Genomic DNA, 115,343 nt, shown 5'->3' on the forward strand with positions numbered 1-115,343 from the left:
AACTCGCGTTTTTTGATATTTGCCGGGTCGGGTTCGGGGAGGATTTCGCCATCGGCTTCCACATACGCGGTTCGCACAACGCGGACCGGTTTGAGCGCGGGGGGCGCGAGTTGATAGTCGGTCCCGCGTGTTAAGAGCAGCCAGCTGTTTTCGCGAAAACCGGAGAGGGTCCGCTCGCGGGCGGCTTGTGTGAGCGCTGTTTTCTGCTCCGCGGTCAACTCTTTATCGGACTGAATCTGTTTCGCCAGTTTCTGGGTCTCCGAGAGATCGAAGCTGATCCAGCCATACGGGGGGAGATAGGCTTCCATCTTACAGTGCGAAGGGGAGTTTTTGGGATAGAGGGCCAGTCCGTAGGTCACGCGGGTCGGGTAGCCTAAGGCGCGTCCCATGGTGGCACAGAGGCCGTGATAATCACTGCAGTGCCCGCGGCGTTGTTCGAAAGCGTGGTTCGCATCGGCCTGGAGGGAGGCATGGATGTGATCGTAGGTCAGATTCCGGTCAATCCAGTTCATCGCGCCAATCAGGCCAGGGCCTTTGTTCTGAAAGCCGGCGTTGATGTTCTGAATCACCTGCTGAAACTGTTCCGGCTGGGCCACGGTCTGCGGCTTCAGATAGGGTTCAAATGAGGAGGGCCACTGTTCGACCCGGGTGACCTGAGCGGGATCCATGTTCCAATGCAGGTTCCACGCGCGGGCTTTGAAGCGATGGGTGATGATCTGGGCGCCGTGGGGATCGTGAAATTCAAAGTAAGCGAAGCGGTTGCCATAGACGGGTTCGTTACTGATTTGGGGAGAAACCTGCTGGGGAAAGGTCGTGAATTCGCTGGCCTCGATTTCCTGGGCCGCATCGGTCTGCGGGACGGGAACCCAGACCTTGAGGACTTTGCAGTGGTAAGGAGGCGTGACGATGACTGAGAATTCGACCTCGTGGTTAACGGGATCACTCTTTTTTACCTGGTAAGGGAGGTCCGCTCGAAGAGACTTCGATTCCGGTTTCTCGGCCTGTGCATGCAGAGAAATGGTCAGTAATGCCAGCAGGAAGTAAGTCGCAATCTTGAGGCGATTCTGGTTCTGAGTCATCCTGTCAGGGCTCCTGGAAAAGAGATCTATGCAAAATTCGCATTAACGTCAGAATGTTAGATTGTAGCGTCTGCGGGTAGCACTGACAACAGTCTGTTTTCCGGAACATGGTGAAGCGAGGGGCATGGATGAGCTGATTCTGAAAAGTCTCGTGACATTTGCAGTGGGATTTTCTAAGGTGGGATCTGTGTTTTACTGAATGCAACCTCAAACCAAGGAGGAGATAAGATGTCGATTAAACGTACCGGCTCTGCCGTCTGGCAGGGGGGAATCAAAGATGGAAAAGGGACCGTGTCGACCGCCAGTGGTGCGCTGCAGGAATTACCCTACAGTTTTTCCACGCGATTTGAAGGAGAACAGGGAACGAACCCTGAGGAACTGATTGGTGCAGCCCATGCCGGCTGTTTCTCGATGGCGCTCTCCAAGATTCTGGGTGACTCGGATCTGAAGGCGGAGCGGCTGGAGACGACAGCGGAGGTTTCGCTGAACCAGGTGGAAGGGGGCTTTGCGATTGAATCCATCCATCTGATACTGAAAGCGAAAGTTCCCGGTGCAGATGCCGCGACCGTGGAAGAGCTGGCTGGGAAGGCGAAAGCCGGTTGTCCGGTTTCCAAACTGTTCAATGCCACGATTACGCTGGATGTGCAGACCGTGGATTAACCTGCATTGACTCATGCCAAACCGGGACTGGAAACGAATCCTTTGACTGCTGCTCGCGCTCACTTCATAATGGGGATTGGTTCTGTCCCGGTTTTTTATTTCTGCTTTTGAGAGGGCTGGCGATGCTGTTACATCTGCGATTGATAACCTGGAGTCTGATCTGTCTGTTAATTCTCTCGAGTGGAGCAGGCCGACCGGTGGTCGCGGAAGAGAAGCAGACGTTGAACGTGCTGTTTATCGGCAACAGCTACACAGCCCGGCACAACCTGGCCCAGGTGGTGAAGCAGATGGCGGAAGCGGGGAATCCGGGACTGACCTTCAAACCGACGACGGTGATTTATGGTGGTCGGCGGCTGAGGGATCACTGGAACCTGGGTTCACAGAATTTTGTGAAGCTGCATTCCCTGACCAAAGCGGAAGAAGAGCAGACAATTGCTGACCTGAAAAAGGCAGCCGCAGATAAAGAGAACCGATACGCGCGTGCCGCTTTGAAACGACATCAGGGTCTGATCAAAGAACTGGATCAACCTCATCCGAAATGGGATGTGGTGGTGTTACAGTCTTATCGGGATGATGTCAGCGGCGACCCTTCATTATATGCTCAGTATGCACCAAAGTTCGCGGCCCTGGCGAAGGAGCAGGGAGCTCGTGTGATTCTGTATGAGACGACGCCCGCGACACAGAATAAAAATCCCCTGCGGACGGCTCCGGAAACAGAGCCGGTAATGAAAAAAGCAAAAGCGATTGCGGCGCTGGCGAAACAGCTCGATGCGAGTGCTGCCCCGATGTCGCTGGTGGGGCTGTATTGTCAGACAGAACGTCCGGATCTGACACTGCGGTTCCTGAATGATGCGCATCTGAATCAGACGATGGCCTATCTGACGGCGTGTGCGATTTATGCAGCCCTGTTCGATAAGAGTCCGGAAGGGCTGCCCGTCGATTCGATTACCGATATCCGGTTCTGGAACAACAAAGATCGGGACAAAGACCGTGACGGCAACCCGATCACGAAAACGTTTTCTGATAAAGACCGTGCCGAATTACAGAAGGTGGCCTGGAAAGGCTATCAGAAGTTCAAGCAACTCCGCGACGGCAAGGCTGCCAACTGAACCGGGCCGTGCTGCCCTCCCTCCTGAATATGACTTACCCCTGTTAAAGGTTTCCCTCCATGTTGTTTGTTTCCCGCTGCCTGATGTTATGTTGTCTGTGTCTGCTGTCGCTGGTTTCTGCTGCTCATGCGGGCGATGGTCTGCAGGTCGGCGTGGCGGAGACGGACATCACGCCTCCCGTCGGTTTCCCGATGGCCGGCTATTATCATGAGCGACTGGCGGAAGGGAAGATCGATCCGCTGCAGGCAAAAGCGATAGTGTTTCGGGAAGGGGACACAGCCGGTGCGCTGGTGGTGTGTGATCTGATCGGCGTGGCCACGGATCTTTCGAAAGAGGTGCGTCGGCTGGCTGCTGAAAAAACGGGGATCCCGGCTGAGAATATCGTGCTGGCGGCGACTCATTCGCACACGGCCCCCGATTACATGAAGGAACTCTATCTCTACCTGGGGAAAGAGAAGCAGCAGCCGTTGCGGGCCGAGTACATTCAAAAACTGATCAACGGTCCGGTGGAGGCGATCGTGGCGGCCAATCAGGCTGCGAAACCGGCGCAGCTGGAAACGGGGGCGGCTGTGCAGAAGACGCCGGTGGCTTTCAACAGACGCTTCGTGATGAAGGACGGGAGTGTGAAGACCTGGCAGTCGTTGAAGAATCCGAATGTGATCCGGGCCGCTGGTCCGATTGATCCACGGATTGAGCTGCTGGCGATCAAGAATGCGAAAGATGGTTCTTACGAAGGAGTGCTGAGTAACTTCGCCTTGCACCTGGATACGGTGGGCGGGACCCGCTGGAGTGCCGACTATCCGTTCTTTATTCAGGAGACATTGCGGGAGACGCTCGGTAAAGATGTGATTTCGATTTTTGGAACCGGCTGCTGCGGTGATATCAATCATTCCAATCCAGCGTCACCGGTACGGAACAAGGTGGACTTTATCGGGACTTCGCTGGGGGAAACGATCACAGCGGAGCTGACGAAACTGGAGCCAGTGAAAGGGACTGGTCTGACGGTACAGTCGCAGGTGGTGGATCTGCCTTTGCAGGATGCCTCGCAGCCGGAAGTGAAACGTTCGATTGAACTGTTGAAGGTGGCGCGTGCCGGGGGGAAGGTGGATTTCTTCGAGCATGTGACCGCGTATAAGAAGATGATTCTGGACCAGATGCGGCACAAAAAACCTTATGCGGAAACTGATCAGCATATTACTTGGGGCTTGAGCCGATCGCTGGCGGGCATTGGTGAAACACTGCCCGTGGATGTCACCGTGATGACCATCGGCGAGGATGTGGCGATCGTCTGTCTGCCGGGCGAGGTGTTCGTGGAGCTGGGGCTGGCGATCAAGCAGGCCTCTCCATTTAAGACAACGATTATCGTCGAACTGTCGAACGCGGTGGAGACGATTTACATTCCGCACCGGGCTGCGTATGCCGGGGGGAGTTATGAAGTGACGAACTCCAATCTGCTGCCCGGTAGTGGTGAGATGCTGGTGGAGGCGTCACTGCGGCTGTTACGTCAGGCGGCGACTGAGAAACGGGCGGACTGAGTTCGGTTCGTGGAATTCAATTCAAGGGCGAGGTTGGAGCGATGAAACGTTTTTTCCTGTGTGCTGCGCTCATGCTGCTGGTAGTGACGTCTGGATCTCTGAGAGTCCGGGCGGCGGACCAGCCGGTTTCGATTCTGGCACAACGCATTAGTGGGCACATTCATCCTTCGATCTGCCAGGCCGATGATGGAACGCTGATCGTGGTGTTCAAGGGGGAGAATGTGCTGCTCTGCTCGCGTTCTACGGATGAGGGCGCGACGTGGTCCAAGCCGGAACCGATCCCGGCGTCTGCGAAACGGCCCGAAGTCATTCGTGCGGTTCAGAAGTTCGAAGTCTATCCCGGCACGGCAGACACATTGCCCGATGGCCGGATTCTGGTGACCTGGAATTACATCGCCGACGATAAAGCCCGCGATGGTTATTACGAGCGGGCCCTGCTGTATGTGATCAGCGCCGATCAGGGGAAGACGTGGAGTGATCAGCGGTTGATCGGCCCGGTGGACGGGATGCATCTGGGGGCGGTGCGACATAATGTGCTCCCCTGGAGCGAGGGCCAGTGGTTACTGCCTTTGCGGACCGGGGTGCCGCGCGTCTTTGATCCGCAGACGGGGAAGCTCACAGCGTTTCCGCTGGTGGGCCCCGACGGCAAACAGCATGAGTTTCAGCAGATCGTACGTTTGCAGGACGGTGGTCTGCTGGCAATGGGACCGGTGTTGCTACATTCGAATGATCAGGGAAAGCAGTGGAAACAGATCGCTGGCTTTCCCGCGGTTCCCGATCAGCGGGATAATGCGGAGGGGCGTTTCCTGACGGTGCTGACTGACGGGAGAGTGCTGGTGACCTGGGGCCGGGGGCACAACAATCGGGGGCTGTCTTATAACCTGTCGCTGGATGACGGGCAGACGTGGGACGCGAAGCGGACGGTCGTGCTGCTGCCGGAGACGCCGGTAACGGCCCGCTATTATTCTGCGCGGACCATTCAACTGGATGACAGGCATGTGGGAACGGTGTTTATGAACCGGGACGGCGTGCATTTTCTCAAAGTCCCGCTGTCCCGTCTGCAGGGATCTGAGGGGACTTGAGCGCCGAACCGCAGTCCCGCCTGAGCTGTCTTATTCAAGTGGGCTTTCTGTGCAGGTAACGGTAGTCAGAAGCCCGGCATGTTTCCAGATCAACAGTTTCGGAAGGGAGAGTGGCGATGAAAATCCGGCGGGCGGAATTAGCGGATCTGGAGGCGATGACCGAGATTTATAATGAAGCGATTCTGACATCGACGGCGACCTTTGATCTGGAGCCGCAAACACGCGAGGAGCGGTTGCCCTGGTTTGAGTCGCATGATGAACGCTTTCCGATTCTGGTGGCGGAGTGCGACGGAGAAATCGCGGGCTGGGCCTGTCTGTCCCGCTGGCGGACCCGCAAGGCATATGAGCGGACTGCGGAAACCTCTTTCTACGTGAAGGGGACGCAGCGCGGGAAAGGGATCGGGCGACAGTTGAAGCAGGCGGTTATCGATGAAGCGCGGCGACTGAATTTTCACACGTTGATCGCAGGCGTGTCACAGGGGAATGAAATCAGCCTGCATCTGAATAAAAGCTTCGGCTTTGAAGAGGTCGGCACGTTCCGCGAAGTGGGCTATAAATTCGACCAATGGCTGGACGTAACTTATCTGCAGTTGATGCTGGATTGACAACGAAAGTGGTTCGAATTTCACTGAATCTGTATGTGATGGAACCATGAATTTATGAGATATGCAGGAAAAAACTAACAGGGAAGGGAACGTGACGACTCTCTGGATCTTTGATAATTGATGCGATAGAGTGACTGCCCGGACATATCAAAAGCAGGACTCATTATCGCGCGAGAAAATCTGTGAGTGGCACTCCATCAGAACGGTCTGCGTCTACATTGAAACTGGCAACCCTGTTGTTCTTTTCCGGCGCGTGCGCGTTGATTTATCAGGTGATCTGGATCCGGGAGTTGCGTCTGATTTTCGGCGCGACCACGTTAGCCTCTTCCGCTGTGCTGGCTATTTTTATGGGAGGCCTGGGACTGGGGAACGCCCTGTTGGGAAAACGGTCTGACCAGTTCACTCGGCCGGTTCGCTTTTATGCCCTGCTCGAACTGGCGATCGCTGTCAGCGTGGCACTCAGTCCTTTTCTGATTGACCTGACCCGGTATGCCTATGTGCGTGCTGGCGGGCAATCGACGATGGGAGTTGAGGTGGCCACGATCGTCCGGCTGCTGGCGGCGACAGCCATTCTGATCCTGCCGACCATTTTCATGGGGGGGACCCTGCCGGCTGCTGCCCGCGCCGTGACCAGTCAACTGGATGCCAAGCGCAGAAACCTGGCTTGCATTTACGGGATCAACACTCTGGGGGCTGTGCTTGGGGCAGGACTGGCCAATTTTATGCTCCTGGAATTGTTGGGCAATCGCGTTTTGCTCTGGTTGGCGTGCCTGGTCAATCTGCTGCTGGCGGCGATCTCCTTCTGGTATTCCTGGCAGCTGGTAGCAGGCAATCAACAACAGGCAGCGGATACGTCAGTCTCTCCCCAGATCATGACAGAGTCTGAAGCTGCAGTGCAACGAACCAGGCCCCATGCGGTTCTATTGTATTTCACCGCTGCGGTCGTCGGGTTTGTATTTTTCCAGATGGAGATTGTCTGGTATCGCATGCTGGGGCCTTTGCTGGGCGGGACGACTTATACCTTCGGGCTGATTCTCTGTATTGTGCTGCTGGGGATCGGCATCGGCGGGCTGCTGTATCATCTGATTGGTCGCTGGATCACTCCCTCGTATCAGCTCCTGGTGACGACCTGCACCCTGGAAGCGATCTGCATTGCGGTTCCGTTCTGGTTAGGCGATCGCATCGCGATGTGGGTATTACAGCAGCAACAGTCTGCCTTCTCTTCGTTTGCAGAACAGGTCTGGAGCTGGTTTGAGGTCGGCTCCCTGGTGGTGCTGCCTGTGGCGCTTGTTTCCGGTTTTCAGTTTCCTGTGCTGATCGCGCTGGCAGGGAGCGGACAACAGGATGTGGGCAAGCATGTCGGCTGGACCTTCGCGGCCAATACCTGCGGTGCGATATGTGGTGCCATCGCAGGTGGCTTCTTTTTACTGCCGGCATTGAACGCCATCGGTGTTTGGCGCCTGTCTGTGCTGATGCTGCTTGTACTGGGGCTGACCATCGTCTGTGTCTCCCGCTTGTGGCAGGTTTCGCGCTTCGGTATCTCGCTGGCATCCAGCCTGGCTCTGCTGGCGCTCCTGGGAGTAGTGCAACAGGGGCCGACGGCCGCCTGGCGACATTCCGGGATCGGAGCGGGACGCGCAGAACTGGAAGACGGGAGCCGGAATGCCGAGCAGAATTTTATCAACACCAAACGCAGGCAACTGTTATGGGAGACCGAGGGGGTGGAGTCCAGTATCGGGATCACTGCGACCGACAGCCTGTCCTTTATCGTTAATGGAAAGAGTGACGGAAATGCTTACACGGACGCCGGTACACAGATGGGGCTGGGGCTGCTGGGACCCGTTTTAAAATCAGACTTGAAAACCGGTCTGGTGATCGGGCTGGGCACGGGCGAAACCGTGGGCTGGTTGGCTGATGCGATTTCCGGACCGGTTGATGTTGTGGAACTGGAGCCCGGTGTGCTCGACATGGCGCGGCGCTGTGAATCGATGAATCGTCGGGTGCTGTCCCAACCGGATGTGCACATCTATCATAATGATGCGCGGGAATTCCTGCTGACTTCTGCGGCGGAATACGACATTATCATTTCGGAACCCTCGAATCCTTATCGGGCAGGCATTGCCAATCTTTATACCAGGGAATTTTACGCCTCGGCGGCTGACAGGCTTGCGGAGGAGGGATTATTCCTGCAGTGGCTGCAGGGATATGAGGTTGATGATCAGACGGTGGCGACGGTTCTCAAAACGATGCGATCCGTATTTCCGACGGTTGAGATCTGGAGAACCCGCGCCCGAGATATGGTTCTCGTTTGCAGTCCAGCGCCTCGTCCGCTGGATTATGATGTAGACTCGCTCCAGCAGAGTTTGAATAACCCGGTGATCAGGGAGGGGCTGAAGCTCGCCTGGCGGGCCAAGGATGTGTCGGGGATTCTGGCACATTATGTTTGTGACAATCAGACGATCCAACTGTTTCTGGATCAGAACCCGTCGCTGATCAATACCGATGATCGTAACCTGCTCGAATACGCGTTCGCGAGTTCCGTAGGACGCGTATCGCGATTCTCTACGCAACGTCTGCAGGAACTGGCCGTTCAATCAGGGGATACGCGTCCCCGGGAGGCATCCTCCACCACTCCTGAGGCGATCGCCAGACGTCGCCTGGCAATGCACTTTCACCTGGGAGGGGCCATGCCGGAACTGGCCCAGGCCTCTCGTATCGAACAGGGCATTGGTTTGGCATACCAGTTTTACCTCGATCAGAATTACAGGCAGGCAGCGGAGTTGTTCGGGGAGGTGGGGGTTGACGAGAACTGTCCTGTCGAAAGAGTGGTTTATGCCCATGCCTGTGCTGAGGCGGGAGTCCCGATTTCGGCAGACCTCTCAGACAAGCTGAAGACCGGCAATGCTGCAGAGCAGGCCGCTGTCCAGGCCATCGCGTTCTTGAAGCAGGGGGATCGAGCAGAGGGGAGTACCACGTTGCTGCAGGCATTTACGTTAATGAAGTCGAATCCGTGGGGCCTGGAGCGGATTTATGATTCTCTGCTGCGACACGCCCTGGCACTCGCAACCTCAGACAATCGCCTGGCGGGACCGATTTTTGAAAATATCAGCGAACCATTTGCCATGTATCGACTCGAAGATAAAAGGAAACTGGTGCGGTTCCTGGTCGCTGAGATCATGGGGACGAAACAGATTGCGGAATCACTCGAAGAAATCGAGCCCAATGTCCCCTGGAAGGACTGGCTGCTGAGAAAGAGACAGTCCGTGTATCGTGAACTCAATCACGATCTGTCGGAGAAAGCCCAAGCCGATCTCCAGCAGTTTCTGGGGTGGGCCACGAGTCCCTGAACCGTGCGCGGTCAGTTGATAACAATATCAGTGCCTGGAAATCTGCTGATACCAGTCGAGGAAGAGGTCGGGCCATTTGGCGGGGGGGAAGCCGTGTTTGACGCGCTGGGGGATCAGATTGCCGACGCCGTGGGCGCCGACGTCGAAGACCGCCAGTTTGACGGGGACGTTTAACTTCTGGAGGTCGGCTGCGATTTCACGGGGTAGTTCGATCGGGGCGCCTCCCTTGATGCCGTCATTGGTGGCATGGACGAGGAAGACCGGCGGCGTATTCCTGGAAAATTGAAAGGGTGATTTTTTCTGGCGCCAGTGCCAGGTGGCCAGGCCGATGGCGAAGTCGGGGCGACTGCTTTCGCGGTCGATGGGATCGGTGGCGTCGGGAGTGCCGGCATCGAAGTTCGCTGCCAGGTTCATCGCCAGGTTACCGCCTGCAGAGTAACCGGCGATACCGATCTGCTGCGGGTTGATGTTCCATGCTTTGGCACGGTGCCGCACCAGGCGGACGGCCCGCTTCGCATCGAGCAGAGTCAGAGCCTGAATTTCGGAGTTCGTCCCCTTGAAAGGGGGACGGGTCCGGTATTTCAGACCGATGATGGTGACGCCTTTCGGATTGAAGACGTCAGCCGCGTAGATGACGTGCGTTTTCCAGTCCAGTGAACCGTAGCCTCCGCCGGCACAGACGATGATAGCCATCCCTGTATTCCTGTCAGGATCCGGCGAAAAGACTGCAATTTCGGGACGCGTGACATTGGTGAATTTGCCTCGCGGATCGAAAATCTCGGCGGGGGCACCTGATTGAAACTGAGGCGGTTCGTCCTGCCAGAGGGGGACAACCAGATCGGGTTTACGGAGTGGGGGAGCAGGTTCTGCCTGCAGATCCAGACCAATGAGGCAGATAACGGTCTGGATGAGCAGCAGTGATCTGGTTATTTGCATGGTCTGGTCCCTCAACGATTGATCATTTTCATGGCCGCTTCGGGGTAGCGTTCGCCTAAGACATCGATCTCAGCGAGGGCGCTGTCGATTTCGGCGAGATCGCCGGCTGTAAGTTCGATGTCTGCAGCAGCGATGTTCTCCTCAAGGCGGTGCAATTTAGTTGTGCCCGGGATGGGGACGATCCACGGTTTTTGAACCAGGATCCAGGCCAGGGCGATTTGAGCCGGCGTGGCCTGTTTCCGCTGGGCGATCTGGCCCAGCAGGTCGACGAGCGCCAGATTCACTTTGCGGTTTTCTTCGGCGAAGCGGGGGACCTTGTTGCGGAAGTCACCGCTGTCGAAGGTGGTCGATTCGTCGATCTTGCCGGTGAGGAAGCCTTTGCCCAGGGGGCTGAAGGGGACGAAGCCGATGCCCAGTTCTTCGAGAGTGGGGAGGATGGCTTCTTCGGGTTCGCGCCACCAGAGGGAGTATTCGCTCTGCAGGGCGGCGACCGGCTGGACGGCGTGGGCGCGACGGATGACATCGACGCCTGCTTCCGAGAGACCGAAGTGTTTGACTTTGCCTTCAGCGATGAGTTCCCTGACGGTGCCGGCGACGTCTTCGATGGGGACTTCCGGATCGACGCGGTGCTGATAGAGCAGGTCGATGTAGTCGGTCTGCAGCCGTTTGAGGGAGGCTTCGACGACGTCTCGAATGTGTGCGGGGCGGCTGTCGAGGCCGGTCTGTACGCCCTGGTCATCAATGGCGAAGCCGAACTTGGTGGCGATGACGACCTGTTCGCGGACGGGGGAAAGGGCCTTGCCGAGGAGTTCCTCGTTGGTGAAGGCGCCGTAGACTTCGGCGGTGTCGAAGAAGGTGACGCCTTTATCGACGGCGGCTCGCAGCAGGTCGATGCCGTCCTGGTCTTCGACGGCGGGACCGTAGCCAAAGCTGAGGCCCATGCAGCCCAGTCCCAGGGCGGAGACTTCAAGATTACTGCCGAGTGTGCGTTTCTGCATTGTATAAACTTTCGATAATTGAATTCGTTTGATTTTGGGGCGCGTTGTGAGTTTCACTACAGGATGATGTCTGTTACTCAGTCACTCATTCTAACAGCTTTGCAATGTCAGTCTAAGGGAACGGAACTGATCGGCTGGAATTTCTGTCACTGTTGTTACAGGAAGTGGGATCTATTGGATAACTGATGATGCGGGATGTCTGAGTCGTCACTTATTCGTTTGGTAGATCATCCAGAGGCAGTTTGTGGACGTAAATCAACTGAGTGGGCCCAGAGACAAACAGGTATCTTCCTGAAGGATCGATGTCGAAGATGATGGGGGCATGTTTGGCTGATAGGGCAACTTGAATTTCAGCACGGGGACGATTCCAGTCAGGGTTGCGGATCTGGATCATCCCGTCTGTTCCGGCGGAGACCAGAGTCTGACCATCGGGCGTATATTTCAGTGAGGTGACGGTACCGGAGTGAGCCTTGAAGTCTCGCAGTGACTCACCCGTTTCAGTGTCTGTGTAACTGATGATCCCCTTTTCGTCACCGATGGCGAGAGTCTTTCCATCAGGCGAAAAAGTGATGCTGCGTGCTTTGTTACTGGTCTTCCATGATGTACGCTTTCTGCCTGAAGGAATGTGCCAGAGGATTGCCTTCTGGTCGGCTCCGACTGCTGCCAGCAGACTGCCATCGTTGCTCACTGCCAGGGCGTAGGCTTGCAGAGAACTGAAACGGTAAATGACTTCCCCAGTGTGTGCGTCCCACTGACAGATATCCTGCTGACCTTTGATCTGACCAAAGAGCGAGTCTCCCCGGGGAGAATAGACGAGACAGGTTAGCTCATTGGGCAGGCTGAACAACTCCTGATCGTCATTGATATTTCTGACTGAGAGAGTGGTACCCGCGACGGCGAAGCTGTTTCCGTCCGGATTGATTGCCAGATGCTTCCACGGCGAGTGACTCTGATCAAGCAGCTGTGGCTGTTCCGGATGCTTCAGGTCCCAGCGCAGGAGTCTGCGATCGGCGCCCAGGGAGAGCAGGGTCCTGCTGTCCTGAGCCAGAGCGAGCCCCTGAACCGCGGCGTGATGTCCCGGTATTTGTGTTTCCGTCTTTTGTTGCCAGCTCTCCGTATCGTAGAGGCAGACCGCTCCGGATCGGAAACCGACGGCCAGAGTTTTTCCATCGGGACTGAATGTGGCAAACTGTCTTCCGACAAAGGCGATATCCGTGTTGTCTCGTATGAGGGGCCCCGTCGATTTGCCATCCGGTACACTAAATATTTCGATGCCCCTGTGAGGAGATCCGGCGGCCAGCCATTTACCTGAAGGGTCAAAGTCCAGGCTGTAAGCGTGAGGGCCAAACTTATCATACTTGCCTGTAGCCAGGTTCCAGAGTCTTATTTCCGCGGCCCCGGATGTTGCCAGGTATTTGTTATCGGCGCTGAATGCCAGACCCGTCGTAGCCGGCCTGTGAGCCTTGAACTGGTGAAGACGTGTTTTCTGTTCTGTATCGTAGACACTGACCAGATTATCTTCCGAGTAATCAAGCCAGCTGACTGCCAGCAATTTTCCATTCGGGCTGAATTTGATCTGCCACGGCTTGCGATGTTCTTCGCTGGGGAGTTCCTCGAATTTGTCCCATTGCCCCCATTTAAAGAGGCGAACCTTCCCGTGCATGCCGACCGCAGCCAGAAAGCGGCCATCCGGACTGATTGCGACATGCATCCACATCAGGCCCAGCTTCAATACTTGCGGTTTTTGTTGTTCATCGAGGGGCCAGAGAGTGACTTTGCCCAGACGTTCGGAAACAGCCAGTGTTTTACTGTCAGGTGTAAAACTCAGGGATGTGGGCCAGACATCATCTGTTTTCAAGATGCGCTGGACGGCGCCTGTGCTGGCGTCGCGTAAAAAAATAGTTCCATTCTGTTCGGCTGAGGCAAGCCATTTTCCATCCGGACTGTAGGACAGCCAGTAAATGTTTACCTCGTGAATCGGGCCGGGCCTGCCCAGAGCTGCGACTAATGTTGCTGGCGCTGACTCTGGATTGCCGTTACCGGCGAGGGTGAGTATCTCCCAGGGGATGCTGTCTCGTTTCAGTTGTGTGAGGACCGGAGCAGCAGGAGAGGGCTGCTCCTGCTGCGGTGCAATCGGTGTGTGTGGCTCCTCCGGCTGTGATGGTTTTACCGCAGTCGTTTCCTGACTGACACGCACTACCTGTCTACCATTTTTCGTTACATTGACCAGTTCCTGACGGACCAGTTTTCCCGCTTTGTGAGCGCGTAGTTCGTACTGGCCGGGAGTCAGTCGGATTTCATTGGCACCAGCGCCTGTGATGACCATTTCTGTGCCATTCAAGGTGATGTTCACACTCGGGTCATCCACTTCCACAACCAGTGTGCCCTGGGGATAAAACAGATGAATCACGGTACTGCTGAAACTGGTGATGCCAGATGATTCGCTGAGTCCCAGGCCGGTCAGCAGGACGAGTATCACGGCGACAGCTGTGATCCAACTCCGTTTAGCGGGGGGACGGACCATTGATTGAGTCGGCTCGATGATGGTAATCCCCGTTCCCCCGCGCTGGTAGTCTTCCAGGCAACGTTCGAGTAGATCATGGATTTCCTGTGCTGAGGCAAAACGCTGTGAGGGATCTTTCGCATGCAGTCTGTTGATGAGAGAGATGAGGCCGTCGGGGACTTCGGGGATGATCTCGCTGATCGGCCGTGGTTCATCTTCCACGACTCGCTTCAAGACTGCCAGTGTCGACCTGGCGCGAAAAGGCGGCCGACCACAGCAGATGTAGTAGAGTACGCTGCCGAAACTGAACAGATCGGAGCGATGGTCGATACGTTGTCCCTGGGCCTGTTCCGGAGACATGTAGAGCGGTGTTCCGGCAATGACGCCGCTTTGTGTCATGCTGGCATCATCGGCCGTACGGGCCAGCCCGAAATCCGTGAGTTTGAGCAGACTGGTTCCTTTGTCGATCAGGATGTTGGCTGGTTTGATGTCGCGATGAATGAGGCCTTTCTGGTGGGCTGCCATCAGACCATCGGACATCTGAAGAGCGATGCGAAAGACCTCGGGGATGTCGAGCGGTCCCGTGCGGTTAATCTTCTGCTGTAAGGTTTCGCCATCGATGAATTCCATGACCAGGAAGGGGAGTGGTCTGGATTCGATGGCGTGAATCCGGACTACATTTTCATGATTGAGTGCTGCTGTGGCACGGGCTTCGCGGAGGAAGCGTTTGCGGGCCGGAGATGTTGTGGCGAGTTCCGGGGCCATGACTTTGATGGCGACGATCCGTTCCAATTTGGGATCGAAGGCTTTAAGTACAATGCCGCATCCCCCTCGCCCGATCACCTCTCGAATTTCATACTGGCCAAGGCGACCGAGTGAGTCAGTGACAGTTGAATTTTCCAGAAATGAGAGATCAATTTCGTCAGGGGCGTTGTGGGGCATATCGCTGGTTTGTTCGTCAGCCAGCTGTTTCAGGATGGGAGTTTCCAGAAACTCGCCTGGCTTTTCATAAGCTGCGAGCAGTTCCTCCACCTGCTTGCGTAACGATTTATTACTGGCGCAAGCATCCCGAATGTACTCCTTACGCTTTGCGGGATCGGTGATCTCCAGTGCTGCCAGAAAGATTGATCGCTCATTCATGTTGCTTTGCTCAGACTGATACCCTGGTTTCAGATAAGGATACAGCGCACATCCTTGGATTCTGTGATGCTCTGCCTATTCAAATTCGGTACAGGTATAGGTCCTTGAAAAGACCTCCGGTTAACAGTGCGTAAACGGAGGTCGGGTATCGTCAGGTTTTTTTAAAACTTTTTGCTGTTTGCGAGTCCGCCCTCGATTTCCCGTCGCAACCAGGCTCGAGCAAACGCCCAGTGACGCCCTGCGGTACTGGGTGAAATTCCCAGGACCTCTGCAGCTTCAGTAGTTGTAAGTCCTGCGAAATAAGTGAGTTGTACCAGTTCGGCTATATCGGGGTACTCGTGGGAGAGTTTCTGCAGGGCTTCATCGAGGGCCAGTAAATCTTCCAGCGGCTCGGGCAGTTCAGGCGGCAGCTGTTCATGAAATTCCTGTCGCTGAAATTCGCCACCACGTTTCAGACTGCGTTTGCGACGTGCATTCTCAATCAGTATGCGGCGAATCGCGATAGCCGCTGCACCGAAGAAATGCCCCCGGCTGTTCCATTGCTCGGGACTCGATCCGCCTAGAAGTCGTAAATAAGCCTCATGGACGAGCGCCGTGGGTTGGAGAGTCTGCCCGGGCTGTTCGTGGGCCAGGTGGTTTGCTGCGAGCTTGCGAAGTTCATCATAGACGATTGGCAGCAGACGATCGGCTGCCTGGGAATCCCCCGAGTCTATGGCCTGTAGAATCTCTGTGAATTCAGTCATGACAGATGCTTTATTCAATCTCTCCATGAGGGGCAGCGCATGCAAAGCTATTATGATTTAATTCTACTTCTGTGGACAAACGAACGCCAGAGTCGATTCGTAAATGCAGTCTGGTTTTCAGATCTTGAGGGTTCCCGCTGCAGATGAATTCAGTGCGACAGGTTCATCTCGGAGCGACGGAGGCCATTGGATAAAATCCGCAGTCAACCGTAAGCCAGTGAGTCGCGAGTGGCTGAGACTGGTGCTCCTTGCTGAAGAAGATTTTGAGGAAGGGCGCGGGGAGGTCAAGTGGGATTTTGCTTTGTGTTTTCTGTGAATGCCTCTGAGGTTCCTACGAGTTTGTTTGAATGTGCTCTGAATATGCTCCGAAATGATTTGAAAATGTACGAGATAAAACGAACCGGTCCAGAATGTTCCGCTGAACAACTGGAAAAATCGACGGCGATTCAGGTGATGCTGAGTGACTTGTGCGCGGTGTTTCGGTGCACGCATCATCCGCCTCGCGCGCGAAGCACAATTACACAACAATACGATTCGGAAAGTGCGGATCAAGTTCAGTCTGTTCAGACAATGGTGGCAGATGAGAGCTCTCAAAGTACACGCGAATAGAGTGGCCCGGGATGGTCTGTTAGAAATAACATGTGCGTTTGGTGAGGATTTCGTGAGGGGATGATGAAGATTGGGGCTGTTCGAGAGAAGAAGATACAGCAGCTTGATTGGCTGATTCGTCACTGTTACGATCGCGCGGCAGGCGCGGTCGGATGCCTGCGATTGCCGTTTCAACGAAGTTCTCTTTTCAGGTCTGTCTCTATGAAAGCTGTCTGTTTCTGTCTTGCTCTGTTAATGATTCCCGGTTCGCTGTGGGCCGATGAACATCACGTGTTTGCCCACCGCGGTGCGAGCGGTTATCTACCGGAGCACAGCCTGCCTGCGAAAGCGATGGCTTATGCCCAGGGAGCGGATTTCCTGGAGCAGGATGTTGTGCTCACGAAGGATAATGTGCCGCTGGTGTTGCACGATACTCATCTGGATGGGATTACGAATGTGGCCGATAAGTTTCCGGAACGGAAGCGAGAAGACGGACGTTACTATGCCATCGATTTCACGCTGGCCGAGATTAAGCAGCTCAACGCCACCCAGCGTTTCAAACGCAAGACCGGCAAGCCTGTCTATGCAGAGCGGTTTCCCTTGGACGGGTATACTTATCAACTGCATACGCTGGAGGAAGAGATTCGTTTCATCCAGGGTCTGAATTTGAGTACGGGCAGGAATGTGGGGCTGTTCACCGAAGTCAAGAAGCCGAGCTTTCATCAGCAAGAGGGGCGTGATATCGCGAAAGCGGTGTTTGATGTACTGACCCGCTACGGCTATGGGACGGATGAAAAATCTGCCTGCTGGGTTCAGTGTTTTGAACTGGGGACCCTGAAACGGTTCCGTAAGGAGTTCGGCTGGAAGGGGCACCTGATGATGATCTATTCCGGCGGCAAGCCCGGGCCGGATGGTTCTGATTACGATGCACTGGCCACGGCGGCAGGTCTCAAACAATTGTCGGAAACAGTAGATGGCGTTTTTCCGAATCTGCCAAGGGTGGTGACCTGGGACAAGAGTGGGGAGGCAAAGTGTAGCGATTTCACAAAGGAAGCTCACGCTGCGGGGCTGCGTGTGGTGACGGGGGTTGTCAGAAGCGATGATCTGCCGAAAAACTGTCCCTCGGTGGCGGCGCTGCATGAGGCGTTATTCAACCAGGCCGACGTGGACGATGTCTGCACGGACTTTCCTGATCTGAGTGTGCAGTGGTTGAAAGCACAGCAGGCTGATTGAGGTAGGGCATTGTTCCTGTTGACGCGGTGGTGCGCCTGCCTATAAAGAACAACAGCCGGGCGGAATTGACCGCAGCCGGCTGTTGTGTGAGTTGTCAATCGCGATAGAGCGGCGGCGAAAGCCTGTCTTCGTTGCCCAGATCAATTCATTGTTCGATGGATTGGCAGGTTCAGGGATTGAAAGCAACTGAACCATCTGGATCAATTTTTACAACGGTCTTGGATGAAAAAGGACCGTACTCATGTCCTTCAATAATGATACCACTATTCGTTAATTCATAGGTTGCGCCTCCAGGCAGTTCAACAAAATGAGTTCCACCGTCGTTTGTTGACTCCTTTATAGCTCGACCAGGGAAAAAATACAGCACCCCGTTTTTCATAACTGCACTATCGGCGAGGCCAGTTGACTCTGATGGAGAGCCATTGACCAGAAAAGTTCCATCTGGTTTAAACAGTACCTCGTCGCCAGCATTGACTTCGCCATAGCTCTTGCCCATGACAACCAGTTGATGATTCCTCAATTCACCCCATATGCCTTCAATTTCGAATACCGCTCCATTTTCCAACTCCTCAGCTTTGCTTACGGTTAAATTGGCAGGTACCAGGAACTTGATATTGCTCAGTGTGATTTGCTGTGTATTCTGCCTCTCTCGGGTGTTACAAGCCGAAAGAAAAACTGAGCAGGAGATGGACATGACTAACAGACGAAATGGATTCATATTTTTACCTTTCACGAGCATTGGACGGAGGATCGTGAATAGCAGTCGTGAGGCACTCACTCCGATACGTTTCGGAGTCATACATACCTGCGTCTGTCACTGTTCATTGTGAGGGTTTCGCGTTCTTCTGACAAAGGAATTATCCTATTCTGCCAAATCGTTCTCTCAAGCTTTAGCAGCGGGGTACTATTTTGAAAAAAATGAAGCTTAATTCAGATATCGGTTGTTATAAATTCAATGCCAGGAATCAAAGGCACTTTTCAAATCAGAGGGAATCAAGATCAGATCGGATGAATACGTAAAAAAAGCTCAGCGCCAGAACGACGTTGAGCTTTTTATGAAACGAAGTCGGGACGACAGGATTTGAACCTGCGACCTCTACACCCCCAGTGTAGCGCGCTACCAGGCTGCGCTACGTCCCGATGTTGTTTTCGACGGTCGGCATAGGGCTCGACAATCGATAACTTAATAGTGATGAGCACTTTATCGCACGACCGCGCGAGAAATTCAAGATAACCGGGGCACTTCCCCGGCTTTGTCTCAAAAAAAATTGCCGATATTCGCTAAAAGTGCGATTCAACGGGCCTGCTGACTGTTTAGAAACAGAGTCGAGGGGCGAGGTTCGTGGATTTCGATTATTTTACTATCGAAACTGTGTTTCTGTAAGTGTCATTAAAATAATGGTTTACGGGGAATGCCTTTGTCAGGAACTGTTAAAATTTGTCTTGGCAGGATTGGGGAAGAAAAGTAGAATCCCGCTCTTCATTCAGGAATCTACCCTGAATCTGTCTGCAAATGTTGTCCTGTCGAAAGTTTCGTCTCAAGGTCCATGTCCGACCCTGTCAATACACTCCGTGCGAGAGCCGCTGTGCCGCGATTCAGATTTGCATCGGTTGATGTGAAGCGTGGATCGCTGTTTGCGCTGTTACTGCTGCTGGCAGCGGTGCAGACCGGGTGCGTGCATCGCCGGATGACAATTCGTTCGGTTCCGTCCGGGGCGCTGGTCAAAGTGGACGGGGAAGAAATCGGTTATACGCCGGTCTCGATGGATTTTACCTATTACGGGACCCGCGAGATCACACTGACCAAAGATGGTTATGAAACGCAGTCAGTGATGCAGAAGGTGCGGACGCCCTGGTATCAGTGGATGCCCCTGGACGCGGTGACGGATAACCTGCTGCCCTTTGAAGTCACGAACCGGCACGAGTTCACTTATCAGCTGCAGCCCAAAGTGGTGGTGCCGACGGAAGAGTTGTTGAACCGCGGTAATATGTTGCGCAGCGAAACCCAGATCGGTCAGTGACCGGGGTTATTGCGCCGGTTTGTCTTTCTTGCTAATGGCCCGCTGGATGACGAATTCCAGGATTGCGCGGCTGTCCTCATAGCTGGTCTTGTGGCCTTCGTTTGGACGGTCGATCAGCAGGACCTCTCGGTTGAGTTGTTTCAAGATATTGATCAGTCGGCGGGCACTGTCCGGGGGGACGCTGGTGTCTTTTCCGCCGACTGAGATGCTGAGGGGCATCGTCAGTTTTTCGGGCCAGTATTCGGAGCTCCGCTTTTTAAATTCTGCGGGGATCTGCTGCTTGGTGCCCCCGAAGGAGGCCTGGATGGCGGGCTGAAAATTATTGTACTCCAGATGGTTGGCGGTGGGGTTCATCGCGGCGACGCCGGCGATAAGTTCCGGATGCAGAGCTGCGAAGGTCAGGCTGGATGAGCCTCCCATCGAGCCGCCACAGAGGAAGACCTGGTCGATCTGATATTTCGACTTTAATTCCTCGATGATCTGCTGGAGATCGGCTTCTGCCTTCGGACCCATCCAGGATGTGCGGGCACGGTAATCGGGGGAGACGTAGATCAGATTATACTGGCGGGCGATGTCGCGAGACGCCCGGCATTCGCCCCGGGGATCTTTGACGAACTGCCAGCGGTCGGAACCGTGTCCGTGCAGGGCGATGAGCAGCGAGTGGGGCTTTTCAGTTGAGAACTGTTCCGGGAGCAGCAGGACGTAACGCTGTGTCGTCTGATCACAGCGGGCGGTGAATTCGATGTCGAGGGGCACTGGTTTCTGCGGGGACGGATCAGCGGCATGCCCCGGGTAGACGAACAAGGCGATCAGCAGGGGGATGAACGATAATCTGTAGAAGAGTTGCATGGGGGAGTCCCGAGTATTTTCCTGTAGTGGCGGCTTACCAGAAGAGTCCAAATATGATCCAGCAGGAGAAGGCGATTAATAGAATCGCGTACCAGTTGGGGTTGAGGTATTGGGGAACCGGCTTATAAAAGGGTGACTCTTTGACGGCCAGCAGTTCCTGGCGGCTTTCGGAGAGCCAGTCATGTTTTTCTGGTGAGGCGGGTGTCTGCAGTTCCAGTTGCTGTTCCGGCTTGAGCCAACCCCATTTAAGGGTGGCGGCGAGCATGGCGAGTGTGGTGATGATCATTGAGCAGGGGAACGCGTACCAGACTTCCGTCAACCAGGGGCTGAACAGCGGTTCGTCGACCAGCACGCGGTCGATGAAGCCAATCAGGCCGAACAGGGAGCCGGCACAGAGGCCAACCAGCCCACTTTGACGCGGGACGCGAGTCAGAACGCCTACAATATAAACGGTAAATAATGGCGTCACAAAAACAGGAATCAATGTGCGGAAGGCCTGAATCATGTTGTCATAACGGGCGATGAAAGGAATATAGAGGAAGCCCATCAGCAGAATTCCGATGGTCGCCCAGCGGGTGGCTTTCAGGTAATGGGCTTCGGTGGCGTCGGTTTTGATCCAGCGGGCGTATATGTCGCGGGTGAACAGGGCCGAAAGGGCGGATCCAATGGAATCGAAAGTGCTGATAGCGGCCGAGAGAATGCCGGCGACAACGAGACCTTTGAAGCCGGAAGCGAGATACTGATTAGCGAAATGCGGTAATAACTGATCGGCTTCGGAGTGAGTTGTGAATTCGGGAACCAGGACGCGGCCCATGACTCCCATCAGGGTGGTGCCGATCATGATGGGCATGATCAACAGGCAGCCGAAGAGGGTCGCCATTTTCATGTCCCAGAGTGAGCGGGCTCCCATGAGCCGCATGGTCTGCGTGTGATTGACGGTGTAGTAGCCCATGCCGATGATGGTCCAGCCCATGACGATCAGATAGGGGGAAGTGGAATTCTCATCCTGAAACTGACCGATGTGGAGCCAGTTGATCAAAGGTTGCCCGCTGGCATCGGTGGACTGCGAGAGGTTGTCGACTATCGTCGACCAGCCTCCGGTGGCGGACCAAACGGCGTAGAATATGGTGATGCCGCCGGCCATCATGATCAGGCTCTGCAGGGCATCGGTCCAGACGACGGAAGTGAGTCCGCCCCAGGTGGTATAGGCGGCGGTGAAGATGACCAGCAGGGCGATGAGCGTCCAGCATTGCGTGGGAGTGAAGTCGAGGAGTCCCTGCAGCATGAGATAAATAGACCAGATCATCAGGCCGAGCATACTGGTGCGGTACTGAATCTGAATCAGGGCGCTGAAGACGCGAATGGATTTACCAAAGCGGGTTTCCAGGTATTCGGCGTTGGTGTAGAAGCCGCCACGATAGAGAACCGGGACCACGACGAACGAGGCCAGGACCGCACCGCAGACACTGGCGAGGGTGAAAGCGGTGATGATGTGCATGCCATGGTTAAAGGCGTAACCGGTGAGGGAGACAGCATCGGCATTGTCGACACTGGTGGCAAAGATCGAGAGCCCCAGCCCCCACCAGGGGAGCGAGCGTCCGCCTAGGAACCAGTCGCTGCTGGATTTCGTACTGCGGGCGAGGTAAAAGCCAAAGGCGATCACCGCGCCATTCAGTAAAAAGACGATGAACCAGTCCAGACCTGTCATGCATGTCTTCCCGTGGTGGAGAAACAGGAGGTTATTCGAACGTTTTCAGTACAGCAGGATCCACATCATGGGCAAGACAGAAGAGGATGTCCCCCTGGCTGGTTAAGGTGGGACCGCGGTGGGCGATCGCGATGCCATCTGAGGGGGCTTCGATGATTGTCGGTTCGCGGTCCGGGCGTTCGAGGAAATAGAGCCCTCCCAGAGGCTGTCCCGCAGAGACATCGGCTCCGACATCGACGAAACTTTCAAACAGGCCGGACTCAGGAGCGAAGATATAGTCGTCGGCGTCGAGAGCCTGAATCCAGCGGGTGGGAGCCAGGCCGAGGTCGGCGCGGCTTTGTTCCTCTCCCTGCAGGACCTTGAGGTGGATCAGGACATTGTGCAAACCGGACTGAGTCGTGCGGTGCACGCTGGCCGGAGTCACTTCGCCGCCACCCATTTCGGTGGTGACGACGGTTTTGCCCATGTTTTCGGCTTCGACGGGCAGGAGCCCTTTGCCGGCGATGTCGGCGTAAAGGAATGCGAAATCGGTGTTGTAAGCGAGTGTGGCCTGAGCCATACGGCGGCGCTGTTCGAGATCATCGACCAGGTGCAGGTGGGCACAGGGATAAAAGTAAACGCCGCGTCCGCCGGTGTGCAGGTCGATGACGACATCAACCCGCGGAAAGATTTCCGTGGTGAGGTAGTGGGCCATGATTTCGGTGATGGTGCCTTCCGCGTTTCCGGGAAAACAGCGGTTGAGGTTTTTGCCATCCAGGGGGGAGAGTCGCGTGGCTGCTTTGGCGGCGGGGATGTTGATCGCGGGGATGAAGATGATGCGGCCGGAAATCTGTTCCAGCTGCAGGGTTTTCATCAGTTTCATAATGGCGATGGGGCCGGGGTATTCGTCTCCGTGATTACCGGCCATGAGGAGTACGGTGGGGCCATCGCCGTTGGCCATGGTGGCGATGGGAATCTGCAGTTGTGACCAGCCGCTCAAGTTGTAAGAGAAAGGGATATTGAGCGTACTCCATTGAGTACCGGGCTGTTCAAAGTCGATCTGCGTACGAATGGGGGTTTGTGTCATGTTGTGGTCTCAGTCTGGTCTGGGGAAGAGTGAGGGGGGACACTATTTCGATTCTGAAACAATATGAGCGGCAACGAATTCTTCATTGAGCGTGACGCCAAGCCCCGGTTGATCGGGAACCTGAATAATGCCGTTTTCGGCCTGGACTTTTTCGTAGGTCAGCTCGTTGCGGATTGGTTCGTCTTCGACGCAGTCTTCAAAGATAAAGGCATCTTTGCAGGTAGCCAGCCAGTGCAGCGAGGCAGCGACGGTGATGGGGCTGGTGTAACAGTGATTGCAGGGACGGGCACCAATGTCGGAAATCCGCTGTTTCAGATAGGAGGCTTCGGTGAAGCCGTTACGGGCGAGGTCGATCTGGTAGACATCAAGGGCTCGCTGTTCAATGTAGGGGCCGAAGGATTCGCGCCCGCATTCTTCTTCGCCAGCAGCGATGGGGACGGGGGAGCGATCTTTGAGCCAGGCATAGCCGGCGACATCATGAGGGAAGAGTGGTTCTTCGAGCCAGCCGATATTGTAATCGGCGAAGGCGTTGGCCCGCTGCAGGGCGGTTCTGGCATCCCAGACACAGCCAGCGTCGATGAGCAGAGTGCCGTCTCCCATGCCTTCACGGGCTCCCGCTACCAGTTCGATGTCGAGTGCCTCCGACTCTCCCATCGGTTCCCAGCCGAACTTGACGGCGGTGTAACCGTTTTCGATCCAGCGCTGGGCGATGTCGCAGGTTTCCTGGCCATCTTTGCCGAACAGAATTGAAGCGTAGGCACGGAATTCACTGTGATGGGCGCCGCCGAGCAGGCGATGAATCGGTTCGCCGAAGTGTTTGCCTTTGAGGTCCCAGAGGGCCATGTCGATCGCGGCCATCGCGGTGATGGTGACACCGGTGCGGCCGAAGTACATGGTGTGGCGATACATTTTCTGCCAGAGGCGTTCAGTTTCCAGCGGGTTTTCGCCGATCAGGAGCTCTCTTAATCCGCAGGCCACGTTGTGGCTGTAAGGGGCGTCGATGATGGCTTTGACCACTTCGGGAGAGGAGTCGGCTTCGCCAATCCCTTCCAGGCCGTTGTCAGTTTTAATGCGGACGAGAACCGAATCCTGGCAACTGGCGGTTTTATTGGTGACGGAACCTGAGCGGAGGATCTGGCAGACGATTTGTTCAATTTTCATGGAGATGAGATGCCTTAACTGAAAGGAGAATGATTCTCTAAATGGATGATTGTGTTATGAGATAATTTCTTTGACGACGCGTCCGTGCACGTCGGTCAGACGGAAGTCGCGACCTGCGTAACGGTAAGTGAGCCGTTCGTGATCGATACCGAGCAGGTGCAGCATGGTGGCATGCAGGTCGTGCACATGAACCTTATTTTCAGAGGCCGCGAAGCCGGTTTCATCGGTGGCGCCATGTACGTGTCCTCCTCGGACGCCTCCACCGGCCATCCACATGCTGAAACCGTAATGATTGTGATCGCGTCCATTCATCGCGGGAAGTTCCGCGACCGGAGTACGGCCGAATTCGCCTCCCCAGAGTACGAGTGTGGAATCGAGCATGCCCCGCTGTTTGAGGTCCCTTAGAAATGCGGCGATGGGCTGGTCCCACTGCCCGCAGAGGCGTTTCAGATTCTTTTCAATTCCACTGTGATGATCCCATTCTTGTCCGCCACTGTGCCAGACCTGGATGAAACGGACTCCCTGTTCGAGCAGGCGGCGTGTCATCAGTAACTGGCGGCCCTGGAGACCGTCGCCGTACATTTCGTGAATGTGTTTCGGTTCTTTGGAGAGGTCAAGCACATCCGAAGCAGCGAACTGCATGCGATAAGCGAGTTCGAAAGATTGGATGCGGGCTTCGAGCAGGGGATCGTGTCCGCGTTGTGCGAGGTGCCGCTGGTTGAACTGCTGCAGCAGATCGAGCTGACGTCGCTGACGTTCCGGTTTCTGTGGGTTGTTGATGTTTTCAATCAGACGTGTGACGTCGGTCTCTTTCGTGTCCAGATGAGTTCCCTGAAATGAGCCTGGCAGAAATGCGGATCGCCAGTTTTTGGGGCCGACGACAGGAAAACCGTTGGGGCAAAGCACGACGAAGCCGGGCAGATTTTCATTGAGCGTTCCCAGACCATAATTGACCCAGGATCCAAAACTGGGGCGGGGCAGGGCGTTATCGCCACAGTTCATGAGTAAGAGTGAAGGCTCATGATTGGGAATATCAGAGTGCATGGAGCGGATGACACACATGTCGTCGATATGGGCGGCTGTTTTCTGGAACAGTTCGCTGACTTCGATACCGGATTCACCAAATTTATGAAACTGGAAGGGAGAACCCAGTGCGCCGGCGGTTTTGCGTTCCGTGGGTAGATTAGGGTTGGGCAGTGGTTTGCCATGAAATTTCTTCAGCAGCGGCTTGGGGTCGAAAGTATCGACGTGGGAGGGGCCGCCATTCATAAACAGATGCACGACCTGTTTGGCCCGGGCAGGATGGTGGCGGGTGACGGAAGCGGTCTGTTTTGCTGCCTGCAGGCTTTCCTGAGAGGTCAGACCAGCGAGAGCGAGCATCCCCATCCCCATGCCGGAGCGGGTCAGCATTTCGCGTCGTGTCAGGAACGGGTTATGGCTGAACTGATGCATGATCGTACCGCTCTAATCTATAAACTGAAATTCGTTGGATAACAGAAGAATCTGTGCCAGGCTTTGCCAGGGGGTAATCCGGACCGGTTCCGGTTTTCTGAAATCCCGGGAGTAGTTCCACTGGCGTGCTGGTGTCTGCTCTGTTTTTTTACCGGAGGTAGCCGTGAGCGCCAGCGATTGTGTTTTGATTTCGGGAGACCAGGCAAAGGAGTCGAAGCCGAGCTGTCCAGCGATGTCGACCACGAAATCGATAGTCTGACCTTGTTTGAGCTGGATCTTCTCAAGGTTGGTGTCGACCGATTTCTGGTGGAGTGTCCAGGGACCGAGGACTTTCTTACCCGCGATGAGCACGCGACCCCGGACACCATTACCCTGGGGGAGTTCATGGGACAGTTTGCCGTGCAGGGAGACGGTCATCGTCTCGGGGGCCCGCCAGCGGATGACGGCGACATGCTGCATGTCATTCCCGGGATGGCCACCCGTGTTGTCTAAAAAGACCCAACCGATTTTAGGGTCGGGGAGCTTGTTTCCGCCCTGATACTGTTTTCCGTTCCAAAAGGGAAGTGATTTGAAATTGGACAGGGTCTCTGTTTTTTCGTCGTAGGCTCCGTAGCCGTATTCCCATTCTGCGATTACAGGTGCTGGCGGAGATTCGACCTGGTCTGATTCCAGGAATTGCTGCATTGCCTGTAATTCATCGGAAGTCGGTTCGCGTTGCAGAATTGACTGAAATAATTGCCGGATGCCTGCCTGGGAATCTGGTGACTTGTGTGCCTGTTCTCCCAGAATGCGGGCGGCATTCAATACGAGGGGATGGTTCATGAGGAACAGAGACTGCCCGGGAACCGAGGTGGAATTCCGCGCACCGCTGCTGACATCCGGTGAAGGGAAATCAAAGGTACGAAGCAGCCCGGGAACGTTCTGACGATCGATGAACGTATATAAGGTTCTGCGTTTGTTGGCAGTGGCTGCGATGCCTCGGACGGATTTGCCTCCCACAGTCAGATTGAGCTGGTGGCTGACCTGCAGCAGGGTATCGCGCATCGTTTCGAAATCCTGCCGTCTGCGATTCATGCGCCAGAGAAGTTTGTTGGCGGGATCTCGTTTCTCGCCGGCAACGTTGGAGCGGCTCTGCTGCTGATACGTGGCGGAGGACATGATATAGCGGTGAAGTTGTTTGATGGACCAGTCGTGCTGCATGAACCAGCGGGCCAGGTGATCGAGCAGTTCGGGGTGGCTGGGTTTAGCACCCTGGATGCCGAAATCACTGGGAGTGGAGACGAGCCCCTGTCCGAAATGATGCTGCCAGACGCGATTGACGATCACGCGGGCAGTCAGTGGATTCTCAGGCGAAATAATGGCCTGTGCCAGTTCGAGTCTCCCGCTGCCTTGGGAAAATGGCTCTGCTGAAACCTGATCAAAAAAGTGCAGATAACGGCGGGGAATTGCCTGGGCCGGCATGCCGGGGTTGCCGCGTTTGAAGACGCGGGGTTCGATGATCTGTTTTGCATCCTGGAGTGCCAGCATCTGAGCCAGTTCCGCGGGCGCTGCCGCGCGGGCCTGATCGAGCGCGTCGTTCAGTTCTTTGACTTTCTGCTGTTGTTTTCGATCCGGGAAGAGACGCAGCACCGTGTATCCGTGCAGCGGCATGACCAGCGGGGAGTGCGGACTGTAAAAGGCGTTCAAAACATCTGTACTGGCTTCAGGAAATGGCTGGGAGGTTTTCTGTTGCCCCGGTCTGGCAGCCGTCACGATTCGCGTGTCCCATGCCTGATCAATCTGTTTGAACAGACTTGCATAGCCGCGAATGACATCTTCAAATGTCTGCGGACTCTGTTTCAGCAAATGGTCTGCGATCAGGCGTTCCGTTGGACTGGTTTTCTGATTCTGGACTGAGTGCTGCAGCAACTTGAGGGCTTGAGGCTGAAAGTCAGCGGCAGGAAGTTTTGCGAGTTTATGCCAGAGCGAGAATACGGGATCCTCACTTTTCTCGGAAAGGTCCAGGAATTCCTGCCAGAGCAGCAGGACTTCGGGGTTGAGGTCATCGCCGTCGACAATCACATCAAACTTGACAGTGTCCGGTCCGTTTCGCTGGGACTGGGCTACGGTCAGATACTCTGCGAGTCGCAGGTGCGTGTCCTCGAGAACTTTCTGATGTTTCTGCTGATAGAGCTGATTCAGTTCCTGAGCTGTCTGCTGAATCTTCTGCGCCTGTTCGGCCAGTTGAGGAGAGAGAGAATCCTGATCGCGGAAGGGGAGATCAATGGGCTGCAGTGAATTCCGAAAGACGCCATACAGCGAGTAGTAGTCTTCAATGCTGATCGGATCATATTTATGGTCGTGACAGCGGGCACAGCCGACGGTCAGTCCGAGAAATCCGCGGGTGACGACGTCGATGCGGTCCGAAATAATATCGTGGGTATCATTTTTGAAGCGGGGACCGACAGTGATGAAACCGAGGGCCGCTAATGTTTTGTGGGGCAGTTCATCTGTCAGATAGTCTGCTGCCAGTTGTTCGAGAACAAACTGGTTGAATGGCTTATCCTGATTGAAGCTGTCAATAACATAATCACGGTAGGTGAATGCATTATGAAAGGTGGGCTTTTCAAAAAAGACGTAACCTTTGGTGTCTGCATAGCGGGCGAGGTCGAGCCAGTGCCTGCCCCAGCGCTCGCCGTAATGGGGAGAGTCCAGTAATTTGTCGACTGTGGCTTGCGATGCCGTGGGGCTGAAGGAACTGGAAAATTGGCTGGTTTCTTCAAAACTGGGGAGCAGACCAGTCAGATCCCAGTGCATGCGTTTCAAAAGTGTAGCGGGATAGGCCGGAGGAGAGGGGGAGAGCTGTTCGGCTTCGAGTCGGGCAAGGATGAAATAATCGATATCGTTTTGAGGCCAACTGGTATTCTTGACGGCAGGTCGTGGCGGGTTCTGAATGGGTTGAAAGGACCAGTGCCGGGAGAAATCGACTGATTTCGTGTCAGCCAACCTGGCGGAATCAGGCCAGACTGCTCCCTGTTCAATCCACGTTGTGAGAACTTTGATTTCATCAGGAGAGAGTGTCCGATCGGGGGGCATCTCCAGTGATTCCCGTTTGACGGCGGAAATCAGCAGACTGTCTTCAGGTTGATTTACGACGATTGCGGGACCACTTTCCCCGCCTTTGAGCAGATGCTCACGCGAATCGAGGCGGAGTTCTGCAAACTGTTTTTTGGGGCCGTGGCAATCGATGCAATGTTTGAGGAGCAGGGGCCGCACGTGTTCTTCAAAAAAACGCATCCGCTCCACCTGTTGCGGTTTCTCCGATTCTGCACGACTTTCGTTCGCAAAGACACTGAGCAGAGACAGGCAGATCAACAGTATGAAGTGCGGCAATTTCGGAGATTGTTTCATCATGTAATTCATTTGATCTACTCAATATGATTTTCGATGATTTGCAGCGCCTCAGTCAGGCTCTGGTTTTTGAACGCTTCGATGATCGGCAGATGTTCCTCGTAGATCTGTAATGGATTCTTGTAGTTCAAATGTGCTTCGCGAAAATGTCGTCTGACGCGTGAAACGATGGCAGACCAGATTGCCAACAGGTCTGGTGAGTGGGAACGTGTTACCAGGGAGCGATGAAAGGCAATGTCATGCTCAGAAATCAGGGCGAAATCGCGGGCTTCGCATGCCTGCTTCATCTTCAGCAGGATGTTTTCCCAGACCTGAAAATCTTCCGCTGTGAGTTGATCAAAGAACAGTCGGACGGCATATTTTTCGATCGTACAGCGGAGTGGAATAATGAGTTCGGTAATTTCATCAGGGGCAGACGTTGCCACCATCGCTCCCCTGTTGCGGTCGGTTTCCAGAACACCTTCCCAGGTTAACTGTTGAATGGCTTCACGAATCGGACCGCGACTGACTGAAAACCGTCTGGCGAGTTCGGTTTCCCGCAGTCGTTCCCCCTCCGCGATTCTACCAGAAAAGATGTCTTCTCTGAGTCGCTCAACGATCTGCTCGCCGAGGCCTCTGACTAACTGTAAATCATTCATATATTATACCTGCTAACCGAAACAGAGGTTCTAGTCTGGGCTATGACTCTTGAGAGCAGAGCTTGTTGGCAGTGATCTGCATCTAAAATGCACCGCATCACAGGTTGTCTTTTGTAAATTGTTAACAATATATTGTCAAATAAAAAGCTGGTACGTAATTCACTTTCAAAGAATTCAATGTTGAAAAGTGTAAATAAAAATATATATGGCAATATGTATATTTTTTTCGTGCGTGAATGACAAATCCGATCGGATTAGAGAATCGCAACCCAGGCGAGAGTCGATGTCTATAAATTTAGACACTGTCACGGAAGTTGAGAAAAGTGTTTATATTATTGTATTTACGTTGGGGGAATTATTGATCCCAGACAGTATTTGATTCGTTATTGACAGACAGGAGCGGTTTGTGTTCAAATAAACCTATAGGGTTCGTAAGAACAGTTTTCTGCTTATTTCAGAAAAACCTTCCAATTTTCTGATCATTTTCCGGAAGATTGTCCGGTTACATTCCTATATGACAGTAGAGGGTGTTATTCATTTTTGTGAAAACAAAATGAACTAATCACGAAAGACACGGGCTCACTTGCTTACTAAGCACACATCGTAGGGGACTAGTGCCTGCTTCCTATTTTGTGTTGTGAGCTCGTGTTTTTCTATTTCGTGACTCTTATTTCTCCGGCCGTACTAGAGATGCTCAATAGAGAATGTTCTCCGGCGTCTGAACGTGTCCGCAGTGCACTGAGGGGAGCATCAGTATTTCACCATTTTCACGCTTGAGCTGCGCGCACCAGGCCCAGTCATGGGCAGGCGAATCTCGATAGTGGCTACGCCAGTATTTTGGCGTGCGATCTTTCCAGTACATGAGGCAACCTGTACCACAATAGTCGACCGACGTGATTTTGTCGCCCAGTTCTTTAAAAGCTTTGACGATATGTTCTTCATCAAAATAACCGCCTACAAACTGTGACTCGACATGCCGACTGCGGTAACAGCCTGAGACTGCATTCGGCGGGACCCAGCCTGTCGTCAGGTTTTCAGTTAGCTCTTTTCCTGCTTCGAGGGGGATCAGAATATCATCTTCAATGATCCAGTGGATCTCACCTTTCATTTCTGCTTTGAGTCGATTGCAGGCATGGGCCATGAACTGGGCCACCTTGTTTCTTCTGTCACGCTCAGTCGTGTGGTGATATTTAACCGGATGTGGCACGACTCTGATTGACTCAAAAATATTGAGATAGCGGTAGGCTTCTCTTCTGATTTGTTCGAGTGTACGTGGGTTGTTGGAGTTGTCCAGTAGAACCAGTTCAACCGGTTCCTGTGAGTTGATCAGTTTGACCGCCTGAGCAACCGCTGACATCCACTGGGGAAAGTAGTCGACCAGGCGGCCGCTGATGATCGATCCTACGCTGAGTCGGGTGCAGATCTGTCTCATGCGGGGGAGCATCGATTCCTGGCGTTCCTCTTTTTTGGTTTGAATGTTGGCAGACCAGGATCCGGGGTGTTGGCGGTAGAGCAGCACAGCCTGACTTTTCGCTGGTGTACCCAGGCGAGCACCGCGGAGGGCCAGGTCCCAGTCCCACATGGTGTTGATTTTGTTACGCCACCCGCCTGCGGTTTCGAATGCGTGGCGATTCCATAAAGCAGAGGTGTTCACGAAATTTCGTAACCACAGGCGTCCGTCGTCCCATTCGGGAGCATCCCAGAATGTTGAAAAGGCCCCAAATGCTTCGGCAGAACCATATACGAAGGGAGTCTCGGGAGTAATGGCGTCCAGATGCTTCTGGACATAGTCTGCCTGCAGAACGTCATCACCGTCCAGGAATAACAGATAATCTCCTTTTGCAAATGAGGCACCGCGATTCCGTGCTTCACAAACCCCCCGGTGAAACTGCGAGCGAATCACCTGTAGCCCCTGATCCTGGTATCGACCGGCAATTTTGAGGGAGTTGTCAAAACTGCAGTCGTCAACATAGACGACTTCACATTCCACACTTTGATTTAATGCAGACTCAATTGCTTCTGCCAGAAATGGTCCATTGTTCCGCGCCGCGATTACGATGCTGACCAGACTCTGTTCCGGATCTGCCTGGAACTTTGTCTGATTTTCCAATTGTTCTACGCGCGCAGATTTTGGCCAGACTGCATTACCTACCATCGATTTAGCCCTTTTGAATTAGAATCTGAAAACACAAACCAGATTGAAGTATTCAGAAGGGGACCGGAGGGTCAAGATTAAGATGCCGGTTTAAAAGGCCAGATGGTGACCATATATGAGGTGGTGCTGCAAGGATTTTTCAGCTGAACAAGGTGGTCTCAGAGAGGGAAATTTAATATGAAAGTACAGTCGCATTATGCAAACTGTTTTTAATTTCCTGAAAACCAGCTTCAGTCACCTTGGATTCTTTGAGGTGAAGCTTATCCATACTGTGCAGTTGTTTGAGTGCAGGTATTGAGGCGTCGGAGGTGTTGGTGTCTTCCAGGTTCAACCAGTTCAGAGCAGGATTGGTCTGCAGAAACTGCAGGCCTTTATCAGAGACGTTCAGGCGAGCCAGGTTGACTGATACCAGATTTTGGAGATCAGCGAGATGCTGCATACCCTGGTCCGTCAATTTGGGGTTTTTGTGAATTGAGAGATTGGTAAGATTTTTCAGGCTGCTGACAACTGCCAGTTCAGCATCAGTTATTCCCGTGCTATGCAGGTCCAGTTTCATTAGAGAGAGCATACCCTCCAATGGCTGCAGCGATCCGGCAGTGATCCGGCAATTGAACAAGTTAAGCTCTTCCAGTCTAGAGAGACCTTTGAGGGGAGCCAGCAGTTCGGGAGTGATGGGCTGGGGTTTGAAATCAATTCGTGTGATGGAGAAATCGTGATTGGGGAGCGACTCAATCTGATTGATGGATTTGTTCTCACCAGAGACCCAAAGCACGCAGCGATGATTCAGGAACCAGACTGCAGCTTTTCTTTCCAGTTCCGCATTGATAGCAGGTAGAATCACTGGAGCAATACCGGCTGTTTGGGTGGTCTTGTTGTCCGCCGTTGTGGAGGGCACATCGGGCTTGTTAAGCCAGATCAGTGCACCAGCCACTCCCAGTGCACAGGCGATGAAAATAGATGAACTGACCATTCTCTTTCGGAGAGGTGCGGATTCTCCCAGCTGTCTGTATTGAGTGGTCGCCGTTTGTTGCAGTGCTTCGATTGCAGGGGAGAGCCTTGCGTTCGTGCATAATTGTTTCAGTTCCTGAGACTCCGTGAACCGGGTTTCCGAGGATTCGCTGAGTGGTAGCTCCGATCGCTGATACAGAAAGTGATCGAGAATCTCCACAACTTCTGCCATTGTCTGAATCCGCTCTTCCGGATCTTTTTTCATCATGGACTGAAAGAGATCTTCAATTTCAGGAGGTATGTTCGGAATGGGAACTCGCAGATGTGGCGGTGGGGTCTCGCGATGAGCAATAATCGTTTCGAGTTGTGATGTCTTCTTGAACGGAGGCCGGCCAGTAAGCATCTGATAGAAAGCGCAGCCCAGACTGTAAATGTCTGCACGGTGGTCGATATTTTTGACGTTTTGTGCCTGCTCCGGGGCCATGTAATAGACACTGCCCATGATGCAGTTGCTGTCGGTCAGATCGCTGCATTCCCCCTGCTTCAGTCCGGCCAGTCCGAGGTCAAGAATCTTGACCTGACCGTCGGAGGTCAGAAACAGATTGGAGGGTTTGATATCTCTGTGGATCAGTTGATGGTTATGGATGTACTGCAGACCATTTGCGACCTGCCTCAGGATGTAACAGGCGGATGAGAGAGGGATTGTTTTTTCCGCATTCAGGATGGATTTGACATCGTGGCCGTCCAGGTACTCCATCACCAGAAAGCAGGTCCCGTCGATCTCTCCTGCGTCTGTAGCTTTGACAATGTTGGCATGATCCAGGCTGCCGATCACTTCCATTTCGCGGTAAAACCGTTGAACCTGGGTCTCGTCATCGACGCGATTATTCAGGATCAGTTTCACAACGACCTGTTTTTTGAGATGTGAGTGTGTGGCACGGTAGACGGCTCCCATGCCGCCTTTCCCAATCTGTTCAATGAGATGGTAATTCCCAATGGTTCTGATGGGGGCTTCATCCGGCAGGGGCAATGTCGATGTCGCATTGGCAGCCGGCTGGTCTGATGCCTTGTTGCTGCGACTCCCGGATTGATGAATGGAGGAAAATGTGGAGCGAAAAAGTTTATCGATCCGTTCGTCGGTAAATGCGTGTTTCTCTGCGGGCTCTTCCTGGGCCTGTTGTCGATGGCAGTTATGCCAGACTTTGAGTTCATCGTCTTCTGACTGGATCTCAATTCGTTTCTGGCAACTGCCGCACTCGTTGAGGTGCTCAGAATAGCGCTGTAAATCTTCGCCATTCAGGTCATGCACGAGGTATTGGTGAATTTGATTATCCGAGAGGCAATTTTCCATGAAGAACTCAAGATCTGCTTACTTCTGGAATACGACGCTATCAAAGGAAAGACGTTTGATTTCCTCTTTCAGTTTCTGTTGAACCAGGAACTTGGCTTTGTAAATCCAGTTCGGATCAACGTCCAATTCTATCGCCACTGCTTTGGTAGGGGAATCCTGAATCCAGGTGAGTTCAAACGCGCGCCAGGTTTTTTCGTCAAATTGCGGGCGGATTGTCTCCAATGCGGTTTCATAAATATGGCTGCAGAATTCATCAGACCAGACACCATCAATTTCGCCGGGGTGCTTATTAATGAACTCTTCCAGTTCGCTTTTTCCCGTCTGGTGTTGAACCCGCTGGTTCTTTTTCCAGAACCGGCAGATTTCGTGGTAGGTGACCGTGCCCAGCCAGGAACGAAAACGGCCCAGCTTTCTGTTGTACTCGAATGAGTTCAGGGATGTGCTGATCTGGCGAAAGACTTCCTGGCAGACATCCTCGGCGTCGGTATCATTCAGCCGCTTTTTTCGGCAGTAATTATAGATCAGAGGCCCGTAGATTTTTACAAACTCCCGCCACGCTTCCGCATCCGTATGCAGGCGGACACGGTTCAGGAGCGTGATATGTGTCGAAGGCCATTCAGTGCCGTAGTTCATTTGATGGCGTTCCTTACCGATCACCTTACAACCTCAACAATAACAGTGGTCAAACGCTGATTGCAATCGATTGGTTATTGCAGGGAGTCAACTAAGTTCAGGAAGGCAGATGTATCAGAGATACATTATTCACTGTACTCAAACTGCTTAAGGAATGGAATAAAATTATCCAGTAGTAATCAGACAATCCAGTATTATCTGGAGTTCATAAAAATCTCTGAATATGATCGTCAGAACTGGCGCATACCTTCCCCGTGATAATATAACTACCTTTAAAAAAGAGATCTGATTCAGAGAATTCAGATTATTGGCAAAAAAGTCAAAACTTGTGCAGGCATCGGCTATGCATAGCTTGCTAAGCAAGTACGGAACTCCTGACTCCCACATTGTTTAGAGGGGGAGGACCGTTTCGAGATGTGAGAACAAATCTGACCAGGCCCGAATGTTAAGTCAGGAGATTTGACATTGCCTGGAAAGTGACGGCAGCTTTACATTACGAACCGCAAAGCAGGTCAATTGAATTCTAATTGGCGGGAACCAGCGAGGTCCGTGCCTTTTCGAGAAGCCGAGAAAGTTCATTCAGTTCATTTTTACTCAAATGACCAATCAGTTTACGGTGCAATTCGAGATCCGGCTCGTCAATCTGTTTGAGCAGTTTGAGTGCTTTCGGTGTGATTTCAATGTAAACCACACGCCGGTCTTCTGTGCAGCGTTTGCGCTTGACCAGATCCTGAGCCTGCAGGCGATCCAGTAATCCGGTGATGGCGGGAACGACCTGTACCATTCGACTGGCAATTTCCAGTGAAGGCATGGGTTTACCTTCTCCGCGTAGAATGCGTAAAACATTATACTGAGAAGGGGTTAAGCCAAATTCCCGGAACAGTTTACCGAACTGGTTATGAAAAATATCGCTGGTTCGCAGGATATTTAAAATGGCTGCCTGTTCCAGGGAATCGAAAGGTTGCTTCTTTTTTAGCTCTTCTTGCAGATTGCTTTGCGCCATTTTTAGCCCTGATGTATGAGATGGAATCCGGCTATTTTATGGGTAAGTATTTGAGGCGTCAATAGCCTCTTATCGACTATCATTGATCTTATTCCAGTTAGAATTTCTCTAATCAAATTCCTGATTCTTCTGAAGCAATGATGAAATGAAGCAGATTCCCTCTAGTGTTGCGACTTCAGTCGAAACTCGGTCGGAGTACAGTTCTCATGCTGCTTGATGATCACACTCAGGTAGGCTGCACTGGAGAATCCAGACATGGCTGCTATCTGTTCGAGCGTAAAATCGGTGTCGATCAGCAATTGTCTGGCGCGGCGAAGACGTTCTTCCGCGATGATCTGGTGCGGCGTTTTTCCCACCAGTCTGGTGAAGCGACGTTCCAGGGAGCGCCGTGCCAGATTGACATGGCGGGCAATCAGTGAGACGCTGATTTTCGCACATGCATTGTGCCTGATAAATTCGAGGGCCGCTGCGATCGCGGGATCATCGACGGCGATGGTATCAGTAGAACGGCGGGGAATCAGCAGGCGGGGCGGGACCAGGATCGTTGAATCTGCGGTCTGTTCTCCTTTCATCAGGCGATCAAGCAGCGCTGCAGCCTGGTAACCAACGGCTTTCGCCTGATGGGCGATGCTGGTCAGAGGTGGGTCAACTGCCTCACAGAAGACATCGTCATCGTCCACTCCCACGACAGCCACCTGTTCCGGTACCGCGATATTACGCCGGCGGCAGGCATCCAGGACACAGAGCGCCCGCAGATCATGAGCTGCCATCAGTCCGACCGGCTTAGGAAGCGATTCCAGCCAGTCCCCCAGATCCTCTTGTCCTCCGTTCCAGCTCTCCACGAATCTCCTCCGTGAAAGCGGGGAGTAAATTTCACAACTGGCACCGAGTTGCGCTGCCTGTTCAGCAAATGCCTGTTGTCGACGAAGAGACCAGCTGGCCCGTTCCACACCCACATAGGCAAAATTTCTGAGATGCCGATCCTGTAAATGTTCGAATGCAATCCGGGCCAGTGCTGTATCATCAGAGTAAACTCCTGGCAGCCCCAGGTCGGAGATCTGCTGCAATGTGTCGACTACGGGAACATTGGCTGCTGACAGTCGTTCTGCCATCTGCCGTGAGCGGACGCGGGCAATGATACCGTCTCCCTCCCAACCATTCAGCCAGTCGGGTAAAGACGTCTCCGGTCCCCATTCATCTATGTAGACTGACCAGGGGCCATGGGTGCGTGAATAGCTCGAGATTCCCTGCAGAATTTCTCTGCCGAATGTTTTTGATGTTTCTATGAATATCGCCACCTGGGGGGCGGTACGGTTCTGCATTGCTGAATTCCGGTGTCGCAAAATTGAAAGTGAATGACGCATCACTGGATTGATTACGCCTCTCTGCCGAGGTTACACTGAAGTGATTATTCGATAATAAAGATTTTTAAAAAATGAGAACAGCCTGGAATCACTGGAATTGATTCAATCAAAATCAATACCTGCGCTTGTCATCCAGACTGTTTTCCAGAACAGGACCCCAGCTCATGCACGCCTTTCGCCTCTTCACGACGGCAGTGGTCTTCAGTATTTCTTTTTCGATCTCTCACGCTGAAAAAACGAAAACATTTTCAGTGGGGATCGCCAAAGTCGATATCACTCCCGAGTATCCGGTCCCCTTAAGTGGGTATGCCGCTCGAGGATCGAAGCCGATCAATCAGGTGGAACAGCATTTATGGGCACGTGCCGTTGCTGTTGAGGATCAACAGGGTAAGCCACGTGTGCTGATCACTGTTGATAACTGTGGCGTTCCCGCTGAGGTGACGAAACAGGTTGTCGCGAATCTGAAAGATAAATACGAAATGACGCCATCCGGCGTTGTGATCTGTTCGACACACACCCATTCGGCTCCCATGCTGACTGATGTGTTGCCGAACCTGTTCACGAAAGATCTGACCAAAGAGGAGCAGGCGGTGATTGCCCGCTATACTCAGGAGTTGGCTGAGAAACTGACAGAGGTCGCAAAGCAGGCGATTCAGGATTCCCGTCCCGCACACCTGGAATGGGGAACTGGAACAGCCACCTTTGCCAAAAACCGCAGACAGATTACCGGGCCCGTCGATTACGAGGTACCGATTCTGGTCGTGAAAAGTCCGGAGGGGAAGCGTCGCGCGATTCTGGTGAGCTATGCCTGTCACTGTACTACATTAGGACCGGTCCCATTTATGTCAGGGGACTGGGCCGGGTGTGCAGTCGAAGGGATCGAAACCGATTTCCCAGGATGCATGGCAATGGTGGCCATTGGTTGTGGAGCCGATCAGAATCCCAAAGTCCGTGGTGACGATCAGGGAGCTGCCCGGGTGAATGGGCGGGGACTCGCCGATGGTGTCAAGCAGCGGTTGAAGACGAGTCTGACACCGATTACCGGCAGCCTGACCACACACAGCCAGGAAGTGAAGCTCCCCTTGGCGACTCTGCCAACAGAAGAAGAGTGGAAAATGCTGGCAAAGAAGCCTGGCATCACGGGCTACCATGCTCAGAAAAATCTGAAACGACTGGCACAGGGTGAGGCTTTAATCGATGAGATCGACTATCCAGTGAAATCCTGGGTCTTCGGCGACGACCTGGCAATGGTGTTTCTTGGCGGAGAGGTGGTCGTTGATTACTCACTGGCGATCAAGAGTAAATACGGTGAGAAAGTCTGGGTTTCTTCTTATGCGAATGATGTTCCCTGTTACATTCCGTCCGAACGCGTCCTGAAAGAAGGAGGCTACGAAGGGCGGAATGCGATGGTCTGGTATGACAAGCCGGGTCCGTTTGCACCGGGACTGGAGGAAAAAATACTCAAGACAGTAGCCGCTCAGATTCCCGTTGACTTTAAGCCTGCGGAAGATGTCAGCCGAACAGGCGGGAAACGACCTCTGACTCCGGAAGAATCGATTTCCCGGATGAATTATGCAGATGACCTGCAGATTGATGTGGTCGCAGCCGAGCCGCTGGTAGTCGATCCGGTGGCAGTGGAGTTCGGTCCGGATGGAAAACTGTGGGTTGTGGAAATGCGAGACTATCCGCAGGGCATGGACGGCAATCTCAAACCAGGGGGCGTGGTCAAATTCCTGGAAGACCTCGATCAGGACGGGAACTACGATAAATCAACTGTGTTTCTGGAGGGGCTGCCGTTTCCCACCGGGCTGATGGTCTGGAAAAACGGGTTGCTGGTCTGTACTGCCCCCGATGTGATTTATGCAGAAGACACCGACGGCGACGGGAAAGCAGACATCAACCGCAAGGTGCTCACCGGTTTTGCAACCCATAACTATCAGGCACGAGTCAACAGTCTGGCACCGGGCCTGGATAACTGGGTTTATGCTTCCGGGGGGCTTTTTGGCGGGATCATCAAATCGTTCAACGGCCAGACCGTCAATGTTACCAATCGGGATTTTCGCTTTCATCCTGAGACGGGAGAACTGGAGCCGGTCAGTGGGCGAACCCAGCAGGGGCGTGTCCGCGATGACTGGGGAGACTGGTTTGGTTGTCGGAATGGCAGTCTGTGTGTGCACTATCCCGTGGATGAAGCTTACTATCGTAAAAATCCGTATGTGGTTTCACCGCCGGCTGAAGTGGCCGTGCCTCGCGGTGATGACGCCAGTCAGTTATATCCTGTCGGGGAACTGGTTCAATTCCACCTCAGTGGACAACGCGGCCGACCGACGTCTGCCTGTGGACTGGGGCTCTATCGCGATGTCGCATTGGGCGAGCCCTTTTATGAAAATGCGTTTGTCTGTGAACCAGTGAATCAACTGGTACATCGCCGCGTCTTGAAACCAGAGGGAGTGACATTCGCCGGCTACCGGGCGAAAGAAGAGCAGGGACGTGAATTTCTGACATCAACCGATAACTGGTTTCGTCCCGTTCAGATGCGAACGGCTCCCGATGGCTCGCTATACATCGTCGACATGTACCGTTATCTGATTGAGCATCCCAAATTTCTCTCCCCGGAGTCCGTACAGAAACTGAATGTCCGCGCGGGCGAGACGCGGGGGCGGATCTATCGTGTGACACGCAAAGGGCAACAGCTCAAATCCATTCCGGATCTGAAACAGCTCAGTGCTGCGAAAGTCGCAGGGTTAATGGAAAGCAAGAATGGTACTCTGCGTGATATCGTGCAGCAGGAACTTCGCTTACGCGGAGATCAGAGTGCTGTTCCTGTCTTGAAACAGATCGCAGCAAAGGCCGAGTTCCCCGCCTCACGCCTGCAGGCATTGTGCACACTGGATGCGTTACAGGGACTTAATCCGGATCTGTTACAACCGCGGATTAACGATGCTCATCCGGGAGTCCGCCGCGAAGCGATTCGACTGTCGGAACCATTTCTGAATGAATCATCTCCGCTGGCTGAAGCGGTTCTCGCACAGGCGAAGGAGGAACAGGATCCGTCTGTGATTCTGCAACTGGCTTACTCTCTTGGTGATTTAAAAGGTGATGCCGCGACGACCGCGTTATTGAAATTGATCCAGCAGCATGCCGACAGTGTTTATATTCGCTCTGCAGTACTGACGAGTTTTGAGCCGAGCCGACTGGCATCCGCAATCGCATCACTTTTGCCTCAGGTGACAGCCAATCCGAAGATGCTGCCGGTACTTAATGCACTGACCGATATGGCAATCGCTTCGAAGCAGCCCAAGGTGTTGAATGACCTGGCTGTCCATCTGACTGCGCATGCTGCCGAAAGTCAGCAGATTCCGAGTTGGGAATGGAACCTGCTTGCTCAGTTGCTGCAGTCGCCTCAGGTGAAACAGCAGGGCCATTCGGATGCATTTCAGGAACAGATCTCGGCTTTGAGTCTGCGGGCCCGTGAGCTGGTATCTGATGTCGATCAGTCCCCGGAAGAACGGGTAAACTCCCTGGAGTTTGTATTAAGCCTGAAACAGAATCAGAAGGACCTCGATTTTGTTGCCGATCTACTCTCTCCGCAGACACCACTGAAGCTGCAGATTGCTGCATTGAGAAACCTGATCGCCACCCAGAATCCAGAGGCACTGGAGCTGGTGTTTGAAAACTGGAAGCAGTTTACGCCTTCTATTCAGGCAGAAGTTCTGAATCAGTTACTCCTGCGGGAATCGACGACTCAGGAACTGCTGAAACAGGTTGAACAGAAGCAGGTGCAACCGGCCCAGATTGATCTGACGAATCAACAACGACTGCTCGAACATAAGAATTCCAAGATTAAAAAGCATGCCCAGAAACTGTTTTCCGCGGCCAGCAGTGCCAGTCGGGAACAGGTGCTGAAGCAGTATCAGTCGGTTGATCTGAAACAGGGGAACCTGGAACGGGGGCGGCAGGTCTTTGAGAAGCAGTGTGCCAGCTGTCATCGCCTGGATGGTAAAGGACATGTGGTCGGTCCTGACCTGGCAGCACTGACGGATCAATCCAAGTCATTTTTGCTGACCTCGATTCTGGATCCAAATAAAGCCGTCGATGGTCGTTATGCTTCCTATCTGGCGGTAACAGAAGATGGAAAACTTAATACGGGGATTCTGGTTTCCGAACAGAGCAACAGTATCACGCTGAAAGCGCAGCAGGGAAAAGTGCTGACGATTCTGAGAGCCCAGATTGACGAGTTGATCAATTCAGGCAAGTCACTCATGCCCGAGGGACTGGAACGGGAAATTCCTCCCGCAGCAATGGCGGATCTGATTGTCTATCTCCAGGAACACAGTGCCCCTGTGAGCTACAAGTACGCGGGAGCGGTGACTCCGGATGCCAGTTATCCCGATGATGCACAGAAGCCGAAGCTGGTCGATCGGATGAACGGAACTCCCAAATTCAATGACGGCCAATGGGTCGGGTTCCGCTTCACTGGCGAGCACCCCCAGCCGCGCATTGAACTGGATCTGGGGAAAAAGATGCCTCTGCAGTCGTTGCGGATCGTGTATGGCGTCAATCATGAACCGGGATCAATTCATGCTCCGCGATCAGTGCGGGTTTCCTTCAGCAATAATGGGCGTGAGTTTGGTAATCCGGTACAGTTTTCTGAATTCGATAACCACCCGGATGGACTGGGGCTGTATGAAATTGATCGACGCATGATTGAAATCACGTTCCCGGAACAACGGGGACGGTTCGTACGCATCGATTTTCAAAGTGCCGGTCGCTGGCTGTTTCTTTCGGAAATCTCGCTGGCCAGTACCGCTACCAGCGATCAGTATCAGGCGGTGTCCGTTACATCCGGTGCTGCAGAACAGGCTGCTCCTGGAGTCGATCCAGTGGCCCGAATCAAGTCTCTGGTGGCAGATGTTAAAGTCGGTACTCCCGATGAATATCGCAACATTCCCGATATCTGGAGACAGGCGATTGCTGCCGGAAAACGAAATCAGGCGGATGAACTTCATCGCTTGCTGGCTGCTTCACTGCCGGACTTCGGGCAGTCGCTGGAGTGCTGGCAGGCCGTGGTGATAGGCGGCGGTGTAATCAACGGGATCACCATCGCCGGCGACTGGCCACGAACGAAAATCGAAAACATTCTTAAAGCCACTCCTCCGCTGGAAGTTCGCTGGAAGCAGTCGCTGCATGCTGCGGTCAAGATGGCCGATGATCCCAAAATAAAATCCGGTACCCGCTATGATGCACTGCGCATGGTGGCCATGCTCGACTACGAGAAATGTCAACAGCAGTTGAAACGTTACCTGATGGATGCGACACAGGCCGAATTGCAGATGGGAGCCGTCAGTGGACTGGGCGACATCAATACCCCGGAAGCGACCCAGGATCTGATCACCGCGCTGCCGAAATTGACTCCGCGGAATCAGAAGATTGCGGTCGAGGCTCTCGTCAGAACAGAGGCTCGTACGCAGATGCTGCTGCAGGCGCTGGAGAAAAAAGAGCTGACTGCTGAACTGGTGGATGCCGCAGTTCAGCAGCAACTGAAAATGTCAGAGAATGCCGAGATTAAGAAACGGGCACAGACCGTCTTTCCCTGACGGTCTGTGAAAGGGGCTCTTTACTTCGACAGTAAGACGTTGAGAATACCACGACAGAAGTCGGGGAGGTCACTGGGACGACGACTGCAGACAAAGTGTCGGTCCACGACAACCGGTGCGTCTTCCCAGATAGCGCCGGCATTGACGAGGTCGTCTTTGATTCCGGGAGAACCGGTGACTTTGACACCCTGGTAGATGCCGGCAGAGATCGGCATCCAGCCACCGTGGCAGATGGCTGCGATCAGTTTTTCGCTTTCATGGAATTCCTGCAGGAGTGAAAGTACCTTTTCATAGCGGCGGAGCTTATCGGGCATCCAACCGCCGGCGCAGATCACCCCCTGGAAATCGCTGGATGAAATGCTCTCAATGGTGGCTTCCGATTCTGCCGGATAGCCATGCTTACCCAGGTAGGTCTGATTGGACTCCAGTCCCGCCATGGTTGTCTCTGCGCCCGCTTCTTCGAGACGGAGCTTTGGGTACCAGAGTTCGAGGTCTTCGTAGTCCGCTCCTACGAACAGTAGAAACTTCTGTCCGGCGAGGGGGAGTGAGTCAGTCATAGGATATCCTTTAAGGTTTTGAGGTTAATTTTATAAGTGAAGCCGGCTATCTCATGCAGTCGGCCAGAAGAATCCGAATATGAGTCCGACGATAACCGCATACAGAATCGATTCGATTATATGTCCAGTGATACGATTGTGGAACCAGATCGCATGCTGCACGATAGCAGAGAGAAACGTCAGTAACGAGGCCAGGGCGAAAAAGCGAAACACGACTGCGAATTCTGCACCCGGCGAGAGTACCAGCGACGCGAGGCAGGCCAGCGCAAAGCTGATTACCAAGAAGTAAAGAAACGTCAGCCCCAGGTTTCGACCCATATTGACTTTGTCAAACAGGGTGATAATTCCACGGGGCCCCTGTTCCCACTTCTGCTGGTAGGATTCGCTTTTCATCTCTTCGGGGGTTTTGCAGCCAGGGAACATGTAGCTGCCCCGGGGCAGGTTCAGACCTCGCAACGCATCAAGGAACTCGTCTTCCTGTTCGATCTTAATCCAGTCTGATCGATGCAACTGGAAGACCATCCAGGACAGAAAGCTGGCAAAAAACAGTGCAACGGCAGATAACAGGACAGGTATCAGCAGACTTGCTACCATGTGTTCAACTCCCGAATGTTACAGGAAAAGAGATGCTGGATTGATTCGGTCTCATGATAAAAATTCAGGACCGGCATTCCTAGTACCTCACGAAGATTCATAGTCACATTAGCCAAGATGATCGGAAAGGATCCACATGCCTCAATTCATTGAACGCCCAGTCGTTGTAGAAGCCGCCGGTAACAAACCCAAGCAGATTGAAGAGTTCGTGGGGCGAGTGAATACGGGAGACGACGCGATCAGCATCGCCCGTATGGTTTCTCCCGGTGGCTGGGTGGAACCGGCTCAGACACCTGATTTTCGAGAAATGACCGTGGTTATGAAAGGCACGCTGCAGGTTGAGACGCATGAGGGAATGTTTGAAGTCCAGGCGGGACAGGGGATAATACTGGAGCCCGGCGAGTGGGTTCGTTACAGTACACCTGGCGCGGAGGGAGCCGAATATATCGCGGTTTGTACGCCCGCCTTTTCGCCTGATACCGTCCATCGCGACGAGGCATCCTGAAACTTTTAGAGTGAAGCAGGAGATACGCTGATGCAGTCAGGTCCGAATAGTATCCAGGAACTGGTACCGCTTCTATTTGTAGAAAATGTCACGCATTCTGTCTCCTTTTACCGGGATCAACTCGGTTTCGAGATGACGCTGAACTGGGAACCGGAGGGGAAACTGTCCTGGTGCCGGCTGGAGCGGGACGGCGTGGCTCTGATGCTGCAATTGGCTTGTCCGGATGAAGACGGGACGACTGAGGAACGGAGCAAAGGCATCGGTTTCTTTTTTCTATGTGAGGATGCACATGCCATGTACGAGGAACTGCGTGGCAAGGGGCTGGAACTGGAACCGCCGAAAGTGGCTTTCTACGGAATGAACCAGCTGTTTCTGAAAGATCCCGATGGTTATGAGCTCTGTTTTCAGAATCCGGTTCCTGAAAGAATGGCAGAATAAATCGAACACCGTGTGAAATCAGGAGTAGTTACTCACGCTCAAACAGATTCGTCAGCCAGACCACCTGGTAAGGTTTGAGAGTCAGTTCTGCTCTGAGGTTGGAATAAATTTCACCGCTGATCAAGTCGATCCAGGAATCGGTGCCGATCAGGTTGATCTCTGAGAGTGGCAGGATCTGTTCGGTATTTGACACATTGTTCAGCGCGAAAATACTCTGCTGTCGATCCATGCTCTGTCGCCAGAAAGCAAAGACGGCATCCCCCAGATGTAAAGTGAACTGGGTCGCGTTGGGATGGAACGCGGGCTGACGTCTGCGAACCTGAAGTAGATGGCAGAGTCCCTGGAAGACATGGGCGTGTGAGAAATTTTCATCGGCGAGAACCGCCTGTAATTGTTCATAGTCCCAGCGGTGCCGGTTGATGGAGCGGTTGTGCCCCGTGCGTTCGACGCCTTCCTGGTCGTTATGGGTCCCCAGAAAGCTGTGAATGTAAAGGGCAGGAATGCCTTCCAGTGCAATCATGATGGCATGCGCACAGAGGAAGCGGGGGATTTGCCATTCATCTTCTCCGTCGATTGTGCCTTTCATGGCGTCAAACAGAGAGATGTTGATCTCGTAAGGTCGCATGCCTCCTCCCGGAAGGGAGCGCATTGAGATGCGGCCGCCGAACTGTTCCATCATAGTGACCATCCGGTTGATTTCTTCGTCGTCCATCAGACCTTCTGCTGGTCGCAAACCGATCCCATCATGAGAAGCGATGAAGTTCAGATAAGTCGTACCGTGCAATGCAGGGGGCATACTCATCATCCAGGTCTTCAGATGCTGACAACTGCCGCAGAGCATGGCGTTGACCAGCAGTGGGGGCAGTGAGAAATTATAGATGGCATGGGCTTCGTTCGAGTTTCCGAAATAAGCCAGATTTTCGCGATTGGGAATATTGGTTTCGGTGAGAATCATGGCCTGGGGGGAGACAAACTGGATCAGGGTTCTCAGCAGGCGGACGATTTCATGGGTTTCCGGCAGGCTGAGACAGGTGGTTCCTGCGACTTTCCAGATGAACGCGATCGCATCGAGGCGAAAGATCTGTACGCCATGATCCAGGTAAAGTTTAACAATCTTCACCACTTCTTTAAGTAGCAGCGGCTCTGCGAAGTTCAGGTCGATCTGATCATGACTGAAGGTGCACCAGACGTATCGCGGTCCTTCTGGTGTATCGATGCGCTGCAGCAGTTCATTGGTACGGGGGCGAACAACATCGGCCAGGTCATCGTCCGGGCTGGCACAGAAGAAAAAGTCCCGGCCGGGAAATTCGCCACGTTTAAACTGTTGAAACCATTCGCTCTGACTTGAACAATGATTGATGACCAGATCCGACATTAACTGGAATTTTTCCGCGATGGCATTGATGTCTTCCCAGTCACCGAGGGTGGGATTCACCTGATGGTAATCGATGACGGAAAAACCATCGTCCGAGCTATACGGGAAGAAGGGAAGAATATGAATGCCGTTGATTGTATTGCTGAGATATTTTTCCGAGAAATGGAGCAGGGTCTGCAGGGGAGTCTCGTTTTCTGCCAGCAGACTGTCGCCATAAGTGATCATGACGACGTTCCGCTGGTCCCAGTGATTCTGATGCGTTTCCGGCGTCTGACACTGCCCGTCCGGGCACATGATGTCAATTAGATCCTGGGCAAACGCTGCATGGTCCAGCTCGGGATAAATGATCTTGAGATGGTTCTCGACCATGAAACGGTATTCACTGATGGCAGAGTGCGCGACAGGTTCGGTCATCGGTTCAGGCAAACTCCCGGTAATCATCGTCAACGGCGGTACACAAACGGGTAAAAATGTCGGGGACCGCACTTTGAACGCGGTTCCAACTGGGGATAAACGGCGTTTCCATGGGGTTATCCAGGAAGTGAATCCCCGCTTTTAACACATTTTCTGCAAACAGCTCAACGGCTTTTTCTTCGTTATGAACATCCAGTGCGAGACCATTGATGATGGCATCGTTGCGGTAGGTCTCAATAAAGTCCAGTGCTATCCGGTAGTAGGTCGCCTTGATGGAGCGGAAGGTTTCCGTGGAAAAGACAACGCCATTGGTGGCGAGTTTGCGGAAGATGCCTTTCGAGATATCAATCGACATTTTCGAAAGCCCTGCCTGGGCATCATCGACGGAGAGCTGTTGATGTTTGTGATCATAACGGTCAGCAATATCAACCTGGCACAAGCGGTTTGTCGAGTAGTTACGTTTGACTTCGGAGAGTACACCGATTTCCAGCCCCCAGTCACTGGGAATGCGAATGTCGTTGATCACATCGGTACGGAACGAGAACTCCCCGGCCAGCGGGTAGCGGTAACTGTCGAGATATTCAAGATAATCCAGCGAGCCCAGAATTTTCTTCAAAGCGCGGAGCAGGGGAGTCACCAGCAGTCGGGTGACGCGACCGTTCATCTTATTATCCGCCACGCGGGCATAATAGCCTTTGCAGAACTGGTAGTTGAAGCTGGGGTTGGCGACCGGGTAGATCAGGCGTGCGAGCATGCTGCGATCGTAAGTCAGAATATCGCAGTCGTGCAGTGCGACGGATGACGCGGTCCCCTGTGCGAGGACATACCCGAGACAGAACCAGACGTTGCAGCCTTTTCCGAGTTCGTTGGGCGCCAGTCCCTGGTTCTGCAGCAGCGTGTTGACTTCCTGCAGGCGGGGGCCGTCATTCCAGAGAATACGATGTTTCTGAGGCAGGCGACTGAAGAACTGGATCGCATGCTTGTATTGATTTTCGTCGGCCCGATCGAGTCCAATCACAATTTCCTGCAGGTAATTGACCTGTGCGAGTTCGGTGACAATTTTATCGAGGGCCGGGCCTTCCAGTTCGCTGTAGAGACAGGGAAGCACCAGGCTCATGGGGCGGATTTTGGAAAACTGGAGTAGCTCCGCTTCCATCTCTTCCAGCGATCGGGAAGAGAGATTATGCAGGGTCGTAATAATTCCGTTTTGGTAGAAGTCTCCCATACCAGATCTCCATGATCAATGTTTGAGCGCAACAACACGGGATGATCAGATTTGTTCGTCATCCAGTATTTGGGTCAACGCAGTGGCCCAGCCTTGTGGACCGGTTTCGTCAGTGATTATGACCGCAGACTGCTGTTCAAGATCAGGAGGTTCATGATGGGAAGAGCGCACAATGACCGCGATGTCTGCTGTTTTCAGCATGGCCACATCATTCTGGCTGTCACCCAGCGCTACAAATCGGGGCACACGTTGATCAGCCGATGCAAACCAGTTGCGAAACCATTGCAGACATTTTCCTTTGTCACACGCACCAATCACATGCACAAACCGGCCGCCACGCAGCAGCCGTAGACCATGATTGGCAATCAGTGCTTCAAACTTACGCAATTGATGTGCCGAGTCCTGCCAAATCAGGGGTTCGGAGAATTCACGGGTCATAGCCCGTCGGGCTGCACTTTCCGATAGTCCCGTATATTCAATGACTTCAGCGACTTCCATATCTGCAAATCCGGTAAACAGGAATTTTTCCTCCACCCGGATTTTTTGAATCAAAGTCAGAATTTCGGAGCGGACTGCCCCCAGAATGTGCACGTGGTCTCCTGAATTTTGAGCAGAGTTCTCCGCCAGGAAGTCGGCAGGCAGATAAAGTGCTGATCCATTTTCTACAACATAGGGATCTGAATTTTCCAGTTCATTGCGCAAACTCATCAGCTCCGCTGCCGTTTTGCTCGTATTGAGCATCAGAGGAATTCCGGCTTTCTTGAGACGTTCCATCACAGGGATCGCGGGGGCATAGGAATAGGTATCATGATCCAGCAGAGTGCCATCCAGGTCAGTCATGATCACGAGTGGCGGTGTTGTAGTCGGCTGATGGGGAGTTTGGGCGTTCATGAGCAGTGAATGATTCAAAGAGACAGGTACAGAGTTCAGAAGGGAGCGCATGGATCACGAAACGTGATTGTGCACGATCATAGCAGGATCACGACAGTCAAACAAACTGGCTGAATTTGCAGGAAGTTCGTACAAAAGCAGACATCCTCTCTGCTGAGTTTTCAGACTGAATCGGAGTTGCTACACTGAAATCAGTAATTACTTTAATAAGTTCACAAATTCGCAGACTAATCTTTCTAGTGGTGATCGCTCATGCTGAGGTCGTTAATAACGTTCGGACTCGTATTGGTTTTCCTTTCATCTCCCTTCACTGCAGAGGCCGCTGAACCGGCCAGTCAAGATCTGCAGGAACCCTGGCAGTCGCAGTACACAAAGGAGAACGCGACCGGCAAGCATGTGCTGGGGTTATGGACCTTTGATGGAGAGAAGCCCGGTGCAGATTTTTCAGGACATAAGCTGGACGCCACTTTTGATGGGGCTGAGATTGAACCCAAGGGCCGTTTCGGAGCCGCGATGCGTTCCTTTCCCGGTTTTCCGGTGATTGATAAGCGTCACTGGGCAATGGTGTCCGACTCGCCACACCTCTCACCCCGCGGTGCTTTCACCCTGGAGATGTGGATCAAGCCGGAAAAAGATATCGTAAAAGCTGCGACTCCTTATTTGCTGGATAAAAAATATGTCAGCGACACTGATTACCAGCTGGTGTTTACTCCCGCAGGGCGTACCGGCTCGCGGACTTTAAAGGCAGTCCTGGGGTTTGGTAACAAATCTGAGACCTGGTTTTCGAACCCAATGCAGCTCGAGCCCGAGACCTGGTATCACGTTGTGTTTCTGTACAATGGCGCGGGACGCGGTCGATTTCTGATTAACGGAATTCCCTGGGGGGAAAAGACCGTTAACGATGTGGGCGCGGTCGCAGCCGGTTCCCGTTATCTCACAATCGGAGATCGAACCGGAAGTAATTACGGCGGCTTTCCGGGACTGATCGATCAGGTGCGGATCAGTGAAGGGGAACTCGAATTTCGCCCCGTCCGTTTCGAACGGATTTCAGAGCGATCCTGTTTTGTCCGCATGGAACCCGAACGGACGCTCGATTTTGAGGTCACGAATTTGCAGCGAAAGCTTCTACCGGAAGCGACGGTTACCTGGTCTCTCAACGGACTGGTGCAGGGGACATCGACGCTGAAAAACCTGGAACCGGGGCAACCCCGCAAGGTTTCCTTTCCCTTAAATACCGCTTTACGCCCCGACAAGTATGAACTGAAAGCAGAACTGGAAACGGATAAGGAGACAGGGACAACAGCCGAGGCTTCGTTTCCGATCCAGATCGTCTCCCGCCCTCTGCCGGACCGGTTCCCGGTCGTGATGTGGGGAGCCGGGATCAATGAAATCGATCGCCTGAAAGAAATTGGTTTCACGCATGCCGCAGGTGTGCGGGCGAATTATTCCAAGATCTGGCAGGCTGGCAAGCCGACACTCGCCGATGACAAAGAACAGGTCCAGGCCCTGCGTGAGGGGCTGGATCGAGGGTTGGCAAACGGGGTTTCCTTTTATGCAGGACTTTCTCCCGGAGCCTGGTTGCGGAGCCAGGAGAAATTACAGCGAGTCAGCCGGGATGGAACACACCATGAGAGCCGGGAAGATATCTGCCCGCTGTTTCCAGAGATCAAAGAGTTTTGTTACAACGTGGGTGTTTCGGTTGCCGAAACGTATGGAGATTATCCTGCCTACGATTCTGCACTGCTGCATACCGAAGTTCGCGGGCATTCGCGTCCCTGTTTTCACGAGCATGACCGGGCCGCGTTCCGTAAATTTGCCGGGATTGATATTCCCGCAGAAGCAGGACCGCCACGGGGCGTGGATTATAAAAAACTGAAGGACTTCCCGTCGGACCGGGTCATCAAAGATGACAATCCGCTGTATGTCTATTACAAGTGGCACTGGAAGACCGGCGATGGCTGGAACGATCTGAACAGCGATCTGGAGCGGGGACTGAACTCGACCGACGACAAGATCTGGACCTGGTACGACCCCGCAATGCGGGTAGCGAGTGTGTTTGGTTCAGGGGGGGATGTCGATTATCTTTCACACTGGACTTATACCTACCCCGATCCGATTCGAATTAACGTGGTACTGGATGAATTGTTCGCCATGGCTCGCGGTTCCAGCAAGCATCAGGATGTGATGAAGATGACACAGATCATCTGGTATCGTTCACAGACTGCGCCACAGCCGAAGAAGACCGACAAAGACACTCCTCCCCTGGCAAGCTGGGAACGGGAGCAACCAGACGCGCCTTTTATTACAATCGCCCCCATGCAGTTACGCGAGGCGTTCTGGGCCAAGATTTCGCGCCCGATTAAAGGCATCATGTATCATGGCTGGCAGTCGCTGGTACCCACGGAATCGACCAGCGGTTATCGTTATACCAATCCCCAGACGCAGCATGAACTCAAACGGTTGATTCATGATGTGGTACAGCCACTGGGACCTGCACTGAAGCAGATTCCCGCTCCCCGTAATGACATTGCCTACTATGAAAGTTTTGCAGCCCAGGTCTTTGCGCGACGGGGAACGTATGGCTGGAACGGTTACTGGCTGGGTGATGCCCATCAAATGCTGCAGTGGGCTGGATTACAGACCGATGTGGTCTTCGACGAATCAATTCAACAGCATGGACTGGATCAATATAAAGTACTGTTCATGATGGATTGTGATGTGGTGACCGAATCTATATTAAAAGAAATCAAAGCCTTCCAGCAGCGGGGAGGCATTGTGGTCGCCGACGAGCATGTCGCTCCGGGAGTGAAGCCGGACCTGGTCATCACTTCATACAGAAGGACCGGAAATGCGGAGCAGGACAAACAGGAGCTGCAGAAGAAGGCATTGGAACTGCGTCAGTCGCTGGCGGGCAAGTATGAACGGTACCTGGATTCGTCGAATCCAGACGTGATTCCTTACTGTCGTCGAGGTAAGGCTGCGGACTACCTGTTCGTGGTCAATGATCGACGTGAATTTGGCGACTACGTGGGCCAGCATGGACGCGTTATGGAAAACGGTTTGCCTGCTGATACAACTCTGACACTGAATCGTCCTGCAGGTCACATGTATGACCTGGTACGTCACCAGCCTGTGTCTGTGAAACAGGTAGCAGGCAAGCAGGCGGCAGGGGTTCAACTGGCACCGGGAGCCGGAGGAATTTACCTGGTAACCGATCAGCCTGTTTCTGGTGTGACCGTGAAGGTGCCTGAAAAACTCAAACGGGGTGAGAGTGGCACTGTATCCCTCAGTGTCGTCGATCCGCAGGGGCAGCCGGTGTCGGCAGTGATCCCGGTCGAGGTTTCGATCGAAGATGCCGAGGGACGCCTGGCCGAGTTTTCCGGTTATCGGGCTTTGGTCGATGGGAAACAGGATTTCCAGATTCAGATTGCTCCCAATGACAAAGCTGGAATCTGGTGTGTCCGCGTCAAAGAACTGGCTTCGGGAAAGAGCACCTCTACCTTTTTCCGGGTGAGCGATGACAACTCTGCAGTGAAACCGCACGGGCGGAATATCAAAGGCTTCAATCCAGAACAGCCCGCCGGCTAAGATCCGCCTGAAAAGGCAGGGGGCATTGGTGTCATGCCTCCCTGCCACAATGCTTTCTTATAGAACATTCTGCTCCCTGAAATACGGGCGGACAGGTTCACTGCTGCGCCGATTCACAGGAATTCCCTCGATTCAGAGCCTTTCTGAAAATTAGTTTTCTTGATGTAACTCACATTTCGAATTCACGAAACATTAATCTGAAAAATTATTTGTGTGCTTTACCCCTCGCTCGTCGGGGCTTTTTTTTTGCGAATTTCTGTGAGTGTATTTTCTTCATTTGCTCACAGATTCTTAATAAATCAGCTCTAAGATGCCTTCCAAATCTGATGTGATTTCAAACGCGTCAGGTTTAGTTTTCCGCGGAAAGCTGACTTTGGTCGAGTGGACTGCAAGTCGCTTTCTCCTTCCTCACAAAACTGTTTCGGTGCACTGAAATGGCTTTGGTGTAATTTTCAATATGTCACAAGTTTCCTCAACAACTTTTTTGCCAGAGGCGGTTTCAGAACCTTCTGCAGCTGTGACGGGCCAGTTCCGTGAATCGTTGCGATCCGCCTGGCTGGTCGATCCTAAATATGATCTGTTGTTTCTGGTGAACCTGGGCTGGCCTTTGCTCGTACTGCTGCAGTGGTGGGGCGGGCTGGAAATTCAGAGTGGGATCAGCTTCTGGCAGGTCTATTTCATAACGACGCCGCACCGCTGGATTACGCCGGCATTACTGTTCATGGAACGCGATCGCCTGGAAGCAAATCGAAACAAATACATCCTGATCACAGTCTGTCTGCTGACCATTCCGCTGGCGGTCAAAATTTCCACCGGAGCGCTGACCTGTCTGTTAACCATTGATTATATCTGGAACGCGTGGCACTTCGCTGCTCAGCATCATGGAATCTACAGCATCTATGGTCGGAAGACCGGGGGGATATCTCCTCGACGGTCGCGTATCGACAAATGGCTGATGCGGAGTTTTCTGCTGTATGTCACGCTTCGGATCGCCAGCTGGGCTTCGTGGGGCAGTTCCACACCGGGGTGGGGAATCCTTGATTCTCTGTTTGCGACAATCCCGATCGGAATGATGTTGCGTGAATTCTGGCAGTTGCGGGCTCAGACTGTGGGCCGCTGTCTGTATTTTACGAGTGTGATGACGCTTTACCTTGCAATGCTGGGGGCAGTGGTGGCCCGAAGTCCAATGCTGCTGCTGGTACTGACCACGGCCTCTGCTCTGTTTCATTCGATTGAATATCTGGCGATTGTCAGTTGGGCCGTTGACCGGACGAACCAGTCTGGAAAACCAACGACTGATCTGTTTAAACGACTCATGCCTCGCTGGGGAATGATTCTGGCGGTCTTCATAGTCATTCTGGGGATGGGGGCCTGGCTGATGCAGACCCATCTGATGGAACTCTGGCTGACCGCAAACCTGATCATGGCCTTTCTGCACTATGCCTATGATGGTCTGATCTGGAAATCACGGAAGGCGGTAACGACATGAATGCACGTCAGTCCAAGTCACAGAATCTGAATGAGAATTCCACGTCTGACCTGATCAAATATAACTCCGTTCCCGACAGAACTGTCCCGATTGTTGCAGGGCTGTTTATTGCCTGTCTGTCAGGCTGGTGGGCACAGAGCATCCGCAACTCAGGTGGCCTAAGCCTGCCTTATGCTCGGGCCGACATCACGATTGTCAACTTTCTCTGTGTGCTGCCACTGGCGATTGTAGTAACAGAGTGGATGCAGGGCGTGCTCAAATACCACAGTCCGGGGCTCTTTAAGATTGTGAACCTGATCGCGCTGACCGGGACCGCCGGGATTCTCGTTTTTCTCTTCAGCAGCAGCCATGCCAGCGTGGCACTTAGTGAATACGATGCCTGGGAATCATTTATTCTGAGGCCCGTGATTGCATTCTGGCTGATTCTATCGTTGATCCTGCTGACAGGCAGGTTCTTCCGGACGGAAATCCCGCAAGGTTCCGTGCGGGCAGGTAAACTCGTGTGGAGCACGGTCTGTTTGACGGCATTGTTGGTTCCCGTGTTTTATATTCAGTCCCGCGTGGATGAAATGGCGCAACAGGTAGACGAATATCTGGGGAGCGGTCGACTGGGTGATGCCAGGCAAGTTGTACGCGAGGTCTGTATTCTTTCTCCCTGGGGCAAGATTGGAGGACAGCCTGCCGATGACGTAGCACGCGATCTGGATCATGACTGCTTTGGTGTAGAGCGGAGCCTGGCATACATGAACCAGCAGACATCCCACAATGAAGAGTCGACCTACCATCGTGCCCGGTTGCTGGCCATCCTCGGGGAAGATCAGTCAGCCATTGATCTACTGTTACCCTGGTATGACAAATCCACGGTCAGCCCGCTGACCAGCCAGTTACTCGGCAACCTCTATCAACAGCAGCAGCATTGGGCCGAAAGTCAGCAGGCATATCGCCGGGCATTACAGGCCTGGGAAAAGTTACCAGCTTCCGAACAGCAGCAGGCAGGCGTTGTAGCCTCCTGGAAAGGGATTGCATTTGCTGAACGAAAACGAGGGAACTATGAAGCAGCAGAAACTGCGTATCTATCGGCGTTGTCGCTGGCTCCCACAGCGGACCAGCACTTTCTTCTCGCGCAATATTACGAAGATACGCAACAGACAGCGAAAGCACGAGAATACGCTCATCAGGCGATGGCACTTGATGCGACTCGCTACGGGCAGTCTGGGCAGAAACTGATTACCTCTTTGCAGCAGCAACACTTTGGCTGTCTGCAGGTCTGGCGGAATGGAGAGTTTTAACCACGGTCAGGCAATGGAAATCGAGAGTCTAAAAGCTGCTGATCCATCAGGGATCAGGGCATTCTGATTTGAGATTGTTTGAGATGTTTTACCGAATCTGGAAACGTATTCGGTGCTGAGAGTATGGTCTTATTGTTCTCAAAAATATTTTTCTTTGTTTAACTAAGAAGGAGAGTCTTACCAATGCAACTTCAACAATCGCAGAAACAGTCGAGTCAGAACTGTCGTCGCGGTTTCACCCTGATTGAGCTGCTGGTGGTGATTGCGATCATTGCCATCCTGATTGCTCTGTTGCTACCCGCCGTCCAACAGGCTCGCGAAGCAGCCCGCCGGACACAGTGCAAAAACAACATGAAGCAGTTAGGGATTGCATTGCACAATCACATGGATACCTTTGGTGCATTTCCTCCCGGATATGTCTGCTATGATGAATCCGGGAACCGCTTTCAGACCGGCGGCTGGCAGAACGGACAGAATGAATTCGGTTTTCACTGGCTGGTCATGCTGTTTCCTTACATGGAACAGCCGGCCTTGTGGGACCAGATTACCGCTTGTGCCGATGATGACAAAACTGGCGATACAATAACCAATCCCTGGGATCATTGTGAAGCTATTGCGGTTTCCTCACACATCGGAAGAAAAGCATTACCCGGATTTAATCACTGTCCCTCCAGTCCTCGTGATAAATCACAATTTACTGATGGCAGTTATGGGCTGGAAGCGCTGGCCAAAGGTAACAGCTATGCGGCCTGCTGGGGAAGCGGAAATATGCTTTCCTGGGAAAGCCGGAGCACTAAAGGAGCTTTCGGCTGCTACTTCACGACGCAGGACAAGATCGCTATCGGGCACGGTGGTTCAGGTGACCTGTTTCAGAATGATAAAGGATCCATGGACAGTGACTTCACCGATGGGATGAGCAATTCCATCGCGATGAGTGAAATTGTCAGCGCAGATGGCTACAGCTCAACCAGCACCACTGATATCCGAGGCGTCTGGTTATCTGCAGCGATGGGAGCCACCATTTTCACAGCGTATAACACACCCAATGCACGCGTGGCTGATATTCTGGCAGCCTGTGATGAAAATATCTCAGGTACAACGAATCCTTATCTGAACTGTACCGAGGATCGTTCAACCGCAGATGTTTATGCCGCAGCTCGCAGTTATCATACTGGGGGCGTCAACGTCCTGATGGCAGACGGCGCTGTCCGTTTTGTCAGTGATAATGTGGATAAAAATTCTGTCTGGCATCCGCTGAGCACGATCCGAAATGGTGAGCCAATCAGCGATTTCTAAAAAGTGAGCTTCAAAAGTACGCTACGGACGGTGTCGTCTGTAGCGTTACTTTATTTGTATTCTTAGATAAGAGAGAAGAGGATGAAATACTGGGTATTGTGTCTGTTGATTTGTATGACCTGCGGTTGTGGTGGAAGCGATGCTCCACAGACGACAGTCGAACAGGATGTATTCGCTGAAGTGACTGGCCTGGGGGATACCTATGCCGATGAAAAAATGTTTCAGGACGCATTTGTTTCTGGTGCTGCTCCTCAGAACCGAGAAGATTACGGCAAATACGCCTACGTTATTGATGGTGAAGCAGAGATTGATGGCGATCAGGCCACCGTTCCGGTGAAGATCATCGGAGGAATCGTTTCCTCTCAGGAAGGAGACAGTGCTGCCAAAAAGAAAGCCGGTGAAAAGACGGAAACAAAAATGACCTGGAAACTGCAGCGTGAAGGGGAAGAGTGGAAACTCAAAGAAGCGCCCCTGCCAGGTTAAGCTGTCGCTGTGACACGTTACTATCGACGGCAAAGCCATTTCGATTTTTCGGGACACTGGTTGGGGTACTGACCATGCTGATGCTGTTCCCGGGCTGTTCTGACAGTGGTCAGCCCGGGAAGCAGGCACCCAGACGCACATCACAGTCAGATGCTCAAGAGCAACACCAACCAAAAAGTCTGTCTCCAGCAGAGTCCTGGCAACGTTTTCTTGCTACCAACTTCGCCGGGGATCAGGCGTGTGCGGAATGCCATCGTAAAGAGTATGACGCGCATCAGCGTTCCGGTCATTCTCATACTGCGATCCAGATGGCAGAAAGTCCTCTGGCAAAACGTCTGGCGGAGGTCGGTTCCTATCAGGATTCCCGTCGCGATCAGCGGTGGTCCTTCAAGCTGGACCAGGGGAAATTTCTGGTTAAAGATGAGAGCCACCCCACCATGCCCGCACTGGCAGTCACCTGGCTGTTGGGTTCGGGGATGCACGCCCAGACTGCGATTGCCGTTGAACCACGCCGCAGACAGGGAGTGGAACTTCGCTGGTCCTGGCTGGCCAGTCAGAATGGACCGGGGCTGACCCCGGATCACGAACCTTATGATCAATTCAATCGCAACAGCATCGAATGTTTTGGACGTCCGATGAATGCGACCGATGTACTGGCCTGCCTGGGATGTCATATGACCGTGGGGCCTCCTCCCGGGGCACCATTACGGACCGAATATTTTGTTCCCAATGTCGGGTGTGAACGCTGTCATGGACCGCGGCAGAAGCATGTCGAACTGGCGCAGCAGGGACGGGGAAATGAAATCAAACCGCTGATCAATTACCGCAACGCGGAGGAGTACATCGCCGCCTGCGCGGAGTGTCATCGCGATGCCAGCGATCTGACCGGGCAGGAGCAGCCGCATGAACTGGTACGGTTCCAGCCTTACGGACTGAAGAAGAGTGCCTGTTATCTGAAATCCGACGGTAGACTTTCGTGCGCAAATTGTCACGATCCACACGATGCGACATCACATGATCGGGCGTTGTACCGCAAACAATGTCAGTCCTGTCACCAGGCAACAGAGTCCAGCATTTGCCCGATCCAGCCCCAGGGCGATTGTATTGAGTGTCACATGCCGGCTGTCGAATGGACCGCCGGTATTAAGTTCCATGATCACTGGATCCGGAAGCCGCCAGTGGTGAATTAAACGGGGGAATCACATGCATTCAGAAGATTATTGCTGTGGTGCGAAGGGGTTTTTGAACCCGTTTGGCTCCTGCACGTCGATGGAAATTTTAATCGCCTGGTAGCCACTCACTTTTTCAAAGGCAGGTAGTTGTACACTCAGTTCTCCGACGAGTCTGATTTCATCAATCTCTTTGAGCTGGCATGGTAAGTTCTGATCCGCTTCCAAGGCCAGCATCACTGTTTTTTCTAAAATCGATTTGTCGATTCTAAATTCAGAACCGGCAGCAAAATAAGGAATATTATAGAAGGCAAGCTGATGCCTGACCCGACAGGTCTGAAATTCATTATATTTTATAAAAATCCAGCCTTTGAAATCTGCAGCCGTAGCACCGGTTGGTTTTTTCACTTTGATGATAGCATCCTGATTAGCACCCAAAACAGGATATTTCGTATCTCCCGTCAGATGTAGCGTGGCATTGATCGCCTCAGACCCCCATTCGTAGTTTGACTGCTTTTGGGCGTTTGGCGTAGCTGCTGGGATGATCTGGACGGTTGTTGGACGAATTACGTCTTTCAGTTGAACCGGTTTTATCGTGAGTGGTTTTTCGAGTTTAAAGATGGGGAGTTCTGCGGAATCGGCGTTGTGAAAACGCAGGTAACCAGTAACAGCGATGGAACTGATTTGTTCTCCAGTCTGAATGGAAGCCGTCGGGACCGCACTGATGATTGCTTTTTTAAGATCATCTAGAGAGAAACTGAGATTTTTCTTGGATGACAAATCGACGTCGAAAGGACCAATGGTCTCTTTATCCAGTTTGGTTTTGTTTCCTGCCGGATCCACTTTGGTTGCTTCGACCCAGGCTGCCAGTTGTGCAATCTCCGGGGAGAATACTTTCGGAAGATTTGGGTCGGAGACATTTTTCAGATTGAGCAGCGGCTTTTTTTTATCGTTTTTTGCATTGGCAAAAATCACATCTGTTACACCGCCGTTACTGACGATCAATTGCGCCGAAATTTCGGAAGTTTCCCATTCGTAGCGGCTGATGTGTTTTTCATCGACGTGATCGGAAATCGCTTTCTTAATTTCAGCATCGTTGTCAGGAGATTTGACAACGGGGATTTCGAGGACATTGGAGACGCCATACGGTGTGGCGACGCGAATGCCAATGACTTCGGTTTCCGTTTTACCGTCATATTGGACTTTGTAGGTGTTCAAGTCTTTGGGGATACTCACTTCCAGTACCTGACGGCTGAGCATATTTATTCTGCGGGTCGGCAGGGGAGACTGATCTGATGGGGTGGTCGTATTCGTGGAGATGTTGTTGATCGTCGTGTTGCCGGCAATCACTTTCGTATCCATGATGTTAAAGTTGTCACCTACCAGGAACAGAGAGGTATTTTCTTTTTTGGGGTTATAGCCGGGTTCCCCATAAAAACCTACCAGTTCAGGACCGAGACTGGTTAAAGAACCGGAGAGGGCCTGGAAGCCACCCTTGGAAAAGTCGACAGGCATTTCGACATAAGCGGTCTGGAGCGGTAACCGTGCTTCTAGTTGGTCGACGGCTCTCATCAGGCGATAGACTTCCCCTTCGCGATAGAGGTGTTCGTCTTTCAGACACTGAGCCTTGGCACTTCTGAGATCCACAATATCCCGGCTCAGGCGGACAGTATCCTGTAGAGAAAATTCTTTATCTTTGGGTTTGGTCAGTTTGTACCAGTTAGAGCGCGTGTCGAAGGTGACATACGGGACAAAGCCGGGAGCGACGATAATCGCCACGCATTCGCGGATGCCCGGTTCCAGGCGATGGTCTTTCAGAACATCGTCTCGCGAGGGGCCGCCCGCCAGTGTCTGGAAAAACGTTTTGACGGTACCGTCGATCTCCGGACTCTGGAAGCGGGGGCGGAACCGCCAGCCGAATGTGTTGTCTCCGTGGGCAAATCCGACGACTGTTTTGTTGAGGGCGATGGTTTCTGAATCCAGAGCGATCTTGCGAGCGTACTGCGAAAAATTACGGGCACTCATTTTCCCGTTGGCAAACGCGAGAGAAGCGGCCAGCTGTAATTCTCTTCGCATGGAGAAAGAGTCTGCAATATTCTGATCCTGACTGATCGGGTCAATCGTGAAGACCTTTAAGGGCCAGCGGCATTTGACGTATTCATTAAAGGCATGTTTAGTTTCGAAAGGTATGAGTTCGCTGGGCAGGTAGAATTCCATTCCTTCATCGGCCACGACACAGTGGCAGTTTTTCTCTTTGGCGATGCGGTTCATGTCATCGTAGAGTTTTTGATTCAGTAATGAAGCTTCGATCAGAATGCACCAGGCGAGGCTTTCCTGAATCTGGTAGTCGTAAGGTGCCATGCGGGTTTGGTGGATTTCAGGGATCTCCTGGCTGATCAAGTCAGCAAATTCCAATTGTAATTGCAGTAATTGCTCATCCTGTCCGTTACGAATCGCTTTGTAGAGCTGATTCGCAAATGATCTCCAGAGATCGGGATTTTCTTTCATGCGAAGATGTAATAAATCGTAGGATGCCTTCAGCTCTTCTTGTAAAAATTCTCGTACAACCGTATTGGGGATTCGTCCTGGTTTTCCTTGATAGAGATCAGCCAGTTTTCGACCTAGTTCAACAAGTGTACTTGTCTCGTAAAGATTGGGAGACGGTTTTCCATCATGATTCCAATGGTGAAAACTGCGTCCATAAATTTTTCCGCGAACACTACCTGGTACAGAATAGCGTGCTTTTCTACCACGTGAGAGTGCATTCGTGGAAAAAATCATACCCATGGATTCAAGAATCTTCCTGAGTTTTCCACTCGAGTCAGATAGCTCATCAACTTTTAACAGTCTTTGATTGATATCATAACTATTCTTTAAGCAACAATTTTCTGTTTCTAAGTTTTTTTCAAGTAACTCAATCTGAGCAGTAATTTTACCTGCATCCAATTTAAGTTGATCATAACGGGCCAGTAGTTGTGTCTGTTGTGTCTGTTGTTGTGATGGTGAGGGGGGGAGCTTAGGAAGGCACTTGGGACACGAATTCGAAGAGAGTTGCATCTCGATTTTGATTAAATTGTTTTCAATCGGTGTCTTTATCTTTTGGAGCCTTGAGATTTGATTTTTTAATTCGATATATAAATTAGCTTTTTGTTGGACTTCATCTTTCGATAGATTTAACTCTTGCATTTTATTATCTAGACATGATTTTTCTTCGGCAATCCAGTCAAGAATATCATTAAGAAGACCATCCTGCGTGATATCTTTTTTAGGAGGAAACTGATCCCCATAAAACTCTTTCATGATACGAAATACCTGCCCCATCGCCTTCCATGTTTCAAGGTCCACATTTCTCAGGGTGGGAATGGTCAATTCATCCACCAGGTCATTAATCACCCATTCTCGAAACGAACGTGGGAGCGTTTCTTCGCTGAGAACCGGAGTAGCCGTAATGGTAATCTCGGCGCCATAGCCTTCCCGTGTTTTTTTGCCGGGTAGGATAGAAACGGGGATACGGACCAGATTGATGGAGTAACCGGGGCTGTCGCTCACGTCGTCCCCTTCATTCTGACGGCGGATCTGATTTAAATGATCAAGGTATCGCTTGAGCTGGTTTAGTTCTTCTACCGGTTCCAGCCCGATTCCACTGGTCTTTACTCCTCCAAAACCTATTGCATTTGATAGCAAAGTTTGCTGTTGAAAGTTGGGAGTCGGGATTGTGAATGGCTCTGTTGACGGAGGATTGATGGGGGTTCCGGGAGGCTGACCTGTTTTTGTTGTCGTTCTTTTTGTCACTTTCTCAGACTCATCAAGAGTTTCTTCAACGACAGTCGTAGAATCGTTAGTAGCTCCTGAACTCATAATCATGGTTGGTTGAGTAACGACCGCCTGGGTACCGCTGATGGCTGCGGACAGGGTAAGCGCGTTGACTAAAAAGGCCTGATCACTGCGCGAAAGATTTCCGTTGAGGAGTACTTTGAAGTCATCGAGTTGCTGCGCCATAATCTGTTCGAACTGGCTGCGATGCTGGGTGAGGCGGGCTTCCCCCCAGACATCGGGCTTCTTGGCGATGACACTGCCGTATTCGTCGATATGTGATTCCAGAGAATCAATTTCTTTCGCCAGACATTCCACGGAAGATTTGGGTTTTCTGTAGAACGGATTCTCTGCCTGAGTTACAGACTGGCTGGTGAACAGGATCACTAAAATCCACACGAATCCAGATCGCTTTTGTTCTTCCTTGAACATTTCTTGAGTTCCTTCTGGGTATTCGGGGCATCTTGCTCCCGGTCTGTTTGAAATTGTCCAGGTATATTGTCAGGGGTATGGAGGTAAATCCAGACGCAATTTTATATCGGTAATAAAATGTTTAGTATTTTATGTGATTATATGTGAATAAATAAATGTCCGTAAAAGTGATATTTATGTATCATAGGCAGTCTGGATTTACTATATTAACATGTGAAAGTGTCCTTACGTTTATCGTATTGTTTGTGGGTCGAATAAAACTGTTCAGTAATAGAGGTGCATGATGGCGAAGAAAAAATCGAAATTACAACAGCTGGACTATAAGCAAAGCGGCAGTAAAAAGTCCCGGTCTGACAAAAAAGAACGGGTGATCGAAATGACTCAGGAGGATATTTCTGAGGCAGAAGCGCATCGTCAAGCGGGAGGATCGGATATCTGTTTCGCAACTCAAGAAGCAGAAGAATTCGAGGCACAACCCGAGTATTTTAAGGTTCGTGAAAAACTTCAGGATCAACTCTATGCATTGAGTTGTGATATTAATCCGATAACTAATGAACTAGAATGTGAAAAATCGAATAACCATGACTCCGAGAGTGCGAATTCACAGGGGGGAGGGGTCGATCCTTGGGGAAATCCATATCTAAATGCACAGTCTTTTATGGGGGTTGCCAGTGCCGGTATTGATCCTTTTGGGAACCTTTATGGGTCTTACTTAAAAGATGATGCGGATGAAGAGATAGTGGGGCTGGATCCACGAAATTATGGAGAGCGTGTATTGGGTACGGCCATCGGTTACCGGACGCGACATGGTGTTCCCACAGGGGAAGTCGCGCTGAAAGTTTATATCGACCGTAAAGCGATGCGCGCCAGTTCCCTGACTTCAAAGAGAGTTCCTGCCGAAATGGAAGGTATACCTGTTGATGTGGAAGAGGTCGGGGGGGACATTGTCCCGATGGCGGGATTTCAGCAAATGTATCCCCGGCCGGTGCCCTGCGGTGTCTCAATCTGCAATTTCGACGCTGACAGTCGCGCTAACCAGCGGTCGTCAGGAACTTTGGGATGCCTGGTTGAATTGGAGGATGGTCGCCTGTGTGCGCTTTCCAATCATCATGTATTGTCTCCCGCCGGCAAAGCACAAGAAGGGGATCGGGTCATTCAGCCTGGTTCACTCGACGGGGGGATGGGGAATCAGATAATCGGGCTGTATACTGATTTTCGTGATGGCAGGCCTGCCTTTTCGGCGGGGGGAAGCGGCGCACACAAGGTTGATGCCGCTGTGGCGTTTACCAATTTTGATCTGGTGAAACCCAAGCATGTTAATTTCGAAGTCAACCCTGAACCGCTCATGCCACAGCTCGGGATGACGGTGATTAAGAATGGTCGTACCACCGGAGCGACAATGGGGGTCATTACCGCAATTGGCTTACGGACGAGTATCATGTACCCCGGCTCGGGGCGGGTCTCTTTCACCGGGCAGATCATGATTCAGGGACTGGGTAATAATGCTTTCAGTATGGCCGGGGATTCGGGATCACTGATCTGCTGTGCTATGACGAAGCGTCCGGTTGCCTTGCTATTCGCCGGGTCGCTGGCAAATTCTTATACGTTAGCCAATCCGATTCAGGCTGTAATGCAGGAAGTTGGCATCAAACGATTTGTGTCTTCATGATACAAGTCACCGACTGAATAGTATGATTTGATAAGCGAGAAAGAGTCTGTCCTGATTGGGCAGACTCTTTTTTTAGAGATGAGGCTATCTCAATGGTGGTTGTCAATGGATCACATGTTGACGATCCGTTTAAGAGAGAGATATAATTTCGAAAATGTCATTTATCAGCAGGTGAAAAAATGAAAAAGTGTTCTCAAACGGAGTTGCTTGAAATTCTTGAGAAGAAAGAAGACTGGTTACACTCAATTCCCGGTGTTACTCAGTCGGCAGTCGGCTTAAATCCCGCGGGAGAAGTTTGCCTCCGGATCTTTGTTGATCAGGTTTCTGAAGCAGACAAGCAGAAAATTGTCGATAAATTTTCTGAGGTTCCCATTTCCTGGGAAGAGGGGATGGAGATGCGTCCGTACTCGGAATGAATCGATCTGGTTTATTTCTTTCTGGATATGCCTCAGCCAATGATATCTTTCCGGTGGGAAACGTAGTCCCAGACGACGTAGCGGTCGAGGTCGCGGCCGGCGGTGAAGAAGACGCGGCCCTGGGTGGCTTCGGCCAGGCGGTGGGCGAACTGGATGTCTTCGCTGGACTGGGACCAGCTGGGAATCAGGAAAATGTTGATTGTGATTCCCTCGCGATGGCAGAGGTAGGCTTCCCGCATGGTGGCTGATTCGGTCTGCGGATCAGGTGGATAGAGCAGGTAAAGTTGTTCCCCTTCGAAGTGTGCGGTGGGCAGGCCGTCGGTGATCAGAATGATCTGTTTGTTGGGCGTGTCCTGTAATGCCAGGAAGTTCCGCGAGAGCTGCAGCCCGTGCTGGATGTTGGTGAAGTGCGGCGGGATGATTGACTCGCTGATCTTCTCGTCGCTCATGTCGACCTTCAGACGGACGACGGGATCGAAAATCGTGACCGGTTTGGGCATCATCTCAGCGATTTCACCGACCGTGCGCGGCTTGGCAAACGTGTACATCTCGATGAATTGCAGATAGTCGCCGGGGAATTCGCCATGGATCAATGCTTCGAGTGCCAGTCCCATCTGCTTGACGTTCACGTACTGGCCTTCGTAACGCATAGAGCCGCTCATGTCCATGAGCACGGTGGTGGCGCACTTGGGTGTATTGCGTGTCTTGTGGATGACCAGATCGTCTGATTTCAGGCGGATCGGCAGCCCCGGTCCGTCTCTGAGAATGGCATTGGTGAAGGACTGGGTGATATCCATGTTTGAGACCGAATCACCAAATTCGTAGGGTTTGGTGCTGGGCATTTCCACTGCACCTTCGCCAACCACAGGACCCGTATGGCGGCCGGTACGAGAGGCCTGCAGATCGCTGAAGATTCGTTCCAGAATACGGCTTTGAAACAGGCGGTAAGCTTTGGGGGTCAGGCGGAACTGGCCTTTTGAGAATTCCAGTCCCTGTTGATCAGCCATCTCACGCAGCATGTCGCGAACCTGTTTCTGGATGGCTTCCAGCGTTTCCATATCGCCGGGTTGTGTGAATTCGGAGAGGGCCTCCATGTCGATGATCGCGATCTGGGCCGTCTCGCGGGCTTCTTCCAGCTGTTTCAGTAATTCATCGATCTTTTCGAGTTCAGCTTTGATCTCGAGGGCTTCCGGAATTGTCAGCGAGGTTCGTCCGGTGAAATGGTAGTTGGCGGCGAGTTCATCGATTTCGTACTTGTCGCCCAGGCGGTCCACCAGTTGGACCAGTCCTTTGGAGAACGGGCTCTGGTCGTCATTGATTCGGTACCAGAGTCGTTCCAGATCGTAGATCTGTTCTTCCCGGACCGCCTGTCGATAATAGTCTTTGTACTTCCGCGGCGGTTGGATCTGTTTCGCGTAATCGTGATAACTGCGGCGGGCTTTCTTACGGACGCCGTCGGTCTCATAGGTTGCGAGGATTTTACGTTTCCGCTCCTCCAGCATGGCCAGCAGGGCATCAAGACTCGGTCCAAGGCCGGCAATCTGGCTGGGGTCGAGGCGAATGGCGCGGGCCAGTTCTTCCTCGGTCAGTTCCCGCATTGATCCATAATACATCATGTGATTCAACGCGGGGGAGACCAGGTCCGGAGGCGGCTGCATCGGATCGGGAATACGTTTGGGATCATACTTCTGATAAGTATGAATAATACCGCCAGTCAGTCGTTTGTCTGTCATAGTCGTGTCTCGATCTCTCTGACGAGAGCCAGGGGATGATCAGGTCTCATAAGTGATGCGGCCATGATCCTGCGAACGCGAAATTTTACTGTTGGCATAGAGTCCTGCGAGAATGAACTCAATACAGGACGCGCGGACGGCTTCATCGCCCGAGGCATTAACCTCAAACGCTTTATCCCAGATCGGGGGAACGCGTTTCAGACGTTCGGCGTACTGGGAAGAGGGAAGCATGTCACCCACTTCGATCTTAATTCCCTGGGAAAAGATCTCACTGATCTCCGCGAGGCCATGTTCGACAATGTATTCCTGAAAGACATCCTGGATGGCCTGGGCGATGATGGAATCGAGTACCTGTCGCTCCGACATCTGGTTGGCGCCCATCAAATCGAGCTCCAGTTTCCCCAGTGAGGACGAGTAGAGGTGCCCCAGATCACTGATGCGGGGGACAGCCGGTTTTTCATTGAGCACCGCACCCCGGCGGCGGGCTGAAGCGACCATCATCCGATAGTTGGCAATACTGAAGCGGGCACTCACGCCGGAATCGTGGTCGACGTATTTTGAGGCGCGGGCAGCGATGGAGATCTGTTCGATAATCTCACGCATGAAGTAGGGAATGACCACGGGGACATCCCCTTCGAGATCGACGTTGGCTTCCTGCTCCATGATTTCGATTCCCAGGCTGCGTTCCCGGGGATAATGCGTATGAACAACTGAGCCGATACGGTCCTTCAACTGGGGAATAACTTTCCCACTGCGGTTGAAGGTCGAGGGGTTGGAGGAGAACAGAATCAGCATGTCGAGGTCGAAGCGGATGGGATAGCCGCGGATCTGCACATCCCGTTCTTCGAGGATGTTAAACAGGCCGACCTGGACCAGTTCATCGAGTTCAGGTAGTTCGTTCATGGCAAAAATGCCCCGGTGCATGCGGGGGATCAGGCCGAAGTGCAGCGCACTTTCTGCTGACATGCTTTCACCGTGTGCCAGTTTGGCGGGATCAATTTCGCCGATCACGTCAGCAAACTTGGTTCCCGGTGCCAGACGTTCCGCGTAACGGTCTTCACGTGACCACCAGGCAATGGGCACATCGTGGTCCGGGGTGTTCGCCAGAAATTTGCGTCCGATACTGGTGATGGGTTGATAGGGATCGTCGTGCACAGGTGACTCAGGCAGATCGAGATAGGGGATCTCTGGGTCCAGAAACCGGACCAGTTGTCGCATGATGCGGCTTTTGGCCTGTCCTTTTTCGCCCAGAAAGAGCATGTCGTGCTCAGAGAGCAGGGCGAGGACGATGTCGGGGATGACTGTATCATCATAGCCGACAATGCCGGGGAACAGTTCATCCCCCTGTTGCAGGACCTGCATCAGATTGTCGTAAATTTCGCGTTTAACTGTCTTGCTTTGCCAGCCGCTTTCGCGGAGTTCCGCCAGATTGGTGGGACGACTCATGTAGAAATCTCATTATGTTTTGAGGCTGAATGCGGTTTGAGGGATGCGCTGCTTTGATGTTAGTGAGTTTTGAAATCAGCCTGGTGTATTGGCAATGAACTGGCCGTTTCAAGCTCACACTCAATCATAGACAAAATTAGCGTTCAGACTATGGTGTGTTTGTTCACTTTTGCAGTTTCCGGGTAAGACAATGCATTCTTGTCAAAATTCTCCCGACAGGGCTGCGTTTTCAATCGGGGTCAGCGAGGCAATAATCCGGGCAACGGTTCCCTGTCCTCGTGTGGACTCGAGACGGAATTTTCCGTTGATGAGTGAGAGTCGGAATTCAATATTGCTCAGGCCGATGCCGCTGGCATCGGAAATCTGGTGATCGAGTTGTTCTGTATCGAAACCCACACCCTGATCGGAAACGACAATCTCAATTTTGTTTTCGGGTAGCAGGCTCATGCAGACACGCGCTTCGGTGGTTTCCGAATGCTTGACGACGTTAAACAGCAGTTCGCGAATGCATTCATATAAGGCGACTTTGATTGTATCGTGTTGTGGTTCCGCCTGGCGGTCGAGATCGAGTGTGACGTTCAGGTTGTAGCGTTCCTGCATGTTGTGTGACAGCCATTCCAGCGCAGTGACCAGGCCTTCTTCGTGCAGAACGACCGGGTTGAGTTCCGCGGTCAGGGAACGTGTGATTTCAATTCCCTGGTTGAGCAGTTCATCGGCGCGGGTCAAAGTCTGGCGGATGAATTCATCAGTAGTGTCATTTTTAGCGATATCCAGGTGGATGCGGACTCCTACAAGAACCTGCTGGAGGTGGTCATGGAGGATGTCTGCCAGTTGTCGTCGTTCCTGCTGGGCTGCGACAGCGACGGCCCGGGTCAGATCGGCTTGTTTCTGTTCCGCCTGTTTCCGTTCACTGATATCCCCAATGATCCCGGCGAAGAGTCCGAACTGGGGCAGGTCTGTAACGGAAATCTCGATGGGGAACAGGCTGCCATCACGTCGTCGTGCCATCAGTTCCCGACGCGAACCAATGATCGAGGCCTGTCCTGTTTCCAGGTAACGGGTGAGATACCGGTCATGCACAGCCCGGATCGCATCGGGAGTGAGCACGCTGACGTTCTGGTTAATGATTTCATGTGCCCGGTAACCGAACATTTTTTCCGCAGCCGGGTTGAATGATTGAATCAGCCCACTGCGATTGATGGTAATGACCGCCTCGAGGGCGGTTTCCACGATCGCTTTGAGTTCGGCTTGTGTCTGCAGGAGTTCGCTGGAAACGCTTTGGTTTTGCAGGATCCGTTTAATCGAGGACCGAAACAGATCCGGATCGATGGGTTTGACGAAATAGTCGGCGACACCGGTGCGAAAGGCGAGAATCATGTTTTCGATGCGGGTCCGGGAAGTGATGACCAGCAATTCGGCTGACGGCGCCAGCTGTTTTAATCGGGGGAGTACCTCTTCGATACTGCCATCAGGCAGGTCGTGTTCCAGAATGATCAGAAAATAATCTGACCACCGGTTACGATCGAAAAGTTGAGCCACTGTCTCTGCAGTCTCAACCGGATAACCGTCTCCTGCAAGAATCTGCAGCAGGCTGTTACGGGATTCAGGATCTGGTTCGACCAGCAGAATCGGTGATCCCTGGGGCTGGAGCGTAACTCCTGCTGACATGCTGGATTCCTGTTTCAAGGGACCTCCTTTTCGGTTTCAAATACTATTCTACGGTAACCGTTCCCCAGATGTGTGTAAAGAATTTGTGAAGAAGTTTGCTGGTGCATTCCACGACCTGGGGGTTTCCCCCAGAGCAGAAAGGTCAGTTTTCCGATTACCGCTGATTACGGAGTTTTGTAATGTACGCTCTACAGGATGTGTTATGCTCTGGCTCGTTTCGTCCTGGCGAGTGGGGAGAACAAGAAAAACAGTCAGCCATCGGGCCTGAACCTGACTGATTTCGCTTTTCTCTGAGAGTCTCAGGCAGGGATGTGAGTAACTAAGGAAATTCGTGCCTTTGTCACACTCTCTTGAGAGGAAAGATATTATGCGAACGACAGGTAGTTGGCCACAGCCGGCTGATTTGAAACAACGGTCACGCTTTCAGGAAAATTCGGAAATAACGGAGCGCGTCGAATACGACCTGAGCGAGATTGCCGGACTGGAGAATCAGCAGATTCAAAAGATGAGTCATCAGGAACTGGAGGGAGTTGTTAGCGCAACACGCTCGATGGTCCTGAATACAAGCTGTCCCAACCGGCTGTCTCATTTTGATCAGTCTACTCTTAAACGTCTGGTTTATCTGGCCCGTTTCTGCTGCCAGAACCAGCGCGCCCGTACTCCATTTTCAGGGAATGAAAGCCATGCTTGTCTTAACACGCAAAAAAAATGAAGAGATTTGTATCAATGATGATATCGTGTTGACTGTGCTGCGGATTCAAGGTGGGAAAGTCAGAATCGGGATTAAATGCCCTGCAAAAATTCCGATTCGCCGCAGTGAAGTGCAGGTGGAAATGCTGGGTGAGGATGAATGTCTGTTAGAGGAACCCCTGATGACGGCAGAGCACCTGGTCGTTTGAAGTCCGGAACGGCTGTTGGTTCAGGTCTGTGTAGCTTACGCAATACCGCTGAAGATGCGGGCGGATCATTCAATGCCTGCGATCAGGGCTTGTAAACGATCATGTTGCCTGAATCACAATTTAATAAGCCACGTAATATTCAGGTGAAACCCAAATCGCTGAAGCGAATCCATAATACTTTTCAGGACTCAATCGACATACTAAGGAGGGCGGCGTGAAACTGCAGGGAGAAATAAAAACAGAATTGTTTTCCAATTCGGATCATCAACTCGTGGCACAGGTGAAACGTGTTCTGCAGTCTTCGGGCTATGCTCCCCTGGCTAAAGTCAGGGTGTTTGCTGAGGAAGGGAAAGTCTGTCTGGAAGGAGAAGTCCCAACCTATTTCATGAAACAGCTGGCCCAGACACGTGTACTGCCGATTGAGGGCGTCAGGCGACTGACGAATGAACTCAATGTGGACCGCCAGTACCACCATTTTACCTGAACAATCTCAGCGGAGCCTCTGTCTACTCCGCCAGGCAGACATCAGTCACGTTGCAAGCTCCTGACTTCACCCTGGAATTTGTAGCGTGACTGTTTTCATTTCATGTGAGACCCTGGCGCATCTCTCCGCAGGGCCTCTGGTCAGAGCTGCAGAAGATCAAACAGGGGTGCCTGAGTGAGCGAGAGTAGAAACAGGAATCGCTGCTCTTTGTCGGCCTGTTCAATTTCCAGTGAATTGCGTACGGCAGGCCCCTGTTCAACAGGTAGCAGAGCCGCTTTCCAGTCGACTTTGCCGGGTTCATAATGGAAGAGATTTTCGTATCCCAGTTCGCCGAGTCGTTGCAGAGCCTGAGTGGCGATCGGACATTCAAAGTTCATTCCATAAATGACGATGGTTTGTGATTTGTCCGGGCAGAGTGCAGATACTTCACTGTCAAAACGATGGTCGAACGGGGCATTGATGGCCCCTCTGATGTGATATTCCTTGTATGAATTTTGGGGTAGTACATCCAGAAGCAGCAAGCTGGGGCAAGATGCCAGTAGTTGCTGAAGATCATTTCTACCAATTGTGGTCATGGCCTGCATTCTTTACTCTTGAAAACTCTTTTGGCGGTTGAGTTCATGCTGAGATGGCAAAACGCTCGGACTCGAAGTTATCTTCGGACTGTGAGTATTTTAATCCAGGTCCGGGATGTCCTGCTATCAGGCAATCAGGGGTATAGGTCTGGGGGGAACTTCCGACGCTGCCATCAGGAATTACCCCAGGCAGATTTTCAGGGAGTCTGCGACAACAAGGGGAAGTGAAATTAAAGACGCCTGTGCCTGAGAGTAAGTCTCCCTGTCGCGGAAGAACTATTTCTTTTCCAGGACCCATTGAATCGCATTGCGGATCAATTCCGTCGCATTATCGAGGTTCAGCTTGTGTTTGATGTTTTCCCGATAGGTTTCAACGGTTTTGGGACTCAGGTTCAGCTTTTCGGCGATCTGGCGTGTCGTCTCTCCCAAGCCGATCTGTTCGAATACTTCCAGTTCGCGATCGGAGAGCGTTTCAATGGGAGACTCTTCGCTGTAATTCACTGATCCAATGGAACGGCAGATCATGCGTTCTGTAATTTCGGAGCTGAGAAAAACTTTTCCCGAGAGTACCCGATGGATGGCGGTGACCAGTTGCTCGGGGGCTTGCTGCTTATTGACAAAGCCCAGAGCGCCGGCTCGAATACAGCGTTCGGCAAACAGGTTTTCATCGTGCATGGAGACGGCGAGCATTTTGATCTGCTTGAACTGGGCCTTGATGTCTTTAATCAGCTCCAGTCCACTGCCATCTTTCAGAGAGATGTCAACAATTACCAGATCGGGCGGATCGTTCATGATCTGATTCAGGGCGACGGATTTACTGTCAGCTTCAGCACAGACCTGCAGATTGTCTTCACGTTCGATCAATCGGGAATAGCCTTCCCTGACAATCGGATGATCGTCCACAATCATGATCCGGGTTTTAGACTGAGTCGTATTTTCCATTCAGAGGCCCCTGATTCCCAGTTGGCTGACCAGAAAACCGTCTGCGACTGGTTGCGGAACCGTTCGTTTTCAATTCAGACGATCTGGTGTCAGACTAGAATTATACAATCCCGAAAACTGCTTCGATAGATCATCTCTGGTTTCTATCCTGTGATTTCGTTGTCTGTTAAAATGACCGATACGACGTGACTGTACAGGTTTCTGCTGAAAGGCGCATTCCTGTCAGCCACTGTGTGCTGATCTCATCACTGATTACATACCCAGGGAGACTCGCCTTGAATCGCGCCGCATTTACTGTCTGGTCCTGTTTATGGATTGTCTGTTTCTCCGTCAGTAATGCGGTCGCAGAACCGCCCGGATCGGCTGCGAGTCTCCTGCAGCCTTTTGTTGAGCGCGAAGAACTGGCAGGGGCGGTTGCACTGGTCGCAGGTCGGGATGAAATTCTTTCGACAGAGACCGTAGGCTATGCCGACATTGCGAAACAGAAAAAAATGCCGCCTGATGCGATGTTCTGGATCGCTTCCCAGACGAAAGGCATGACTGCGGCCGCGGTCATGATGCTGGTGGATGAAGGGAAGATTTCGCTGGATGATCCGGTCGAAAAATATCTGCCTGAATTCCGGAGTCAGATGGTGCTGGTGGAAGAGGACGAACATCACAGGTTACTCAAAAAGCCGACTCACCCCATCACGATTCGTGAAGTGTTGAGTCATATGAGTGGTTTACCATTTAAATCTGCCGTTGAAGTTCCAGCGTTGGATGCTCTTCCACTGGAGACTGCAGTTCGGAGTTATGCTATCACACCGCTGCAGACCCAGCCGGGGACGCATTACCAGTATTCGAATGCCGGTATTAATACTGCGGCACGAATCATCGAAGTGGTTACCGGCGCTCCTTACGAGGATTTCATGCAGCAGCGTCTGTTTGATCCACTGGGAATGAAAGACACCACGTTCTGGCCCAGTGAGGAGCAGGTTACGCGGCTGGCGAAATCATACCGGCCCGATGAGTCGAAGCAACACCTGGTCGAATTTCCGCTGACGCAACTGACCTATCCCCTGACCAGTCATAACGGTCGCTTTCCGATGCCAGCCGGGGGACTGTTTTCTACCGCACAGGATACGGCAAAATTCTGTCAGATGCTCCTGGATGAAGGGGAACTGAATGGACGGCGTTACTTGAGTAAAGCTGCCTTTCAGGAACTGACGAGCCGACAGACTCCTGGGACAGTGAAGCAGAGCTATGGACTGGGATTATCTGTGGGGCCCGACTGGTTCGGGCACGGTGGTGCGCACGCAACGAATATGGAAGTACATCCAGAACAGGGGATCGTCATCATCTGGATGGTGCAGCATGGCGGATTTCCCGGAAAGGGAGCCCAGGCCAAAAACAAATTCCGAGACTGGGCACTTCAGCGCTATAGCAAGTGACTCGGTTCGATTCTGTAAACTATCCGACTGAAGAGAAAGCAAGGCTGATGAGTGTCTACCGGGAACTGGGAGTGGAACCGATAATCAATGCCTGTGGCAGTGTGACCCGACTGGGGGGCGCGCCAATGCCCGCAGAGGTGCTTGAGGCGTTTCACCAGGGAGCACAGGAGTGGGTGCCCCTGGAACAACTGCAGGCCGCTGCCTCCAAAAAGATTGCTGCCCAGACCGGAACCGAAGCGGGACTGGTGACCTCCGGTGCCGCGGGCGCTTTGACACTGGGGACCGCGGCGATTCTGGCGGGACACAATCTCAGACGGATAGAGCAACTGCCTCATTGTGATGAGTTTCCTCATGAATTCATCATCGCACGGGAACAGCGCAGTGGCTACGATCATGCGATTCGGGCGGCAGGAGCCCGGCTGGTCGAGGTTGGTTTCAATGAGATCGTTTCGAATGCAGGAGTCCGGCGGACAGAGGCCTGGGAATATGCAGCGGCGATTACAGAGCGGACTGCGGGGATCGTCTATGTGCATGCAGCGGACTCTGCGCCGGGGTTGAGTGAAGTGGTCCAGGTGGTGCACGAGCATGGATTACCCGTGATCGTTGATGCCGCCGGGGAACTGCCGCCTCGAGAGAATCTGCGGGAGATCGCGGCGACTGGAGCCGACCTCGTCGCCTTCAGTGGAGGAAAGGCGATCCGCGGACCACAGTCCACGGGGCTATTGTGTGGTAAACGCAATCTGATCTCTTCCGCTGCTCTACAGATGCTGGACATGGACGATCATTATGAACTCTGGTCGCCAGCGGAAGGGCTGATTGATGCCACCCAACTGAAAGGCCTGCCACGGCATGGGATTGGCAGAGCGCTCAAGGTTTCCAAGGAAGAGATCATCGCAGTCCTGACGGCCCTCGATCTGTTTGCCTCCGGGGCGTACGACGCGCAGAACCTGGAATATCGCAGCTGGTTAGAAAAAGTGGCAGAGGAAGTAGAGATAGCCGATGTCCGTGCTTCGTGTTACCTGGTGATTCCGGAAGACCCACAGCGCTGGCCGATCCTGGAAATTCAGGTGGAGGATAGTGATGCCTTTAAGGTCTGCCGCAAGTTACGCGAAGGAAAACCGCCGATTTACGTCGGACACGCACGTCTGCACGAAGGAATTCTGACGATCAATCCGTTGTGCCTGCAGGCTGAACAGGTCAGCGTTCTGGCCCGGAGACTGTGCGAAGAACTGACATAAGATGCGGGGTAAATTCACTCAGGTCTTCTGGTTCGCATACGGCCAGCGGACTGCTTAGTAGTCGATGGCCAGTTGCGGTGTTTCAATGCGTTTGCCCCCTGCTGCCAGACTATGCATGACGGTGTCCAGAATGCCGGTGGTGAGTAGTGTGCGCTCGACCGGGTAAGCGGGCTGGCCTGTGTGAATCATGTGCTCAATGGCTTTCAACAGGTAGGCGAAGTGCCCGAACGGGGGATCCAGTTCAAGCTTGATCCAGGTGGCCCGCGGCTGGTCCTCACCCTTCAATTTGACGGCGACCGCGTAATGCCGGCTGAGTCGGTTGACCATCGCGACGGTACTTTTTAATCCATCCTGATGTTCCAGGAAGTAGAAGGCACTGTCGTCTTTGAGAATCTCTTCCCACTTGCCTTTCGCGACATTAGGTATCACGGCCAGGGCGGCTTTAAGCATTTCGCGATTCCATTTTCCTGCCTGCTCAGCTTCCCAGATCTGTTTGCCCTGTGCCGTTTCGACTGCGGTGACGCCGGTGGAACCCCGACGATGTTCGATCAGGCACTGCTGTGCTTCCAGGGCGTGAAAGCCGTGTGCTTCGAAATTACCGCGGCCGATCGTCAGTACCGATTCGATTTCGCAATTTTCCGGGAGTGTCAGTGTAGGTTGTCTCCAGGCGACCGGCAGTGAGGAGCCTGCCATCAGGGGAAAGTCCATTTTGCGCGACGTATCAACCATGGCTTTCGCATCCTGCCAGCGGTAACCGAGATGCTTGTCGTTGTAGACGGGAACGGATTTGCCGAACTTTTGAAATGTGGCGGTGATTTCGTCGAAGAACTGCTTACGGGGATACATGTGCTGTCTGGTGATTGGCGTAAACGGATACTTGCCATGCTCACCGATACTTAAGACCCCCGCTACCTGCACCTGCTGTGTACCCAGCGTGATTGCTTCCTCGATTGTGTCTGTGATGGGAAATCCATATTTCCGTGACAGGCCGCGACTCATGTTTCGCTGGGGAACCTGATCGGTATAAAGGGCCGCCAGTTTCAAATCGGGGCCCGGACCTCCCTGTTGTTGGAATCCTTCCAGAATTTTGCCTACCAGGACATCGGCATGTGAGTTAGGCGTGTACTCAGTCACGATGGCTGCCACTGGCAGTTTCTCACGTGATTTCGTTTCGGCAGCGAAGGTATTGCCTGAGAGGAGCAGGGGGAGTGATGTTGCTGATGCCTGTTGCAGCCAGTCACGGCGATTCATGAGAGTCATGGCAGACTTCCTGAAATCTGGTTGGCAGAGGACGGATCACTCTGAGGCGGAGTGATGGGAATGGATCAAGGATGGTTTATGTTAACTATGGCGGATTCACTACAGGTATGCAAGGTCAGTCGAGAAATCCCGACGCCTGATGTTTTATGGTCTGACGTTTCTAGAACAAAAGTGTCTGGTATTGTATCGCGACTCTCGATCACCGGCTTCTGGTAAAATATCCCCGGGTTTTCGTTTCGAGTGCAGAGTGCTAAAATAGCAGTATGAACAGTCAAAAAATGATCCAGAGTCTGGAAGAGCTTGAATTTGATAACCAGTTTACACGTGCGCTGCCCGCGGACCCTGAGGCGAAGAATTTTCGCAGGCAGGTGAGCGAGGCCTGTTATTCGCGAGTGTCGCCCACCAGTGTGCGGGAGCCGCAGCTTGTCGCTTATTCGCGAGAGATGGCCGAGGTCCTGGGACTTTCATCGGAAGCGGTCGAGTCACCGGAGTTTGCTCAGGTCTTTGCCGGGAATCAGCTGCTGAAAGGGATGGACCCGTTTGCCATGTGTTACGGCGGGCATCAGTTCGGTAACTGGGCCGGTCAGCTGGGGGATGGACGAGCCATCAACCTGGGTGAAGTGGTCAACCCACGAGGGGAGCACTGGACGCTGCAACTGAAAGGAGCGGGCCCGACTCCCTATTCCCGCATGGCAGATGGGCTGGCGGTGCTGAGGTCATCGGTGCGCGAGTTTCTGTGCAGTGAAGCCATGCATCACCTCGGAGTGCCTACCACGCGGGCGCTCAGCCTGGTACTTACTGGTGAAGAGGTACAGCGGGACATGTTTTATGACGGCAATCCCCAGATGGAGCCCGGGGCGGTGGTCTGTCGCGTCGCACCATCCTTTCTACGGTTCGGCAATTACCAGTTGTTTGCCGCACGAGGCGAAATAGAGACGCTGAAAAAACTGGTGGACTATACGATTCAAACCGATTTCCCCAACCTCGGAGTTCCGGGACGAGATACTTACCTGGCCTGGTTTGAGGAAGTCTGCTGCCGGACCGCGGATATGATCATTCACTGGATGCGCGTCGGTTTCGTGCATGGCGTGATGAACACAGATAACATGTCGGTCCTGGGGTTGACCATCGATTATGGCCCGTATGGCTGGCTCGAAGATTTCGATCCGAACTGGACACCGAATACCACCGATGCTTCAGGTCGGCGCTATCGCTTCGGTAACCAGCCGCAGATTGCACTGTGGAACCTGGTGCAGTTTGCGAATGCACTCTATCCACTGATCGAAGAAGTCGAACCGCTGCAAGAGGCTTTGGATCAATATGCTGACCGCTTCCAGGAGGGCTGGCAGCAGATGATGGTTGAGAAACTCGGGCTGACTTCCTTTCAGGCCGATGAAGATGTGCCGTTGATCGAATCACTGCAGGAAGTCCTGCAACTGGTGGAAACCGACATGACGATCTTCTTTCGCAGACTGGCACTGTTGGAGACTGACGTGGATCAGGACGATGAGACGCTGCTCGCTCCACTTCGGGATGCTTATTATGCTCCCGAGAAGGTAACCGGCGACGTTCAGACGCAAATCTGCGACTGGTTGCGGCGTTATCAGAATCGCCTGCAACAGGATGGGACTGAACCAGCAGAACGCCGTACGCGGATGAATCAGATCAATCCGAAGTATGTGTTACGGAATTATCTCGCACAGCTGGCCATCGATAAAGCCGAGGAAGGAGATTTCTCCCTGGTCAATGAATTACTGGATGTGTTGCGTCATCCGTATGATGAACAGTCCGGTCGCGAACAGTTTGCGGAAAAGCGACCGGAGTGGGCGCGGAATCGTCCCGGCTGTTCGATGCTGTCCTGCAGTTCCTGATCGCTCAGGCGTTTTCGCCTTTCACGACCGGGGGAAGAGTCTCGCCGGCGGGAACGAATTTCATCGAGATGGAATTCACGCAGTGCCGGGTGTTCTTATCGGTCATTCGTTCGCCGAGGAAGACGTGTCCCAGGTGGCCACCGCAGTTATGGCAGACGATCTCGGTACGCATGCCATCGGGGTCGGGGAAGCGATCGACGGCGTCGGGCAGTTCATCATCGAAACTGGGCCAGCCGCAGTGGCTTTGGAATTTATCGGCACTCTGGTAGAGCGGGGCGTTGCAGCGTCGGCAGATGAAGGTGCCTTCCTCTTTGAGATCCGTGTATTCACCCACAAACGGACGTTCCGTCCCCTTGTGCAGAATGACGTATTCTTCTTCGGGAGTCAGTTTATTATATGCTGGTTCAGAAGACATGAGATCCTTCCTGTCTGATGGTCGCTGGTCAAAGTCGTGTCAGCAGAGCGGCGATCGAAATAAAGTGGAATTCATACCGCTCGGGATTGTCTGCCAGTAGTTGTTCAATTCGCTGATATATTTTATCGACGATCTGTTCTGCGACCAACTCTGCAGGCAAGGCTGCCGCCAGCACCGGTTCTGTAAATGCCCGCAGGAAGCCGGTATAACTTTTCGCCCAGGCTTTGCGATCTCCTGAGCGGGCAAATTCATCATTGAACGGGACCGGGGCATTGATGTCGGCGAGGTGTTCTATTCGAAATGCAGACGCCAGCTCCGGAATCTGTTCGATGGGGGCAGCAAGTTCCTGTGTGCTGCGATAGTAGGCCGGGAACAGAAAGTCTTCGTAGAACGTCTGTGGTAACAGATCGGCTTCCACAAAGTCAAGCAGGGCGTCACTCAGCACATCGCAGATCCCGTGACCAGTAGAGTGGTTCTCATTACGTCCAAAGACCTGTACCAGCAGTTTACCACCGGGAACCAGTTCCGCGGCCCGGGCAGAATAAAACTCACACAGATCTTGATGGGCCTGCTGCTGGAAGGGTTGCAATTCCTCAGGAGTGACAGCAACGCCCTCTCGCGGTGCCCGAGGATTGGGTTGCATCGCCAGCACAAAATGGGGGAGTTGCGTTTGCGGCTTATTTTCAAAAAAGCCGATGGCATTGAATGTGGTTGCCACGTGCAGAGTGCGCGGTGGCACCAGCCTGCCGAAAGCCGATCCACCTATGGCTGCGGTATAGACATCGGGGGCGGTAAGTGCGGGGGTCTGATCGGGAAACAGATTCAGGAACAGCTGGTTGAAGTCATTGGTGGGCAGATCATCGAACAGGGCCCAGACAGGTAAGTCGGTGTGTTGACGTAAGGCAGCGACAACCCGGTTCATCGTGTAGATGGCGTTGGCACCTTCCGAGGAGCCCATGTCGAGTACGTTCCAACTGGACTGACTTTCCGTCGGTGCGGGCAGGTCGGCGATCGCTGCTTCCAGCCAGGGGAGAAACGAATCCGAAGCGGAACGCTGTTCGCGAGAGTTGGCATCATAATAGCCGCCCCCTTTCATTCCGGTTGTCGCTGGCATCGGCTGATCTCCTGGCTGAGGGGATGATTGAGAAACTCAGATTGGTCTTTTCAGTTTATCTCAGGCAGAATTCAGAATCCATCACCAGCCGGCCCGTATTGGGATGATTAACTGAGACCTAAATCATTTTCCCCGTAGTGACTTTTGGAGCTGGAAGTGTACAGAATTGAAAATGTGAATGATGTTTATAAAGGTGCTCTCTGTCTGCGAAACAAAAGATTTTTTTGACGACTGAGAGCGGGAATGGTAAATTATTGACTGCTACAGCAAGCGTTCTTATTTCATTTCTCTTTGATTGGTCGCGCTGAAAAAACAGGAGTTGCCTACGGAACATCAATCAATCCAGTAACAGGGCGATCGCCTTTCTGCAGTTCGTTCGCCCGCTAAAGGAGTTTTTATGAACAGAAAACAGACAAGCCTTGTGGTCGATGGTGCATTAGAAGAGATTTCCGCACTTGAATATATTCTGCTTGGCGACTTATTGGATTTACTGGATGAAGCAGATGGCGATGCCGCCGCCTGGAAATGGATCTCGAAAGTGCTCGACACGCTTTTGTCCGCGATGCCTCGCGAATTCGAGTTGCAGGACGAAGGTGGCTACCTGGAAGAGGTACTGGAAGAACAGCCGAACTGGCAGGGACAGGTCAGAGACCTTTACCGGGAACGCTGTGAGCTTCTGCTGAAGCTGAATCAGCTGCGGACCCGGATGCGTGATTCACAGCCGCTGCAGAAAATGCAACAGATTGCCAGTGAATTGCGCGATGAACTACGCGACTGGATTACCAGCTATATCGCTCACCAGCGACACGAACGCCGAATTGTGCAAGACGCGTTCAACAGCGATTTCGGTGTCGGCGATTGAGTAAGGGACCGCTATTCTGCATTTTCCTCAAGTAATTTGCAGGACGAAGAGCGTTGCCAGGATAACGACAGGCAGGAACAGAGCTCCGGCGATGGCGATCCCCATACCGGAGTATCGTTCCGGTGTCAGACGTATGTCGCGCACCGCCAGCCCAGCGCAGACGATGCTCAGAAAGCCGATGATAGCAAACCATGCGTACGTGAATGACTCTCCGCGTGGAGCCAGCGGAGTGAAGACCAGCAGCAATCCTGCGACAGGCAGGAGCAAGGCGGTCATCGCAAGCGGGTGACGTCTGCACTGCGTGGATAGTAGTGGTAAATCTGCAGCAGCTGATGATTCATCTCTGTCTCGGTAGGCAGTGGGATCATCCAGTTCGGCAATAATAGCGCTGATGTCCTGTTTGTCTGGTTGATCACCTGTGCGATCCCAGGCCATTTCCAGAACCTGGGCTTCGACTTCATCACATATATTGCGGCGTTCAGAACGCGAGATACCAGTTTCCACCAGTACCTGTTCGATTGCGTCCAGATACTCATCCAGTGGGCTGCGAACTTCATCGGTCAGCTTGGACTGTGTGTGATTCATTCCGGTTCTCCTTCCGCTAATTGACTGACGGCGTTTCCCATTAACTTCCACTGACTCAGCATTTCCTGTAAACGTTTCTGACCAGTTGCCGTGAGTTTGTAATAACGGCGGGGTGGTCCTGAGGGAGAGGGGGCCGCACGGACACTGACAAACTTTTCGCGTTTCAAGCGGGCCAGGAGCGGATAGACGGTCGATTCGGTGAGTGCCAGTCCTTCAATGTGGTTAATCCGCTGCAGCAACTCGTAACCGTAGGCTTCTCCCTGGCGGAGCGCTGCCAGCACTGTCAGTTCCGTGACCCCTTTCCGTAACTGGCTCATCCAACTCTGCATGCTGATTCTTCCTGAACAGGACTACCTTCTAATCAGGTATATCATAATGCGATGTAGTGCATTGTCAAGAATTATTATGAACGGAACTGGAAAAGTGAGTTGAGAGCATGAGGTGAGCGGAATTCAGTTAACCGAAATCATAGACGAAGACTTCGATTCCGGCGGCGCAGAGGGTGTGCTGAATCAGGGGTTCGATCTGATTCCACTTGCCGCCGGCCAGGCCGCAGCCGATGCGGGGCATGTGGACGGAGGCGGAGAGTTCTCCCGCTTTGTCGGCGACTGTCGCCAGGCACTGTTCAATGGCTGGATAGCGGACCGGGGGACCTTTACTGCCGGTCTTCATGCCGCGCTGACCGATCATATTAGCGATCCAGATGTATTTCTCGACGTTCACAAACTGCACTTCGCCCAGGCCGAAACTATTCTTGGCGCGTTCACGGTGCCACAGGCGGTATTCGGCTTCGGGTTCCGGCCAGCGTTTGCTGATCGCCAGTACGAAGCCTTTGCCCCAGCCGCCCAGATCATTGCAGACGTGCGCAATGATCTTGTTGCCCTTCGATTGCGGCTGGGTGGCATCTCCCTGCAGGTAATTGATTTCGGTCACGGTTTCGATTTCTGGTCACAGATGGTGCCGGGCAGGTCGATGTTATACTTTTTGAGCAGTTTCGCGTATTCTCCGCTCTGACAGAGTTTCTGCAGGCCGGCGTTGAAGGCATCCCGCACGGAGGGTTCTTCGAAGTTGGCTTTGAAGTAAGTGGTTTCCGAGAAGATGGCATGGTATTCGACTTCTTCCAGCTTGTGGCCGGTGGCCTGACTGATGGCGTTGAAGATCGCCTTGTCGATGACGATGACAGCGGCTTTGTCTTCCCAGAACTGTTTAACCTGCTGACCCTGGTCGGCGACTTCGACGTAGTTCTTGCGCTGCGGAGAATCTGGAGAGAACAGCTTTTCGAATTCCGGCCCGAGTTCGCGGTACGCATCCTGCCAGGTGAGAACCTTGTGATCGGCCAGATCGGCGACCTTTTCGATTTTGAGCTTCGCTGATTTTTTGGTGATGGCGGCGTTGATGAAGTCGATGAAATTATCGGAGTAGAAAATGCCTTCCACGTCTTTGAACTGCTGTACGCCCAAAGCGAGATCGGCCTGATCTTCGGCGACCGCGGCCTGCAGTTTCGCATAAGGCATCTGAATGAAGTTGAGCTTGTAGTCGGGCAGGGCCCGGGTGGCGATATCGACCTCGATGCCTGTTGTGGCGTTCTGCATCACGTAAGGAGCGATGTCCGTACTGATGGCAACATTCAACTGCTGTTTTTCCGAGCCCGCATCGGGTTCGGGGATAATTTCTGTCTCGGCGGTAATCCCGGGCTCTTCCTGCTGGGGCGCAGGCGTTGATTTTTGACAGGCGGTCAGGCACATCGCGAGCAGCATCAGACCAGCGGCAGTAGACAGTCGGCATCCATTCATCTTTGTTTCTCCTGAGTGAAGGGGGATTTTGCTGGAGTATAATGCGTGCCTGTCGGGGGTTCAACAGGTTAATCTTACTCAGCAGGGGAGAACTTTTTCCAGTATTGCTGGATTGCTTCCTCTGCAGCATCAAGATAATGCTCTCCCATATACTTCAGAAACAGATACACGGCTGCCGACTGTTTCTGATTGAGCTGCTGAAAGCGTTCCGGGTCATTCTCTTTTGAATCTGGTTCATGCTTTGAGCGGTTCAGCATACAAAAGGTATAAACCGTCCATTCGGAGGCGATGGAATCGCTGTTCTCGTAGTTTTTCAGTGTCCAGATCATGTAGGCCGGGATGTAATATCGCCAGCTTTGCGGGTCAAGAAAAGGCAGGGCACTCGAACACTCTTCGATCCATGTTTCCGGAATATCTTCCCAGCAGTTATCAGTGTCCAGACTGCGGGCCTGCTCTGCTTCTTCCTCAGAACCATAATTGTCCCATACATCCGCTTCATGGAGCGTGATCTCTCCCCGAGGTACTCCATGAAAGGCTGCTGTAATTTCTTCGATGATGGCTACTCTTTCCTCATCTGGTAAGCGCCAGATATGCTCATCTAGTGCCCAGCCCCCTTCTGCCCAGCTGTTTCGTCCAAACTTTTCTGGGTTCAATAGGAAGGCACGGGAGCGATTTACCCAGTGTTGTACGTTCTGGTTTTTGCTCTGCTCTCCCTGACTCAGTAACTCATCGATCTGGTTGCGCGAAATAGATTTCCCGTTGGTAGTGAAGTACGAACCAACGAGTAGATACAGACAGCTCACAAAGAAATCACTCTGAGGGCAGTCTTCCTCGACCAGCGATAAGATCAGGTCTGCATACTTCGCTTGTGCTACCTCCATGTCCCAGTCTTGATGAACCCATTCAGTATTAGGATCTTTTTTAGCCCAGGCCCGTATCCGTATGTTTTCGGGAGTGGCATCTATCTCTGCTTCCTCTTCAGGATTTGACATTGTTTCATCCTTCCCTTAATGCATCAGGCATTCTAGCAGAAAAATGTTCCGTTGGACTTATCTGTCTCAAATCTGTTCGCCCAGAAAGACGGGTTCGCGGTGGTAGCCGGTCATGACCTGGTAATAGTGTGAGGCGGGTTGCAGGAGCAGGTAGACAGAGGGCTGTTCCCGCTGGTCGTGGATCAGGACGCCCTGGAGGCCTTCGCGGATCAGAAACCAGACACCCCGCTCAAGTCCGAAGTTCGCCAGGATTTCGACCGGCTCCGGGTGATACTGGGCCCAGGCACCCGACTGGAGCGTGGCGACATCGCACCACCAGGCGAGGGGCGCGCTGCTGTTGCGCTGACGATTGCCCCAGGGGAGGATCTGCAGTTCCCCCTGATAAAAGACGGGGAGCAGTGGCTGGCGGTGTCGTTGCAGGAACAGGATTTCCTTGTCGGCGGTTTCCGAACGCTGAATGACACGTTCTTCCAGTTGAAAGCGACGGATCAGTTTACGGGGGATTTCACGCCAGGCCAGGGTGATTGCAGTACACATCAGAAGCACATCTTTCCTGAAATGTCACAGATGTCATAGTTGTGAGTCGTGTCGTGGTAGATTTCATGCAGGGGCAGTGTTTCGGCACTGCGGATCGCGAAGCGGCCCAGTTTCTGGTTGATGTTGCGTTTGATCTGATCCAGAGGGCTCTGGGCGTCTTCGAAGAAGAGCGATTTTTGAATCCGGTCCCGCCAGACCAGATTTTCGGCGATGATATGCATGTGACTGACGAGGTGCTCTCGCGGGGCGGCGGCCAGCATGGGCATTACGGCGTCATAAATGGTGCGAAAGGATGCGGAGGGGACGGCCAGCGGCGTGCGTCCGAGCCAGAGCGCGGTCTTGTTGGCGTCGATCTGCAGGCTGATGTGCCGGGCGTAGACACGGTGATGGTCGAGGGCTTCAATCAGTCGTTCAATATTCCGCACGGCCCAGGCGCGGATCCGTTCGGGATCGCTGGTCTTGCCGCCACAGGAACCGCCGCGGGCAATTGCTTTGTGGGGAGGCCGACTGGTCTGGATCGGTGTGACAGAGTCGCCGCGGAGTTCCCACCAGAGGGCTTCACCTTTGATGGTCAGCAGATCGCGGATCAGCAGGCGGTCTGCCTGACGGAAATCCCAGCAGGTGTGAATGTTGCGGTCCTGCAGTTTGCGTTCGCTCCGCCGGCCGATGCCACAGAGTTCGCCGACCGGCTGCGAACGCAGGAAGGCTTCGCAGTTCTCCCTGTCGACGATGCGCACGCCGAACGGTTTGGCGGCATCGCTGCCCAGTTTGGCCAGAGCCCGTGAAGGGGCAATGCCGATAGAAACGGGGACGCCCACTTCATCCTGGACGAGCGTCTGCAGGGCCCGGGTGGCTTCCTGCAGGGGGAGTTGAAAGTAGCGCTGAAGTTCGCCGGCGTCGAAAAACATTTCGTCGATGCTGTAGTATTCGACGCGGGGACTGACCATTTTGAGCAGTTCCAGCAGGCGACGGGAGATGACTTCGTACCAGCGGAAATCCCGTTTGACAAAGACGGCGTGAGGACAGAGTTTCTTGGCTTCCCAGATGGGGTGCCCGGTCTTAACGCCGTAGGATTTGAGTTCATAACTCTTGGCGATGACGCAGGCTCCCTGGTTGCCCAGGACGCCACAGGGGACGCCGCGCAGTGTGTAAGATCTTACTCTTTCACAGCTTACGTAGAAACAGTCCGAGTCAATATGTCCAATCAAAGTCGTGCCCATGCGGGCATGGTATCAGAGCTTTCATGGAATACTACTGAACAGTATTTCGGATTTGCCAGGCCGGGGCTGGGGTTCAGCTATGATGGGATTCAAAGGTTTCCGCAGACGCCAGATCCCAGAGTTTGCTGTAAACGGGGTAAGGGCAGCCCTCAAGCAACTCCCCTGGTTTGAGGAAGTCGAAGGCTTCGTAGTAGGAGAGGACTTCGGTCCGTTTCGGGCGGAGATAGATGTGCCAGGGGCGTAATTCATTGGGATGGTCCAGGCCGGCAGCCGCGATGACTTCGGTCAGGGCTTCCATCGTATTGTGATGGAAATTGTAGGCACGTTCGCTCTTATCCGGTACAACGAGTGCCCGCTGGCGTCCCTTGTCCTGGGTGGCGACGCCGACCGGACATTCGTTGGTGTGACAGGCCTGTGCCTGAATACAGCCGACGGACATCATGAAACCGCGGGCGGAGTTGCACCAGTCAGCACCGATGGCCAGGCAGCGGGCCAGTGTGAAAGCGGAACTGACTTTGCCAGCGGCAGCGATTTTGATTTTGTCGCGGAGATTGCAGCCGACGAGAGCATTGTGCACGAAGATCAGCCCGGTTTTTAAGGGCATACCCATGTTGTCGGAAAATTCTAATGGGGCGGCCCCGGTCCCCCCTTCGCCACCATCGACGGTGATAAAGTCGGGCAGGATACCGGTTTGCATCATGGCCTTGCAGATGGCGAGGAATTCACTGGGATGTCCGATACAGAGTTTGAAGCCGACCGGCTTTCCTCCGGAGAGTTCCCTTAACTGAGCAATGTATTCACACAGACCGATGGGCGTTGAATAAGTGGAGTGTCCGGGAGGCGAGATGCAGTCTTGCCCCATGGGGACTTTTCGGGTCGAGGCGATCTCGGGGGTGATTTTGGCAGCGGGGAGCACGCCCCCGTGACCGGGTTTGGCACCCTGCGAGATTTTAATCTCAATCATTTTGATGGTTTCATGAGCCGCCTGCTCCTGGAACAGATCGGGATTAAAGGTGCCGTCATGGTTTCGGCAGCCGAAGTATCCGGTTCCGATCTGCCAGACGAGGTCGCCGCCCGGTTTCAGGTGATATGGGCTTACGCCCCCTTCGCCGGTACAGTGATAGAAGTTCCCTTTTTTGGCGCCCGTGTTCAGAGCCATAATTGCATTGGCGGAAAGGGCGCCGAAGCTCATGGCAGAGATATTCAGAATCGAGCAGGAGTAAGGCTGCTTACACTCCGGTCCACCGACGGTCGTGCGAAACAGTTCTTTGGAACGGGGACGCGGGGCCATGGAGTGGTTGAGCCACTCGTATTCATCGCCGTAGACATCGAGCTCGGTACCGAATGGTTTGAGACCATCGATGTTTTTGGAGCGTTCGTAAATCAGGGAGCGATCATCGTTGTTGAAAGGACGGCCATCGATATTGCTTTCGATAAAGTACTGATGGATTTCCGGTCGGATCATTTCAAACAGGAACCGCAGGTGAGCCATGATCGGATAGTTGCGGGTGATGCTGTGTCGGGTCTGGACCAGGTCCCAGACTCCCAGCAGGGAGAGGGGCGCCAGAACGAGCAGCGGCCAGAAAAACCAGTCATCAACGGCGAGGCCGAGAATAAAAAACAGCAGAGTCAGCAGCACAGCCAGGATGAAAGCCGAGTATCTCATGTGATTGACCAGTCAGAAACGAGAACAGTGGTGTCGAAATTATTATAAATGCAACCCGCGGCTGATCTAGGGAGAGTCCCCGTTCAGGATGGGTTGATCCTGGTCTACTCCCCGGGTTAACAGGAAATCAACAATCAGGTGCAGCTCATCAGAGCTGATGGAACTGGCGAACGCCGGCATGTTATGACCACCGTTGTTAATGCGAATGATCAAATCGTCGCGGGTGAGCAGCTTGCCGATTTCGGTGAGCTCGGGACCACGATGACCGCCGTATCCACTGATGTCGTGACAGTACAGACAGCCTTTGATATGCATCAGCTTTGCACCTTCCATCAGTGGTCCCTGATCGGTACCGACTACGGAAGCCGGTAATTCCTTCACGCCGAAATCGGGTGACCAGGGCTTTTTGTATCCGTAAATGGTAAGTACCAGAAAAGCCACAGAACCGAAGATCACGGTTCCCCCGGCCCAGGGACGTTTGGAAGGTGCCCGGTGTCCCTTGTTGGAGATCATGGGCAGGAAGAACAGTCCCAGGAAGCCGAGGATCGGCACACCGAGAATGACCCAGGTTTCCAGTTTCGGGGGCAGAAGCGAGAGCACGGCGAAGTACCAGAGGAAGTACCAGTCGGGGAGTGGGTTCGCGTTGATACTGCTCGGGTTTGGTGGCGGATCGAGTGTCGGCGGACCGAGAAACAGGGAGCAGCCCAGGATAATACCCACGATGATGGTGGAGAAGATCATGTCCCGCCACATGGCGTCCGGCCAGAACGGAACTCCGGTTTTGTGGATGCGTTCTTCGTACTTCTCTTTATAGGTCTCCGGATCGACCGGATCGTTGGCATCAGGCATTTCGGAGATGCCGTGCCGCATGATCAGCAGCATGTGCAGGCCGATGCCCGCGAAAATAAGCGCCGGCATGATAAACACGTGCATGGCGAAGAAGCGGGTAATGGTCGAGCCGCCGACGGTTTCCCCACCCATGATGAAGTGTGCAATTGTAGGACCGATGATGGGAGTTCTACCCGCCATTTCTGCAGCCACGGTGACGGACCAGACCCCGTTGGCGTCCCAGCGGAGCAACTGTCCGGTGAAGGCCATGCCCAGCACGACAAACAGCAAGACCACGCCGCTCATCCAGTTCATTTCCCGGGGATACTTGTAGGTGGCGTGCATATAGACCTGGATCATATGAATGACGGCCAGCATGACCATCGCGGAGGCACCGTAATAGTGCATGCCGCGCAAGAGGTTGCCCAGGGGAGCGGTGTTGGTGATATAGACGAGGCTTTCGTAAGTTTTTTCACCACCGGGAACATAGGCCATCGCCAGGCAGACCCCGGTGAAGACCTGCACCATGAATGCGCAGAGCGTTGCACTCCCGAAGATATACCACCAGCGGGCACTATCAGGGACCAGATGCACCATGAGCGGCACAATGTAATCGGAATACCCGATTCGATTGTCGATCCAGTTCCAGGTTCGCATCAGAGGATTCTTGCTCATTCAGCCGGCTACTCGCTTTTCAAAGGTGATTTCAAGTAATTTTGGTCAGCGTCAATGGTGTCGGCCCGGATTCAATTTCGACCTGACCATTATTGATGCGAACATTCAGTCGCTGCAGTGGCTCTGGTGGCGGACCAGCGGCGACGGTCCCGTCTTCGTAATACACGCCTCCGTGACAGGGGCACATAAACAGCCGGGGATCATCGACCCATCTGACGGGACAACCCAGGTGCCGACAGTTAATCGAAAAGGCGATGAACTCGGTTTCACTGGCGCGGCGGATCCAGGCACCCTCTTTGGCTGTGATGCCTGCCCAGGGGACGGAAGAACTGTCTTCATACTGTACCAGCACAAAACCGCCGACTTTGAAGTCTTCCAGCTTGCCGACTTTCCGCCATTTCTGTTTGGGTTTACGAAACACCGGAGCGAGTACAAAGCCAATGCCGGGCAAAGCGATGATGACCCCGATGACTGCAGAGAGGGCAATCGACAGCCGGGCCAGAAAGGTTCTGCGCTGTTGTTGCTGACAGCAGGGTGTTTCGGTTGTGGGCTGATCGCTGTTCAAGGTGTTTTACTCCATGTAGTGCGGATCTCATGCATCCAGGCCCAGATGGCGCCGAACATCATCAGGCCTCCGATCAGGGACATACTCCAGTGAGTGAGAATTCCCCAGAAGGCAAACATGATTCCCATGGACAACGCGGCAGGGGCATAGGTCGGTCGCAGTTCCGGTTCTTCTGTTTCGGTCTCTGTTTCCGCGGTTGTAGTCTCGTTCATCGATGTGCCTCCCTCAAGGAGCCTGTTGTGTCAGGTGCCGCCATGGGTTCCATGTCTGCGTACCAGCGTCTGAGTGTGACCATGATGGCAGTGACATAGAGCGAGCAGGGGGGAACCCACATCAGCAGGCCACCCAGTTTCTGGTCGGTGGCAGGTGTCAGTCCCTGGTCGTAGAGCATGTTCAGAATTCCGATGCGATCGACGGGGTTGGCGAAGGCCGGACAGACCGAAATGACGGTAAACGTGATATAGATTCCCAGGAGCGTACATCCCAGGCAGGCTGAGAACAGGTACAGGACAGCCTGAGCCGAGGGGAGATGAAAGCGTTTAATGGGAGAGAAGATGGGCCACCAGAATGCCAGACCGGCCAGCAGAAAAGTGGCGTCGCGGACAATTCCCAGTGAGTAACTCTCGGTTGAAGCACTGCAGAACGAGGGGATGTGCCAGAACCACATCACCCCCAGACCACTGAGCCAGCCCAGAAAAGGTACCGCAAGCACATGACCGATGCGGTTGAGCAGCGGATTCTGAAACAGGGTTTCCATCGCAGAGGAGGGCGGGCTGAGCAGGAGCAGCAGTGGAACAATCAGCAGCAGGGCCAGATGCTGGATGACATGTGCGCTGAACAGGTAACCGTCAGAAAGCACGCCGATCGGAGAGACGTAGGCCAAGGCCAGCGTGAGCTGAGCCAGGGCAAAGCAGGCGATCTGTTTGCCTGACTGTCCGCGCAGACAGACGAGGTAAAGGCCGGTCAGGGCCAGCACCAGTAGCCAGATCGGCGAGTTCCATTTCCATAATTCGCTTGTCAGATCGAAGTATGAACTCATTGGAGAAGTCCCAGATAAATAATTCCAAAGACGGCAATCCAGACGACATCGACGAAATGCCAATAGACGCCGACGGCGGCAAACACGTTTGATTTCCGGGCCGTCAGGCTGCCTTTCAGGCCCAGGATCAGCATCACGATCAGGGCGATCACACCCGCGGTTACGTGGATTCCATGAAAGCCGGTGACGGTGAAAAATGTGGCTGAAAACAGGTCGGTATTGATGGTGATGTTATCCATCAGGAGCCCCGTGTATTCCCAGGCCTGACCACAGAGGAAGATGATGCCCAGCAGAATCGTCAGTCCCAGGGAGATATTGAATGCTTTCTGCATCCCTCGTTTGAGAAACCGCTCTGCAATCCAGAAGGTGACACTGCTGGAAATCAGGAACAGGCTGAAGATTCCCGTTCGCTTGACGTTCAGGACGGCAGAGGTGACTTCCTCTTCCGCACTGCGGGTATTGAAGACCACATAGGCGACCAGCAGCAGCAGGAAGAAGACCGCTTCCGAAGCGATAAACGCCCAGGCGGCGATCTTGGGAAGATTGCCGCGGCGGCCTTTGTCCTCGGGAGTGGTTTCTACTTTCCAGTCTGCACTTTCGGGATGATTCAGATCCCAGACGGGACGCCGGCTTTTAATTTCGGGAACTGTTTCGAAGTTCTCTGTGGGCGGAGGGGAAGTGGTCGCCCATTCGAGGGTAAAGGCATCCCAGGGATTGTCGCCGGCGATTTTACCGCGCTTGAGACTCACGGCGATATTCCAGAGTAATACCAGCGTACCGACGGCCATGAAGACGGCTCCCAGGGAAGCGACGCCATTCAGCAGTGCCCAGCCGGGATTGTCTGCATAGGTATAAACACGGCGGGGCATGCCCATCATGCCCAGGAAGTGCTGAACCATGAAGGTCATGTTGAACCCGATGACCCAGAGCCAGAACTGAGTGAGCCCCAGTCGCTCGTTGAGCATCCGGCCGGTCATTTTGGGGAACCAGTAATAGGTGGCAGAGAACAGGGCGAACACGAGGCCGCCGATGAGTACATAATGAAAGTGTGCGACGACGAAGTAGGTGTCAGTGAGCTGCCAGTCGATGGGGACCGCAGCGAACATGATGCCGGTCAATCCTCCGATCACAAACTGCAGCAGAAACGCGACAGCAAAGTGCAGGGATGTATTAAAATTGATTTCCCCGCCCCAGAGGGTGGCTGTCCAGTTAAAGACTTTAATACCGGTGGGGATCGCGATGAGCAGCGAACCGACGGCAAAAAAGATGTCAGCATACATGCCCAGGCCGACAGCAAACATGTGGTGCGCCCAGACCCCGTACCCGAGGAGGACGATGGCGACTGAGGAAGCAGCGACGAAGGTGTAACCATAGATGGGTTTGCGGGAGAAGACGGGGATGACTTCGCTGATCATACCGAAGCCGGGCAGAATCAGAATGTAGACTTCAGGGTGTCCGAAGATCCAGAAGTAATGCTGCCAGAGGACTGCGGAGCCCCCGCGACTGGGATCGAAAAAGGCGGAGCCAAGCCAGCGATCGATGAGCAGCATGGCCAGGGCTGAGTTCAGTGCCGGCAGTGCGAGGATAATCAGAATCACCTGCATGAGCATCATCCAGACAAACAGCGGGACCCGCTGCAGGCTCATGCCGGGCGCACGGAGGCTGATAATCGTGGCGAAGATGTTGATCGCCCCCGAAACGGAGCCGATCCCCATGAGTAGCAGGCCGATGATCCAGTAGTCAACTCCCTGCAGAGAGCTGTAAGCTTTGGTGGAGAGGGGAACGTAGTTGAACCAGCCAGCGTTAGGGGCAGAACCCGTCAGAAAGCTGAAGTGCAGCAGTGCCGCCCCGAAGAAAAAGATCCAGAAGCCGAATGAGTTCAGGCGTGGAAAGGCGACATCGCGGGCACCGATCATCAGGGGCACAAAATAATTGGCAAACCCCGTCAGTACAGGCATACCCACCAGGAAAACCATGGTGGTGCCATGCATCGTGAATAACTGGTTGAACATTTTCGGCCCAAGAAACGTATTATTGGGCAGCGCAAGCTGAATCCGCATCAACAGGGCTTCGAAACCGCCGATTCCCAGGTAGAACACGGCAGTCATGATGTACATGATGCCGATTTTTTTATGATCCAGCGTACTGACCCAGTCGAGCAGCCGCGTGTAGTTCGCGGGGGACTCGAGGCTGGTATAGTCGGCTTGTTCAACAGATCCTGTCGTCACTTGAGTGTCTCCAGGTAGGCTACGAGTTGTTTAAGATTCTTTTCACTGAGCTTGAAGTTGGGCATTTTACAACCGGGTTTGACCGCCTGGGGGTTTTTGAGCCAGAGGGTCAGGTTCTCAGTGGAGTTGGTCAGAACGCCTGAACCAATTTCGCTGCGCGTCGCAAAATGAGTCAGGTCGGGGCCGATCATGGCCTGGGCTGAGGTGCCTGCGATCTTATGACACCGCGGACACGTTGCTTTGAAAAAGTATTCTCGACCAGCCGTGGCCAGGGGAGAGATCAGCGTTGTCGCTTCGGGTTTCTTTTGTTGTCCGGCGATCCACTTCTGGTACTCTTCTTCGGTTTCACCGATGACTAAGAAGTTCATCCAGGCATGCTGGGCACCACAGTATTCGGAGCAGCGGCCCTGATAAGTGCCCGGCTTGCTGGCCTGCAGCCAGAGGTAGTTGTCTCGTCCGGGGATGGCGTCAATCTTAGGGCCCAGCTGTGGGACCCAGAAGCTGTGGATCACGTCATCCGAGTTGATGCGGATGCGAAATTTCCGTTTGGGATCGGCGGGGATGTGAATTTCATTCGCGGAGATCACACCCGCTTTGGGGTACTCGACCTCCCACCACCACTGGTGTCCGGTGATAATCAGTTCGACATCCTGAACTTCCTCGGCGTTGTCTGCGCTCTGTGGTTTCACATCGGGTATGGCGTTGAGGGTGATGACCAGGTTCGCACTAATGGCAACCAGCCAGAGTACAATGATAACCGGTCCGATGACCCAGGCGATTTCTGCTTTCTCACTGCCAAAATTCTGATCGGGAAGTGTCTGGCGGCGGCGGCCTTTCGAAATGGCAATCAGGATCAGCCCAGTCACGATCGCAAAGATGACGGCACTGATCAATAAGACTTGAAGAAACAAGTTGTTGATTGCCTCTGCCTGTGGCGACGCGGGGTCAAGAACAGGAATCACAGAGTTCATAAACAATGCCTGGAATCTGATATGCTAAAGATGTCTGCTGCGTGATGAGGAGCGGCTAAGTCAGGTTGATGACTTAGTATAGTTCAATAGTGTGATTAATGAATGCGAATTGATCAATTTCTATTCTGAAAAAAAACGGAACTGCGGCCAAATCAAAGCTGGTGGAACCCAGACGGGCTATCTTATCCCAAGTGAAACAGGCAATGTTTAACGTTTCTTTATTTTTCTCTCCATCGTAATGAATACACGGTCGACTTTAACGTATCAGAGTTTTCGCAGGTTAGATTTCCCAGCGCTGTTAAAGATTCGCGGGTTCAATGAATGCAGATGCGATGATGTTTGAAAGTTGCACCAGTCGCCAGGGAGCACGCGAGCGGATTGCCGTCGTGAGTAGAACAGCAAAGCCGTCACGACGACGATCCATCCAGACCATGGTCCCTGTCGCGCCGGTATGTCCAAAGACGCTGCGGTCGAGCAGGTTGCCCCAACTGCCACTTTGCCCCGGATGATTCAATCTCCAGCCCAGCCCCCACGGTTGGGAGCGGCGGATTGATTCGGGCAGATCGGGATAGTCATCCAGGCGGTTAGTCGTGGCCATCTCGACCATGGAGCGGGAGAGCAGTTGCGTTCCCTGGACTTCACCATAATTGAGCATGCACTGACAGATGACCGCCATATCTGCGGGAGAAGCGAACATGCCTCCCCAGGGGACACCGAGGTCCTGCCAGTATTTACTGTTCCAGCCGAAATGAGAACCTGCCTGGTACTCGGGCGTTTCGACGCGTACGAGTCGCTCACGGGGAAAATCCCCCCGTCCGAGCCAGGTGCTGTTGAGGCCCAGAGGTTTGATAATTTCATCGCGAACGTGCTGGGCGATCGTTTTGCGCGTGAGTCTCTGCACAATTTCAGCCACGATTAACGTGCCCATGCTCTGGTAGCTGAGTCCGGTGCCCGCAGGCTGGAACAGGGGAACCGTGTCATAGATGGCCCCGTTGATAAATTTATCCAGGGGGGCCAGTGACTGGCGAAGTTCCACATTGTTCGAGAGCATATCAGGCATGCCCGAAGTGTGTGTGAACAGGTGGTGGACCAGGATTGATTCCTTGTGGTGTGCTGCAAAATCGGGGATGTAATGCGTGACTGGATTGGAGAGAACCAGCTGGCCACGTTCGACGAGACGCAAGGCACTCATATAAACAATGGGTTTGGTAATCGATGCGAGCAGAAACATTCCGTCCTGGCGAATTGGTTCTGCTTTTCTTTCCGGACCCTGTTTGCCGAAGAAGACTGGTTCGACCATTTTTCCATGGCGGCCGACGACAATGGCAGCGCCGGGAATATCGCCGGCGTCCGTCCATTCTGTCAGCAGTTGATGCGCCAGTTTGAGCCGTTCCGGATCCAGGTTCAGTTCCCGGGGTTCGGCGGTGGGGAGTGCAGTCATCAGCAGGTTCCTCTGAAAGCAGGGGGCGGGATTGACTCGAGCCAGCCAGTTCACGATGATCGATAGAAGAGCCAGCGTCAAGTGAGAGAGGGGGCTGACTGCTCTGAAGGCTCGCAATCTGATGAATTCACTTACTGAGGTTGACTGAACGATGAACCGGTGTCTGTCTATATTGTGTCTATGTTGTATGCTGTTCTGGAACCTCACTGTGCAGGCCGCAGAATTACCGGACAAGGATGGCACGGTCACCATCGCAACACAGGAATGGCCGTTTCAGCCGGGGCCGCGTGAAGTCAAAGTCTACATTTACTATCCCGGTAAAAGTCTGCAGCAGGTGAATAAAGAGACGGGGCTGATTCTCAACCTGCATAACTGGGGTGGAACGAATACTTCGGGAGCAGGCAATCCGAGTGTGCTGACTAAAGAACTCAATGTGATTACGATCTCCGTGGACTATCTGCAGAGCGGTTCGTGGAAAGACCAGTCGGGAGCTCCTTACGATTTCGGTTATCTGCAGGCCATCGATGCGCTGCGGGCGCTGGCGTTTGTATTTCAGGGATTACAGGAGAAACAGATTCCGTTCAACGACAAGCGGATCTATGCGACCGGGGGATCGGGGGGCGGAAACGTTACCCTGATGTGTAATAAATTCGCACCGCATACGTTTACCGGCGTGGTTGATATCTGTGGCATGCCCCGGTTGAGTGATGACATCGCATACAATCTCCCCGGCGGGAGCAGCCTGAATGCCCGCTACAGTAAAGATCCCCATTCTCCCGACTACCTGACCCCCGGCGGCCAGGAGATTCGTTATCTGGGTAATCCGCATCATCTGAAACTGATGAAGGCCCGGGGACATGAAACGAAGATTCTGATCATCCATGGCAGCGGGGATACCACTTGCCCCTATGCAGACGCGCGGGACATGTTTCAGAATATGAAAGCAGCCGGCCTGGACGTTTCCGCGAAGTTTGTGACGGAGAACGATCTGGATGGCAAGATTTTCAAATCGATCGGGCATTCACTCGGTGATCGCACGCAGATGATTGTGCAACTGGGAGGAGAGTTTATCATCCCGGGACGACCGCAATATCGATTACGAAGTTCACCCACCGACATTGAGCTGAAACAGGATGTCGTCTATCCCACGTCCGACGGTCGCTACGTGATTTCCTGGCAGAAGGGGATTCCTGAAGTTCGCTTCGAAGCCCAGTAGGTTCTCACCGTTGATCTGATCCCGAAATGATCAGCCCGGTTCCCCCGGTTTGAAATCGATCAGGGCTTTGGGAGGCAGAGCCACGCGCAGGGCATTCAACACCGCCAGAACGTCAATCACCTCCTGACTGATCGCACCAGCGACCGGGGGGAGATAACCGGCGGCTGCCAGTAACATGCCCAGCATGCTCAACGCCATGCCGCCGATCGCACTCTGCAGGGCGATGCGACGCATACGACGGCTGATATGCAGGAATTCGTCAATCTTCTGCAGCGAACTGTCCATCACAATCACATCGGCGGCTTCCGTGGTGACATCGCTGTTCTGCCCGAAAGCGACGCCCACAGTCGCAGCGACGAGTGCGGGGGCGTCGTTGATGCCATCCCCCACGAAGATGGTATTCGCCTGGGCTGTTTCCTGGTTGACGATTTCCAGTTTCTGCTCGGGGCTCTGGCTGAAATAGACCTCTTGAATTCCGACCTGTTCGGCCAGATAGCGGACTTCTGATTCCCGGTCTCCAGAGACCAGCATGGTCCTGCCAAAGTGATGTTTGGGGGAAAGGTGATTGATAAAGGAGAGGCCATCGGTGCGGGGCGTATCCCGAAACCGATAGAGCCCTGCATATTGATTGTCGATCAGAATCACGCATTCCAGCCCGCCGACCTGCTCGGGGAGCTGTGATTCCAGGTCGGGGTATTGGTGCAGCAGTTTTTTGCGACTGGTGATCTCGACACTATGGCCATTGACCGTGCCTTTGAGGCCCTGTCCGGGAGGCTCGCTGATTTCGGTCGCTTCATGCACGACGGCCCGGGCCTCCTGCATGGCATCCAGGATAGCCTGGGAGAGCGGGTGTTTGGAAAAACGCTCGATACTGCCCACCAGGGAGAGGACTTCATCCGCATTCATGTTAGGCGCATAGATTTGTTCGGTGAGTTGCGGTTCGCCGTAGGTCAATGTGCCCGTTTTATCGAAGATGATCGTCCGACAGGTGTCTGCGGTTTCGAGGGATGTTGGATCACGGACAATAATTGCCCGGCGTGCTGCCAGGGAGATTGAGCCGATAATCGCGACCGGAATGGCAATCAGCAGCGGACAGGGAGTGGCAACGACCATCACTGCCAGGAAGCGGACCGGATCGCCGGTCAACACCCAGGCTACGATGCCGATCAGAACCGCCAGCGGCGTGTACCAGGCTCCCAGTCGATCTGCCAGTCGTCGCATCCGGGGACGGTGCTGTTCGGATGCCTGCATGACCTCCATGATTTTGGCATACCGCGAATCGATGGCCCGTTTCTCTGCGCGAACAATCAGGGCCGCTTCTCCATTGATGGCCCCAGAGAGGACCTGGGAACCCGGCGTCTTGGACATCATGTAGGGTTCCCCGGTGAGGTAAGATTCATCCATGACGCCGTGCCCTTCGAGCACGGTTCCGTCGATGGGACAGGTCTCATGGGGGAAGATCACGATCATATCGTTGATCTGAATCTGATCGAGAGCGATGTCGTCGATGCGGGAATCGGTTTTGCGATGTGCGATGGACGGCATGCGGCGGCTGAGAGCCTGAAGGACGGACGAGGCACTACGGACCGCGTAGGCTTCGAGGGCCTCACCTCCCGAGAGCATCAGCACCACCAGGGAACCGGCCAAATACTCTCCCAGAATGACTGACACCACGATCGAGATTCCGGCCAGCAGGTCAGATCCGAATTCGCGATGGACCATTTTGACCAGCAGGCCCCAGACCAGGGGCGTGCCTCCCAGCAGCAGGACCGACCAGAGAGGGATGTTCTGAGTTGTTTCCGGAACATCCCAGCCATAGCGCAAACAGAGATAGACCACGATCATCAGAATCGTGAACAGCGCGATAACGGTTTCCAGCGATTTCCAGAGTGATGAACTCGAAGAGGCAGAGGGGGAGTCTGACACAGAGGACCCTTTGATCTGTAATGAAGAATGCCCGCACAGCTCGGCGGATGTTGTGCTGCCAGTCAACTTGCATTATAGCAGCTCAGTGCGAGGCGGTCCTCTGAGTATCAGGGAAAAGTACGCGGGAAAGTCGAGGTTGAGGCAAAACTGTTGATATTCAGGCGATGACCATTTGTGCGATCAGTCCAAAGACAAAGCCGAGGACGGCGCCCAGGGAAGGTGCCCAGCGGCGTTCGAGTTTAGCCTGGGGGGCTATATCCTGAAATGTCAGATACAGAATGCCACCGGCGGCGAAGAGCATGATCAGGCCAACCATTCGCGGAAAGAGTGCCAACAGATAGTATCCGATTAATCCCGAGATGGGGCCGAGCAGAACCAGTAGACAGAAGCCGGGCAGAATGTATTTTTTCGTCATGGTGGTAGTACTGTTGAGTTCGCGAAAGGCGTTAAAGCCTTCGGGCAGATTCTGCAGTCCGATGAGGATCGCCAGCAGCAGTCCGACGGATTCTCCATTGGTCGCGAAGGAAGCCCCCAATGCGAGGGATTCGGGAACAAAGTCGAGCAGCATCGCGATTAACTGAGAGGCTGAGTTTTTGTGAGTCGCCAGGATGCGGTCGACGATCATGAAGCAAACGCCGCCAAATAAAATCGCCGACGCTGCGATCAGAGGGGGCTGCTCGGCAATGCCCTCCGGAACCAGAACCAGGGCGACAGCCGCCAGCAGGACGCCTCCACCGAAGGCGATGATGGAGTGTCGAAATTCGACTTCCAGCCAGCGGGGATGAATCCGTTCGATCAGCGCGAGGAATCCCCCGATGGGAATCGTGATCCCGGCCAGGGTCGTTAATACAATTACTTCCAGTACGCCGCTCAAGGGCAGTCCTCGTGATGACAGTTCCGTGAAATGTGGAGAGAATCAGTTGATTAGATCAGGTGACGGGCACACGGTTGGCGTCTGATCTATCAGCTATAGACTATACGGTTTCAAGATTGTAAATCAACCAGATCATCTACAGGAGGCAAGATCTGCCTTTGTGATGTGCAGACAAAAAACAGCCCGACTTCTCAGCCGGGCTGTCGAATTTAATTCACAATGCTACATCAGCCTTATTCAGGCAGCCGTCCTGATTCTACTTTGGGGAAGGGGCCGGTACAGGCTTTCATGAAGGCGACCAGGTCTTTTTTGTCCTGGGCCGACAGGTTCAGTTTTTTGACCTTGTCACTCAACCAGGGGTTAGGTGTGCCCCCTTTGTTGTAGTGTTCCACGACTTCTTCCAGTGTCTCCAGCGATCCATCATGCATGTAAGGAGCACTTTGTTCGACGTTGCGAATCGTGGGAGTTTTGAAGGCACCTTTGTCTTTTTCCTGTTTGGTGACTTCGTAGCGACCGAGGTCCGGTTTATCTGCATCCATGCCGACGCCCAGGTTGTGGTATTTTTCATCGGCCAGGTTCGGACCCAGGTGACAGGCGGCGCAGTTGACTTCTTCGCTGAAGAACAGTTTCATCCCGCGTTTGGCACTGTCTGACATGGGATGTTTTTTCGTCATCGCCAGGGCCGCTTCGTACTCTTCCTTGAAGTCTTCCAGATCTTCCTTATCGAGTTTGAGGAACGGTTTGAGCTGTTCCTGATAATCGAAGGGAGTCGGTCCGGTCACCACGGCACGTTCGAAAGCCGCGATTGCTTTACCGACATTGTCAATGTTGACGCCGTCTTTGAAGATTTTCTTGAACTGCATCTGGTAGCCGGGGATCTTCTTGATTGTTTTGACGGCGGTCTCGTGTGTGTTACCCATTTCGATCGGGTTAGCAATTGGACCGACTGCCTGTTCTTCCAAAGTGGCGGCGCGTCCATCCCAGAACTGAGGACCGCTGAGAATTCGGTTGTAGCTGATGGGCGAGTTACGGCCCCCTTCCTGATCCCGGATACCGACGCCGAACTGTGTGTGCCGGCCCCAGCCTTCATCGGGATGATGACAGCTGGCACAGCTGATGGTTCCATCAGCGGAGAGACGGGGATCGAAGTAGAGCTGGCGACCCAGTTCAACTTTGGCGCGGGTCAAAGGGTTTTCGGTGAGGCCCTGAATTTGAGCCTGACCGGCACTGAGTCCCAGGGGGAGGGTGACTTCCAGCACCTGGTGGTTTTCCGGATTGTCGAGCCATTCCTGGATTTCGGCTTTGGTTAATGGTCCTTTGCCGGGAATTCCCAAGGTGAGTTCATCTGTACCCAACTGCACTTTGTTTGATTTTTTTTCGGCAGCCTGTGCTGTTCCCGTCTGTGTGCAGGTCAGTCCTGCCAGCAGGGCAGTCGCCATGCTGATTTTAAGCAGGAGCGGGTAGCTTCGGTGTTCCGATACGTTCATTCGAGTCTCTTCCTTTCCGGGGGCATCCCGGTGATTTAAGTATAACCAGTAAAACGAAAGGGGCTGTTAAGGTATCTCGACGGCATCCTGATCATGACGCAGTCGGTGATTGAGACAGTAATATTGGTTGAGGAATGTTTCAGGTGGGAAAACACTTTTACTTCATATATCAAATTGTACGCATGCATGCAGGGGTTTTCAATTTGGAACCTGTCGCACGCGAGGGGTTTTGTGGAATTGATTTTTTTCTGAAAGTCATTTCAGTTCAACTGACTTCTGCTGGGCTCGTCTGCAACAGTACCATTTCCCGGTATTTGCCATCGGTTTCCATGAGCGTCTCGTGCGTGCCGGTTTCGATGATGCGTCCCCCCTCAAAGACGACGATTCGATTCGCGTGGGTAATCGTGCTCAGGCGGTGGGCGATCACAAAACAGGTGCGATTTTGCATCAATGTGGCGAGACTGTCCTGAATCAGGCGTTCGCTTTCTGTATCCAGGTTACTGGTCGCTTCATCAAGAATTAACAGACGGGGATCCGCCAGAATTGCACGCGCGATGGCCAGACGCTGTCGTTGTCCGCCGCTCAGTTTGACACCCCGCTCACCAATGAGGGTCTGATAACCTTGTGGCAGTTGCCGGATAAATTCATCGGCATTCGCGACTTCAGCAGCCCGTTGAATTTCTGATAATTCTGCGTGTCGATTCCCGTAACCGATATTTTCAGCGACGGAACCATCAAACAGAAAGACATCCTGTTCAACGACGCCGATCAGGTGCCGGTAGCTTTCTACATCGAGGTCTTTCAGATCCTGGCCATCGAGCTGCACCTGGCCCGATGTTGGATCGTAAAATCGGGCGACCAGATTACAGAAGGTGGTTTTGCCCGCCCCACTGGGACCCACCAGTGCGATGGTTTCTCCGGGGGCGATATCAATCGAGATTTCCTCCAGGGCATATTGCAGTGAGCCGGGATATTGAAAATTCACATCCTGGAAAGTGACGCGGCCTTCCACCTCGCCCCGGCTGATTTTTCTGGCGGTGGCCGATTCCATTTCGCGGGGCTCGGCGAGTAGATCGAGTACGCGATCCAGTCCAGAGAGGCTGTTTTGAAACTGGGCGGCACTCTGCGCAAGCATGGCCAGCGGACCGAGCAACATCAGCAGGTAGGCCAGAAACATCACCAGGTCACCCAGCGTGAGTTCTCCCTGTAAAACCTGCCACCCGCCGTAGAGGAGCAGGCAGGCCGAAGCGATCGGGATCAGGGTTTCCCAGACAATTTCAATCAGTCGCGACCACCACCAGGCGTAAAGTTCCTGTCGACCCATCAGGTGGTTGCCGCGCAGCACACGTGTGGTTTCAGAGCGCTGCCGACCGAAGGCACGCACGACGCGCATGCCACCAAATGATTCGGTTGCCAGAGCATCGACGGCGACGCGTTGCTGACGGACCTTGCGGTGTTGCGGACGAATCCGACTGATCCAGGTACGATGTGTGAGGTAGACCAGCGGCACCAGAAACAGTGCGCCCAGTAACAGACGCCAGTCGACCCAGGCTAGAATGATTAAGCTGCCGAGTAACTGGATGATGGCGCGACAGGGATTGTAAAGCATGCCGAAGACCAGTTCGCCGACACTGCCGGCATCCTCGCGGAGAATGCTGGTTGCACCACCTGATTTAAGTTCCTGAACGCGGTGCAGGGGGAGGCGGACGGCGTGCGCAAAGACGAGTTTGCGGACCTTCATTTGAATCAACTTGGTGATGCGGGTTGCATGCCAGCGTCCCCAGATCTGCAGCGCGATACGCACCATCGAAATCAAAATCACACCCACAGTGATTGTGACCAGCAGAGGCCAGGGTTTATGTGGGACCCACGCGGGGAGATCAACGGGCAGCGGTTTCTGATCGAGGACATAGTCAACCACGAACTTTGTAGCCGCGGGCGGGATTAAGGCGAGCAGAGTTGCAATTGTCAGTGTGCCTAATGACAACAGTACGGAGGCACGGTAGTTTTTCAGCAGTCCCAGAAAGCTACGGACCAGCTCCCAGGAGGAACGGTCCCGGTTGGACGCCTGTTTCTGCTGGGCCTTGATCTGGGTTTCACGAAATTCCGTTTTATATTCTTCGAACTGCTGGCGACTGGTACGCGAATGTGTAGTCATGAATGCTCTTTAAGGGAAACGATCGCTGGAACGAAATCGCATTTCCGGAGAGGGTAGTCGAGTGATAATTGCGGGTATCTATTATTATAGAGAGTTTTGACTGGGAACAAGCCATTATTCCAGTAGATTCGCGTACACCTGGATATGGAAAGGCTCGAATTCAGTCGGACGGGGAGGAACTGGCGGGTGGAGAAGTGTAGAGTCGATAGAAAGTTATTTCCCGACCTGCAGCAGATCAGTGTCTGATCTGCGACAGGACGGGCGTGAGAACAGAAGCAGAGTCAATTAGCCTTTTTAGGTTTGTCATCGGTCAGCGGGAAATCGATGGTGTTGGGTTTGTCTGGTTCGACTTTGACCACAAGACCGGAGTTTTCGAGATCACCGTACCATTCTGGAATGACAGACACGGGACCGGCATTACCGTTGACGGCGTCTTCCGGGAGGCCGGAACCCCCTTCGCTGGTCATGGCGGTGATCATGACTTTGTATTCGCCGGGGATCACGCCATCCGATTCATCGAAGGTTCCCATGAAATAGTTGCCATCGCGGTCGATATTACCCTGCGCGGGGGGACCGCCACCGACGGGAATAAAGACCAGCGAGCCGATATGCAGCGGCTCTCCATTATAACTGACGCTGCCTGTGACCTTAGAGCGAGCCGGATGACCGTCTCCACAGCCCCAGACTGAGATCAGCAGGACTAACATAATAGCTTGAACGAAACGATCACGAAATTCTCTAAATGTAAAAGGAATGTGTCGGGAGATCATCTGAAATACCCTGGTAGTAAAGTGAGGTGTGGTAGGGATTGATTGAAGCCAATTCAGGTCAAGGTAAATCTCTCCCGGAAAGAACAGCTGCTCTTTCCGGGAGAAAACCATTTCAGGTGTTTAGATCACCATTCACCCAGAACTTCGCCTTTGGCTCTGGTGCCGAGTCCTTTGAACAGTGCGAGATCGATGTTCTCACTGATGAAGTGGACGGAGCCGTCACCCATCAGGAAGTGTGCTCCACCAACGTGGTAGCTGGTGTAAGGAGTGTGGTTGGTACCAAAACTTCCACGGTAGTTAATGGGGAACTGGATGTTTTTACTGTCCAGCGTGAGACGTCTAGTGTCGGTGTACCAGTACATGCCCCAGGTCCAGGGTTGAATTCCGCCCCAGCCGGCTTTCATTGAAGCTGACCAGCCGTAAGAAGAGGACGATTCCCCCAGCAGAATTGTGTTGGTTGTTCCGTCAATGACATCACGGAATCTGGTTTTGCTCTGTGGGAAAATCAGACCGGTATTGGCCCAGCGGTAGTTATTGGCATCCGAAGGGTTGGTGACATCTTCAACACGACCGGCACAGGCGCGATAGTGCAGCGCTCCATGACTCACAATCCAGGGAAGGGTTGAATTCACGATATCGGGTGATCGATTGCCCAAGGCAGATGAAGGGCAGGCGAAAACGGGAATGGGTCCCCAGATTTCATTCCGGCCATTATGCGGTGCGGTATCGATCCGCCAGGGAGCGAGTTCACTGATCGGGTTGGGGGAGAAGGCTTCCATGGCGTGCAGCCGGGTCGCCTCGTCAATGTAGGGGAAAATTTTGGGAGCCCAACCCATATGATAGCCACCGCCCGGATAGGTGGGAGTGGGATGGCTGCCATTGGGTAAACAGCCAAAGGTGTCGTGGTAGTTGTGGAAGGCCAATCCCAGTTGCTTGAGATTGTTTTTGCACTGAGATCTGCGAGCCGCTTCCCGTGCCTGCTGAACAGCTGGTAAGAGCAAGGCAATCAAAATGGCGATAATTGCGATGACGACCAGTAGTTCAATTAATGTGAATGCTTTGCGTCTTAAGTGGGTGCCCATGTTCATTTCCTTTAAAAAATATGATAAACGGAAATCGATTGATTGAGCGGCTGAATGTATTTAAGAGCGCGAGATAAAGGAGAGTTATTTAAGTAAATATCACTAATTAATAATAATTGAGTTAGTCTATGTGTCAATCTTTTTTTCCGTATCCGAGGTGAACAGACCGTGGGGCCCGGGGCATTTTTCAGGATGTATTGCGGAAAACTGATCAGTTTGTACTAATGTATTTTTCCTTGGGAAGAAAAATCAGGATTTAGTGGGCATACGATCCGTATTGCGGAATGTCTGAAAAGGGTTTCTCTGGACCTGGGGGAGGGGCGTAAGTACCATGAATAAAGCCGAAGTGATTCTTTCCGGCTGCCTCCGTTCGATCTCCTGCCTGAATCTCAATCTGCATTGATTATCATGCCTGGTTTCTTCAAATCTCTCATCGCGCTTTCAGTTTTTTTTCTGATGGGCACAGTCTGCCTTGCGGAAGATGAGGTGAATTTCAGCCGTGATGTGCTGCCGATCCTTTCGGATCGTTGTTTTCACTGTCATGGTCCCGATCCCACACATCGCGAAGCCGGCCTCAGGCTGGATCTCCGCGAAGCGGCAATCGAAGATCGGGATGGTACGACGGCGGTCGTTCCCGGGAAGCCGGAGCAGAGCGAGTTACTGGCACGAATCAGTACTGATGACAGTGACCTGCTGATGCCGCCAGTGGACTCGCACCGCAAGCCATTGACGAAGTCACAGGTGGAGACGATTCGCAAGTGGATTGAGCAGGGGGCGCAGTGGGGACGGCACTGGTCGTTTGAGCCGCCCGCGAAGGTGAAATTCAGCGCGGAAGAAACAAAGCAGCATCCGGTCGATGTGCTGGTACAACGAAAGCTGGCTGCTGAAGGGCTCACGCTCTCCCCTGCTGCTGCAAAGCGGACCCTGATCCGCCGAGTTTCCTTTGATCTGACGGGGTTGCCTCCCACGCCGGCCGAAGTCGACGCGTTTGTGAATGATGATTCGCCGGAAGCGTATGCGAAACTGGTAGATCGTCTGCTGAAATCAAAACATTACGGCGAGCGGATGGCGATGTGGTGGCTGGACCTGGCCCGCTATTCGGATACGGACGGGTTTCAACAGGATGCGACCCGCACGAACTGGCCCTGGCGGGACTGGGTGGTGCAGTCGTTCAATGCGAACAAGCCCTTCGATCAGTTTACGGTCGAGCAGTTTGCCGGTGATCTGCTGCCGAAGTCGACTCCCGAGCAGCAACTGGCGACCTGCTTCCATCGGAATCACATGACCAATGGTGAAGGGGGGCGCGACCCGGAAGAGTCGCGAATCGATTATGTCATCGACCGGGTAAATACTACGGGGACCGTCTGGCTGGGGCTGACGCTGGGCTGTTGCCAGTGTCATTCGCACAAATTCGATCCCATTTCGCAGGCCGATTATTACAGCCTGTTCGCCTTCTTCAACAGCATTGACGAAGACGGCAAAGCGGGGAGTCGCGCAAAGCCTTATCTGAAGTATAAATCACCGCTGGTGGAGCGGGCGATTAAAGAGGCCGAGCAGGTCGTGCAGGACCGCAAGCCGCTGGAAGCCGCCGCCCGCAAGCAGGCGGAAGCGGAATTCGAACCGTGGCTGGCGGAGCAGATACAAAGAGTCAAACAACAGGATTTTCAGTCCTGGTATCAGCCACAGATTACCGGTCTGAGTTCGGTGGAAGGGACGGTGTTGAAACAGGAAGCTGAGGGCATCATCCAGACGAGCGGGCCCATCCTGCGCCAGGATGACTATCGGCTGACTGCATCAACGGAGCTGCCGCGGATTACCGGACTGCGACTGGAGGTCTTTCCGCATCCCTCGCACACGGATGGTAAATTATCCCGGGGGAAAACCGGTGAATTCATTCTGACTGATGTGAAACTGCAGGTGCGTCGCGAGGGGAGCTCCCAGTTACGTGACATCGAAATAGCCTCTGCGGTGGCGGATGTTGAAAAGTCAGCCAAAGGTCGCAACTACGGCAAAATTAAAGACACACTCGATGACGATCCCCGTAACGGCTGGACGACCGAGACCTACTCGGCCCGCCAGCAACATACCGCGGTGTTTGCGCTGGCGGAGCCGCTGGTGCTGGAGCCGGGGGAAGAGCTGATCTTTGTGATGCTGCATCGCTCCACCGAGGGGGATGCGAACATTGGTCGGTTCCGACTGCTGCTGACCGATCAGCCGGGGCAGGCGGTGCGGTCACTTGATCCGATGCCGCTGGAAGCACTGGCCAAGGCGAAGGTGAAAGAGCCAGATGACCTGGATCCGAAATTGAGAAAGCGGCTGCTGGAACAGTTCCTGGTGGACCATGCCGATTACCAGAGAAGGAAGGCGGAGCTGGACCGGGCGAATGCCCAGTTGGCACAGGTCAAAAAAGCGGCCGGGGAACTGTCGGTGATGGTGCTGGCCGAACGCAAAGAATCGCGGAAGACGTATGTGCTGGAGCGGGGCGTCTGGGACAAGCATGGTAAAGAAGTTTCCCGCTCGGTGCCGGAAGCGATCCTGCCGATGCCTGCTGAGAAAACAAAAGACCGGCTGGACCTGGCACAGTGGCTGGTGGCGAAAGAGAACCCGTTAACGGCGCGGGTGGTGGTGAACCATCTCTGGCAGCTCTGTTTTGGTGCCGGGCTGGTGCGGACGCCGGGCGACTTCGGTCTGCAGGGAGAGGCGCCTACACACCCGGAACTGCTGGACTGGCTGGCCGTGGAGTTGATGGAACATAACTGGGATCTGCAGCACATTCTGAAACTGATCGTCACCAGCCGGACGTATCAGCAGCAAAGCGACGTTACACCCGAGCTGCTGACCCGCGATCCCGAGAACCGCTTGCTGGCCCGCGGTGCCCGTTTTCGTCTGCCCAGCTGGATGATTCACGATGCGGCCCTGCAGGCCAGTGGACTGCTAAACCCGGCACAAGGGGGACCGCCGGTGATGCCTTACCAGCCGCCGGGTGTCTGGGCCGAGATGTTCATGGGACGCTTCACGTATGAACCGAGCCAGGGGGCGGCGCAGTACCGCAGGAGCCTGTATGCGTTCTGGCGACGTTCGAGTGCGCCGACGTTTCTGTTCGACAGTGCCCAGAGGCGGGTCTGCGAAGTGCAGCCACGTCGGACGAATACTCCGCTACAAGCGCTGACCCTGTTGAACGATGTGACGATTCTGGAATCATCACGCGAGTTGGCACGGACAGCGATTCAACAGGAGCAGACGCCGGCTGAGCGGATCGATTTCATTGCCCAGCAGATTCTGTCCCGTGTACTGACTGCTCGGGAGCAGACAGTATTGGCGCGGGAGTATGAGCAGTCACGCGATTATTATCAGAGTCATCCCGAAGCAGCGCTGGAACTGCTTGATGTAGGACAGCCTCCGGCAAAAAGCAAAGTGGCACCCGATGAGCTGGCGTCCTGGATGGTGGTCGCGAGCATGATCTTTAACCTGGATGAGGCGATTACCCATGAATGAGCCACTGGAACATTCGGCACTGGAAGTCTCCCGCCGCTATTTTCTGGGGCAGGGCGCAGGCGTTGGCCTGGGCGCGATGGCACTGGGACTGCTGGAAGCGACGCGCAGTCAAGCGGCTGAGAAGGCACCAGCGATTGGTCTGCCCGATCTGCCGCACAAGCCACCCAAAGCGAAGAACGTGATCTTCCTGACGCAGTCGGGGGGACCGTCGCAGATTGAACTGTTCGATTACAAACCCAACTTGATGAAGTGGGCGGGGAAGGAACTGCCCGAAAGCGTACGGGGTGGACAGCGTCTGACGACGATGACCGCTAATCAGAAGCAGCTGATTATGCCTTCGCGGACGAAATTCAAACGCTATGGCGAGAGCGGGGCGACGCTGGGCGAGTGGCTGCCTTACCATGGTGAAGTGGCGGACGAGCTCTGCTTCATCAAGTCGATGAACACCGATCAGATCAATCATGCGCCGGCGATGACGAAGTTTTTGACCGGGCATCAGCTGCCGGGGCGACCGTCAATCGGGGCCTGGTCGAGTTATGGACTGGGGAGCGAGAACCGGAATCTGCCTGACTACCTGGTGTTGATCTCCAAGATGAAGCGGCCCAGCGATCAGCCGTTGTATGATCATTACTGGGGCAGCGGATTTCTGCCGTCCCGTTACCAGGGGGTGAAGCTGCGAAACGCGAAAGAGCCGGTCTTGTATCTGCGCGATCCGGACGGGATGCCGCGCCCGATTCGGCGGGGGATGCTGGACGGCATTGCGGAACTGAATCAGATGCGACTCGAGCAGACCGGGGATCCCGAAATTGAAACCCGGATCCGGCAGTACGAAATGGCGTGGCGGATGCAGTCGAGTATTCCCGAGCTGAATGATTTAAACGACGAGCCGGAATCGACGTTTGAGCTGTATGGCCCCGATTCGCGTCGGCCCGGCAGTTACGCAGCCAACTGTGTGCTGGCACGGCGGTTGATCGAGCGGGGCGTGCGGTTCGTGCAACTGTTTCACCCGGACTGGGATCATCACAGCCGTCTCGGATCCTGGTGCGTGGCCCGCTGTCGGGATACCGACCAGGCGAGTGCCGCTTTGGTGAAAGATCTCAAGCAGCGCGGTCTACTGGATGAGACCCTGGTGATCTGGGGCGGTGAGTTCGGCCGCGGTGTGGCGGGGCAGGGAAAATGGGACAGCCCCGAAGGAGGCCGCGACCATCATCCGCGGTGCTTCACAACCTGGCTGGCCGGGGGCGGTGTGAAACCGGGGATGACCTACGGCATGACTGATGAATTCAGTTACAACGTGGCCGAGGACCCGGTGCATGTCCGCGATCTGCATGCGACTGTGCTGCATCTGCTGGGCATTGATCACGAGCGATTTACGTATCGACATCAGGGACTTGATTTTAAACTGACGGGCGTTGAACCGTCCAGAATTGTTGAGGAGATACTGGTATGAGGCGGTGGACGCTGCTGTCACTATTTTTTGCAGGTATGTTTTGTGGGCTGGTGAGTGCTGTTGATGCACGCGAGCCGGATGCGGTAATTGATATCTGGTCCGGGCTGGCGCCGGGTGAAACGACAAAGAACACCGGGGAAAAATTGCCGCGACGGGAGAATGAAAATCCGCCGGCAACCCGCGTTAAAAATATTACGCGACCGCAGCTGTTTCTCTATCAGCCACCGGCCGGCAAACGGAACGGGTCAGCAGTGCTGATCTTTCCCGGCGGGGGCTATAACTACGTGGTCGCCGACAAAGAGGGTTCAGAGACGGCCCAGTGGTTAAATTCGATGGGGGTCACGGCGTTTGTGGTGCACTATCGGACCAAGCCTGGCAAGACTCCCCCCGAGCGGGCGAACGATAAGTTGCCGGCATTTTCTGAACGTCCCCTGCAGGACGGGCAGCGGGCATTGAGCCTGGTGCGCGAGCGGGCCAAAGAGTGGGATCTTAAACCAGACCAGATCGGTGTGATCGGTTTTTCGGCAGGCGGTCAGGCGGCAGCCCTGGTGACGTCCCGATTTGGCGAACGGGCGTATCCGTCAGAGGATGCGACCGACAAAGTTTCGTGTCGGCCGGACTTCAGCCTGCTGATTTATCCGTGGCGGCTGATGGATGACAAGACCGGAAAACTGAATGAAGTCTTCACGGTTTCGAAGAAGACACCACCGGTGTTCATGGCACATGCGCATGACGATCACGCGACGCCGTTGAGCAGTATTCTGTATTATACGGCTCTCAAAAATAACGGGGTCGGGGCCGAACTGCATATCTATGAGACGGGCGGTCACGGCTACGGGATGCGACCGGTGGCCGATTCGAATGTTGACAGCTGGACCGACCGCGCCGCAGACTGGCTGCGGCTGCGGAAGCTGGCTTCGCCGGAACGCGATTAATCTTCACTTAATCTTTTGAGGGAGCGGACTCGCAGTTCTTCAGGGCGAGCAGCGTGTAGGCGGTGACCAGGTTGGGGTCTCCTTCAAACCAGCGATTGGATTTGGAGTTGACCCAACTGCCGTTGTCCTGCTGCAGGGTAAACAGGTGTTTGGCGAGTTCCTTGCGCCAGTCGTGCGTGTTACCTTTGCTGTCTTTGACCTGCGCGAGGTCGGCGGTGTCAAGTGCTTTGGCAAACAACTGGTAATAGTAGTAGAGACCGTTGTCGCCCATCCCGGGGTTGTTCTGGACGGTGTAGTTTTTCTGAATCCAGTCCAGGGCGGCTTTGACGCGGGGATCTTTGGGAGTCAGTCCGGCGTAGATCATGCTTTTGAGGCCGGCATAGGTCATGCTGCCGTATGAGCGGAGGCCTTCGTCTTTGGTTTTGCCGGAAGGTGACGATCCGCCGGCGGCGACCGTGTAGTAGAAGCCGCCGTCGTTGATCTTCGCGGCAGCTGGGGATGTGTTATATTCGCTTTCCAGGTTCTGACAGCGGGAGACGAAGGTCAGTGCTTTCTGAATCGCAGGGTCGTCGTCTTTGGCGCCGGCGGCTTTGAGGGCCTGGATCATGAAGGCGGTGTTGGAGAGATCGGGGCGACCGCCGTCGGGGCTGTAGCCTGCACCGCCGTAGGAGAGATCGCTGGGTTTGACATCTTTGCTTTCATCGAATTGCAGACTGCGGAGGAATTTTCCGGCCTTGTTGATCTGCTCATCATATTTGCCCGATTTGTTGGCGGCCTGCAGGGCCATCAGTGCGACGGCGGTTTCATAGCCAGCGTGATTGCTGCGAGCCGAACAGATGCGACCATCTTCCTGACAGAAAGCAGACAAGCGGTTGAGTGCTTTGGCGACGGTGGGATCATCGAGGGGAACCCCCGATTCAATGAGCGCGGTGGTGACCAGGGCGGAGATGCCGGCGGCTTCGCTGAAGGTCCAGGTTCCATCCTCGTTCTGGGAGTTCTTGAGGAAGGTGATCGCTTTGTCGCGGGAGGCTTTGAGTAGAGCCGGTTCCGGTCCGTCCGCCATTACCAGACTGGTACTGAGACTGAGGACACCGACTAACATCACTCGAAGAAAACCGACCATTTGATACTCCTGACTGTTGAAAGAAATCTTGACGACTTCTGAGTCGCTAAATGCGAGAGCCGCAAAATGCGTTCCGATTTCCCTCAAGTCTACGGCTGGTCAAACCGCGAGGAAACCCTTTCTCTGAAGAGAAAAGGTGATTTGAGGTGTGGAAAATATCAGCGCGGGTGTCGCTAAAATCGTCAGGGGTACGATATGAGATCAGGAGTGGAGTATCTGCTTGACGACGTGTCCGTGCACGTCGGTGAGACGGAAGTCCCGTCCTGCGTGGCGGTAAGTGAGTTGTTCGTGGTCGAGTCCCATGATGTGCAGGATGGTGGCATGGAAGTCGTGGATGTGGACCAGGTCTTTCACAACGTAGTTACCGATGTCGTCGGATTCGCCGTGAATCACGCCGCCGCGTACATTTCCGCCGGCCAGCCAGCAGGAGAACGCGTTGGGGTGATGCGTGCGGGATTTGGTTCCCTTACCATCCTGGGCCCAGGGGGAGCGGCCGAATTCGGTACAGAAGACGAGCAGGGTTTCTTCGAACAGGCCCCGCTGTTTGAGGTCGGTGATCAGGGCGGCGATGGGCTGGTCGACGCGGCGGGCGTATTTTTCGTGCGAGGCCATGTCGCGGTGAGCAGCATCCCAGTTGTCCCGGCAGGCACCGACGGCATCGATGATTTCGACAAAGCGGACACCTCGTTCGATGAGACGGCGGGCCATAATGCACTGGGCCGCATAGCTGGCCTGGTCTCCCTGTGCGGCTCCGTAGAGTCCGAGTGTTGACTTCGATTCCCGGGAGAGGTCGAGTGCTTCAGGGGCCTGGCGCTGGAGACCGGAGGCGGCTTTGAAGGTACTCATGCGACCGGTGAGTTCGGAATCGGGATCGCGGCGATCCAGGTGCCGCTGATTCAGTTTCTGTAACAACGAGAGTTCAAGCTGCTGGCGGGAATGCGACGTGGGAGATTTGAGATAGGGGATCGGATCGTTGCCGGGCATGACGCGGACGCCGGTGTTGACTGCGGGGAGAAAGTTGGCATCCCACAGCTGGGGTCCGTTGTAGGGGCGATGTTCAGAAATGACGACGTGTGACGGGAGGTTCGGGTTGAATGACTTCAAGCCGTAACTCAGCCAGGCTCCCATGCCGGGCATGGCTGCGGTGGTGCTGCCGGTATGCAGTTGCAGGGTGGCTTCGCCGTGGTCGCGGTGATCGCAGTTCATGGAGCGGATCAACGCGACTTCGTGCATCTGTTTGCGGATCTCGGGGAAGAGGTCGCTGACTTCGGTGCCACACTCCCGGTTGGGGCGGAATTTCCAGAGCGGGGCTTTGAGATAGCGTTCGACTTTGGGCTGACCGGAGACCGCGGCTTTGTTTTCGTTGCCAATCGACTGGTCGTGCCGCTTGGTGAGTTCGGGTTTGGGGTCGAAGGTGTCGACGTGCGAGTAGCCTCCGGACATGTAGAGCATGATTACATGTTTGGCACGGGGCCGGTGATGGGGGGCGGCGAGTTCGGCGGGCAATACGCGGGGAAGCCAGAGACCTGCGGACGTTCCCAGGCCAGCCTGCAGAAGCTGTCGTCGTGAGATCAATGGAGAATCGGACATTCTGCGTTCCTGTTGTATTGCGGGGTCAGTCAATAAAAAAGAACTCGTTACTGGTGAGCAGAACTTTGGCCAGTCCGGTCCAGGCGGAAGGGACCTCTGTTGCTGAATCCTGCGTTTGTTCTGCTGCCAGTTGTGCCTGGTACGTTTTGAGAAACTCAAGGGTGTCTGCCTGTTCGGATTCGGTGGGGCTGCGACCGTAGGCCAACTGCCAGGCTAGTTCCACCTGTTCTGCAGATGTCGAATATGTCTGTTCGATACGCTGGGCCAAGGCGGCTGCCTGCCGGGGCACGAAGGGAGCGTTCAACAGGTAGAGTGCCTGGGTGGGCAGATGCGAGCTGTGCCGACTGCCCGAGGTTTCGTTGGTTTCGGGACCGTTAAAGCGACCCAGGAAAGGATGCTTGTAGAGCCGCTGTGTCATCAGATAGACGCTGCGTTTGTTGGTCTCAAAAACTTCGTGGAAGGGACCGTTGAGGCTGTAGCCTTTTTTATGCCAGGGAATGAACGGGTGCGGGCCGCCCTGTTCGCGGTCGAGTTCGCCGGAGACGAAGAGCATGGCATCGCGAATGGATTCGGCGTCGAGGCGGCGGCGGGTGTGTTTCCAGAGGTAGACGTTGTCCGGATCGCGGCGACTGTTTTCCGGCTGGTCCCGGCTGTCGAGGCGATAGACGTGGGTCAGCATGATCTGTCGATGCAGGGCTTTGAGCGACCACTGGTGTGCGATCAGTTGACTGGCCAGATAATCGAGCAGCTCTGGATGGGAGGGGGCTTCACCGAGGACGCCGAAATTATCGACGGTTTTAACGAGTCCCTGTCCGAAGTGGTGATACCAGAGCCGGTTGACGATCACGCGGGCGGTGAGGGGGTGTTCCGGATCGGTCAGCCAGCGGGCCAGTTCGAGGCGTCCCGAGTGCTGTTTGTCGAGGTCCGGTTTCGACTCCGAGATGACGCTGATGAACTGGCGGGGGACGACATCCCCCTGGTTCTCCGGATCGCCGCGGCGGTGCAGACGGCTGTGATGCGGTTTGCCGTCGATGACGGCGTAGAGCATCTCCACGGGAGGTTGCTTGACCAGACGGGCCTTTTCCTTTTTGAGCCAGGGGAGGCCGTGCAGCATCAGTTCGCGAAACTTCCCTTGTTTGGTGTTGAGGAGTTTCTGCCGACGGGCTTCCAGTTTGTCGAATGGTTTGCCAGCTTGTTTCGCCTGTTCGATTTTTGCGGCGACCTGTTTATATTCCTTGAGAGTCGGTTTTAACCACGGGCGGAAGTGATTGCGGATCTGGTGCTGATAGTGGCTGAGCAATTTCCAGTAATCGTTGATTTTCTGTTGTGAACCGGGTGTGTTTTCCGCGGAGACCAGTTGCGTGGGAGAGGGCTGATTCGAGGCGCCCATGCTGGGGTAGAGAGTGCTTTCGAAGATGCCGTAGAGTCCGTAGTAGTCGGTGGCGAGCATCGGATCGAATTTATGATCGTGACAGCGGGCGCATTTGAGCGTGACGCCCATGAGTCCGCGGCCGATGGTATCGATGGTGTCGTCGATGGTAAGGTGCTGATCTTCAAAACGGGTGTTGCCGAACCGGCGGGAGAGGGCGATGAAGCCGGTAGCGATTTTGAGTTGTCGAGCCCGGGCCGGATCGGATTCCTGTTGGGAGAGAATGTCGCCGGCGAGCTGGGCGGTGAGAAACTGATCGTAGGGGAGATCCGCGTTGAGGGAGTCAATGACCCAGTTGCGATAGAGGTAGGCACCGGGGATCGGGAAATCGCCGACGTCTCCCTGGGTGTCTGCGTAACGGGCAACATCCAGCCAGTGACGGCCCCAGCGTTCCCCGTATGCGGGAGAGGCGAGCAGGCGATCGACGACGCTAGCGAACGCGGTTTCGTCTGCAGCCGGATCGTTGAGGAAGTCTGTGATTTCCTGTGGCGTGGGGGGCAGGCCGGTGAGATCGTAAGTGGCCCGGCGGATCAGTGTTCTGCGGTCGGCCAGAGGCACGGGCGTCAGTTGTTCTGTTTGCAGGCGGGCATAGATGAAGCGATCGATGGCGGTGTTGGACCAGTCCGCATTTTCAATTGTGGGTGGTGTGACATCTTTGCGGGGCAGGAAGCACCAGTGGCTGGTGGTCAGTTTTTCGGCTGACTTTGTGTCTGTGGTGGGGCGTGCTTTCGTCTGTTCTTCAGGCCAGGGAGCGCCCCATTCAATCCAGCGTTTGAAGTGCCCCAGTGTTTCGG

Annotated in this window: 85 protein-coding genes and 1 tRNA gene (2 of these 86 only partly in view); 29 read left to right on the forward strand and 57 right to left on the reverse strand. The window is 53.7% G+C overall.

The window, feature by feature from the left end:
* On the reverse strand, positions 1–1,079 hold the 5' portion of the coding sequence (locus HG66A1_RS06770) for a transglutaminase-like domain-containing protein (protein WP_145181428.1). The gene continues 85 nt to the left of window position 1, outside the view; 1,079 of the gene's 1,164 nt are visible here — the first part of the coding sequence; its start codon is at positions 1,077–1,079; the stop codon falls past the left edge of the window.
* A 228-nt stretch (positions 1,080–1,307) separates the two neighbouring features.
* On the opposite strand from HG66A1_RS06770, the gene HG66A1_RS06775 reads away from it, so the two are divergent.
* The 6 genes from HG66A1_RS06775 to HG66A1_RS06800 all read left to right on the forward strand — a co-directional run bounded on the left by HG66A1_RS06775 (position 1,308) and on the right by HG66A1_RS06800 (position 9,417).
* Positions 1,308–1,739 (forward strand): OsmC family protein, encoded by a 432-nt coding sequence (locus HG66A1_RS06775; protein ID WP_197997010.1) that lies wholly within the window; start codon positions 1,308–1,310, stop codon positions 1,737–1,739.
* 122 nt (positions 1,740–1,861) lie between these two features.
* Positions 1,862–2,848: a hypothetical protein gene (locus HG66A1_RS06780; RefSeq protein ID WP_145181429.1), complete on the forward strand. Its 987-nt coding sequence runs from the start codon at positions 1,862–1,864 to the stop codon at positions 2,846–2,848.
* 59 nt (positions 2,849–2,907) lie between these two features.
* Entirely contained in the window at positions 2,908–4,383 is a 1,476-nt protein-coding gene (locus HG66A1_RS06785; protein WP_232106768.1) for a neutral/alkaline non-lysosomal ceramidase N-terminal domain-containing protein, read from the forward strand.
* A 41-nt stretch (positions 4,384–4,424) separates the two neighbouring features.
* Positions 4,425–5,465, forward strand: a complete 1,041-nt coding sequence (locus HG66A1_RS06790; RefSeq protein WP_145181430.1) for a sialidase family protein — start codon at positions 4,425–4,427, stop codon at positions 5,463–5,465.
* 116 nt (positions 5,466–5,581) lie between these two features.
* Positions 5,582–6,070, forward strand: coding sequence for a GNAT family N-acetyltransferase (locus tag HG66A1_RS06795; RefSeq protein ID WP_145181431.1), 489 nt, complete (start codon positions 5,582–5,584; stop codon positions 6,068–6,070).
* Between the two features lie 182 nt (positions 6,071–6,252).
* Positions 6,253–9,417 (forward strand): fused MFS/spermidine synthase, encoded by a 3,165-nt coding sequence (locus tag HG66A1_RS06800; RefSeq protein WP_145181432.1) that lies wholly within the window; start codon positions 6,253–6,255, stop codon positions 9,415–9,417.
* Positions 9,418–9,444: 27 nt separating this feature from the next.
* Here HG66A1_RS06800 and HG66A1_RS06805 read toward each other — a convergent pair whose 3' ends face one another.
* From HG66A1_RS06805 to HG66A1_RS06820, 4 genes are all read right to left on the reverse strand, one after another.
* A complete protein-coding gene (locus HG66A1_RS06805; RefSeq protein ID WP_145181433.1) occupies positions 9,445–10,353 on the reverse strand; it encodes an alpha/beta hydrolase in 909 nt (302 codons plus the stop codon).
* Positions 10,354–10,364: 11 nt separating this feature from the next.
* On the reverse strand, positions 10,365–11,351 hold the full coding sequence (locus HG66A1_RS06810; RefSeq protein ID WP_145181434.1) for an aldo/keto reductase: 987 nt from the start codon (positions 11,349–11,351) through the stop codon (positions 10,365–10,367).
* A 211-nt stretch (positions 11,352–11,562) separates the two neighbouring features.
* On the reverse strand, positions 11,563–14,994 hold the full coding sequence (locus HG66A1_RS06815; RefSeq protein ID WP_145181435.1) for a WD40 repeat domain-containing serine/threonine-protein kinase: 3,432 nt from the start codon (positions 14,992–14,994) through the stop codon (positions 11,563–11,565).
* Positions 14,995–15,155: 161 nt separating this feature from the next.
* Complete coding sequence (locus tag HG66A1_RS06820; RefSeq protein WP_145181436.1) at positions 15,156–15,737, reverse strand: ECF-type sigma factor; 582 nt, start codon at positions 15,735–15,737, stop codon at positions 15,156–15,158.
* A gap of 810 nt (positions 15,738–16,547) precedes the next feature.
* Here HG66A1_RS06820 and glpQ point away from each other — a divergent pair.
* Positions 16,548–17,558 carry a glycerophosphodiester phosphodiesterase gene (gene glpQ, locus HG66A1_RS06825; protein WP_145181437.1) on the forward strand — a complete coding sequence of 337 codons (1,011 nt, stop codon included), beginning with the start codon at positions 16,548–16,550 and terminating at the stop codon, positions 17,556–17,558.
* 169 nt (positions 17,559–17,727) lie between these two features.
* On the opposite strand, the gene HG66A1_RS06830 is transcribed toward glpQ, so the two are convergent.
* Positions 17,728–18,276, reverse strand: a complete 549-nt coding sequence (locus HG66A1_RS06830; protein ID WP_145181438.1) for a hypothetical protein — start codon at positions 18,274–18,276, stop codon at positions 17,728–17,730.
* A gap of 348 nt (positions 18,277–18,624) precedes the next feature.
* A tRNA-Pro gene (locus HG66A1_RS06835) sits at positions 18,625–18,698 on the reverse strand.
* A gap of 446 nt (positions 18,699–19,144) precedes the next feature.
* Here HG66A1_RS06835 and HG66A1_RS06840 point away from each other — a divergent pair.
* On the forward strand, positions 19,145–19,579 hold the full coding sequence (locus HG66A1_RS06840) for a PEGA domain-containing protein (RefSeq protein ID WP_232105033.1): 435 nt from the start codon (positions 19,145–19,147) through the stop codon (positions 19,577–19,579).
* Between the two features lie 6 nt (positions 19,580–19,585).
* Here HG66A1_RS06840 and HG66A1_RS06845 read toward each other — a convergent pair whose 3' ends face one another.
* The 12 genes from HG66A1_RS06845 to HG66A1_RS06900 form a co-directional block, all read right to left on the reverse strand.
* A complete protein-coding gene (locus HG66A1_RS06845; protein ID WP_145181440.1) occupies positions 19,586–20,428 on the reverse strand; it encodes an alpha/beta fold hydrolase in 843 nt (280 codons plus the stop codon).
* A gap of 34 nt (positions 20,429–20,462) precedes the next feature.
* Positions 20,463–22,136 (reverse strand): sodium:solute symporter family transporter, encoded by a 1,674-nt coding sequence (locus HG66A1_RS06850; protein WP_145181441.1) that lies wholly within the window; start codon positions 22,134–22,136, stop codon positions 20,463–20,465.
* A 31-nt stretch (positions 22,137–22,167) separates the two neighbouring features.
* Entirely contained in the window at positions 22,168–23,202 is a 1,035-nt protein-coding gene (locus HG66A1_RS06855; protein ID WP_145181442.1) for a succinylglutamate desuccinylase/aspartoacylase family protein, read from the reverse strand.
* Between the two features lie 42 nt (positions 23,203–23,244).
* The gene (locus HG66A1_RS06860) at positions 23,245–24,363 is read right to left on the reverse strand and encodes a mandelate racemase/muconate lactonizing enzyme family protein (protein ID WP_145181443.1); all 1,119 of its coding nucleotides are present in this window, start codon (positions 24,361–24,363) and stop codon (positions 23,245–23,247) included.
* 54 nt (positions 24,364–24,417) lie between these two features.
* Entirely contained in the window at positions 24,418–25,815 is a 1,398-nt protein-coding gene (locus tag HG66A1_RS06865) for a DUF1501 domain-containing protein (RefSeq protein WP_145181444.1), read from the reverse strand.
* A gap of 12 nt (positions 25,816–25,827) precedes the next feature.
* Positions 25,828–29,208 carry a PSD1 and planctomycete cytochrome C domain-containing protein gene (locus HG66A1_RS06870; RefSeq protein ID WP_197997011.1) on the reverse strand — a complete coding sequence of 1,127 codons (3,381 nt, stop codon included), beginning with the start codon at positions 29,206–29,208 and terminating at the stop codon, positions 25,828–25,830.
* 14 nt (positions 29,209–29,222) lie between these two features.
* A complete protein-coding gene (locus tag HG66A1_RS06875) occupies positions 29,223–29,843 on the reverse strand; it encodes a GntR family transcriptional regulator (protein ID WP_145181446.1) in 621 nt (206 codons plus the stop codon).
* Between the two features lie 694 nt (positions 29,844–30,537).
* Positions 30,538–31,998 carry a glycosyltransferase family 2 protein gene (locus HG66A1_RS06880; protein WP_145181447.1) on the reverse strand — a complete coding sequence of 487 codons (1,461 nt, stop codon included), beginning with the start codon at positions 31,996–31,998 and terminating at the stop codon, positions 30,538–30,540.
* A gap of 172 nt (positions 31,999–32,170) precedes the next feature.
* Positions 32,171–34,297 carry a serine/threonine-protein kinase gene (locus HG66A1_RS06885; protein WP_145181448.1) on the reverse strand — a complete coding sequence of 709 codons (2,127 nt, stop codon included), beginning with the start codon at positions 34,295–34,297 and terminating at the stop codon, positions 32,171–32,173.
* Positions 34,298–34,315: 18 nt separating this feature from the next.
* Positions 34,316–34,930, reverse strand: coding sequence for an RNA polymerase sigma factor (locus HG66A1_RS06890; protein WP_145181449.1), 615 nt, complete (start codon positions 34,928–34,930; stop codon positions 34,316–34,318).
* Positions 34,931–35,453: 523 nt separating this feature from the next.
* Entirely contained in the window at positions 35,454–35,933 is a 480-nt protein-coding gene (locus HG66A1_RS06895) for a MarR family winged helix-turn-helix transcriptional regulator (RefSeq protein ID WP_145181450.1), read from the reverse strand.
* Positions 35,934–36,094: 161 nt separating this feature from the next.
* Entirely contained in the window at positions 36,095–37,255 is a 1,161-nt protein-coding gene (locus HG66A1_RS06900) for a xylose operon transcription regulator XylR (RefSeq protein ID WP_197997012.1), read from the reverse strand.
* Between the two features lie 206 nt (positions 37,256–37,461).
* Between HG66A1_RS06900 and HG66A1_RS06905 the strand changes: the two genes are divergently transcribed.
* A complete protein-coding gene (locus tag HG66A1_RS06905; protein ID WP_145181452.1) occupies positions 37,462–42,894 on the forward strand; it encodes a neutral/alkaline non-lysosomal ceramidase N-terminal domain-containing protein in 5,433 nt (1,810 codons plus the stop codon).
* 20 nt (positions 42,895–42,914) lie between these two features.
* On the opposite strand, the gene HG66A1_RS06910 is transcribed toward HG66A1_RS06905, so the two are convergent.
* Together HG66A1_RS06910 and HG66A1_RS06915 are read right to left on the reverse strand one after the other, a co-directional pair.
* Positions 42,915–43,451, reverse strand: a complete 537-nt coding sequence (locus HG66A1_RS06910) for a type 1 glutamine amidotransferase domain-containing protein (protein WP_145181453.1) — start codon at positions 43,449–43,451, stop codon at positions 42,915–42,917.
* A 51-nt stretch (positions 43,452–43,502) separates the two neighbouring features.
* Positions 43,503–44,045 (reverse strand): hypothetical protein, encoded by a 543-nt coding sequence (locus HG66A1_RS06915; RefSeq protein WP_145181454.1) that lies wholly within the window; start codon positions 44,043–44,045, stop codon positions 43,503–43,505.
* Between the two features lie 136 nt (positions 44,046–44,181).
* On the opposite strand from HG66A1_RS06915, the gene HG66A1_RS06920 reads away from it, so the two are divergent.
* Together HG66A1_RS06920 and HG66A1_RS06925 are read left to right on the forward strand one after the other, a co-directional pair.
* Complete coding sequence (locus HG66A1_RS06920) at positions 44,182–44,550, forward strand: cupin domain-containing protein (protein ID WP_145181455.1); 369 nt, start codon at positions 44,182–44,184, stop codon at positions 44,548–44,550.
* Between the two features lie 30 nt (positions 44,551–44,580).
* A complete protein-coding gene (locus HG66A1_RS06925) occupies positions 44,581–44,988 on the forward strand; it encodes a VOC family protein (RefSeq protein WP_145181456.1) in 408 nt (135 codons plus the stop codon).
* Positions 44,989–45,016: 28 nt separating this feature from the next.
* Here the strand turns inward: HG66A1_RS06925 and HG66A1_RS06930 are convergent, their stop codons facing one another.
* From HG66A1_RS06930 to HG66A1_RS06940, 3 genes are read right to left on the reverse strand one after another with little or no spacing between them, the layout of a single operon-like run.
* Positions 45,017–46,777, reverse strand: a complete 1,761-nt coding sequence (locus HG66A1_RS06930) for a sugar phosphorylase (RefSeq protein ID WP_145181457.1) — start codon at positions 46,775–46,777, stop codon at positions 45,017–45,019.
* Positions 46,778–46,781: 4 nt separating this feature from the next.
* A complete protein-coding gene (locus HG66A1_RS06935) occupies positions 46,782–48,002 on the reverse strand; it encodes a glycosyl transferase (protein ID WP_145181458.1) in 1,221 nt (406 codons plus the stop codon).
* A 45-nt stretch (positions 48,003–48,047) separates the two neighbouring features.
* Positions 48,048–48,893: an HAD-IIB family hydrolase gene (locus HG66A1_RS06940; RefSeq protein WP_197997013.1), complete on the reverse strand. Its 846-nt coding sequence runs from the start codon at positions 48,891–48,893 to the stop codon at positions 48,048–48,050.
* Positions 48,894–49,145: 252 nt separating this feature from the next.
* On the opposite strand from HG66A1_RS06940, the gene HG66A1_RS06945 reads away from it, so the two are divergent.
* The 6 genes from HG66A1_RS06945 to HG66A1_RS06970 all read left to right on the forward strand — a co-directional run bounded on the left by HG66A1_RS06945 (position 49,146) and on the right by HG66A1_RS06970 (position 58,228).
* Positions 49,146–52,481 carry a LamG-like jellyroll fold domain-containing protein gene (locus tag HG66A1_RS06945; RefSeq protein ID WP_145181460.1) on the forward strand — a complete coding sequence of 1,112 codons (3,336 nt, stop codon included), beginning with the start codon at positions 49,146–49,148 and terminating at the stop codon, positions 52,479–52,481.
* A 517-nt stretch (positions 52,482–52,998) separates the two neighbouring features.
* The gene (locus HG66A1_RS06950) at positions 52,999–53,970 is read left to right on the forward strand and encodes a hypothetical protein (RefSeq protein ID WP_145181461.1); all 972 of its coding nucleotides are present in this window, start codon (positions 52,999–53,001) and stop codon (positions 53,968–53,970) included.
* On the forward strand, positions 53,967–55,259 hold the full coding sequence (locus HG66A1_RS06955; RefSeq protein ID WP_145181462.1) for a tetratricopeptide repeat protein: 1,293 nt from the start codon (positions 53,967–53,969) through the stop codon (positions 55,257–55,259). The genes HG66A1_RS06950 and HG66A1_RS06955 overlap by 4 nt, the downstream gene beginning before the upstream one ends.
* A gap of 183 nt (positions 55,260–55,442) precedes the next feature.
* Positions 55,443–56,555 (forward strand): DUF1559 domain-containing protein, encoded by a 1,113-nt coding sequence (locus HG66A1_RS06960; RefSeq protein WP_145181463.1) that lies wholly within the window; start codon positions 55,443–55,445, stop codon positions 56,553–56,555.
* Positions 56,556–56,636: 81 nt separating this feature from the next.
* Positions 56,637–57,038, forward strand: coding sequence for a hypothetical protein (locus HG66A1_RS06965; protein WP_145181464.1), 402 nt, complete (start codon positions 56,637–56,639; stop codon positions 57,036–57,038).
* A gap of 74 nt (positions 57,039–57,112) precedes the next feature.
* Positions 57,113–58,228 carry a multiheme c-type cytochrome gene (locus HG66A1_RS06970; RefSeq protein ID WP_197997014.1) on the forward strand — a complete coding sequence of 372 codons (1,116 nt, stop codon included), beginning with the start codon at positions 57,113–57,115 and terminating at the stop codon, positions 58,226–58,228.
* 27 nt (positions 58,229–58,255) lie between these two features.
* Here HG66A1_RS06970 and HG66A1_RS06975 read toward each other — a convergent pair whose 3' ends face one another.
* Positions 58,256–62,206, reverse strand: a complete 3,951-nt coding sequence (locus tag HG66A1_RS06975) for a hypothetical protein (protein WP_145181465.1) — start codon at positions 62,204–62,206, stop codon at positions 58,256–58,258.
* Between the two features lie 526 nt (positions 62,207–62,732).
* Here HG66A1_RS06975 and HG66A1_RS06980 point away from each other — a divergent pair.
* Positions 62,733–64,121: a hypothetical protein gene (locus HG66A1_RS06980; protein WP_145181466.1), complete on the forward strand. Its 1,389-nt coding sequence runs from the start codon at positions 62,733–62,735 to the stop codon at positions 64,119–64,121.
* 179 nt (positions 64,122–64,300) lie between these two features.
* The gene (locus tag HG66A1_RS06985) at positions 64,301–64,537 is read left to right on the forward strand and encodes a hypothetical protein (protein WP_145181467.1); all 237 of its coding nucleotides are present in this window, start codon (positions 64,301–64,303) and stop codon (positions 64,535–64,537) included.
* A gap of 32 nt (positions 64,538–64,569) precedes the next feature.
* Here HG66A1_RS06985 and HG66A1_RS06990 read toward each other — a convergent pair whose 3' ends face one another.
* The 3 genes from HG66A1_RS06990 to HG66A1_RS07000 all read right to left on the reverse strand — a co-directional run bounded on the left by HG66A1_RS06990 (position 64,570) and on the right by HG66A1_RS07000 (position 69,384).
* Positions 64,570–66,270 (reverse strand): hypothetical protein, encoded by a 1,701-nt coding sequence (locus HG66A1_RS06990; RefSeq protein ID WP_145181468.1) that lies wholly within the window; start codon positions 66,268–66,270, stop codon positions 64,570–64,572.
* 39 nt (positions 66,271–66,309) lie between these two features.
* Positions 66,310–67,716 carry a magnesium chelatase gene (locus tag HG66A1_RS06995; protein ID WP_145181469.1) on the reverse strand — a complete coding sequence of 469 codons (1,407 nt, stop codon included), beginning with the start codon at positions 67,714–67,716 and terminating at the stop codon, positions 66,310–66,312.
* Between the two features lie 201 nt (positions 67,717–67,917).
* Positions 67,918–69,384: a PAS domain S-box protein gene (locus tag HG66A1_RS07000; protein WP_145181470.1), complete on the reverse strand. Its 1,467-nt coding sequence runs from the start codon at positions 69,382–69,384 to the stop codon at positions 67,918–67,920.
* 683 nt (positions 69,385–70,067) lie between these two features.
* Between HG66A1_RS07000 and HG66A1_RS07005 the strand changes: the two genes are divergently transcribed.
* Positions 70,068–70,283 carry a carbon storage regulator gene (locus tag HG66A1_RS07005; RefSeq protein WP_145181471.1) on the forward strand — a complete coding sequence of 72 codons (216 nt, stop codon included), beginning with the start codon at positions 70,068–70,070 and terminating at the stop codon, positions 70,281–70,283.
* A 214-nt stretch (positions 70,284–70,497) separates the two neighbouring features.
* A complete protein-coding gene (locus HG66A1_RS07010; RefSeq protein ID WP_145181472.1) occupies positions 70,498–70,767 on the forward strand; it encodes a BON domain-containing protein in 270 nt (89 codons plus the stop codon).
* A gap of 140 nt (positions 70,768–70,907) precedes the next feature.
* Here HG66A1_RS07010 and HG66A1_RS07015 read toward each other — a convergent pair whose 3' ends face one another.
* Positions 70,908–71,342, reverse strand: coding sequence for a rhodanese-like domain-containing protein (locus HG66A1_RS07015; RefSeq protein WP_197997015.1), 435 nt, complete (start codon positions 71,340–71,342; stop codon positions 70,908–70,910).
* Between the two features lie 276 nt (positions 71,343–71,618).
* Positions 71,619–72,284 carry a response regulator transcription factor gene (locus HG66A1_RS07020; RefSeq protein WP_145181474.1) on the reverse strand — a complete coding sequence of 222 codons (666 nt, stop codon included), beginning with the start codon at positions 72,282–72,284 and terminating at the stop codon, positions 71,619–71,621.
* Positions 72,285–72,559: 275 nt separating this feature from the next.
* Here HG66A1_RS07020 and HG66A1_RS07025 point away from each other — a divergent pair, with 275 nt between their 5' ends.
* Together HG66A1_RS07025 and HG66A1_RS07030 are read left to right on the forward strand one after the other, a co-directional pair.
* On the forward strand, positions 72,560–73,714 hold the full coding sequence (locus HG66A1_RS07025) for a serine hydrolase domain-containing protein (protein WP_197997016.1): 1,155 nt from the start codon (positions 72,560–72,562) through the stop codon (positions 73,712–73,714).
* A 47-nt stretch (positions 73,715–73,761) separates the two neighbouring features.
* Positions 73,762–74,952, forward strand: coding sequence for an aminotransferase class V-fold PLP-dependent enzyme (locus tag HG66A1_RS07030; protein WP_145181476.1), 1,191 nt, complete (start codon positions 73,762–73,764; stop codon positions 74,950–74,952).
* A gap of 54 nt (positions 74,953–75,006) precedes the next feature.
* On the opposite strand, the gene HG66A1_RS07035 is transcribed toward HG66A1_RS07030, so the two are convergent.
* Complete coding sequence (locus HG66A1_RS07035; protein ID WP_145181477.1) at positions 75,007–76,212, reverse strand: hypothetical protein; 1,206 nt, start codon at positions 76,210–76,212, stop codon at positions 75,007–75,009.
* A 263-nt stretch (positions 76,213–76,475) separates the two neighbouring features.
* Between HG66A1_RS07035 and HG66A1_RS07040 the strand changes: the two genes are divergently transcribed.
* On the forward strand, positions 76,476–78,083 hold the full coding sequence (locus HG66A1_RS07040; RefSeq protein WP_145181478.1) for a protein adenylyltransferase SelO: 1,608 nt from the start codon (positions 76,476–76,478) through the stop codon (positions 78,081–78,083).
* A gap of 4 nt (positions 78,084–78,087) precedes the next feature.
* Here HG66A1_RS07040 and HG66A1_RS07045 read toward each other — a convergent pair whose 3' ends face one another.
* Together HG66A1_RS07045 and HG66A1_RS07050 are read right to left on the reverse strand one after the other, a co-directional pair.
* Positions 78,088–78,498, reverse strand: coding sequence for a methionine-R-sulfoxide reductase (locus HG66A1_RS07045; RefSeq protein ID WP_145181479.1), 411 nt, complete (start codon positions 78,496–78,498; stop codon positions 78,088–78,090).
* 28 nt (positions 78,499–78,526) lie between these two features.
* Positions 78,527–79,612, reverse strand: a complete 1,086-nt coding sequence (locus HG66A1_RS07050) for a cyclopropane-fatty-acyl-phospholipid synthase (protein WP_145181480.1) — start codon at positions 79,610–79,612, stop codon at positions 78,527–78,529.
* A 397-nt stretch (positions 79,613–80,009) separates the two neighbouring features.
* Between HG66A1_RS07050 and HG66A1_RS07055 the strand changes: the two genes are divergently transcribed.
* Entirely contained in the window at positions 80,010–80,474 is a 465-nt protein-coding gene (locus HG66A1_RS07055) for a hypothetical protein (RefSeq protein ID WP_145181481.1), read from the forward strand.
* 27 nt (positions 80,475–80,501) lie between these two features.
* Here HG66A1_RS07055 and HG66A1_RS07060 read toward each other — a convergent pair whose 3' ends face one another.
* The 15 genes from HG66A1_RS07060 to HG66A1_RS07130 all read right to left on the reverse strand — a co-directional run bounded on the left by HG66A1_RS07060 (position 80,502) and on the right by HG66A1_RS07130 (position 95,014).
* On the reverse strand, positions 80,502–81,059 hold the full coding sequence (locus HG66A1_RS07060) for a hypothetical protein (protein ID WP_145181482.1): 558 nt from the start codon (positions 81,057–81,059) through the stop codon (positions 80,502–80,504).
* Positions 81,056–81,388, reverse strand: coding sequence for a PadR family transcriptional regulator (locus HG66A1_RS07065; RefSeq protein WP_145181483.1), 333 nt, complete (start codon positions 81,386–81,388; stop codon positions 81,056–81,058). The genes HG66A1_RS07060 and HG66A1_RS07065 overlap by 4 nt, the downstream gene beginning before the upstream one ends.
* Positions 81,389–81,515: 127 nt before the next feature.
* Positions 81,516–81,992, reverse strand: a complete 477-nt coding sequence (locus HG66A1_RS07070) for a macro domain-containing protein (RefSeq protein WP_145181484.1) — start codon at positions 81,990–81,992, stop codon at positions 81,516–81,518.
* Positions 81,989–82,852, reverse strand: a complete 864-nt coding sequence (locus HG66A1_RS07075; RefSeq protein ID WP_145181485.1) for a substrate-binding periplasmic protein — start codon at positions 82,850–82,852, stop codon at positions 81,989–81,991. Before HG66A1_RS07075 ends, HG66A1_RS07070 begins: the two co-directional genes overlap by 4 nt.
* Positions 82,853–82,926: 74 nt before the next feature.
* Positions 82,927–83,844 (reverse strand): DUF6714 family protein, encoded by a 918-nt coding sequence (locus HG66A1_RS07080; protein ID WP_145181486.1) that lies wholly within the window; start codon positions 83,842–83,844, stop codon positions 82,927–82,929.
* A 66-nt stretch (positions 83,845–83,910) separates the two neighbouring features.
* Positions 83,911–84,381: a hypothetical protein gene (locus HG66A1_RS07085; RefSeq protein ID WP_145181487.1), complete on the reverse strand. Its 471-nt coding sequence runs from the start codon at positions 84,379–84,381 to the stop codon at positions 83,911–83,913.
* Positions 84,381–85,601, reverse strand: a complete 1,221-nt coding sequence (locus HG66A1_RS07090) for a DNA polymerase IV (RefSeq protein WP_197997017.1) — start codon at positions 85,599–85,601, stop codon at positions 84,381–84,383. The genes HG66A1_RS07085 and HG66A1_RS07090 overlap by 1 nt, the downstream gene beginning before the upstream one ends.
* Before the next feature lie 73 nt (positions 85,602–85,674).
* On the reverse strand, positions 85,675–87,267 hold the full coding sequence (locus tag HG66A1_RS07095) for an FMN-binding glutamate synthase family protein (RefSeq protein WP_145181488.1): 1,593 nt from the start codon (positions 87,265–87,267) through the stop codon (positions 85,675–85,677).
* Between the two features lie 66 nt (positions 87,268–87,333).
* Positions 87,334–88,770 carry a cytochrome b N-terminal domain-containing protein gene (locus HG66A1_RS07100; RefSeq protein WP_145181489.1) on the reverse strand — a complete coding sequence of 479 codons (1,437 nt, stop codon included), beginning with the start codon at positions 88,768–88,770 and terminating at the stop codon, positions 87,334–87,336.
* Between the two features lie 31 nt (positions 88,771–88,801).
* Positions 88,802–89,335, reverse strand: coding sequence for a ubiquinol-cytochrome c reductase iron-sulfur subunit (locus HG66A1_RS07105; protein ID WP_145181490.1), 534 nt, complete (start codon positions 89,333–89,335; stop codon positions 88,802–88,804).
* Positions 89,332–89,547 carry a hypothetical protein gene (locus tag HG66A1_RS07110; protein WP_145038004.1) on the reverse strand — a complete coding sequence of 72 codons (216 nt, stop codon included), beginning with the start codon at positions 89,545–89,547 and terminating at the stop codon, positions 89,332–89,334. Before HG66A1_RS07110 ends, HG66A1_RS07105 begins: the two co-directional genes overlap by 4 nt.
* A complete protein-coding gene (locus HG66A1_RS07115) occupies positions 89,544–90,374 on the reverse strand; it encodes a cytochrome c oxidase assembly protein (protein WP_145181491.1) in 831 nt (276 codons plus the stop codon). Before HG66A1_RS07115 ends, HG66A1_RS07110 begins: the two co-directional genes overlap by 4 nt.
* Complete coding sequence (gene ctaD, locus HG66A1_RS07120; RefSeq protein WP_145181492.1) at positions 90,371–92,602, reverse strand: cytochrome c oxidase subunit I; 2,232 nt, start codon at positions 92,600–92,602, stop codon at positions 90,371–90,373. The genes HG66A1_RS07115 and ctaD overlap by 4 nt, the downstream gene beginning before the upstream one ends.
* Entirely contained in the window at positions 92,599–93,573 is a 975-nt protein-coding gene (gene coxB / locus HG66A1_RS07125; RefSeq protein ID WP_145181493.1) for a cytochrome c oxidase subunit II, read from the reverse strand. The genes ctaD and coxB overlap by 4 nt, the downstream gene beginning before the upstream one ends.
* 298 nt (positions 93,574–93,871) lie before the next feature.
* A complete protein-coding gene (locus HG66A1_RS07130) occupies positions 93,872–95,014 on the reverse strand; it encodes a serine hydrolase domain-containing protein (protein ID WP_145439550.1) in 1,143 nt (380 codons plus the stop codon).
* A gap of 208 nt (positions 95,015–95,222) precedes the next feature.
* On the opposite strand from HG66A1_RS07130, the gene HG66A1_RS07135 reads away from it, so the two are divergent.
* Positions 95,223–96,230 carry an alpha/beta hydrolase family protein gene (locus tag HG66A1_RS07135; RefSeq protein ID WP_197997018.1) on the forward strand — a complete coding sequence of 336 codons (1,008 nt, stop codon included), beginning with the start codon at positions 95,223–95,225 and terminating at the stop codon, positions 96,228–96,230.
* Between the two features lie 30 nt (positions 96,231–96,260).
* Here the strand turns inward: HG66A1_RS07135 and HG66A1_RS07140 are convergent, their stop codons facing one another.
* The 6 genes from HG66A1_RS07140 to HG66A1_RS07165 all read right to left on the reverse strand — a co-directional run bounded on the left by HG66A1_RS07140 (position 96,261) and on the right by HG66A1_RS07165 (position 104,527).
* Positions 96,261–98,075, reverse strand: coding sequence for a heavy metal translocating P-type ATPase (locus HG66A1_RS07140; RefSeq protein ID WP_145193721.1), 1,815 nt, complete (start codon positions 98,073–98,075; stop codon positions 96,261–96,263).
* Positions 98,076–98,313: 238 nt separating this feature from the next.
* Positions 98,314–99,030 (reverse strand): ZIP family metal transporter, encoded by a 717-nt coding sequence (locus HG66A1_RS07145; RefSeq protein ID WP_145181496.1) that lies wholly within the window; start codon positions 99,028–99,030, stop codon positions 98,314–98,316.
* Between the two features lie 233 nt (positions 99,031–99,263).
* Positions 99,264–100,517: a cytochrome-c peroxidase gene (locus HG66A1_RS07150; protein ID WP_197997020.1), complete on the reverse strand. Its 1,254-nt coding sequence runs from the start codon at positions 100,515–100,517 to the stop codon at positions 99,264–99,266.
* Positions 100,518–100,782: 265 nt separating this feature from the next.
* A complete protein-coding gene (locus HG66A1_RS07155; protein WP_145181497.1) occupies positions 100,783–102,675 on the reverse strand; it encodes an ABC transporter ATP-binding protein in 1,893 nt (630 codons plus the stop codon).
* A gap of 281 nt (positions 102,676–102,956) precedes the next feature.
* Complete coding sequence (locus HG66A1_RS07160; RefSeq protein WP_145181498.1) at positions 102,957–103,382, reverse strand: hypothetical protein; 426 nt, start codon at positions 103,380–103,382, stop codon at positions 102,957–102,959.
* A gap of 188 nt (positions 103,383–103,570) precedes the next feature.
* On the reverse strand, positions 103,571–104,527 hold the full coding sequence (locus tag HG66A1_RS07165; protein WP_145181499.1) for a DUF1559 domain-containing protein: 957 nt from the start codon (positions 104,525–104,527) through the stop codon (positions 103,571–103,573).
* A 486-nt stretch (positions 104,528–105,013) separates the two neighbouring features.
* On the opposite strand from HG66A1_RS07165, the gene HG66A1_RS07170 reads away from it, so the two are divergent.
* Genes HG66A1_RS07170 through HG66A1_RS07180 form a run of 3 tightly spaced genes read left to right on the forward strand, consistent with a single transcriptional unit; the run spans position 105,014 to position 110,407 of the window.
* Entirely contained in the window at positions 105,014–108,022 is a 3,009-nt protein-coding gene (locus tag HG66A1_RS07170; protein WP_232106769.1) for a PSD1 and planctomycete cytochrome C domain-containing protein, read from the forward strand.
* The gene (locus HG66A1_RS07175) at positions 108,015–109,472 is read left to right on the forward strand and encodes a DUF1501 domain-containing protein (protein ID WP_145181501.1); all 1,458 of its coding nucleotides are present in this window, start codon (positions 108,015–108,017) and stop codon (positions 109,470–109,472) included. Before HG66A1_RS07170 ends, HG66A1_RS07175 begins: the two co-directional genes overlap by 8 nt.
* Positions 109,469–110,407, forward strand: coding sequence for an alpha/beta hydrolase (locus tag HG66A1_RS07180; RefSeq protein ID WP_145181502.1), 939 nt, complete (start codon positions 109,469–109,471; stop codon positions 110,405–110,407). Before HG66A1_RS07175 ends, HG66A1_RS07180 begins: the two co-directional genes overlap by 4 nt.
* 7 nt (positions 110,408–110,414) lie before the next feature.
* Here the strand turns inward: HG66A1_RS07180 and HG66A1_RS07185 are convergent, their stop codons facing one another.
* The 3 genes from HG66A1_RS07185 to HG66A1_RS07195 form a co-directional block, all read right to left on the reverse strand.
* Positions 110,415–111,530 carry a prenyltransferase/squalene oxidase repeat-containing protein gene (locus HG66A1_RS07185; RefSeq protein ID WP_145181503.1) on the reverse strand — a complete coding sequence of 372 codons (1,116 nt, stop codon included), beginning with the start codon at positions 111,528–111,530 and terminating at the stop codon, positions 110,415–110,417.
* Between the two features lie 201 nt (positions 111,531–111,731).
* On the reverse strand, positions 111,732–113,120 hold the full coding sequence (locus HG66A1_RS07190; protein WP_145181504.1) for a DUF1501 domain-containing protein: 1,389 nt from the start codon (positions 113,118–113,120) through the stop codon (positions 111,732–111,734).
* 25 nt (positions 113,121–113,145) lie between these two features.
* Positions 113,146–115,343 carry the 3' portion of a PSD1 and planctomycete cytochrome C domain-containing protein gene (locus HG66A1_RS07195; RefSeq protein ID WP_145181505.1) on the reverse strand. Its footprint extends 352 nt past the window's final position, so only the last 2,198 of its 2,550 coding nucleotides appear in the window; its start codon lies off the right edge, out of view — the gene reads right to left on this strand; its stop codon occupies positions 113,146–113,148.

Origin of the sequence: Gimesia chilikensis (assembly GCF_007744075.1) — a bacterium.
In the GTDB taxonomy this organism is placed as follows: Bacteria; Planctomycetota; Planctomycetia; order Planctomycetales; family Planctomycetaceae; genus Gimesia; species Gimesia chilikensis_A.

Excerpts from the sequence above, each read along its gene's own strand:
- HG66A1_RS06775 (WP_197997010.1), top strand. The coding sequence starts at position 1,308 with ATGTCGATTAAACGTACCGGCTCTGCCGTCTGGCAGGGGGGAATCAAA.
- HG66A1_RS06780 (WP_145181429.1), top strand. The coding sequence starts at position 1,862 with ATGCTGTTACATCTGCGATTGATAACCTGGAGTCTGATCTGTCTGTTA.
- HG66A1_RS06785 (WP_232106768.1), top strand. The coding sequence starts at position 2,908 with ATGTTGTTTGTTTCCCGCTGCCTGATGTTATGTTGTCTGTGTCTGCTG.
- HG66A1_RS06790 (WP_145181430.1), top strand. The coding sequence starts at position 4,425 with ATGAAACGTTTTTTCCTGTGTGCTGCGCTCATGCTGCTGGTAGTGACG.
- HG66A1_RS06795 (WP_145181431.1), top strand. The coding sequence starts at position 5,582 with ATGAAAATCCGGCGGGCGGAATTAGCGGATCTGGAGGCGATGACCGAG.
- HG66A1_RS06805 (WP_145181433.1), bottom strand. The coding sequence starts at position 10,353 with ATGCAAATAACCAGATCACTGCTGCTCATCCAGACCGTTATCTGCCTC.
- HG66A1_RS06810 (WP_145181434.1), bottom strand. The coding sequence starts at position 11,351 with ATGCAGAAACGCACACTCGGCAGTAATCTTGAAGTCTCCGCCCTGGGA.
- HG66A1_RS06815 (WP_145181435.1), bottom strand. The coding sequence starts at position 14,994 with ATGAATGAGCGATCAATCTTTCTGGCAGCACTGGAGATCACCGATCCC.
- HG66A1_RS06820 (WP_145181436.1), bottom strand. The coding sequence starts at position 15,737 with ATGACTGAATTCACAGAGATTCTACAGGCCATAGACTCGGGGGATTCC.
- glpQ (WP_145181437.1), top strand. The coding sequence starts at position 16,548 with ATGAAAGCTGTCTGTTTCTGTCTTGCTCTGTTAATGATTCCCGGTTCG.
- HG66A1_RS06830 (WP_145181438.1), bottom strand. The coding sequence starts at position 18,276 with ATGAATCCATTTCGTCTGTTAGTCATGTCCATCTCCTGCTCAGTTTTT.
- HG66A1_RS06845 (WP_145181440.1), bottom strand. The coding sequence starts at position 20,428 with ATGCAACTCTTCTACAGATTATCGTTCATCCCCCTGCTGATCGCCTTG.
- HG66A1_RS06850 (WP_145181441.1), bottom strand. The coding sequence starts at position 22,136 with ATGACAGGTCTGGACTGGTTCATCGTCTTTTTACTGAATGGCGCGGTG.
- HG66A1_RS06855 (WP_145181442.1), bottom strand. The coding sequence starts at position 23,202 with ATGACACAAACCCCCATTCGTACGCAGATCGACTTTGAACAGCCCGGT.
- HG66A1_RS06860 (WP_145181443.1), bottom strand. The coding sequence starts at position 24,363 with ATGAAAATTGAACAAATCGTCTGCCAGATCCTCCGCTCAGGTTCCGTC.
- HG66A1_RS06865 (WP_145181444.1), bottom strand. The coding sequence starts at position 25,815 with ATGCATCAGTTCAGCCATAACCCGTTCCTGACACGACGCGAAATGCTG.
- HG66A1_RS06870 (WP_197997011.1), bottom strand. The coding sequence starts at position 29,208 with ATGATGAAACAATCTCCGAAATTGCCGCACTTCATACTGTTGATCTGC.
- HG66A1_RS06875 (WP_145181446.1), bottom strand. The coding sequence starts at position 29,843 with ATGAATGATTTACAGTTAGTCAGAGGCCTCGGCGAGCAGATCGTTGAG.
- HG66A1_RS06880 (WP_145181447.1), bottom strand. The coding sequence starts at position 31,998 with ATGGTAGGTAATGCAGTCTGGCCAAAATCTGCGCGCGTAGAACAATTG.
- HG66A1_RS06885 (WP_145181448.1), bottom strand. The coding sequence starts at position 34,297 with ATGGAAAATTGCCTCTCGGATAATCAAATTCACCAATACCTCGTGCAT.
- HG66A1_RS06890 (WP_145181449.1), bottom strand. The coding sequence starts at position 34,930 with ATGAACTACGGCACTGAATGGCCTTCGACACATATCACGCTCCTGAAC.
- HG66A1_RS06895 (WP_145181450.1), bottom strand. The coding sequence starts at position 35,933 with ATGGCGCAAAGCAATCTGCAAGAAGAGCTAAAAAAGAAGCAACCTTTC.
- HG66A1_RS06900 (WP_197997012.1), bottom strand. The coding sequence starts at position 37,255 with ATGCAGAACCGTACCGCCCCCCAGGTGGCGATATTCATAGAAACATCA.
- HG66A1_RS06905 (WP_145181452.1), top strand. The coding sequence starts at position 37,462 with ATGCACGCCTTTCGCCTCTTCACGACGGCAGTGGTCTTCAGTATTTCT.
- HG66A1_RS06910 (WP_145181453.1), bottom strand. The coding sequence starts at position 43,451 with ATGACTGACTCACTCCCCCTCGCCGGACAGAAGTTTCTACTGTTCGTA.
- HG66A1_RS06915 (WP_145181454.1), bottom strand. The coding sequence starts at position 44,045 with ATGGTAGCAAGTCTGCTGATACCTGTCCTGTTATCTGCCGTTGCACTG.
- HG66A1_RS06920 (WP_145181455.1), top strand. The coding sequence starts at position 44,182 with ATGCCTCAATTCATTGAACGCCCAGTCGTTGTAGAAGCCGCCGGTAAC.
- HG66A1_RS06925 (WP_145181456.1), top strand. The coding sequence starts at position 44,581 with ATGCAGTCAGGTCCGAATAGTATCCAGGAACTGGTACCGCTTCTATTT.
- HG66A1_RS06930 (WP_145181457.1), bottom strand. The coding sequence starts at position 46,777 with ATGACCGAACCTGTCGCGCACTCTGCCATCAGTGAATACCGTTTCATG.
- HG66A1_RS06935 (WP_145181458.1), bottom strand. The coding sequence starts at position 48,002 with ATGGGAGACTTCTACCAAAACGGAATTATTACGACCCTGCATAATCTC.
- HG66A1_RS06940 (WP_197997013.1), bottom strand. The coding sequence starts at position 48,893 with ATGAACGCCCAAACTCCCCATCAGCCGACTACAACACCGCCACTCGTG.
- HG66A1_RS06945 (WP_145181460.1), top strand. The coding sequence starts at position 49,146 with ATGCTGAGGTCGTTAATAACGTTCGGACTCGTATTGGTTTTCCTTTCA.
- HG66A1_RS06955 (WP_145181462.1), top strand. The coding sequence starts at position 53,967 with ATGAATGCACGTCAGTCCAAGTCACAGAATCTGAATGAGAATTCCACG.
- HG66A1_RS06960 (WP_145181463.1), top strand. The coding sequence starts at position 55,443 with ATGCAACTTCAACAATCGCAGAAACAGTCGAGTCAGAACTGTCGTCGC.
- HG66A1_RS06965 (WP_145181464.1), top strand. The coding sequence starts at position 56,637 with ATGAAATACTGGGTATTGTGTCTGTTGATTTGTATGACCTGCGGTTGT.
- HG66A1_RS06970 (WP_197997014.1), top strand. The coding sequence starts at position 57,113 with ATGCTGATGCTGTTCCCGGGCTGTTCTGACAGTGGTCAGCCCGGGAAG.
- HG66A1_RS06975 (WP_145181465.1), bottom strand. The coding sequence starts at position 62,206 with ATGGCGCAGCAACTCGATGACTTCAAAGTACTCCTCAACGGAAATCTT.
- HG66A1_RS06980 (WP_145181466.1), top strand. The coding sequence starts at position 62,733 with ATGATGGCGAAGAAAAAATCGAAATTACAACAGCTGGACTATAAGCAA.
- HG66A1_RS06985 (WP_145181467.1), top strand. The coding sequence starts at position 64,301 with ATGAAAAAGTGTTCTCAAACGGAGTTGCTTGAAATTCTTGAGAAGAAA.
- HG66A1_RS06990 (WP_145181468.1), bottom strand. The coding sequence starts at position 66,270 with ATGACAGACAAACGACTGACTGGCGGTATTATTCATACTTATCAGAAG.
- HG66A1_RS06995 (WP_145181469.1), bottom strand. The coding sequence starts at position 67,716 with ATGAGTCGTCCCACCAATCTGGCGGAACTCCGCGAAAGCGGCTGGCAA.
- HG66A1_RS07000 (WP_145181470.1), bottom strand. The coding sequence starts at position 69,384 with ATGTCAGCAGGAGTTACGCTCCAGCCCCAGGGATCACCGATTCTGCTG.
- HG66A1_RS07005 (WP_145181471.1), top strand. The coding sequence starts at position 70,068 with ATGCTTGTCTTAACACGCAAAAAAAATGAAGAGATTTGTATCAATGAT.
- HG66A1_RS07015 (WP_197997015.1), bottom strand. The coding sequence starts at position 71,342 with ATGACCACAATTGGTAGAAATGATCTTCAGCAACTACTGGCATCTTGC.
- HG66A1_RS07020 (WP_145181474.1), bottom strand. The coding sequence starts at position 72,284 with ATGGAAAATACGACTCAGTCTAAAACCCGGATCATGATTGTGGACGAT.
- HG66A1_RS07030 (WP_145181476.1), top strand. The coding sequence starts at position 73,762 with ATGAGTGTCTACCGGGAACTGGGAGTGGAACCGATAATCAATGCCTGT.
- HG66A1_RS07035 (WP_145181477.1), bottom strand. The coding sequence starts at position 76,212 with ATGACTCTCATGAATCGCCGTGACTGGCTGCAACAGGCATCAGCAACA.
- HG66A1_RS07040 (WP_145181478.1), top strand. The coding sequence starts at position 76,476 with ATGAACAGTCAAAAAATGATCCAGAGTCTGGAAGAGCTTGAATTTGAT.
- HG66A1_RS07045 (WP_145181479.1), bottom strand. The coding sequence starts at position 78,498 with ATGTCTTCTGAACCAGCATATAATAAACTGACTCCCGAAGAAGAATAC.
- HG66A1_RS07050 (WP_145181480.1), bottom strand. The coding sequence starts at position 79,612 with ATGCCAGCGACAACCGGAATGAAAGGGGGCGGCTATTATGATGCCAAC.
- HG66A1_RS07055 (WP_145181481.1), top strand. The coding sequence starts at position 80,010 with ATGAACAGAAAACAGACAAGCCTTGTGGTCGATGGTGCATTAGAAGAG.
- HG66A1_RS07060 (WP_145181482.1), bottom strand. The coding sequence starts at position 81,059 with ATGAATCACACACAGTCCAAGCTGACCGATGAAGTTCGCAGCCCACTG.
- HG66A1_RS07065 (WP_145181483.1), bottom strand. The coding sequence starts at position 81,388 with ATGCAGAGTTGGATGAGCCAGTTACGGAAAGGGGTCACGGAACTGACA.
- HG66A1_RS07075 (WP_145181485.1), bottom strand. The coding sequence starts at position 82,852 with ATGAATGGATGCCGACTGTCTACTGCCGCTGGTCTGATGCTGCTCGCG.
- HG66A1_RS07080 (WP_145181486.1), bottom strand. The coding sequence starts at position 83,844 with ATGTCAAATCCTGAAGAGGAAGCAGAGATAGATGCCACTCCCGAAAAC.
- HG66A1_RS07085 (WP_145181487.1), bottom strand. The coding sequence starts at position 84,381 with ATGTGTACTGCAATCACCCTGGCCTGGCGTGAAATCCCCCGTAAACTG.
- HG66A1_RS07090 (WP_197997017.1), bottom strand. The coding sequence starts at position 85,601 with ATGGGCACGACTTTGATTGGACATATTGACTCGGACTGTTTCTACGTA.
- HG66A1_RS07095 (WP_145181488.1), bottom strand. The coding sequence starts at position 87,267 with ATGAGATACTCGGCTTTCATCCTGGCTGTGCTGCTGACTCTGCTGTTT.
- HG66A1_RS07100 (WP_145181489.1), bottom strand. The coding sequence starts at position 88,770 with ATGAGCAAGAATCCTCTGATGCGAACCTGGAACTGGATCGACAATCGA.
- HG66A1_RS07110 (WP_145038004.1), bottom strand. The coding sequence starts at position 89,547 with ATGAACGAGACTACAACCGCGGAAACAGAGACCGAAACAGAAGAACCG.
- HG66A1_RS07115 (WP_145181491.1), bottom strand. The coding sequence starts at position 90,374 with ATGAGTTCATACTTCGATCTGACAAGCGAATTATGGAAATGGAACTCG.
- coxB (WP_145181493.1), bottom strand. The coding sequence starts at position 93,573 with ATGAACTCTGTGATTCCTGTTCTTGACCCCGCGTCGCCACAGGCAGAG.
- HG66A1_RS07130 (WP_145439550.1), bottom strand. The coding sequence starts at position 95,014 with ATGACTGCACTCCCCACCGCCGAACCCCGGGAACTGAACCTGGATCCG.
- HG66A1_RS07140 (WP_145193721.1), bottom strand. The coding sequence starts at position 98,075 with ATGATCGTGGTCTATCTCTGTTTGCGCTATGGCTGGGATGTTCCGGAA.
- HG66A1_RS07150 (WP_197997020.1), bottom strand. The coding sequence starts at position 100,517 with ATGAACGTATCGGAACACCGAAGCTACCCGCTCCTGCTTAAAATCAGC.
- HG66A1_RS07155 (WP_145181497.1), bottom strand. The coding sequence starts at position 102,675 with ATGACTACACATTCGCGTACCAGTCGCCAGCAGTTCGAAGAATATAAA.
- HG66A1_RS07160 (WP_145181498.1), bottom strand. The coding sequence starts at position 103,382 with ATGTTAGTCCTGCTGATCTCAGTCTGGGGCTGTGGAGACGGTCATCCG.
- HG66A1_RS07165 (WP_145181499.1), bottom strand. The coding sequence starts at position 104,527 with ATGGGCACCCACTTAAGACGCAAAGCATTCACATTAATTGAACTACTG.
- HG66A1_RS07175 (WP_145181501.1), top strand. The coding sequence starts at position 108,015 with ATGAATGAGCCACTGGAACATTCGGCACTGGAAGTCTCCCGCCGCTAT.
- HG66A1_RS07180 (WP_145181502.1), top strand. The coding sequence starts at position 109,469 with ATGAGGCGGTGGACGCTGCTGTCACTATTTTTTGCAGGTATGTTTTGT.
- HG66A1_RS07185 (WP_145181503.1), bottom strand. The coding sequence starts at position 111,530 with ATGGTCGGTTTTCTTCGAGTGATGTTAGTCGGTGTCCTCAGTCTCAGT.
- HG66A1_RS07190 (WP_145181504.1), bottom strand. The coding sequence starts at position 113,120 with ATGTCCGATTCTCCATTGATCTCACGACGACAGCTTCTGCAGGCTGGC.